This is a genomic window from Pseudomonas sp. WJP1, from assembly GCF_028471945.1.
GTDB lineage: Bacteria > Pseudomonadota > Gammaproteobacteria > Pseudomonadales > Pseudomonadaceae > Aquipseudomonas.
In genome coordinates this window covers 5407124-5522178 of the sequence record NZ_CP110128.1, presented here as the reverse complement: position 1 = coordinate 5522178, position 115055 = coordinate 5407124, and the positions used below count along the sequence as shown (strand labels likewise).

Here is a 115055-nt window from a genome sequence, read left to right as displayed (position 1 = left end):
GCGGTCGTCATCGACCGCCTCAAACAACGCTGACGCCCCAAAACCTGTGGGAGCGGGCTTGCCCGCGATGGCGGCTTATCTGACACATAGATGTTGGATGTGCCGACCCCTTCGCGGGCAAGCCCGCTCCCACAGGTTATGTAGGTACCCTCCCTCCTTCTGTCACCTCCCGTAAATATTTCTTGCCCGCCTCAGGCTGTTTCGGTTTCAATTTGTACATGATTAGACAGGTACGATTCGACAAGAAACAACGGGTGGTCGACGAACTCATCCGGCGCATTGAAAGCGGTCTCATGGAGGACGGTTTTCACCTGCCGGGCGAGCATCAGTTGGCTCAAGAATTCAAAGTCAGCCGAGGAACCTTGCGTGAAGCGCTGGCCGAGTTGAAACGGCGCAACTACATTGCGACGCAAAGCGGAGTCGGTTCCATCGTCACCTTCGACGGTGTGGCGCTCGACCAGCGCAGCGGCTGGGCCCAGGCCCTGGCCGACAGCGGCGCGCTGATCAATACCGAAGTGCTGCGGCTGGAGGCGGTGACCCGTCCTGACCTGCTGCCGCGTTTCGGCACCGACCAGTTCATCACCCTGGACCGTCGCCGGCGTTCCAACGATGGCACGCTGGTCTCCCTCGAACGCTCCTTGATGCCCGCTACCGGTGGCCTGGAAAGCCTGCCGCGGGTTGGCTTGATCGATAACTCGCTGACCATCACCCTGGCCGCTTATGGCTACATCGGCGAGCGCGGCGATCAATGGATCGGCGCCGAGCCGTTGAACGCCGAAGATGCCGAATTGCTGGGCCGTCCGGTCGGCACGGTGTTCCTCAAAGCCTTGCGCACCACCTACGACCGGCAAAACCGCTTCATGGAACAGGTGGAAAGCCTGCTCGACCCTGTGCATTTTCGCCTGCACCTGCAGTTCGGGCCGTCGAAATGACGGCGCTCAATCGTGCGCTTGGCGCGTTCTATGGCCTGGCCCTGGGCGATGCACTGGGCATGCCGACTCAATCCCTGAGCCGCGCCCAGATCCAGGCGCGCTTCGGCGAAATCACCGACCTTGAAAATGCCGGTCCCGATCAGCCGATCGCCGCCAATATGCCCAAGGGCTCGATCACCGACGACACCGAGCAGGCCATTCTGGTCGGTCAATTGCTGGTCGAGGGTCTAGGCAACATCGAACCTTCGGTCCTCGCACAACGCTTGATCGAATGGGAAGCAGTGATGCAGGCCAAGGGCTCGCAGGACTTGCTCGGCCCTTCGACCAAGCGCGCGATCGAAATGATCCTCGCCGGCCATTCACCCGAAGAAGCCGGGCGCTACGGCACCACCAATGGCGCGGCGATGCGGATCACCCCGGTCGGGATTGCCGCGGATGTGGCCAATCCCGAGCGTTTCATCTATGCCGTGGTGCAGGCCTGCCAAGTCACCCATAACACCACGTTGGGAATTTCCAGTGCGGCGGCGGTGGCGGCGGTGGTTTCCGCGGGGATCAACGGCATGGACCTGGGCGAGGCGCTGAACCTCGGCCAGCAAATCGCCCAGCAAGCCGAAGGCCATGGCCACTGGGTGGCCGGCGGACGCATCGCTTCGCGCATCAGTTGGGCGCGCAGCATCAGCGTCGACAGTGACAAGGCGTTGCTCGCCGATTTGCTGTACGACGTGATCGGCACCTCGGTGGCTTCGCAGGAGTCGGTGGTGGTGTCGTTTGCCCTGGCCCAGCAGGTGGCCATCGGCGAAATGAGTGCCTTTGAGGCGCTGTGCATGGCGGCGAGCCTGGGTGGCGACACCGACACCATTGCGGCAATTCTGGGTGCGATGCTGGGGGCCTGCCTGGGGCTGCAGAGTTGGCCGCTGGCGATGATCGAGAAGGTCAAGGCCGTCAATGATCTGGAGCTTGAGCCATTGGTGAAAGGACTGTTGGCTTTGCGCTGACAGGACTGACGCCTTCGCGAGCAATGCATTCCCCTGTAGGAGCGAGCCTGCTCGCGATGGACTTCAGGACGACGCGGTTGATCAGGAAACCCGCGTTATCGTTCACGTCCATCGCGAGCAGGCTCGCTCCTACAGGGGGCATTGTCGACTCTAAAAATCTGATTTGCCCACAACCACAAAAATGGCAACAGGAGCATTTTTCATGAGTTCATCGAACGCCGGGCAGAGCGCCGGGCAACTGGAAACCCGCGGCATCGAGCCGGTGCCGGAGGCCGAGTGCAACGGGCATCCGCTGCAGCTGTTCTGGGTCTGGTTCGCCGCCAACATTTCCATCCTCGGCCTGCCGCTGGGCGCGACCCTCGTGGCGTTTCGCGGGTTGGCGATCTGGCAGGCGGTCATCGTCGCGATCCTCGGTGCCGCCGGTTCCTTCGCGGTGGTCGGGATCATTTCCATCGCCGGTCGTCGCGGCCGCGCGCCGAGCCTGACCCTGTCCCGCGCCATCTTCGGCGTGCGTGGCAATATCGGCCCGACCCTGGTGTCGCTGATGTCGCGCCTGGGCTGGGAAACCGTGAACACCACCACCGCGGCGTTCGTGTTGCTGTCACTGTGCTCGATCCTGTTCGGTTCGCCGGTGGAAGCCAAAAGCGCGCCGTTGCTGACCCTGGTGTTCATCGCGATTTTCGTGCTGCTGACCTTGTCGGTGTCCGGCCTCGGTCACGCCACGTTGCTGGTGATCCAGAAGTGGGCGACCTACGTGTTCGGCGCACTGAACATTCTGGTTGGCGGCTTCCTCTGCGCCACCATCGACTGGAGTGCGGTGTTCAACGCTACACCGGCGCCAATGAGTGCGATGATCATCGGCATCGGCACCATGGCGGCCGGCACCGGGATCGGTTGGGCCAACGCCGGCGCGGACATGTCGCGCTATCAACACCGCAGCGTCAAGGCCGTGCGCCTGGTGGCATCGGCGGCGTTCGGTGCGGGCATTCCACTGGTGCTGTTGATCACCCTCGGCGGTTTGCTGTCGGTGGGCAACAACGACCTGGCCCAGGCCACCGATCCGATCATCGCCATCCGCGACATGCTGCCGACCTGGATGGCCGTGCCGTACCTGATCACCGCCTTCGGTGGCCTGCTGCTGTCGAACAACCTGTCGGTGTACTCCGCCGGCCTGACCACGCTGACCCTAGGCCTGAAGGTCAAGCGCGTCTACGCCGTGGTGGTGGACATCGTGGCGATCTTCGCCGGTTCGATTTACTTCATGCTGATCGCCGACAGTTTCTACGGTCCGTTCATCACCTTTATTTCCCTGTTGGCGGTGCCGATCACCGCGTGGGTCGGGATCTTCGTGGTCGATCTGATGCATCGTCACTACTACAGCCCCAAGGATTTGCTGGATGTGAGCCCAACCAGCGCCTATTGGTATCGCGGCGGCGTCGAGTGGCGCGCGTTCGGTGCCTGGGCGGTGGCGATCGTGCTCGGTTTCAGCTTTACCACCATCGGCACCACGGCAGAAAACGTCTGGTTCAAGGGTTTCCTGTCCGACTCGTGGCTGGGGCATAACGGCCTCGGCTGGATCGTGACCTTTGTGGTCGCCGGTGGCATTTACCTGCTACTCGGCGGGGCGAAGGATCGTCGTGCTGCGCTGATCGAGAACGCTCATGCCTAAGATGCTGCACACCGGCCAGGTCATCATCGACCTGGTCATGGCCGTGGATAAATTGCCGCAAGCGGGGGGCGACGTGTTGGCGCAGTCCGCCAGCTTCGAAGCCGGGGGCGGTTTCAATGTGATGGCCGCCGCGCAACGTAACGGTCTGCCGGTGGTTTATCTCGGTCGGCATGGTACCGGGCGTTTCGGCGATCTGGCCCGCGCAGCGATGCTGGCCGAAGGTATCCACATCGGTATCATTCATCCCGCCGAGCGCGATACCGGGATCTGCGTGGCGATCACCGACGCCTCGGCCGAACGCAGCTTCGTGTCCTACATCGGCGCCGAAGGCGAATTGACGGCGCAAGACCTGGCCAGCGTGCCGGTCGAGGCGGGCGATTATGTCTACGTCAGCGGCTACAGCCTCCTGCAGGCGGGGAAGGCGCGGGCGCTGGTGGATTGGGTGCTGGCATTACCGGGCGGGATCAACGTGGTGTTCGATCCGGGGCCGCTGGTGGATTCGCCGGATGCGCCGCTGATGCGGGTGTTGCTGGCGCGCATTGACGTGTGGACCAGCAATGCGGTCGAGGCGCTGAAGTTCACCGGCGCAACGGACATCGACCAGGCGCTGGATCGGCTGGTCGAGCATTTACCGCGCGATGTGCTCATGGTCGTGCGCGACGGGCCCCAAGGATGCTGGATTGATCAGCAGGGCGAGCGGCGACATGTACCAGGTTTCAAGGTGCAGGCGGTGGACAGCAATGGCGCCGGTGATGCCCACGCCGGGGTGTTCGTGGCGGGGCTGGCGCAGGGGTTGTCTGCGCTTGATGCCGCGCAAAGGGCCAATGCGGCAGCGGCTTTGGCGGTGACTCGCTGGGGGCCGGCGACTTCTCCGGGAACTGCTGAGGTGGATGAGTTGATCAGGAAGACCTGAGGTGTCTGAGCTGCCGCCATCGCTGGCAAGCCAGCTCCCACAGGGTTCTATGGTGATCACAGACTATGTGCTCACTTGTGGGAGCTGGCTTGCCAGCGATGAGGCCCTCAGATCCAATTCATGATTCGGCTCTAGCCAGCCTTCAAATTTCTCATGGGGTGTTCACGCATCCAGCTTACGTGCGGCCTCAACGCCGGCAGCGCTGAGTTTGATCGGCAGGTTCAGCGAGTGTTCGCCGGCCTCGTTGCACACCACGTTGCCGTGCTGGATCAGTCCGCGCTCTTGCAGTGTGGCGAGGGTACTGGCCACGACTTTCTCCCCCCGGTAATTGTCGAGCACCTCCTTGCCCAAGCCACTCGGGTGGGCGTGCAGCAGGCGGGTCAGGACTTCTTTTTCCAGGTTTTTATCGACGTTCATGGTTACCTCTTCATTGCGATGGGTAGGTAGTGCGGCGAACTATTGGCTTGCGCCCCCTGAAGAGCTCGAGCCACCGGTGGTGGTCGAGCCGATGCCGGGGGCGGCGTTATCGGGTGTCTTGGTGTCCGGCAGGTTCAAGCCGCCCTGGCGGCCCGTATCGTTGCCTTGGGTCCGCGGATCGGTGCCGGTAGACGGCGGCAGGCTGCTGTCGACGCCCGTGCCATTGGTGTTTATTCCGGGGGAGCTCTGGATGGCGGGGGCCTTGGGCTTTTCGACCGGATTGGTCGGGCCTGTACCGGAGGCAGTGGTGGCAGCGATGGCGAGCGGGGACAGCAGGACAGCGAGGGCGAGGGCGGTCAACCTGGACGAGATCATGGGGGTGTCTCCATTGATTTAGAGTCCTTACCTGATGTTGGTCTGCCCCCGTTTCGAATTGGTGCCTGATCAACGACGAACGGTTCAGGCCTGCTGCAACGCCTTGGTGGTGCAGACTCGACGCCAGATCAATCGCCCCACGGTGATCAGCCAATTGAGCAGGGCGACCGCCATTACCGTGAGCAGCAGCGTGGCCATGCCTTGTTCGACGATGATTTTCCCGGCGAGCAACGGAAAGCCGAACACGCCGATAAAGTACGACAGGCTGAACAACAGCAAGGCCTGCGCCGTGGTGCCGCTCGGCGCTTCATTGGCGGCGAGGCCGTTGATCACCGAGTAGGTCAGCCCGTAGCCGACCCCGAGCATGACCGCCGCGATCACGTAGCTCAAGCCATCATCGATCACGAAACCGAACATCAGGATCGAGCCCAGCATCAGGCCTGACAGCAGGCAGGAAGCGCGCAACGGATCACGCTTGACCACGAAACCGGCGATCAGCATGCGGCTGCTGATCGCCGCGCCCATGAAGCCCAGGAAGAACAGCGAATAATCGAGCGAGCGCGCCGCTGCGTAGCTGGTCTGGAAACTCGACAGGCCACCGAATACGCAACCGCCGAGGCCGACCATGATGATTGCAAACACCGCTCTGGACGACAGCACTTGGGCCGTTGCACGCCAGGAAATCCGCGACACCGCAGTCGATTGCAGCGACGCGTTTTTCAGGTGTCGATCGAGCTGCCAGAACAGCAAAACCCCGATCAGGCTGGCCAGCGCAGCGAGGTAAAACGCCGCCGTCAGCGGGTAGCCGAGGGCGCTTGCGGCGCGCCCCAGCAAGGGCCCGCTGCCGATCCCGGTCATCATGCTGCCCGACAGCAACGCGAAGTATTTGGCCCGTTGTGCGGGAGTGACCAGGCTTGCGACGATGATCGGCCCGAGGGTGTAGAACACCCCCCAACCCAACCCTAGCAACAGCCCGAAAAACAGCAGCAGGTGGCCCACGCCCGGCGTCAGGGCGAAGCCCAGGCTGGCCGCCACCAGCAACAGACCGAACAGCGCGACCGAACGCGCGGCACCGAGCAGGTCGGACAAGTGACCGGACACAATTACCGCCGCAAACGTGCTGAGCATCGCCGCCGAAATCACACTGCCGGCGTCGTGTTCGTTGCCGCCACGCGAGCCGATCAGCAGCGACAGCAAGAAGGTCGAACCGTAGGACAGTGAGAGCAGGTAGCTGGCCAGGCAAAAGAGGCCGAACAATTTCCTGGAGACTGGAGGTGTTGCAGTGGACATGAAGCGGTTTCCTTGACCCGATGAATACGCAGGTCATCTATCTATCATGCAACGTGTCCATGTTAGGTCTGAGCTTGGCGATGCCAGGGTTAGTGCGAACCGGAGTAAGGTGCTCCCTCGCCACAATTCTCACGGCGCCTTAGTATGGCGTTTTCAACTTCTGACAAGGCACGTCCATGACGATCGAAATCCGCCCGGCGACCCCCAGTGACGCGCCGCAAATCCTCGCGTTCATCACTGAACTGGCCGACTACGAACGTGCTCGCCATGAAGTCATCGCCAGTGTCGCCGACATCGAGCGCAGCCTGTTCAGTGAAGGAGCGACGGCCCATGGCCTGATCTGCCTGCGCGAGGGTGTGCCCATCGGTTTTGCGGTGTTCTTTTTCAGCTACTCCACGTGGCTGGGCAGCAACTGCCTGTACCTCGAAGACCTGTACATCACCCCTGAGCAGCGCGGCGGCGGTGCGGGTAAAACCCTGCTGCGGCATCTGGCGAAAATCGCCTGTGCCAACGACTGTGGGCGCTTTGAATGGAGCGTGCTGGAGTGGAACATCCCGGCCATCGACTTCTACAAATCCCTGGGCGCACAGCCGCAGGAAGAGTGGGTTCGATACCGCATGGATGGGGCAGTCTTGCGGGATTTTGCTGAGGGTAATTAATACCGTTCAATAGATCGCAGCCTTCGGCAACTCCTAGATGGATCGCGTGTAAACCCGATCCTGTAGGGGCTGCCGAAGGCTGCGATCTTTTTTTGTCTTATCTCAATATGTGGGATTGATATTTATATATTGAGATTTATCGGCGCCAAGGTTTATAGTCCGCCTCACTCACTGCCAAAAACAGAACAGGTGAAGCGATGCAGGCGCAATTGATCGCGCTCGACTGGGGGACAACCTCATTACGTGCTTACAAACTTGCCGCGGGCGGCCAGGTGCTCGAACAACGTTCGTTGTCGTCGGGGATCATGCAGTTGCCCAAGGCTGCGCGAATTATCAACGGTCGCGAATGCGTCGACGGTTTTGAACTGGCGTTTGATGAGGCTTGTGGCGATTGGCTCGACGAACAGCCCGACTTGCCGGTGATCGCCTGCGGCATGGTCGGCAGCGCCCAGGGCTGGCGTGAAGCGGCCTATCGCGACACACCGGCGAACGTCGCCAGCCTCGGCACTTCCCTGCAAACCGTTCGCAGCCTGCGCGGTGTCGATGTGCACATCGTGCCGGGGGTGATCCAGCGTTCGCGCCTGCCGAACGTGATGCGCGGCGAAGAAACCCAGGTGCTCGGCGTCTTGCAGAACCTCGCGGGCGAGGCGGGCAGCGATCTGCTGATCGGCCTGCCGGGCAGCCATTCGAAATGGGTGGAAGTGGCCAACGGCTGCATCGTGCATTTCGATACCTTCATGACCGGCGAAGTCTTCGCCGTGCTCAGCGAACACAGCATCCTGGGGCGTACCCAACAGCGCGGCGCGTCATTCGATGCGGATGCATTCGATCGCGGCGTGCAGGTGGCGTTGTCGGCAGACGGCGAAATCGGCCCCCTGTCGACCTTGTTCAGCGCCCGCAGCCTCGGCCTCACCGGTGAACTCAGCGCCACGGCGCAAGCGGATTACCTGTCCGGCCTGTTGATCGGCCATGAACTGTCGGCCCTGGCCTGCGTGCAGCGCCGTCGCCGCAACAGCGTGCACCTGCCTTCGATCATCCTCATCGGCAATTCCCAACTGTGCAGCCGCTACAGCCGCGCACTCGATGCCTGCGGTTTTGCGCGGGTGACCTTGGCCGAGCAGGCCACCGAACGCGGGTTGTGGCAGCTGGCACTGGCGGCCGGCCTGATCGCGTCCACGCCAAATCGTTAAACCTGACTGGAGTCCTGACATGCTCAAACAAGCACTGGCGCAAAACGGGCTGATCGCGATCCTGCGTGGCCTGCGCCCGCAAGAAGCCGCCGCCATGGGTGAAGTCCTGTATGCCGCCGGATTTCGCGTGATCGAAGTGCCGCTCAATTCCCCTGAGCCGTACGAAAGCATCCGCATCCTGCGCAGCACGTTGCCCGCCGATTGCCTGATCGGCGCGGGCACGGTGCTGACGCCGCAGCAGGTTGAACAGGTGAAGGCGGCCGGCGGCCAGGTGATCGTCATGCCCCACAGCGATCCGCAGGTGTTGCGCGCAGCGAAAGCGGCCGGCCTATACCTGTCGCCCGGTGTCGCCACCCCGACCGAAGCCTTCGCGGCACTGGCCGAAGGCGCGGATGTGCTGAAGATGTTCCCGGCCGAGCAGATGGGCCCGGCGGTCGTCAAGGCCTGGCTCGCGGTGCTGCCGGCGGGAACGATCCTGGCGCCGGTCGGTGGCGTCACCCCGGACAACATGCAGGTGTTCATCGACGCGGGCGTCAAAGGCTTTGGCCTCGGTTCCGGGTTGTTCAAACCGGGCATGACGCCAGACGAAGTGGCGCTTAACGCCAAGGCTTACGTGGCTGCCTGGAAAGCCCTTCGCTAAGACTTTTTGGCGCTGCGAGCGCTGCATCTATAAGAGAGACAACAAGATGAAAATCACCAAACTGACCACCTTCATCGTTCCGCCACGCTGGTGCTTCCTCAAGGTCGAGACCGATGAAGGCGTCACCGGCTGGGGCGAGCCCGTGGTCGAAGGCCGCGCCCATACTGTCGCTGCAGCCGTTGAGGAATTGTCCGACTACCTGATCGGCAAAGACCCACGCAACATCGAAGACATCTGGACCGTGCTGTACCGCGGTGGCTTCTATCGTGGTGGCGCGATCCATATGAGCGCCCTGGCCGGCATCGACCAGGCGTTGTGGGACATCAAGGGCAAGGCGCTGGGCGTGTCGGTCAGTGACCTGCTGGGTGGACAGGTGCGGGACAAGATCCGCGTGTATTCGTGGATCGGCGGCGACCGCCCGGCAGACACCGCGCGCGCGGCGAAAGAAGCGGTCAGCCGGGGTTTCACCGCGGTGAAAATGAATGGCACCGAAGAGCTGCAGTTCCTCGATACCTTCGACAAGGTCGACCTGGCCCTGGCCAACGTCGCCGCCGTGCGTGATGCGGTGGGGCCGAACGTCGGCATCGGTGTCGACTTCCATGGCCGGGTCCACAAGCCCATGGCCAAGGTGCTGATGAAGGAACTCGACCCGTACAAACTGATGTTCATCGAAGAACCGGTGCTCAGCGAAAACTACGAAGCGCTGAAGGAACTGGCACCGCTGACCAGCACGCCGATTGCCCTGGGTGAGCGCTTGTTCTCGCGCTGGGATTTCAAACGCGTGCTCAGCGAAGGCTATGTCGACATCATCCAGCCGGATGCTTCCCATGCGGGTGGCATCACCGAAACCCGCAAGATCGCCAACATGGCTGAAGCCTACGACGTGGCACTGGCACTGCATTGCCCGCTGGGCCCGATTGCCCTGGCGGCGTGCCTGCAACTGGACGCGGCCTGCTACAACGCGTTCATTCAGGAGCAGAGCCTGGGTATCCATTACAACGAGAGCAACGACCTGCTCGACTATGTGAAGGATCCGCGGGTGTTCGACTACGACAAAGGCTTTGTGAAGATCCCGAACGGCCCGGGCCTGGGCATTGAGATCAACGAGGAGTACGTGATCGAACGCGCCGCGGTCGGCCACCGCTGGCGCAACCCGATCTGGCGCCATGCCGACGGCAGTTTTGCCGAGTGGTGAGTGCCTGACACACCACTGAACCCCTGTGGGAGCCAGCCTGCTGGCGATCTGGCCGGCACATCCAGCCTTTAAGGTGACTGACACACCGCTATCGCCAGCAGGCTGGCTCCCACAGTTTGATCTCCATGGACAGGGAGATCTGCCGTTCCACCGACCTCAATAAACATAAAAAGAGGCACACCTCATGCAACCGCAAACCCTCACCGGGCAGGCGTCGTTGGCGGCGCCCAGCCGCAAGCGTTTTTTCATCATGGTCCTGTTGTTCATCACCGTGGTGATCAACTACCTGGACCGCAGCAACCTGTCGATCGCCGCACCGGCGCTGACCAGCGACCTGGGTATCGATCCAATCCACGTCGGCCTGATCTTCTCGGCCTTCGGCTGGACCTACGCCGCCATGCAGATTCCTGGTGGCTGGCTGGTGGACCGGGTACCGCCGCGCATTCTCTATACCGCCGCACTGCTGTTATGGTCGATTGCCACGGTCATGCTTGGCTTCGCGGGCAGTTTCGTCGCCCTGTTCGTGTTGCGCATGGCCGTCGGTGCCCTGGAAGCGCCGGCCTATCCGATCAACAGCCGCGTGGTCACCACCTGGTTCCCGGAGCGTGAGCGCGCCACGGCCATCGGTTTCTACACCTCCGGGCAGTTCGTCGGCCTGGCATTCCTGACACCGGTTCTGGCCTGGCTGCAGCATGAATTCGGCTGGCACATGGTGTTCGTCACCACCGGTGCAGTGGGCATTCTGTGGGCGGTGATCTGGTACGCGGTGTATCGCGAGCCACGGGATTTCAAAGGCGCCAACGACGCCGAAATCGAGCTGATCAAAGAAGGCGGCGGGCTGGTGGACATCCAGTCCGAACAGGCCAAGGTCAAAGCCAAATTCAGCTGGACCGATCTGGGCATTGTCCTGACCAAGCGCAAGCTCTGGGGCATTTACCTCGGCCAGTTCTGCCTCAACTCGACGCTGTGGTTTTTCCTGACGTGGTTCCCGACCTACCTGGTGAAATACCGCGGCATGGACTTCATCAAGTCCGGCTTGCTGGCATCGCTGCCGTTTCTCGCGGCGTTCGTCGGTGTGCTGTGTTCCGGGTTCTTCTCGGACTTCCTGATTCGTCGTGGCTACACCGTGGGTTTCGCCCGCAAGTTGCCGATCATCAGTGGCCTGCTGATCTCCACGTCGATCATCGGCGCCAATTTCGTCGAATCGACGCCGCTGGTGATTGCCTTCCTCGCGCTGGCGTTTTTCGGCAACGGCCTGGCGTCGATCACCTGGTCACTGGTGTCGACCCTGGCGCCGGCGCGCTTGCTTGGGCTGACCGGCGGGGTGTTCAACTTCATCGGCAACCTGTCGGCCATCGCCACGCCGATCGTCATCGGCTTCCTGGCCAGCGGTGACTCCTTTGCCCCGGCCATCACCTATATCTCGGTGCTGGCGTTGATCGGTGCACTTTCCTACATCCTGCTGGTGGGCAAGGTCGAGCGTATCAAGTTGTAGTCGTGACCTGCGGGCGACCATAATGCCGCCCGTTCACTCGCTCAACGGTAAAGGCTGGATATGCAGGAAGACGCCCCAAAAATCGCCAAGGACGCCGCACCGACCGGCACCCAGACACTGCTTCGCGGCCTGGGTGTGGTTCAGGCCGTGGCCAGTGGCGCCCGCGATCTCAAGGAAATCGCCCGGTTGATCGGCACCACGCGCAGCACCACCCATCGCCTGGCCAGTTGCCTGGTGGACGAGCGGTATCTGCGGGTGGTGCCGCAGGTCGGTTATCTGTTGGGGCCCAAGCTGATCGAACTGGGGTTTCAGGCGCGCGAAGAATTGCCGTTGGTGACCCTGGCCGGGCCTTACCTGGATGAGTTGTCGGCGTTGACCGGCGACACCATTCACCTGGCCATCCGCGAAGGCGACGAGGTGCTGTACCTGCACAAGAATCCCGGGCGCAACGGTCCGGAGATGCGCTCGCGGGTCGGCCATCGCATGCCCTTGGCGCGCACCGGGATCGGCAAGGCGCTGATGCTCGATGACTCGCCGCAAGAGTGGCAGCGCTTGTACGAAGTCAGCCTGCCGGTGGGTGGGAAAAACCAGTTCTGGCCGCAGCATCCCGAGCAATCCTGGGAGCAGTTCCAGCAGCGCATGATCGAGTACGTGGACGGCGGTTATGCCTTCGACCTGGAAGACAACGAACCGTCGATCCGCTGCGTGGCGGCGCCGATCCGCGATGCCAGCAAACGCATCGTCGCCGCCATCAGCATCGCCAGCACCGTGCCGTACATGCCGCTGGAAAAAATGGCCGAGCTGATTCCCCTGATCAAAGGGGTCACGGCCCGGCTGTCGGCGGAGCTTGGCCTCAAGGTTTAAAGCTTGAGGGTCGCCATGTCGATGACGAAACGGTACTTCACGTCACCGGCGATCATGCGCGCGTAGGCCTCGTTGATCTGGCGGATGTCGAGCATCTCGATGTCGCAAGTGATGTTGTGTTCGGCGCAGAAATCCAGCACTTCCTGGGTTTCGGCGACTCCGCCGATCAAGGAGCCGGCCAGCACGCGACGGCCCAGCACCAGTTTCGCGGCATGCACCGGCGGATCGATCGGTTCGATCAGGCCCACCAGAATGTGCACGCCGTCGAAGCGCAGGGTGTCGAGGTACGGGTTGAGATCGTGCTGCACCGGAATGGTGTCCAGCAGGAAGTCGAAATGTCCCGCCGCAGCCTTCATCTGTTCGGCATCGGTGGACACGATCACGTGATCGGCGCCCTGACGACGACCTTCCTCGGCCTTGCTCGCCGAACGGGTGAACAACGTCACTTCGGCGCCCATGGCCTTGGCGAACTTGATGCCCATGTGGCCCAGGCCACCCATGCCGAGAATCCCCACCTTGTCGCCCGCCTTGACTCCGTAGTGCTTGAGCGGCGAGTAGGTGGTAATGCCGGCACACAGGATCGGTGCGGCGCTGGCCAGGTCGAGTTTTTCCGGAATGCGCACCACGAAATGCTCGCTGACCACGATGCTGTCGGAGTAACCGCCCATGGTGTTGCTGCCATCGACGCGGTCGGGGGTGGCGTAGGTCATGGTCGGACCTTCGAGGCAGTATTGCTCGAGGTCGGCGTGGCAGGCTTCGCAACTGCGGCAAGAGTCGACCATGCAGCCGACGCCGACCAGATCGCCGACCTTATGTTTAGTAACGTTCGCACCTATGGCGGTAACTTTTCCGACGATCTCGTGGCCAGGCATCAACGGGTAAACGGCAATGCCCCATTCATTGCGTGCCTGATGGATGTCGGAATGGCAAACGCCGCAGTAGAGAATCTCGATCGCGACGTCGTCGGGCCGTGGGCTGCGACGCTGGAATTTCATCGGGGCGAGGGGCGTGGTGGCCGACTGGGCGGCATATCCGATGGCGGTGTACATGGTGAGCCTCGCAAAAGCGTTAACAGGTGAGGCGGCGCATTCTGGGCGCCGGCCCCCCTCGCGGCCATGGCGATTCCTCCGGGTGTCATGCCTATTCCTCCGGCATGCGCCCTTGATCGATCGCATTGGCGATCAGACCTGCGATGATGTTTTCATCCCTTTTTCCGTGACTTTTTTTGTGAAGAGCTTCGATGTTGTTGACCCGTCACCTTGATGCCAATGCCACCCTGGTTTCGCTGATCGAGCCGCTATCGACGCGCGACGGATTCGTCCCGACCGCCTTGCCGGGCGTGCAGGTTCTGCGGGCCAGTTGCGATGTGGCCCGTGGGCCGCAGATCTATGAGCCGAGCCTGGTGATCATCGCCCAGGGCAGCAAACTGGCGTACCTGGGGCCGCGCACCCTTGAATATGGGGCAGGGCACTATCTGATCCAGGCGCTGCCGGTGCCGTTCGAGTGCGAAACTTTTGCGGCGCCCGACGGGCCGATGCTCGGGGTGTCGGTTGCGATCGACCGGGTGATGCTGGGCGAGCTGGTGTTGGCGATGGGCCTGGCGCCGGGGCGGCATATCCCGGCGCAAACACCTGAGTCCATGACTTCGGCCGTACTCGATGATGCGATGCGCGGTTGTGTCGAGCGACTGCTGCGTTGCCTGCACGATCCGCTGGAATGCCAGATCATGGGGCAGGCGCGCTTGCGTGAATTGCTGTTTGTCGCACTCCGTGGTCCGCAGGCCGATGTATTGCGGGCGCTGGTTGAGCAGCAGGGGCAGTTCGCCCGGATCGCGGCGTCCCTCAGTCATCTGCATGCGCATTACACCGAACCGTTGAACGTCGAGACCCTGGCCAGTTGCGCGAATATGAGTGCGTCGACCTTTCATGAGCATTTCAAGCGCAGCACCTTGCTGTCGCCGGTGCAGTACCTGAAGCGATTGCGTTTGCTCAGGGCGCAGCAGTTGTTATTGGGCGAGGGGTTGGGCGTGGCGCAGGTGGCGCATCGGGTGGGGTATCAGAGCACGTCGCAGTTCAGTCGCGAGTACAAGCGCTACTTCGAGCGTAACCCCGGGGACGAACGCGCCGCCTGAAGCACCGTAAATCCCTCTGTAGGAGTGAGCCTGCTCGCGATGAGGGCGTGTCAGTCGACATCATCGATGCCTGATTCACCGCTATCGCGAGCAGGCTCACTCCTACATTGGTTTTGTGGTGAAACAAAAATCGAGGGCAACAAAAAGGCCCCCATTCGGGAGCCTTGATGTTCAGGCGTTCGGCTTACATGTTCGGGTAAGTCGGGCCGCCGGCACCTTCCGGTGTCACCCAGGTGATGTTCTGTGCAGGGTCCTTGATGTCGCAGGTCTTGCAGTGAACACAGTTCTGGGCGTTGATCTGGAAGCGCTTCTCGCCGTCTTCCTTGGTCACTACTTCATACACGCCGGCCGGGCAGTAGCGCTGGGCAGGTTCGTCGTACAGCGGCAGGTTCTTGCTGATCGGGATGCTCGCGTCGGCCAGTTTCAGGTGGCACGGCTGCTCTTCTTCATGGTTGGTACCGGAGATGAACACCGAACTCAGTTTGTCGAAGCTGATCTTGCCATCCGGTTTCGGGTAGTCGATCTTCTTGCAGTCGGCCGCCAGTTTCAGGCACGCATAATCCGGCTTGGTGTCGTGCAGGGTGAACGGCAGTTTGCCGCCGAAGATGTTCTGGTCCAGCCAGTTGAAACCACCGCCGACGATGGCGCCGAACTTGTGGATCGCCGGGCCGAAGTTGCGGCTGGCGAACAGTTCTTCGTACAGCCAGCTGTTCTTGAAGCTTTCGACGTAGTTGGTCAGCTCGTCGCCGCCTTCGGACTCGGCGAACAGGCGATCGGCCACGGCGTCAGCCGCCAGCATGCCGGACTTCATCGCGGTGTGGCTGCCCTTGATCTTGGCGAAGTTCAGGGTGCCGAGGTCGCAACCGATCAGCGCGCCGCCCTTGAAAACCATTTTCGGCAGCGAGTTCAGGCCGCCTTTGCAGATGGCGCGGGCGCCGTAGCTGACGCGCTTGCCGCCTTCCAGATACTGCTTGAGCACCGGGTGATGCTTGAGGCGCTGGAACTCGTCGAACGGCGACAGGTAGGTGTTGCTGTAGGACAGGTCGACGATCAGGCCAACGACCACCTGGTTGTTTTCCAGGTGATAGAGGAACGAGCCACCGGTGTTCTCGGTGCCCATGATGTCCATCGGCCAACCGGCGGTGTGCACCACCAGGCCTGGCTGGTGCTTGGCCGGGTCGACTTCCCAGATTTCCTTCAGGCCGATGCCGTAGTGCTGGGCGTCGGCATCGCTGGCGAGGTTGAAGCGCTTGATCAGTTGCTTGCCGATGTGGCCGCGGCAACCTTCGGCGAACAGCGTGTACTTGCCGCGCAGCTCCATGCCCGGGGTGTACAGGCCTTCTTTCGGGTTGCCCTCGCGGTCAACGCCCAGATCGCCGGTGATGATCCCACGGACCACGCCGTTTTCGTCGAACAGTGCTTCCTGGGCGGCGAAGCCCGGGTAGATCTCCACGCCCAGGTTCTCGGCCTGCTGGGCCAGCCAGCGGCACAGGTTACCCAGGGAAATGATGTAGTTGCCTTCGTTGTGCATGGTCTTGGGCACAAAGAAGTCTGGAATTTTTTGCGCGCTTTCGGCGTTTTTCAGCACGAAGATGTCATCGCGGGTGACCGGCGTGTTCAGCGGCGCGCCGAGTTCTTTCCAGTCCGGGAACAGTTCGTTCAGGGCGCGGGGTTCGAACACTGCACCAGACAAGATGTGAGCACCGACTTCGGAGCCTTTTTCGACCACGCAGACGCTGATTTCCTTACCGGCTTCGGCGGCCTTCTGCTTCAATCGGCAGGCAGCGGAAAGACCAGCGGGGCCGGCACCGACGATGACCACGTCGAATTCCATGTATTCGCGTTCCACAGGTTATCTCCTACTCAAGGCTCAACAGTTTTTTTTCTAATATGGAGGTTGGGTGTCGCATCCATGAATCCCAGCGCAACGCCGGGAGCGGACAATCGATTAACCACCTTTCTCTTTGGTGGCGCATTATATCTACACCACTCTCAGCGTCCAATACAAACGTTTGTTTGAAATGGCTCAAAGCCAGAGAAATCAAAGTCACGCGGGGTATGAACGGCCATTTTGGCGTATTGACCGGAATAGGCGTTCCGGTCAAGATACGGGCGGTTTTGCGCTCGCCGTAGGCTGACTGTTGGTTTCAAGAGCACCTCTAAAGACAGGCGATGGCAGTGGAAAGTGATGCGCCGCGCGGGTTTGACGCGCAGTTTACACGTCGCGATATTGAATGACTCGTTAGTCACTCCTGACGAACGGTCATCAGCATCATGAGCGATGGTCACTTGACACGTTTGCCGGCGTTTTTGGAGGTGCCCTTGCGCCCGATGAGCATCAACCGCCAGGTTCGCCTAGGCGACTTTCTTTTCACCGGAGAGTAACGAGGAATCCATGAAGGTTCTTGTAGCTGTCAAACGCGTTGTGGATTACAACGTGAAAGTTCGCGTCAAGGCGGACAATTCCGGCGTCGATCTTGCCAACGTCAAGATGTCGATGAACCCGTTCTGCGAGATCGCCGTGGAAGAAGCCGTACGCCTGAAAGAAAAGGGTGTTGCGACTGAAATCGTCGTCGTCTCCGTGGGCCCGTCCACCGCTCAAGAGCAACTGCGCACCGCGCTGGCTCTGGGTGCCGACCGCGCCATCCTCGTCGAGTCCGCCGAAGACCTGACTTCCCTGGCTGTTGCCAAGCTGCTCAAGGCTGTTGTCGACAAGGAACAGCCTCAGCTGGTGATCCTTGGCAAACAAGCCATCGACAGCGACAACAACCAGACTGGCCAGATGCTGGCGGCACTGAGCGGCTACGGTCAGGGCACGTTTGCCTCCAAAGTCGAAATCAGCGGCGACAGCGTAGCTGTTACCCGCGAAATCGACGGCGGCGCGCAGACCGTTTCCCTGAAACTGCCGGCCATCGTCACCACCGACCTGCGTTTGAACGAGCCGCGCTACGCGTCGCTGCCAAACATCATGAAAGCCAAGAAGAAGCCTCTCGAGACGCTGACTCCGGATGCTTTGGGCGTTTCCACCGCCTCCACCAACAAGACCGTGAAAGTCGAAGCGCCTGCTGCACGCAGCGCGGGTATCAAGGTCAAGTCGGTGGCTGAACTGGTCGAGAAACTGAAAAACGAAGCGAAGGTAATCTAAATGACTATCTTGGTTATTGCTGAACACGACAACAAAGTGCTGGCCCCGGCCACGCTGAACACTGTTGCTGCCGCCGCCAAAATTGGTGGTGACATCCACGTTCTGGTTGCAGGCCAGGGCGCTGGCGCCGTGGCTGAAGCCGCTGCGCAAGTCGCTGGCGTGAGCAAAGTCTTGGTAGCTGACAATGCTGCCTACGCTCACCAACTGCCGGAAAACGTCGCTCCTCTGGTTGCTGAATTGGGCAAGGGCTACAGCCACATCCTGGCTGCCGCCACTTCCAACGGTAAAAACATCCTGCCGCGCGTTGCCGCTGCACTGGACGTTGACCAGATCTCCGAGATCATCTCGGTCGAAAGCGCTGACACCTTCAAGCGTCCGATCTACGCCGGTAACGCCATTGCTACCGTTCAGTCGAACGCTGCAGTGAAAGTGATCACCGTGCGTGCTACCGGTTTCGACCCGGTTGCCGCTACCGGTGGTTCGGCTGCTGTTGAAGCCGTTGGCGCTGCCCATGACGCTGGCATCTCCAGCTTCGTCGGCGAAGAACTGGCCAAGTCCGATCGTCCGGAACTGACCGCTGCCAAGATCGTCGTTTCCGGCGGTCGTGGCATGCAGAACGGTGACAACTTCAAGCACCTGTACGCCCTGGCCGACAAGCTGGGTGCTGCCGTGGGTGCTTCGCGCGCCGCGGTCGACGCAGGTTTCGTACCCAACGATATGCAGGTCGGTCAGACCGGCAAGATCGTTGCGCCACAGCTGTACATCGCGGTCGGTATCTCCGGCGCGATCCAGCACCTGGCCGGCATGAAAGACTCCAAGGTGATCGTTGCGATCAACAAGGACGAAGAAGCGCCGATCTTCCAGGTGGCCGATTACGGCCTGGTGGCAGACCTGTTCGAAGCCATCCCTGAGCTGGAGAAGCTGGTCTAATCCGGCGTCTTCACTTATAAAGAGCCCGACCCTTTGGTCGGGCTTTTTTTTGCCTCTGTACCTGTAGGAGCGAGCCTGCTCGCGATGGTCTCAAATGCACCGCGTGTATCCAGGATACCCGTGTCATCGTTGACGTCCATCGCGAGCAGGCTCGCTCCTACAGGGATATAAACGGTCTCAACGGGAGTGTGCTGCTATGGATCTGCGTCTCGCGTGGAGTTTTCTGGGTTTGGCGCTATTGCCCACACTGTCGATCGCCGCCGGCAAATGCGAACGCCTGGTGGTCACCGGCAGCCCGGATGCGCCACCGTACCTGTGGCAAGACCCGCAAGATCCCAAGCACCTGATCGGCGCCAGTGCCGATTTGTTGCAGCAGGTAGCGGGGCAGTTGGGCATCAAGGTCCAGTTGCTCTACGCCGGCAAACGCGCCCAGGCGCTGGAGGAAGTACGCAGCGGGCGCATGGACATGCTGGCCGATGCCCCGTTGACGGTCAGCGAGCTGGAATCCCTGGACTACATTCATCCAGCGTTGCTGGAGAACGATTATCTGGTGTGGACCCGCAAGGACTCGTCGCTGGTCTACAACGCAGTCGCAGACCTGCACGGGCATCCCGGGGCGTTGTCGGAAAAGTCGCGATTGACCTCGCAGTTCGCCACTTTCGCCGAACAGCAATTGAGCCTCACCCGTACGCCGAACCTGACCCAGGCCCTTCAGAAATTGCTCCTGGGCGAGGTGGAGTTTGTCCTGGCAGGGCGCTACTCCGGCATGGCGATGGCGCAGACCCTGGGCATGGCCAATGACCTGGTCGCCCGCGCGCAACCGGTCGACAAACCGGGTCTGTTTCTGGCGGTTTCCCACAACTCGGCCTGCAACGATCCGTGGTTGCGCGGACAGTTGGCCAAAAAGATGACAGAATTGCCCGCGTCCGGACTGACGGAAGCCGTACTGCAACGCAACATCGAGCGTTGGAATGCGCAGCAGAAACAACCTGTCAGTACCCCAAAACAGTAGGGATTCTTAGTGAGTATTCGACCTCTTTTCGCTGCCCTGGCCGTTCTGGCTCTGGCGGGTTGTGCAGCCGATCCGGCGCCGAATGAACAAATGCGCCTGACCGCACAGGCCGTCGAGCAAGCCAAGGCCGTAGGTGCCACTGCCGACGAAGTGCCGGAAATGAAACTGGCCGAAGACAAGTACAACCGGGCCAAGGGCAGCATGGCTGACCAGTCTTTCAGGAATGCGCGGATGCGCGCCGAGCAGGCCGAGCTGGACGCGCGCCTGGCCGAAGCCCGGGTCCTGACCCTCAAGAGTGAAGAACAGCTGAACGTGCTCAATACCCGCATCGCCCGCCTGCAAAAGCAGTTGGGAGCAGCCCAATGAGCCTCAAGTCCAACATTCTCGGTATTTTGATCCTGGCAGGAACCGTGAACCTTGTCGGCTGCGCCGGCCAGCAAGGCGAAGCGGCGCTGCAACAGGCGGGCGCCGACTTCCAGAAGGTCAAGGAAGACTCCAACGTGCTGCGCATCGCCCCCAAGGACGTGATTCGCGCCGGTGAGTCCCTGGCCCGGGCCGACCGTTTGTCCACCTATTGGGGCAGCGGCTCGGATGTGGTGCATTACGCTTACCTGAGCCAGCGCTATAGCGAGATTGCCAGGGAGCACACCAACCTGGTGCTCAACGAAGAGCGCGCCGCCAAGCTGGAGCTGGAACGCCAGCGCCTGCAACTGGCCCTGCGCGAATCCAAGTTGCTCAGCGTGCAGCAGCAGGGCAAATGGCTGGAAGAGCAGATCCTGGCCCTGGCGACCACCCAGACCGACCGTGGCCTGGTGATGACCCTGGGCGATGTGCTGTTCGACACCGGTGAAGCAGAGCTGAAAAACTCGGCCAATCGCGTGGTGCTGAAGATTGTGCAGTTCCTGCAGCTCAACCCCAAGCGCGTGGTGCGCATCGAAGGCTACGCCGACAGTACCGGCGGCAAGCAGGAAAACCTCAAGCTGTCCCGCGACCGGGCGCAATCGGTGGCGGACGTGCTGATGGACCTGGGCATCGACGACAAGCGCATCCGGGTTGAAGGTTATGGCGATGAGTATCCGGTTGACGCGAACGCCTCCGAGCGGGGCCGGGCGCAGAACCGTCGGGTGGAAATCGTGTTTTCCGACGAAAAAGGCCAGCTCGGCGCTGCCCGCTAAAGGGTAGCGTCTCTGGAAAGCCCGGCCTGCCAGACAGCGCCGGGTTTTTTTTCGCCTGCCGATTACCGCACAAAACAGTACAGTTTTTGCTGACACTGCACTGTACTGTCGACTATTGTGGCAACTGTCCCCGTACACTTCTAAACTGTTCCGGTATTGTTTCACACAAGAATAAAATGCCCGTGAAATCGAGTGCTGCGTCATGACCAACCTCTTGCTCTACCAACGTATTGCTCAGCAACTGGCCGAAGACATCCGCCGTGGTGTCTATCAACCGGGCGAGCGCGTGCCTTCGGTGCGCAAGATGAGTTCGCAGCTCAATGTCAGCCATGCCACGGTGCTGCAGGCGTATGCCAACCTCGAAGATCAGGGGCTGATCCGCGCGCGGCCGCAGTCCGGTTACTACGTGCACCAGACTCCGGCTCTGACCGCGCCGACACCGGACATTGCCCGGGTCGAACGTCCAGGCCTGGTCACCCGCAGCAGCATCATTCAGCAGGTGTTGGTCGAATCCCGTCGCGAAGGCGTTTTTCCGCTGGGTGCAGCGGTGCCCAGCGTCGACTATTTGCCGGTGCGGGCCCTGCATCAGCAATTGGCCAAAGTCACCCGGTTCCATAGCCCGCGGGCGTTCAGCTACATGTTCAGCCCCGGTTTCGAACCCCTGCGCCGACAGGTGGCGATCCGCATGCGCGATGCCGGCGTGGTGGTCGACCCTTCGGAAGTGGTGATCACCCATGGCTGCGTCGACGCCTTGCAGATGTCCCTGCGGGTGCTGACCCGGCCCGGTGACCTGATCGCGGCCGAGTCGCCGACCTATTACGGGTTGCTGCAGCTGGCCGATCTTTTGGGCCTCAAAGTCATCGAAATCCCCAGCGACCCGTCCACCGGCATGAGCCTCGAAGCCCTGCAATTGGCGGCCAACCAGTGGTCGATCAAAGCGCTGGTGCTGACCACTCGTCTGAGCAATCCGTTAGGCGGCACCATGCCGGAAGAGCGGCAGAAGCAACTGCTGCGCCTGGCGTCGGACTTTGACATCCAGGTCGTCGAAGACGATATCTACGGCGAGCTGATGTTCGAGCAGGGCCGCACCAAATCGCTCAAGGCCTATGACCGGCTGGACCGGGTGATTTACTGCTCGAGCTTCTCCAAGACCCTGTCGCCGGGGGTGCGGATCGGCTGGATGATTGCCGGCAAGTACCAGCAGGAGATCCAGCGCCTGCAAACCTTCAGTACCCATTCGGCCTGCAGCGTCACGCAGATGGGCATTGCCGCCTATCTGGAAAACGGTGGTTACGACCGCCATTTGCGTTACATCCGCCAGGAGTACCGCAAGAACCTCAGCGCCTTCCAGCTGGCGGTGCAGCAGTATTTCCCCGAAGGCACGCAGATGACCCGGCCTACCGGCGGTTTCATTTTGTGGGTGAGCCTGCCGGGACGGGTCAACACCCAGGAACTGCATGTGCGAGCGTTGCAGCAGGGCATCAGTATCGCGCCGGGGCTGATTTTCAGTAACACCGAGCAGTTCAACCACTGCATCCGGCTCAATTGCGGCATCCCGTGGAACCGCGAAGCCGAACGTGCATTGATGACCCTGGGCATGCTTGCCACCCAGCTCTGCCAGGAGATGGCTGGCGGCTTTTGACCGGGCGGCCTCTGTCCGTGCTTGTCACGGGGCGTGCAACAGGCGAGCATAGGCACCTCTGTCGTTTTCGCCGTTTGCGTCGTTGGGTACATGAAGCCGATTCTCCCTGCCGTCTGGCTGTTGATCTGCCTGTTAGTGAGTGTTCAGCCGGCGTCCGTGAAGGCCGAATCCGTGCAGGAAAAACCCGCCGCCAGCGCTGCCAAGGCAACCCCGAAAAAAACCGCACCGGTCAAAAAGCCCGCCACGGTAAAAAAGCGCGCACCGATTGCCTCCAAGTCAAAACCGGCCAGCGAGGTGGTGAAAACCCCGGTACCCTCAGCCGACCTGGATTTGAGCCTGCCCAAAGATATGGTCGAAGAGCTGAAACCGGTCGGTACGGTTCCATTGCCCAAGCGCGAACCGGTGTTGCCGCAGATGTTCGGTGACAAGAGCAGCCAGTTCCAGCTCAACGGCAGGCTGATCAACAACGAAATGCAGCTGCAAATGCGTAACGAAGAGCGCCATGAGGTCGAAGGCGCAGCGCTGGAATTCGAGTTCAAGCGCTAAATTCCGCCGTTAGCTGACCCGCCAGCCAGACGCTTGGTCGGAGACTGGCCGGTCACGCCCATTTGCAGGCAAATACCCAGGCAAGGGTAATTTAAAACAACTGTTTTAGCGGTTACTCTGTGCCCCGTCCTTTAACACATTGCTCGTCGCGAGGAGCTTTTCGTCATGAAATGCCGTGAGGGCTGTGGCGCCTGCTGCATTGCCCCTTCCATCAGTTCACCGATTCCCGGTATGCCCCATGGCAAAGCCGCCGGGGAACGTTGCCTGCAATTGTCAGCTGAAAACCTGTGCAACATTTTCGGCAAACCCGAGCGCCCGGCGGTGTGTTCGGCCTTCGAGGCTGACATCGAGGTGTGTGGCAACAGCAGCGAAGAGGCTATCCGGTTGATTGGCTGGTGGGAGCAGATGACCGCGGCGTGATGTGTTCGACGAACGGAACTTAAACAATAAGGAATAAGATTATGGGTTCGCTGCATCGTATCGCTGTGTTGTGTGGTTTGACCGCTGTACTGGTCACTTCGGTCGCCCAGGCCGAAGACTGGAAAGTCGCCAAGAACGAAGACGGCATCAAGATCTCCCTGAGTGAAGTGGCCGGCTCCGACTACAAGGCCTATCAGGGCGTCACCCTGATGAAGACCACCGTGGCCAAACTGCGCGCGCTGCAGGAAGACGTGGTCGGCGCCTGCGCCTGGATTCACGAGTGCAAGATCCAGAAGTTGCTCAAGCACGAAGGTGATCAGAGCTGGACCTACACCCAGTTCAATACGCCATGGCCGGTCACGCCGCGTGATTCGGTGCTGCACATCACCACGATCACAGGCGCCGATGGCAGCCTGACGCGCAAGCTCGAAGGCATGCCGAAATACCTTCCTGAAGAAAAGGGTTTTGTGCGGGTCGCCAAGGTCGATGGTTTCTGGAAGTTCGTCCCCAAGGGCGATCAGGTTGAAGTGACCTACCAGGTACACACTGAGCCAGGTGGTAGCGTGCCATCGATGGTGGCCAACAAGTTTGTGGTGGATGCGCCGTTCAACACCTTGAAAAACCTGAAAGCGCTGGCCGAGAAATAAAAGCGGGTACCACCCATTCCCCTGTAGGAGCGAAGCTTGCTCGCGATGGACGTCAACGATAACGCGGGCTGTCTGCATGCCCGTGCCGTCCTGGCGTTTTTAGTCGGAACGCCGCCCGGAGCAAGCATCGCTCCTACACAAACCTTTATTGTGTTTCCGAATATTCGTTGCACACAATTTTCACAAAGCCTCCAAGACAATTCCCCCCCGCGCGGCCATCGACGAACAGTAATCAATGGCAATGCCGCGATTGATCGTGCAACATTTGCGCACCGCGCGAACCCCGGGGCCGAGTACTGGCCAACAGAGGGCAGGGCGCAGCTGTATTTTCGAAACTTAAACTTCCAATGGGTCCTAAAAACGACATGGCAATCCCGGACGCCCTGAGTCAGAAGCGAGCATCGAGTCGCTTGCTGCAACCGACCGTCAAATCGCATCTGGCCTACACACTGTTGTGCGCTCTGGTCATGATGGTGATGTTTTCCGTGCTGCGCCTCGCGCTGCTGGTCTACAACCGCGAAATGATCCTCGACACACCGGCCGCGACCTTTTTCGAAGCATTCGCCAACGGCTTGCGTTTCGACCTGCGCCTGGTGGTCTACCTGAGCGTTCCGCTGGTGCTGGCGCTGTTCAGTGCCCGGGCCATGGCGGCGCGGGGAATCTTCCGCCTGTGGCTGACAGTCACCTCCAGCATCGCGCTGTTCCTGGGCCTGATGGAGATGGACTTCTACCGTGAGTTCCACCAGCGCCTCAACGGGCTGGTCTTCCAGTATGTGAAGGAAGACCCGAAAACCGTGATGAGCATGCTCTGGTACGGTTTTCCGGTGGTTCGCTACCTGCTGGCCTGGGCCCTGGGTACCTGGATCCTGAGCCTCGCGTTCAAGGGTGCCGACCGTGCCACGCGTCCTCGTGGCCCTTTCAGCGGCGGCAGTATCAGTACCCGGCAAGTTGCCCCCTGGTACTCGCGCGCGATGGTGTTCGTGGTGTGCCTGCTGATCTGCGTGGTCGCGGCCCGCGGTACCTTGCGTCAAGGCCCGCCCATGCGTTGGGGTGATGTCTACACCACCGATTCCAACTTCGCTAACCAACTGGGCCTCAACGGTACCCTGTCCCTGGTGGCGGCGGCGAAGAGCCGGATGTCCGAAGATCGCGACAACATCTGGAAAGCCACGTTGCCTCAACCGATGGCGCAGCAAACCGTGCGCGACCTGCTGGTGATGAAGGACGAAAAACTGGTGGATGCCGAGACCGCCGCCGTGCGTCGTGACTACATGCCGCCGGCGGACAAGACCTTGCCGATCAAGAACGTCGTCGTGATCCTGATGGAAAGCATGGCCGGTCACTCGGTGGGTGCACTGGGCGCACCGGGCAACATCACGCCGTACCTCGACAAACTGTCGAAGGAAGGCCTGCTGTTCGACCACTTCTTCTCCAACGGTACCCACACCCACCAGGGCATGTTCGCCACCATGGCCTGCTTTCCGAACCTGCCGGGTTTCGAATACCTGATGCAGACCCCGGAAGGCAGCCACAAACTGTCTGGCCTGCCGCAGTTGCTCAGCGCCCGTGACTACGACGATGTGTATGTCTACAACGGCGATTTCGCCTGGGACAACCAGTCGGGTTTCTTCAGCAACCAGGGCATGACCAACTTCATCGGGCGTAACGACTTCGTTAACCCGGTGTTCTCCGACCCGACCTGGGGTGTGTCCGACCAGGACATGTTCGACCGTGGTCTGGTGGAACTCAAGGCCCGCGATGGCAAGGACAAGAAACCTTTCTATGCCTTGCTGCAAACCCTGTCCAACCACACCCCCTATGCGTTACCGACCCCCTTGCCGGTCGAGCGCGTGACCGATCGTGGCAGCCTGAACGAACATTTGACCGCCATGCGCTACTCGGATTGGGCGCTGGGCCAGTTCTTCGAGAAGGCGCGCAATGAGCCCTACTTCAAGGAAACCCTGTTTGTCATCGTCGGCGACCACGGTTTCGGCAATGAGCGTCAGATCACCGAAATGGACCTGGGCCGTTTCAACGTGCCGATGCTGATGATCGCACCGGGCATCCAGGAAAAGTTCGGCACGCTCGACCACACCGTTGGCACTCAAGTCGACATCGTGCCGACCATCATGGGCCGGATCGGTGGCGAAGTGCGTCATCAGTGCTGGGGCCGTGACTTGCTCAACTTGCCGGAAGGCGACACCGGTTTCGGTGTGATCAAGCCGTCGGGCAGCGAGCAGACCACCGCGATCATCACCGCGGACCAGATCCTGGTCTTGCCGAAGGACAAGGACATGGCGCCGAAGATGTACCAGTACGAACTGGGCGCTACGCCTCGTGCCGTGGTTGTTCCTGATGCACCGCGTACCGCTGAGCTTAAAACCAAGCTCGAAGCGTTCCTGCAAACGGCGACCAAGAGCCTGATCGATAACACCGCCGGTGTGGTCGACGGCAAGCCGGATTAAACTGGCAAGACCGAGCAAATAGCGATGCAATAAAAAAGAGGCTCTTGTAGAGCCTCTTTTTTTGCCGGTCAGAACTTCATATCTTGCCGAGCAACAACAGGATCAGTATCACCACCAACACCACGCCGATGATACCGGACGGGCCATAACCCCAACTTCTGGAGTGCGGGAAGACCGGTAGACCACCGATCAGTAACAGGATCAGAATGATCAGAAGAATTGTGCCCATGTCTGTTTCCTTGCTTTAAGTCTTCAGGAATGACCTAGCCGTTATCAGTCAGCGGGAATGTCATTTATTCGAGCTGCTTAAAAAATCCGACCGCTACTCAGGGCAAAAAATTCCAAGTTTTTTTGCTGTTTTTAGAACTATTGCCTATTCCGTCTGATGTTGCGTTAGTTGGTTGAGCCGCGCCTGCGGTTTGCTCGGGGCATTCAGCAATCTGATAGAGCGTGGGACGGCCAATATCCTTCGCTACACTCGACGCATCTTCCCCGGAACAACAAGGCTGTTTGCTATGCAAAATCGCATGATGATCACTGGTGCGGGCTCCGGCCTGGGTCGCGAAATCGCGCTGCGCTGGGCGCGCGAAGGCTGGCAGCTGGCCTTGTCGGACGTCAGCGAACCAGGCCTGCAGGAAACCCTGAAACAGGTGCGCGAAGCCGGTGGCGACGGTTTTATCCAGCGTTGCGATGTGCGTGATTACAGCCAGCTGACCGCGTTTGCCCAGGCCTGCGAATTGAAGTTCGGCGGTATCGACGTCATCGTCAATAACGCGGGCGTGGCCTCGGGCGGTTTTTTCAGCGAACTGTCCTTGGAAGACTGGGACTGGCAGATCGCAATCAACCTCATGGGCGTGGTCAAGGGCTGCAAGGCTTTCCTGCCGTTGCTGGAGAAGAGCAAGGGCAAGATCATCAACATCGCGTCGATGGCGGCGTTAATGCAAGGCCCGGCCATGAGCAACTACAACGTGGCCAAGGCCGGCGTAGTGGCGTTGTCCGAAAGCCTGCTGATCGAATTGGCGCATCAGGAAGTCGGCGTACATGTGGTTTGCCCGTCGTTTTTCCAGACCAATCTGCTGGACTCCTTCCGCGGCCCGACGCCGGCCATGAAAGCCCAGGTTGGCAAGTTGCTGGAAAGCTCGCCCATCAGTGCCGCCGATATTGCCGACTATATCTACCAGCAGGTTGCCGCCGGCGAGTTCATGATCCTGCCCCACGAACAGGGCCGCCAGGCCTGGGCGCTCAAGCAGAAGAACCCGCAATTGCTCTACAACGAAATGACCCTGATGGCCGACAAGATGCGCGCCAAGGCCAGGCAATCGGCAAGCTGAACTTGCCCACACGGAACAGCCTCGTTAGGGTGGCCGCCATCGGCCATCCTCGCGAGACGTTCGCATGCTCAATTACCTGTGGTTTTTCCTCGCTGCGTTGTTCGAAATCGCCGGCTGCTTCGCCTTCTGGATGTGGTTGCGCCAGGGTAAAAGCGTCTGGTGGGTGGTGCCGGCGTTACTCAGCCTGACGTTGTTCGCATTGTTGCTCACGCGAATAGAGGCGACTTACGCAGGCCGTGCCTATGCCGCTTATGGCGGTATCTACATCATTGCTTCGATTGGCTGGCTGGCGGTGGTCGAGCGGATTCGACCACTGGGCTCCGACTGGTTGGGCGTTGCGCTGTGCGTGATCGGGGCCAGCGTTATCCTGTTCGGCCCACGCTTCTCGGCTTCCTGACGAATCGGCCCTCGATTGAGGTGCGTGTCAGGCATTTCCTTCAGCAAGGCAGCCCAGTGGCTGTAGGTTCGGTCTGGATTACCCAGGCTGTCTTGTAGGCCCGGCGTGCACCGGGCATCTTCAAGGCCCGGTAACCCTGAAGGACCAAAGCCATGCTTGTATTGAGTCGTGTAGTCGGCGAATTGATTTCCATCGGCGACACCATTTCGGTGCGCATCATCGCCGTCAATGGCGGTAACGTGCGCTTCGGCATCGAAGCCCCGAACCATGTCAACGTGCACCGAAGCGAGATCTACGAGCGAATCCAGCGCAAGCTGGCGCGCAACAAGAAATCAGTCGAATAGATGCTTGGGCACGTCATGCTTGAGCATCAACTGGCATTGCTCGCTCTCCGGATCGAAGACGATCAGGGCCTGGCCCTTGATCAATGCCTGGCGAACACGCAATACGCGGGTCTCCAGCGGCGTGTCATCGCCATTGTCGGTACCGTCGCGGGTCACGAAGTCTTCGATCAGGCGGGTCAGGGTATCGACTTCAAGTTGGTCGTGGGGAATCAGCATAGGCACCTCGGCTAAACAATGGCGCGATGCTACGGCGAATGGGAGGTCGCCGCTAGCCTGTGGTTGAAGCGCTGCCTGGACTGACGCCATCGCGAGCAGGCTCGCTCCCACAGGGATACGCGGTTAACTGTGGGAGCGAGCCTGCTCGCGATGGCGATTGATCAGTCAACGAAAATACCTGGCTCAGCTATCCGACCGCTGCCCCACCAGGCTATCCACCGACGGCACCCGTGTATCGCTTTCCATCTGCGTCTCGTGTTCGATCTGATGACTGAAGCGGTCCAGCGAGCCCGTGGCCGGCTGCGCGTCGCTGGCGAACACCGGCGGGCTGAGGATGTAGGCGCCGAGCAGGCGGCTGAGGGCGGCGAGACTGTCGATGTGGGTGCGTTCGTAGCCGTGGGTGGCGTCGCAGCCGAAGGCGAGCAGGGCGGTGCGGATGTCATGGCCGGCGGTGACCGCCGAGTGCGCGTCGCTGAAGTAGTAGCGGAACAGGTCGCGGCGTACCGGCAATTCGTTGTCACTGGCCAGGCGCAACAGGTGCCGCGACAGATGATAGTCGTACGGCCCGCCGGAATCCTGCATCGCGATGCTCACCGCGTGTTCGCTGGAATGCTGGCCGGGCGCGACGGGCGCGATGTCGATGCCGACGAATTCACTGACGTCCCAAGGCAGCGCCGCCGCGGCTCCACTGCCGGTTTCCTCGGTGATGGTGAACAGCGGATGGCAATCGATCGCCAGCTCTTCGCCGCTGTCGACGATGGCTTTCAACGCTGCCAGCAACGCGGCGACGCCGGCCTTGTCGTCCAGGTGACGGGCGCTGATGTGGCCACTCTCGGTGAATTCCGGCAACGGGTCGAAGGCTACGAAATCACCGACGCTGATGCCGAGCGAGTCACAATCGGCGCGGGTGGCGCAATAGGCGTCCAGGCGCAACTCGATGTGATCCCAGCTGATCGGCATTTCATCGACCGCGGTGTTGAACGCGTGCCCGGAGGCCATCAAGGGCAGCACACTGCCGCGGATCACGCCGTTGTCGGTAAACAGGCTGACGCGGCTGCCCTCGGCGAAACGGCTGGACCAGCAACCCACGGGGGCCAGCGTCAGGCGGCCGTTGTCCTTGATGGCGCGCACGGCGGCGCCAATGGTATCCAGGTGCGCGGAAACCGCACGGTCCGGGCTGTTTTTCTTGCCCTTGAGGGTGGCGCGGATGGTGCCGCGGCGGGTCATCTCGAAGGGAATGCCCAGCTCTTCCAGGCGTTCGGCGACATAACGCACGATGGTGTCGGTGAAGCCGGTGGGGCTGGGAATGGCGAGCATTTCCAGCAGGACTTTTTGCAGATAGGTCAGGTCCGGTTCCGGGTATTGGCGGGTCATGGAAACTCCTGATGAATTGGGTGCTGAGCGCTCCCGCGCTGAGCGTGGGCGCGCTCATGAAGAGGGTTAAACGGCCGGCTGACTGTGCGGAAACAACAGATCCACAAACCGCTCGGCTGTCGGCTGCGGCTCATGGTTGGCCAGTCCGGCGCGCTCGTTGGCTTCGATAAACACGTATTGCGGTTGATCGGCGGCAGACACCATCAGGTCGAGGCCGACCACGGGAATATCCAGCGCCCGCGCCGCGCGCACCGCGGCGTCCACCAGCGTGGGATGGAGGATCGCGGTGACGTCTTCGAGAATCCCACCGGTATGCAGATTCGCCGTACGCCGCACGAACAGGTGCTCGCCCGCCGGCAGAATGCTGGCGTAGTCGTAGCCCGCTACTTGCACGGTGCGCTCGGTCTCAGGATCCTGCGGGATCTTGCTTTCGCCGCCTGTAGCCGCCTGGCGCCGTCGACTCTGGGCTTCGATCAGCGCACCGATGGAGTGCTGGCCATCGCCCACCACCTCGGCTGGCCGACGAATCGCCGCGGCGACCACTTCAAAGCCGATCACCAAAATCCGCAGGTCGAGACCTTCGTGGAAGCTTTCCAGCAACACGCGACTGTCGAACTGGCGGGCGGCTTCGATGGCGTTCTGAACCTCTTCAATGGTCTGTAGATCCACGGCCACCCCTTGCCCCTGTTCACCGTCCAGCGGCTTGACCACCACCCGTTGGTGTTCGTCGAGAAACGCCAGGTTGTCATCGGCGTTACCCGCCAGTTGCTGCGCGGGCAGGTTCAGGCCGGCGGCCGCGAGCACTTTATGGGTCAGGCTTTTGTCCTGGCACAGGCTCATGCTGATGGCGCTGGTCAGGTCCGTCAGCGACTCGCGGCAACGTACCCGCCGTCCGCCGTGGCTGAGGGTGAACATGCCGGCCTCGGCATCATCGACCTGCACATCGATGCCGCGGCGATGGGCTTCCTCGACGATGATCCGCGCGTAGGGGTTGAACTCGGCTTCAGGACCGGGGCCGAGAAACAACGACTGGTTGATGCAGTTCTTGCGCTTGATGGCGAAGGTCGAGAGATTGCGAAAACCGAGCTTGGCGTAAAGGTTCTTCGCCTGGCGATTGTCGTGCAGCACGGACAAGTCCAGGTAACTCAGCCCACGGCTCATGAAGTGTTCGATCAAATGCCGCACCAGCACTTCACCGACGCCGGGCCGCGAACAGTGCGGATCGACCGCCAGGCACCACAGGCTGCTGCCGTGTTCCGGATCGTTGAAGGCCTTGTGATGATTGAGGCCCATGACGCTGCCGATGATCGCGCCGCTGTCCTCATCCTCGGCGAGCCAGTACACCGGGCCGCCCAGATGACGCGGAGTGAGCAAACTGGCGTCGATCGGCAACATGCCGCGCGCCTGATACAACTGATTGATCGCCTGCCAGTCGGCATCGCCTTGCGCACGACGAATGCGAAAACCGCGAAATACACGGGTTGCCTGTCGGTAATCGCTGAACCACAACCGCAGGGTGTCAGAGGGGTCGAGAAACAGCTGGGCCGGCTCCAGCCCCAGCACTTGCTGGGGTGCGGCGACATACAGGGCGATGTCGCGCTCGCCCGGTTGCTCATTGAGCAGCTCCTGGGCAAGGCTCTCCGGGTCGGGGAACGTATGGCCGATTAACAGCCGTCCCCAGCCGCAATGCACGGCAATCGGCGCGGTACCGAGTTCGCTGCCGTCTTCGGCCAGACGCGCCTGCAAGCGTTCGTAAGAGGGCGCCTGACCCCGCAACAGGCGTTGGCTGTACGCCGTGGCTTGAGGTTTCATCGGTCAGATTCCTTGTTCACTGAGCCACAGGTTCAGCGCCGCCAATTGCCACAGCTTGGAGCCGCGCAACGGGGTCAACTGGCCTTGTGGGTCGGTCAGCAAGCGGTCGAGCATCGCCGGGTTGAACAGGCCGCGATCCTGGCTAGGGTCGAGCAGCAATTCGCGTACCCAGTTCAGCGTGTCGCCCTGCAAATGCTTGAGGCCCGGCACCGGGAAGTAGCCTTTCTTGCGGTCGATGACTTCGCTCGGAATGACCAGGCGCGCCGCTTCCTTGAGCACTTGCTTGCCGCCATCGGGCAGTTTGAATTTACCCGGCACCCGGGCAGACAATTCCACCAGGCGATAGTCGAGAAACGGCGTGCGCGCCTCCAGGCCCCAGGCCATGGTCATGTTGTCGACGCGCTTGACCGGGTCATCCACCAGCATCACCGTGCTGTCCAGGCGCAGGGCCTTGTCCACCGCCGCATCGGCGCCGGGCTGTGCGAAATGTTCCTTCACGAAGTCGCCGGCGGCATCATTCGCGGTCAGCCATTTCGGCTGTACGGTGGCGGCGTAATCCTCGTAGCTGCGGTCGAAAAACGCTTCACGATAGGCCGCGTAGGGATCGGCTGCGCCATCGACCTGCGGATACCAGTGATAACCGGCGAAGAGCTCGTCCGCGCCCTGGCCGCTTTGCACCACTTTGCAATGCTTGGCCACTTCGCGGGACAACAGATAGAAAGCGATGCAGTCATGACTGACCATTGGCTCGCTCATTGCGCGGAAGGCGGCGGGCAGTTGCTCGATGATCTCTTTTTCGTCGATGCGCAATTGGTGGTGGTGGGTGCCGTAATGCCGGGCGATCAGGTCCGAATATTGAAATTCGTCACCGCGCTCGCCACCGGCATCCTGGAAACCGATGGAGAAGGTCGACAGGTTTTCCACGCCGACCTCACGCAACAGGCCGACGAGCATGCTCGAATCGACACCACCCGACAGCAGCACGCCGACGTCCACCGCCGCCCGCTGACGAATTGCCACCGCCTCGCGGGTGCTGTCGAGTACGCGGTCGCGCCAGTCTTCGAGGGTCAGATTCTTCTCATCCTCGTGTGGGCCGTAGGGCAGGGTCCACCAGGTTTTCTGCTCGGTGCTGCCGTCTGCTTCGATGCGCATCCAGGTGGCGGGCGGCAGCTTTTCGATGCCGGCCAGCAGGGTGCGTGGCGCCGGGACCACGGCATGGAAATTCAGATAGTGATTGAGGGCCACCGGATCGAGGATCGGGTTGATGTCGCCGCCCTTGAGCAATGCTGGCAACGCCGAGGCAAAGCGCAGGCGCTGGCCGGTGCGCGACATGTACAGCGGCTTCACACCGAGACGGTCACGGGCGATGAACAGGCGCTTGGCGTCGCGCTCCCAGATGGCGAAGGCAAACATGCCGTTGAGCTTGGGCAACAGGGCTTCGCCCCAGGCGTGGTAGCCCTTGAGCAGCACTTCGGTGTCGCCGCCGGAATAGAAGGCATAACCAAGGCTTTCGAGTTCGCTGCGCAGTTCCGGGAAGTTGTAGATCGCGCCGTTGAAGGCCAGGGACAGGCCCAGTTGCTGGTCGATCATCGGCTGCGCCGAGCCGTCCGACAGGTCCATGATTTTCAGGCGGCGATGGCCCAGGGCAATCGGCCCCTGGCTATGAAAACCCCAGGCATCAGGGCCTCGAGGTGCCAGGTGGTGGGTAATTCGCTCGATGGCTGCAAGGTCTGCAGGTTGATTGTCAAAACGTAACTCGCCAGCTAATCCGCACATAAATTCCTTACCGGTTTTTCCGTTGGGGAGGGTCAATCGATACCGTGCCAAAAGGGCAGGTACTCAAAAACTGACCCGCCTCGGTTGTGGGAGTTTTAGAACGATAAGTTATAAGCAGGAATTGCAGGGCGAATGGCTGGCGTGGCAGAACCACCGTTGGCCGTGGCGGTAACTATTGCTGGGATGCATAGAAGTAGCTGCTGGGATGGGTTGCGATCCGACCCGGTATTCGAATTATCAATTGCCTGCCGGGCTTCCTAGACTGAGCGTCTCTTCACGCAATAAGGATATTGCTCATGCTGGCTACGACTTCCAAAACCGCCACCGCAGCGGAGCCGCTGACCTCGGCACAACGCCTCGAAGCGTTGTTGGAACACACAGGCGACCTGGACAAGGCGCAAGTGCTGCAAGCGTCCATTGCACCCTGGTTGGCGACTGCGGATCTTACCGTGGTGCAGGCTCTGAAGGCTGCGTTCGAGCAGTCTTTTGATACTCAAGGCAAGGTCACGGAGGCGCTCAAGAAACTCAAGCCCTTGGACGAGTTCTGTAAAGAGCAACTGACCGAATTCCTCAAGGGTAAATGGACCGTCGATTTCGATGTCGAGCGGGACATGCTGGACATCACGAAAACTCTGTACACGTCCACAGGCGCGCTTCCGGTCCTCGGTTACCCGGATCAAAAAACCACGACATCACGCAGCCTGCTCCAGGCGGCCATGGAAAACTTTACTTCCGGGGAAGCGGGGAGCGGCGGTTTTCCAGCAGAGTCGGTAATTCGCATCAATGAACAAGCCCAATCAGACGCTGAAATCACCCCTGTAAAATTCGCTGCACTGTGTCGTGAACTCGACCTGGGGGCTCGCTATCAGCGCCATATCGACCAGGCCCTGGCATTGCCGGCCAAACCCGCAAAAGATGCACCTGTCGATGATCGGGCTAGAGTTGCGGACATCCGGCGCCTGAAGGTGCTGGACATGCGGGTTGCCTTGCACATGGCCTCCCTGAAAAAGGACATCACTCCCGCGGTCTATACGATGCTGCTGAGTGTGATCGATCAGGATCTCCCGGCAGCTCAAACCAGGGGCGCATTGTTCGATGGCGGGCCGGTGCATTGGCAGGGCTTGATGATTCACGACACTTGCATCTGTGGGGCACTGGTATTTACCAAAGTCTCCATCGATACCGAGCCGAAGGCCCGGTGTGTGGTCTACATGCCGAACGAACCTCGACGACCACTGTATGAATACGCCTCTCTGGATGACTTCAAGGTCTACCTGACCCTCCATTTGCAAAGCAAAAGCTACAGAAAGTCTTTCGCCGGGCAGTACCTGCATGGCCATGATAAGACCGGGTTTTTTACCGGGTTTGACAAGGGCAAAACCTTGGGCACGCTCGCTGCTGTTCCTGCCGACACCTGCCTTGGCGATTTTTTCTTCAGTACGTTGGTCAGCACGACTCAAAAAGACGCACGAATACTTGCCGTGCCGACTGAAGACGTCGATGAGCAGCAGCGGGAAAAAAACCTTCAGGCATTGATCGATGGTGGTCTTGTGTTGTTGAACGTAGCCGCTTTTTTCGTCCCGGTGATCGGCCAGTTCATGCTGGCTGCGGCGGTCGTCGACATCGTCAGTGAGGTGTATGAAGGCGCGGTGGACTGGACGCACGGCGAGCGGGCCGAGGCGTTGACGCATTTGTTGAGTGTGGTGGAAAACGTCGCGCAGCTGGCAGCGTTTGCCGTCGGCGGAAAAATAATCGCCAAAGCTATCGGCAGGGGCGCGAAGGAGCAGGAGGCATTCTTCGACAAGTTCGAGGCCGTCACTCACGCAGATGGTACGGCTAAATTGTGGAAGCCCAACCTCGACGCCTATAAACAGACCACGGCTCTGCCAATTGACGCGCAACCTGATGCGCAAGGGCTTTACCGGCATGCCGGGCAGACGTCGATCGTCATCGAGGGTGCTCCCTATCGAGTCACCCAAAGCGCAGAGGGATCGCCATGGACCCTCAATCATCCCGTGCGTACTGACGCCTTTGCGCCTGCCGTCGAGCGAAATGTCGAAGGGGGCTGGCGGCATGTCTATGAGCATGCGCACGAGTGGCGCGACGGTGCCTATGCATTGGAGCGTACGGATCCGCGCCTGGGTGATCTGGGCGATGACCTGGAAGCGATTGCCGACATTACCGACATGACGCCTGACAAGTTGCACCAGCTTCATGAAAGCAACCTCAAGTTACCGCAGCGGCTGAATGATTGTGTCGAGCGCTTCAGGATCGACCGGCGCATCACCACGATGGTCGCGGCAATGGAAGGGGGAGAGAGCACAAACAAGGACTTCATCCAGGAGCAGCTGCATACGCTGCCGAGGCTGCCCGGCTGGCCGGCGGAGCGCTTCATTGAAGTGCGCGACGGGGAAGACCTGGTCGTGTCCCGCTTCCCCGAGACGGCGCCGCATGATGATGACGTCAACAGCGTGCACGTCCTTCAATCGGAACTGGACTCGGGAAAACTGCTCGATACGGTCATCAATGGTCTTTACCCGACTGAAGTGGAGGGCATCATCGGCAAAACAACCACTGAATCGAAATCGCAGCTGTTGGCAAAGAAGATCGCGACAAGCCTCAAGAATGATCGCCAGCCGCTGTTCGAGTGGCTCTATAAGGCCTGGGACGGCACCGCCACCGGTGACTTGGCGCTGTTGCGCGAACACACCACTGACCTTCCCACGAGGGTATGCGAGGAATTGCTGGATAACGCCTCTGCCAGCGATCGCAGCTTTTTGCGTGACCGCAAGATCCTCGGCATGGATCTCGCCGTACAGGTCAGCGAAGCACAGGCGCAGATCAGGCAGGACCGTGCGCTCACCGGGTTGCACCTCCCGAGATTGGCCAATGCCGACACCGACAAACTGTCGCTCGGGCTGATGGACAGGGTGCAAGGCTGGGATGACAGCTGCCGACTTGAAGTGCGACAGGGTTCAGCGACCGGCACCTTGCTGGACAGCGTGGGCGAAATGGATGCGCAGTCGCTCGGGATCATTGTCAAGACGCCCACCGGTTACCAGGTCACTCAAACCACTGGCAATGTCTCTTCCACGCTGACCAGCGACACGCTGCTTGGGTCGATACTTGACGCAATGCCAACGACCCAGCGCACCCGCATGAGTCTCACGGGCGAAGATCCGCTGGATGTACCGACGTTACGGTCACGGCTGTCGAGGGCCGCCGCTGGCGATCCGGTGCGTACCGGGCGGGTGTTGCGAGGGGAGCGCAGTGATACACCCAAACACCTTTTTGCCTGTGTCCAGGCGGACTCCCCCGCTGCGAACTCGTATGCAAGGGGCTTGATTCGTAAAGTCAAAAAACTTTATCCGCTGTTCACGGATGACCAGGCTTCGGCGTTTCTCGACAGCGCCGGCAGCACCCAGATGCAGCGGGTGAATCGAATCAAGGAACTGGAGCAGCAACTGAAAAAACTGCGCGGTGTGCTGCACACCTGGCGTGACGATAAAGTGGCAATAGCTGAAGCAGTAGAGAAGCTGCCGGGGAATGAAAACGATATCCGTGTCAGCCGTCGTCAAGTGGCCAATACCATCGAAAAATGCTGGCGCCGGATAGCACGGTCCACTCGTACTTCTACAATGCTCAGGCTGGAGCGCAACCCTGTAGGCCCATTACCGACGCTGACCGAGCAGGATGTTGCCCATGTGCGCAGCCTTTCCATCACTGAGATGAAGGCTGGCGATGAGCTGGCGTATTTCCTTGCGCCGTTCAAAGGGCTTGTCACGCTGAACCTGGACCACAATAACCTCAAGCGATTGCCTGAAGCCTTGTCGCACATGGCCGATCTTGAGCATTTGAGCCTGCAGGGAAATCAGATACAACTGACCGAGTACACCTTGCGCAAACTGGCGGACATGCACAAATTGCGCTCGTTGGGGCTGAGCGACAACAACCTGGGCGCTACGGTTGACGTCAGCAAGATGATCAATCTGAAAGAACTGTTACTGCGTGATACTCACGCGACGGAACTGCCTGTCGGGCTTCAACACGTTCTGGATCTGGACTTCGTGGACCTGAGAGGAAACAACATAGTGGAGTTGCCGGAGTGGCTGTTCAACCTCCGTCAGCGAAACGCTCTGTCGATCAACCTGAGTGGTAACCCCGTATCCGCACGTAGCCGAGCGAGGCTGGGGACCTTCCATAGCAATACGGGCATCGGGATGGGGCTGTGGCAAAATGAAACTGTGGTGGTCCATGATCAAAGGGCTCGAGACCTGTGGATGCCCAAACCGGCTGAAGCGACCTATGCCCGTCGTAATGGTGTATGGCTGGCGCTAAAGGAAAACCCCGAATCGAAAGCATTCTTTGAATTGCTGGCACAACTTGGAAGTTCGGCCGATAGCCGCTTTGTGCATGAAAACATGACATGGCGGGTCTGGAGTGTCATGGAGGCGACCCGGAGCGATGAGGCGTTGTGCCGTCTATTGCTGAAGATGGCGGCGACAGCCCGTTGCGCTGATGACGCGGCGTCGCTCTTCAGTAATATTGAGGTCGCCGTTGAGATCGAAAAGGAGGTTCGACTGTCCGCTAATGCCCATGATAAGGCCGCTCGGCTGTTGAGACTTGGGCGCCGCCTGTTCCGACAGGATTATCTTGCCAAAATTGCCAGGGAACGGGTCGAGGCCAATCCAGCGCTCGATGATGTGGAGGTGGAGCTGGCTTATCGCACCGGTCTGGCCGACAGGCTCGAACTGATCGGTCAACCCCGGCACATGCGATTTGAATTGGTGAGTGGTGTAAACGCAAATGACCTGGATGCGGCCTACAACAAAGTCATTACCGCAGAACTTTCACCTGAACTCTTGACCTCCCTCATTGAACGCTCGTTCTGGAGCGATTTTTTGCGAGCGCATCATGGCGAGAAATTCTCCGAAATGATCGCGCCCTTTCAAGTGCGGGAGCAGACGGCTTCTGAAAACGAAGCAAAGCTTGGCGAGGACTATGGCCCCACGCTCGACCGCATCGACGCTGATATGAAGACGGCTGAACACGATTTGTTGAAGGGCCTGACCCAGGCCGCCATGGACGCCGACGCGGCAAGGACCTGTTTTACGTTGGATTGATCGCCTCAGGCCTTACCGCGTATCAACCGACGCAAAGTGAAGCGGTTAGGATGACAGGCCTCCGCCACAGCCCTGGGCAGCGGCAGCGGTTCGTCATCCAGCCACGCGGCGATCAATTCGCCTGACAACGGCGCTGTGATCAATCCTCGGGAACCGTGGCCGCTGTTGACGTACAAGCCATCCAGCCAGGGGCAGGGGATGTCCGGGATTTGCCGGGCATCCTTGCTCAGTGCACTGTAGACGTCGACGAATGCCTGGCTGTCGGCCAATGGCCCGACAATCGGCAAGTAATCCGGGCTGGTACAGCGAAACGCGGCGCGGCCTTCAAGTTCATCGGCTTGCAGGGTGTGCGCGCCGAGCCGGGCGACCAGGTCCTGCGAGATTTCTTCGAGCATCTGCAAGTTGCCCAGATTCTCGGCCGTGGTCGGCGTAAGGTCGTCGCTGTTGAAATCGAAACTCGCCCCCAGGGTATGTTCGCCCAGGCGTGCCGGCGCGACATAGCCTTCGGCGCACACCACGGTACTCAGCGCCCGGCTTGAAGCTGTTTGCGCCAAGCGGGTGATTTGTCCGCGGATGCGCTTGAGCGGCAACTCGCTGCTGAAAGTGAATCGCTTGATCTCGGCAGCGCCGGCCAGCACCACCGCAGGTGCTTCGGCCAGCAAGCGGTCGCCATCCCATGCTTGCCAACCGCCGTCCACACGGCGCAACTCCAGCACATCGTGATGGGTTAGCAGTTCGATGTTCGACTGCCCGGCCTGCCATTGGCACAACGCAGGCGGATGTACCCAACCGCCTTCAGGGTAAAACAGGCCTCCCGCAGGCAGTGCGATACCGGCGCGAGCCTCGGCGTGTGCCCGGTCGAGTGTGTGCAGCAAGTCACTGGGAAACGCCGTCGCCAACTGCGCCTGGCGCTCGACTTCCTTGGCATTGAAAGCCAGTTGCAAGACCCCGCAATCGTCCCAGTCAACGCCTCGTTGCAAATGCTCCAGCAAGCGTCGGGTGTAACCGAACCCACTGACAATCAATTGCGACAACGCTGTGCCGTGGGCGGACAGCTTGAGGTACAGCACGCCTTGTGGATTGCCCGAGGCCTCCTGCGCCAGCGCAGCATGACGCTCCAGCAGACTCACCTGCCAACCGCGTGCAGCCAGGCTGGCGGCCGTCGCACAACCGGCCAGCCCGGCACCGATCACCAGCGCGCGACGTTCACCGCTGAGCGGGGTCGGGCGGGCAAACCAGGGCTTCGCCACTGCGGGCTTCGGGGTTTCTGCTGGCCAGCCGAGGAAGGTGCCGCGCAGGATTTCCCATTTGTGGCCGATGCCGGGTGTGCGTTTCATCTTGAAGCCAGCGGCATTGAGCAGACGGCGCACCCAACCGGTGCTGGTGAAAGTGCTGATGGTCGAGCCGGGCGCTGCCAGGCGAGCCAGTTCGGCAAACAGTTCGGCGGTCCACATGTCGGGGTTTTTCGCCGGTGCGAAACCGTCGAGAAACCAGGCGTCGATCTGCGCGTCCAGTTGCGGCAGTTGCTCCAGTGCATCGCCGATCAGCAAGGTGAGCGTGACGCGGCCGCTATCCAGGACCAGGCGCTGGAAGCCCTGGTGGATCGCCCTGTATTGCGCCAGCAGTTGATCGGCGAACGGTTTGAGTTCCGGCCACAACGCCAGCGCTCGCTGCAGGTCGGGCAGACTCAGCGGGTATTTTTCGACACTGACAAAATGCAGTCGCGCACCGGCCACAGCGTGCTGCTCGAACAACTGCCAGGCGCACAGGAAATTCAACCCGGTACCGAACCCGGTTTCGCCAATCACCAATTGCCCACCCGCCGGCAGCGCGGCGAAACGCTCACGCAAAGCGTTCTGTTCCAGGAACACATAGCGGGTTTCGTCCAGCCCCGACAGGTCGGAAAAATACACATCATCGAACACCCGCGAGCGCGGGAGCCCTTGGTCGTCCCAGTCGATCTGGGCGTGGGGCATTACAGGTTTCATGGCAGGCTCGGCAACGGCAAGGTCGCCATTCTATCCGATCGCGGCAAGGGGGCATGATCCATGGCAAGGCCTGCATCGGCCAACGCGATGAAAATGGGATTTCTGCCCCGCGGGAGCGGTCAATCCACTAGTCTTGCTCACATCTGCCAGGGAGCCGCCCATGTTCGAATCCGCTGAAATCGATCACGCCATCGACAAAGAAACCTACGACGCCGAGGTACCGGCCCTGCGTGAAGCCTTGCTTGAAGCGCAATTCGAATTGCGCCAGCAGAGCCGCTTCCCGGTGATCATCCTGATCAACGGCATCGAAGGCGCCGGCAAGGGCGAGACGGTCAAGTTGCTCAATGAATGGATGGACCCGCGCCTGATCGAGGTCCGCACCTTCGATCAGCAAACCGACGAAGAGCTGGCGCGACCACCGGCCTGGCGCTATTGGCGAATGCTTCCGGCCCAGGGCCGCATGGGCATCTTCTTCGGCAACTGGTACAGCCAGATGCTGCAGGCCCGGGTGCACGGCGTTATCAAGGACCCAAGGTTCGATCAAAGCATCAACGGCGCCGAACGCCTGGAAAAAATGCTGTGTGACGAAGGCGCCCTGATCTTCAAGTTCTGGTTTCACCTCTCCAAGAAACAAATGAAGGCACGCCTCAAGGCGCTGGCTGATGACCCGTTGCACAGCTGGCGCATCAGCCCGCTGGACTGGCAGCAGTCCGAAACCTACGACCGCTTTGTGAAGTACGGTGAACGCGTCTTGCGCCGTACCAGCCGTGACTATGCGCCGTGGCATGTGATCGCCGGAAAGGATGCGCATTATCGCAGCCTGGTGGTGGGGAAGATTTTGCTCGAAGGCCTGCAGGGCGCCCTGAAACGGCCGAAAATCCACCCGGAAAAAGTCAACGCCGCACCGGTGTTCCCAAGCGTCGATCAATTGAACCTGCTGGACAGCCTCGACCTGACCCTGAATCTGGCCAAGGGCGATTATGAAGAGCAGCTGATTACCGAGCAGGCGAGATTTTCCGGGTTGATGCGCGACAAACGCATGCGCCGCCACGCGTTGATGGCAGTGTTCGAGGGCAATGACGCGGCGGGCAAGGGCGGGGCGATTCGTCGAGTAGCCGCGGCACTGGACCCGCGCCAGTACAACATCGTGCCGATTGCCGCGCCCACCGAGGATGAACGGGCGCAGCCATATCTGTGGCGTTTTTGGCGGCATGTTCCCGCGCGGGGCAAATTCACCGTGTTCGACCGTTCCTGGTATGGCCGGGTGTTGGTTGAGCGCGTCGAAGGCTTCTGCACCCCGGCGGACTGGCTGCGTGCCTACGGTGAAATCAACGATTTTGAGGAACAGCTCACCGATGCCGGGGTGATCGTGGTCAAGTTCTGGCTGGCCATCGACAAACAGACGCAACTGGAGCGCTTCCAGGAGCGCGAAGAGATTCCGTTCAAGCGCTTCAAGATCACCGAAGACGATTGGCGCAACCGCGACAAGTGGGATGACTATCGCACCGCCGTCGGCGACATGGTTGACCGCACCAGCACGGAGATCTCGCCCTGGACCCTGGTGGAGGCCAATGACAAGCGCTGGGCCCGGGTCAAGGTGCTGCGCACCATCAACCGCGCACTGGAAGAGGCGTTCGAAAAGTCGGACAAGCGCAAGGGCAAGTAGCCAGGCGATGGTTACGCATACGCGGGGTGAATGATTGTCGCGGTCGGTTATTGGGTGGGCTTATGCTCGGTCCACTCTCAACCGACAACAACAATGAGGTATGCCATGCGTGAAGTGGTGATCGTCGACAGCGTGCGGACCGGCCTGGCCAAATCCTTTCGCGGCAAGTTCAACATGACCCGTCCCGACGACATGGCGGCGCATTGTGTCGACGCCTTGCTGGCGCGCACCGGGATCGACCCGGCCAGCGTCGAGGACTGCATCGTCGGTGCCGGCTCCAACGAAGGTTCCCAGGGCTATAACATCGGGCGCAACGTCGCGGTATTGTCGCGCCTGGGCATTGGCGTGGCCGGCATGACCCTCAACCGCTTCTGCTCGTCGGGCTTGCAGGCGATCGCCATTGCCGCCAACCAGATCGCATCCGGTTGCAGCGACATCATCGTTGCCGGTGGTGTCGAATCCATCAGCCTGACGATGAAAAGCATCAACACCGATCACCTGATCAACCCGCTGCTCAAGGAGCAGGTACCGGGGATCTACTTCCCGATGGGCCAGACCGCCGAAATCGTCGCTCGACGTTACGACGTCAGCCGCGAAGAACAGGACCTGTACGCCCTGCAAAGCCAGCAGCGTACTGCCAAGGCACAAGCGGCGGGGTTGTTCGACGATGAAATCGTGCCGATGGCGGTGAAGTACCGGGTGGAAGACAAGGTCAGCGGCCAGGTGCAGATTCTCGAAGGCGTCGTGGATCACGATGACTGCAACCGCCCGGATACCACCCTGCAAAGCCTGGCCGGGTTGAAACCGGTGTTCCTCGAAGATGGCTCGGTCACCGCCGGTAACTCGTCGCAGTTGTCCGACGGCGCCTCCATGACCCTGGTGATGAGCCTGGAAAAAGCCCTGGCGCTGGGCTTGAAACCCAAGGCGTTCTTCCGCGGTTTTACCGTGGCGGGCTGCGAACCGGACGAGATGGGCATCGGCCCGGTGTTCTCGGTGCCCAAGTTGCTCAAGGCCAAGGGCTTGCACCTGGGCGACATCGATTTGTGGGAACTGAACGAAGCCTTCGCGTCGCAGTGCCTGTACGCGCGTAACCGGCTGGAGATCGACAACGACAGGTACAACGTCAACGGCGGCTCGATCTCCATCGGCCACCCGTTCGGCATGACCGGTTCGCGTCAGGTCGGGCACATCGTTCGCGAGTTGCAGCGGCGCAATCTGCGTTACGGCATCGTCACCATGTGCGTGGGCGGCGGGATGGGGGCTACCGGGTTGTTCGAGGCTGTGCGCTGATCCGACGCTTGTGCAGGAACCCCTCTGTCCAGAACCATGTTGCGACCCGCACAGTTTCATTCGCGGCCAGGCGTTAACTGTCCCTGTGTGCCACCCGGCTTAGCGCCTAGAATGACGCGACTTGTTTTCCGGATTGGGGTTCGCATGCACGTTTCATCGGGTCGCTGGGTTTATGGGCTGTTGCTGGCCTTGCTGACCGCGCTGTTGTGGGGAATCCTGCCGATCAAACTCAAGCAGGTACTGCTGGTGATGGACCCGGTCACGGTGACCTGGTTTCGCCTGATGGTGTCCGGTGGCTGCCTGTTCATCTACCTGGCGGCGACCCGGCGCCTGCCGAGCCGCAAGGTGCTCGGGCCACGGGGTGGCTGGCTGGTGCTGATGGCGGTGCTCGGCCTGGTGGGCAACTACGTGCTGTACCTGATGGGGTTGAACCTGCTCAGCCCCGGTACCGCACAACTGGTGGTGCAGATGGGCCCGATCATGCTGCTGATCGCCAGTGTCTTCGTGTTCAAGGAGCGTTTCAGCCTGGGGCAGGGGATTGGCTTGCTGGTATTGCTGATCGGCTTCGCGCTGTTTTTCAACCAGCGCCTGAGTGAACTGTTGACCTCGTTGAGCGACTACACCGCCGGTGTGTTGCTGGTGTTGCTGGCGTCCACGGTCTGGACCTTTTATGCGCTGGGGCAGAAGCAGTTGCTGACGGTGTGGAATTCGCTGCAGGTGATGATGGTGATCTACCTGTTTTGCGGGCTGTTGCTGACACCTTGGGTGCATCCGCTTGAAGCCCTGCAACTGAACCCGTTGCAAGGCTGGCTGTTGCTGGCGTGCTGCATGAACACCCTGATTGCCTATGGCGCATTTGCCGAGGCGCTGGCGCATTGGGAGGCTTCGCGGGTCAGTGCGACGCTGGCCATTACGCCCTTGGTGACTTTTGGCGCTGTTGCACTGGCTGCCTGGTGGTGGCCGGAGTATGTGCATGCCGAGACCATCAATGGTTTGGGTTATGGCGGGGCGGTGCTGGTGGTGCTGGGGTCGGCGTTGGTGGCGTTGGGGCCGTCATTGATTGCCGGGCTCAAGGCGCGCAAGGTGCGGATAGCGGCCAGTTAGACCGCGTTATCGTTCTTCGCGGGCAAGCCCGCTCCCACATTGACCGAGTGCACCGTTCATTGTGGGAGCGAGCCTGCTCGCGAAGACTGACTGTCAGGTGCCTACAAGTCTCAGCCCTTGGCCCCAGCCTCCAGCATATTCTCCGGCCTCACCCAGGCATCAAACTGCTCATCCGTCAGATACCCCAGCTGCAACGCCGCCGCACGCAACGTCAGCCCTTCGCTGTAAGCCTTCTTGGCGATCTCCGCCGATTTGTCATAACCAATATGCGGGTTCAAGGCCGTCACCAACATCAAGCCGCGTTCCAGATGCTCAGCCATTTGCCCGGCGTCCGGCTCCAGGCCAGCGATGCAATGCTCCTGGAAGTTGCTGCAGCCATCGGCCAGCAGGCGGATCGATTGCAGCAGGTTGTGGATGATCACCGGCTTGAACACATTCAGCTGCAGGTGACCCTGGCTCGCCGCGAAGCCGATGGTCACGTCGTTGCCCAGGACCTGGCAGGCCAGCATCGACAGCGCTTCGCACTGGGTCGGGTTGACCTTGCCCGGCATGATCGAACTGCCCGGCTCGTTGGCCGGCAGTTTGACTTCGGCGAAGCCGGCGCGCGGGCCGGAGCCGAGCAAGCGCAGGTCATTGGCAATTTTCATCAGGGTCACGGCGAGGGTTTTCAGCGCGCCAGACAACGTGGTCAGCGGCTCGTGTCCGGCCAGCGCCGCAAACTTGTTCGGTGCGGTGATGAACGGCAAGCCGGACAGGGCGGCCAGTTCCGCGGCAATGGCTTCACCGAAGCCGTGGGGCGAGTTCAGCCCGGTGCCGACCGCCGTACCGCCCTGGGCCAGTTCACAGACCGCCGGCAGCGCGCTGCGGATCGCCCGTTCGGCGTAATCGAGCTGGGCGATGAACGCCGAGATCTCCTGGCCAAAGGTGATCGGCGTGGCGTCCATCATGTGGGTGCGGCCGGTCTTGACCAGTTTCATGTGGCGGGCCGACAGCTCGGCCAGGCCACCAGAGAGTTCGCTGATCGCCGGCAGCAAGTGCTGTTGCACTGCCTGTGCGGCGGCGATGTGCATGGCCGTGGGGAAACAGTCGTTGGAGCTCTGGGAGCGGTTGACGTGATCGTTGGGGTGCACCGGGGACTTGCCGCCACGCGGGTTGCCGGCCAGTTCGTTGGCACGTCCGGCGATCACTTCGTTGACGTTCATGTTGCTCTGGGTGCCGCTGCCGGTCTGCCAGACCACCAGCGGAAACTGATCGTCATGCTCGCCGTCGAGCACTTCATCGGCCGCCTGCTCAATCAGCCTGGCGATGTCGGCGGGCAAATCGCCGTTACGGTCGTTGACCCGCGCCGCCGCTTTCTTGATCAGCGTCAGGGCGTGCAGTACCGCCAGCGGCATGCGTTCGTCGCCGATGGCAAAGTTGACCAGCGAGCGTTGTGTCTGAGCCCCCCAATAGGCCTCATCCGGGACTTCCACCTGGCCCAGGCTGTCGGTTTCGATTCGGCTCATCGTGCACACTCCTGTAGGTCTGATTGCGCAGTTTAGGCCGTGATCGGCGGCCGTGGTTCCATCAGTCTGGATTCTGCCCATTCAACCCCTCTAAATCAGGCGCGACAAGGCTTGGGGTTGAGCGACAGAGTTTTTTAGGCGCAGAATGGTCGTCCTTGGGGTTTTACCTCGCCTGCTAGAAAAGGAAACTCGATGACTCGTCTTCGTGCCATCTGTACCGCGGTTGCACTGGTCTGCGCCAGCGGCCCTGTTTTTGCCGATACCGCCAGCCACAACGCCAGTGCCGAGGCTTTCCTGACCCTGGCGCATGCTGACAAACTGGGTACTCCGGTGTACATGCAAGTACAGCAGATGTTCGCCCAGCGCTTCCAGCAAACCAAAGCCCCCGAGTCGAAAAAAGCCGTACTCGAAACCTACCAGGCCAAGGCCAACGCCGCCCTGGACCAGGCCATTGGCTGGAACAAGCTGAAGCCGGACATGGTCAAGCTCTACACCACCAACTTCACCGAGTCTGAGCTCAAGGACCTGGTCGCGTTCTACCAGTCGCCACTGGGCAAGAAAGTCCTGGAAAAAATGCCGCAGCTGACCCAGCAATCGGCCCAGATGACCCAGGCCAAGCTGGAAAGCGCGGTGCCTGTGGTCAACAAGCTGCTGGCTGACATGACCGCCGAACTGGAGCCTAAAGCCGCCGCTCCAGCCAAGAAAAAGCCTTGAGCCGGAGTTGGGCATGACCATGCAACAACGCATTGAATCGACGCTGGGTTTGCTTCAGCCCGAGCATTTGCAGGTGCTGGACGAAAGCCACATGCACAGCCGTGGGTTGCAAACCCACTACAAGGCCGTGGTGGTCAGTGCACAGTTCGAAGGCCTGAACCGGGTCAAGCGCCACCAGAAGGTCTACGGCACGCTTGGCGAGCTGATGGGCGAGTTCCATGCCTTGGCGCTGCACACCTACACGCCTGAGGAATGGGCACAAATCGACGCGGCCCCGGCCTCGCCGACTTGTGCCGGTGGCAGCAAGCACTGATACACCCCTCCCTCTGTAGGAGCGAGGCTTGCCCGCGAACCAGACACCGCGATGTATCTGATGTAACGCGTAATCGTTCTTCGCGGGCAAGCCTCGCTCCTACAAGGGATGCGTTATTTTTGTTAGACTATGAAACGCGCCGCTCACCCGGCGCGTTTTTTTTTCGCATCCGGTTCACCCCTTACGAGGGTAGCCACCTGGAGATTTACCCATGACACAACAGATTGTCGTGGCGGCACTGTATAAGTTCGTCACCCTGCAAGATTACGTCGCCCTGCGCGAGCCCCTGCTCAAGGCCATGGTCGACAACGGCATCAAAGGCACGCTGCTGATCGCCGAAGAAGGCATCAACGGCACCGTGTCCGGCAGCCGCGAAGGCATTGACGGGCTGATGGCCTGGCTCAAGAACGACCCGCGCATGGACGACATCGACCATAAAGAGTCGTACTGCGACGAGCAGCCGTTCTACCGCACCAAGGTCAAGCTCAAGAAAGAGATCGTGACCCTGGGCGTCGAAGGCGTGGACCCGAACAGGAAGGTCGGCACCTACGTCGACCCGCAGGACTGGAACGCGCTGATCAGCGACCCTGAGGTCCTGTTGATCGATACCCGCAACGACTACGAAGTCTCGATCGGCACCTTTGAAGGCGCTATCGACCCGAAAACCACCAGTTTTCGCGAATTTCCCGACTACATCAAAGCCAACTTCGACCCGTCCGTGCACAAGAAGGTGGCGATGTTCTGCACCGGCGGCATTCGTTGTGAAAAGGCCTCGAGCTACATGCTCAGCGAAGGCTTCGATGAGGTCTATCACCTCAAGGGTGGCATCCTGAAATACCTCGAAGAGGTGCCTCAGGAAGAAACCAAGTGGCAGGGCGACTGCTTTGTGTTCGACAACCGCGTGACGGTTCGCCACGACCTGAGCGAAGGCGACTACGATCAATGTCATGCCTGCCGCACACCGGTCAGCGTCGACGACCGGGCCAGCGAGCATTATGTGGCCGGGATCAGTTGCCCGCATTGCTGGGATACGCTGAGCGAGAAAACCCGTCGCAGCGCCATCGACCGGCAAAAGCAGATCGAACTGGCCAAGGCTCGCAACCTGCCGCACCCGATCGGCTACAACTACAAGCAAGCATCCACCGAGGCCTGAACCATGTCTGCACGCCTGCTCTATGTGATGGACCCGATGTGTTCCTGGTGCTGGGGCTTTGCCCCGGTGGCCAACGCGTTGGTCGAGCAGGCGCAAGCCGCAGGCGTGGACGTGCACCTGGTAGTAGGTGGTTTGCGTACCGGCAGTGGCTCGGCGCTGGAGCCGAGCACTCGTCGCTACATACTCGAGCACTGGCAGGCGGTCACCGAGGCCACGGGGCAACCCTTCAAGCTCGAGGGCGCGTTGCCCGACGGCTTCGTGTATGACACCGAACCGGCCTGCCGGGCGCTGGTGACTGCACGGGGCCTGGCACCGGATTGCGCGTGGAAGCTGCTGGGGTTGATCCAGCACGCGTTTTACGCCGAAGGTCGCGATGTCACCCGCGCCAGCGTTCTGGTGGAGTTGGCGGAACAGGCCGGGCTGCCGCGCATCGAGTTCGCCGCCGCTTTCGACCGTGCCGATACGCACGCCGCGACGGCCGCCGATTTCACCTGGGTCCAGGACCTGGGCATTGCCGGTTTCCCGACGTTGCTGGCTGAACGCAATGGCCAGTTGGCGTTGCTGACCAATGGCTATCAGCCCCTCAGTGTCCTGTCCCCCTTGCTCGGCCGCTGGCTGGAGCGTGCTGCCTGTGCATGATCCGGCCAACGACACCCCAACCGTTAAACGTGTCGACCGGTTGAGCTGGGCAGAAATCCGTCGCCTGGCCCTTCATCACAAGAAATCCCTGTGGATCGCCAACGGCGTGGCCGTGTTGGCGACCCTGTGCAGCGTACCGATTCCCTTGCTCCTGCCGTTGCTGGTAGACGAAGTGTTGCTGGGGCACGGCGACGCCGCGCTGAAAATCATGAACCTCGCACTGCCGCAGGCCTGGCAGAAAGCCGCGGGCTACATCGGCCTGATGCTGGTGGTGACCCTGGCCCTGCGTTGCGCGGCATTGCTGTTCAACGTGGTGCAGGCGCGCCTGTTCGCCGCCTTGGCCAAGGACATCGTCTACCGCATTCGCATCCGCCTGATCGAACGCCTCAAGCGTATTTCGCTGGGGGAATACGAAAGCCTGGGCAGCGGCACGGTGACCACGCACCTGGTGACCGATCTCGACACCCTGGACAAATTCGTCGGCGAAACCCTCAGTCGTTTCCTGGTGGCCATGCTGACGCTGGTGGGCACCGCGGGCATCCTGGTGTGGATGCACTGGCAACTGGCGCTGCTGATCCTGTTGTTCAATCCGCTGGTGATCTACGCCACGGTGCAGTTGGGCAAGCGGGTCAAGCACCTGAAGAAACTCGAGAACGACAGCACCTCGCGCTTCACCCAGGCGTTGACCGAAACCCTGGACGCGATCCAGGAAGTGCGGGCCGGTAACCGCCAGGGCTTTTTCCTCGGCCGTTTGGGGCAACGCGCCCGGGACGTTCGTGATTACGCGGTGAACTCGCAATGGAAAACCGATGCCTCGAACCGGGCCAGCGGTTTGCTGTTCCAGTTCGGCATCGATATTTTCCGTGCCGCCGCCATGCTCACCGTGCTGTTTTCCGACCTGTCCATCGGCCAGATGCTCGCGGTGTTCAGCTACCTGTGGTTCATGATCGGCCCGGTCGAACAACTGCTGAACCTGCAGTACGCGTATTACGCTGCCGGCGGCGCACTATCGCGGATCAACGAGCTGCTTGCCCGGGCCGATGAGCCGCAACACCCGGGCGGTGTCGACCCGTTCAAAGGTCGTGAAACCGTTGGCATCGAAGTCCAGGGATTGAGTTTCGGCTACGGCGACGAGCTGGTATTGAACCAGATGGACCTGTCGATTGCGCCCGGCGAAAAGGTCGCGATCGTCGGTGCCAGCGGTGGCGGCAAGAGCACCCTGGTGCAGTTGCTGCTGGGCTTGTATACGCCGCTGGCCGGGACCATCCGCTTCGGTGGTTCGACCCAGCAGGAAATCGGCCTGGAAACCGTGCGGGAAAATGTCGCGGTGGTCCTGCAACACCCGGCGCTGTTCAATGACACCATTCGCGCGAACCTGACCATGGGGCGTGAGCGCAGCGACGAGGCGTGCTGGAATGCGCTGGAAATCGCGCAATTGCACAACACCGTGCACGAGTTGCCCAATGGCTTGGACAGCATCGTTGGGCGTTCCGGCGTGCGCTTGTCCGGCGGCCAGCGCCAACGCCTGGCCATTGCGCGGATGGTGCTGGCCGATCCCAAGGTGGTGATTCTCGACGAGGCCACCTCGGCGCTGGATGCCGCCACCGAATACAACCTGCACCAGGCCCTGGCGCGGTTCCTCAGCCATCGCACCACCCTGATCATTGCCCACCGCTTGTCCGCGGTGAAACAGGCCGATCGGGTGCTGGTGTTTGACGGTGGGCAGATCGCCGAGGATGGCGACCACCAGCAGCTGATTGCCGATGGTGGTCTGTACGCCAAGTTGTATGGGCATTTGCAGCAGCATTGATGGGGTGTGCTGTTACCCCCATGTCACGTTCAGCGCCTCAGGGCCACCCTCATAGCCAAATTGCTTCATGACGACGGCGCATGAATCGCATGGCGCCATGGTGGTCGCGATTGTGATCGAATCAAGCTCGTTTGGATCCGGGTATTTGCCACGTATGACCCTGATGAGCTTGCTCTCGCTGTCCAGCGAAGTGGGTCGCAGAGTGAACTGAGGCGTATAAGTTTCGATATTGGCGATCGTGTGGGGGACAGCCCGAATCTGGCCGGAGTGCGAGACACTGAGTGATGTACGGTCAACATTGGCACCGTGATCAACATTGAAGTAACTCGTACGGCCGACCCTCACCTCGTTCGTTCTTCTGTTGGCAGAAAACAAAGGCAGGAAACTCGTGTTGTTCCCGCTACCGGAAACGCTGACATACACTTCCCGCAATCCAGTCTTCGTCTTGATCTCGGCAAACGCGACGTTTCTGAGGGTGTCTGAATGCCTTCTCTTTGCCTCGCTAATAAGGGTTTCCAGTTCCTGCATCGCGTTGTCGATTTTTAAAGCCATGGGCCGGCCCTGAGCGGATGACTCCACAGTTACGACAGCCTTGCCAAACAAATTGTTGAGGATTTCTGCGGTCGTTTCGCGAACACTGTTCGGTGCAGCCCTGGACAGCGACCAGGTCGTTGCGCCATCGTTGGAGTGCCTGACGATCATCCTGGTCGAGTGATCGAATAGCACAGCCTCGCCTGGGCTGGTATCGACCTTGATCAATCTGAGCGTCTCGGGCGGATTGCTATGGCCGCCGATCGGTATGGCGATGTCTTCCATTGCGTCAAGAGCACGTTGAACCCGACCTACACCATAAATCCTCGCCATGTTGTTGGCATTCAAGGAACCGGTGTACACCACCATCAACTCGCGCCTCAGTCCGGTGGGCAAGGTGGACGCTTGCTTGAAGACCAGTGCCTCACGCAGGCTTTGCCCTTTCGTCAGTTCGGTGACGTAAAAATCCCCGGCATCAATGCGTGTGAAAACGTACTGTTTCGAACCGTCGATCGAGTCCGCGATGATGGCTCCGCAGTGGAAGGTATCGGTTACGCCCTTTTCCGTCACATTGACTTTCACTCGTCCGTAAATGCCTTTGCGCAGCTCCATCGTCGCGTCGAGCGTTGTGTGAGTGGCCAATGAAGCCCTTGTCATGGGAGCGCCGGCAGTGCCTGGTGTGTAAATGCTGTCCCCAAACCAGGGGGCCCATCCCTTGGTTTCATCGAACGTGCCGACTGCTGGTGTCGGGGCCAGGTCTCGCTTCACATAACGAGTCTTGCATACGTCCGTCCCTGGGGCGCGCGCCGGTCGGCAGGGTATTGGCTTCAGCGAATCACTCTCGTCAATCAAGTCAGCGCGACGTAGTGTGTCGCTCTTCAGCCGGTACGGTACGTCATCAATGAACAGTGTGGTTCGGCCGTCCACTTCAAGCACTTCGCGTACGTGGCGAGTCTTGGATAGCTCCACAAACGAGTGCTGGTGGCGGCTTTCCAGGGTGCTGTAGTGCGATTGCCCAGGCGAGAAGTCACTGGAGCGGGTGGTTAGCGACGGGCCATAGGGCTTGGAGGACAATGGGTCGACCAGGCGCAAGTCGAGCTTGCCAGAGGTGCCGATATTGCGTATTGGCACATCGTGCAGACCTTTGATGCTGGCTAAGTGATCTACCCGCGTTGCAGGTATCCAACGTCCGGCATCGCTCAACTGCGGCAAGCTGCGCACGTAGTCGTAGTAGCGGATTTTCCCCATGAGCTCGTTGAACCTGAACGTGACGGCTTTGTAAATGTAACGCACCGCTTTTCCCAACCCTTTGAGCAGCGCGGGGATAATTTCAAGCGGGTTCAACGCTCGCAACGTCGATACCAGCAGCGTTTTTGTCAGCGTTGCGAATGAAGGAAGCGTGGTGCGTGTGGCCAACCGACCTGCGTTGCCAATCAGTCTTATCGAGCCCGAGGCGAATTTTCCAATCGGGATCGCAAACGAAATCACATCAAAAAACAGGCCTACTATTCCTAAGGCGATGCGGTTTTTATCGTCTGAAATCAGATCTTCGACAGGGCCCCAGAACGGCACAAACAACTTTGCGATCTCAAATACCTCTTTGCGTTTTGCTTCTTCGAGTTCAAACCGGGTCTGCCCTTTGGCAAAGGTGCGCAACGCTTGCGGGTCAACGAACAGGAGTTCGGTGGCTATGTGTTGGCTGATCGCCATTGAACGGCTGGACGACAGGGACAATGGGGCACGTTGATGCTGCTCCGTGACCTCGGTACTGGCGCTGAAAGCCGGTGGCAACTGATCGATGATTGCCTCGCAGAAAACCGTTGCCTTGGGCGGGGTGCCGTTCGAATGCGCGTCCCAGTCGAAGGGTAAATGCCTGTCGCGGATGACATCGACATAGGCTCCATTGGAAGTGGTTGCCATCGCCCCGATCCGGGGAATCAACAACGTCGCATCAAAATTTTCAATGCGACGTATCACGCCGGCTTTAGGGAGAAGCTCGTAAAAAGTGCTGACGGATACCGCGGCTTCATCCCCGATGGGTTCTTGTACTTGGGTCGCTTTCAGGATCACGCCGTTACGTGTTCTGAGCGGCAACGTTATGTCGGGCGTTTCGTCTTTGGCGGCGACTTTACTGGTTTCTTTGCGCAGGCTGTAAATCTTGACTTCGCCCACCTCCAGCGCCAGGCGGTCGGCATAGGGAAGTGAGGTTAATAGCGTTCTGATCAATGTTTGATAGGCAGCTGTGATCGATACCAGATGCCGCTTGAAGGCGTTGTCAAACAGCGCAGGGACATTGGGGATTTTGGCATTCGGTGAGAGGACTGGCCGAAGGCGGCCTTCCCAGATGTTACCGGGCACCGGCCAAGGCGCATCGGTTTCTACATGCCGATCCTGGTCCATCCTGATCCATTGGTTGCTCAAGGTCACGCCATCGGCCTCAGTCACAAACCATCTTTTCTGATCGTCGAACTTGCCGGACGCCAATACATCGGCGAACGAGTAATACTTGTATCCCTTACCCCTGAGTGGTGGAGCGTCGCGAAAGCCGATCGAAGCCAACTCGTCATACCTGGCCAGTTTGCGTCCGTCGGTATTGAACGCTTCGCTTGCGAACAGCGTTTGTATTTCAGCCTTGGCGATGGCCAGCCGTTTGGGTGGCTCCTGATTGATCTGGATAGCCGCTTGATTGACCTCGTTCGCGTGTTTTTCCAGTTCGGAGCAGGCACGTTCGATGTCGGCTTGCGTGTACTCTGCGAGGTGTTTTTGCGGGATAAAACCATGGGTGATGGCCCAATCCAGGGTTGGAAGCAACCTGGTGAGACTGAGGAGGTTCAATTCTTCCGTTGTTGCAACTTCGGCCCGGTGCATGGGCAAGTTGACCAACTGTTGGAAGCTCAACCTGTCCAACAATTGGGGTGAGACGGATTTGATGAAATTGACTCCGTTGAGAAAGTTGACCCAGACAACCGTGCTCCGGTAAGCAAGATCTGCCGGTATGTCCCGAACACGAAACTCAAAGGGGAATCGGCACCAAAACAACCGCACAATGACCACGGCCTCTTTGTCCGATGCAGCCAGTTTTGATGTGAGTAAATGGGCTTCAAAAGCTTCACGGATAGCCTGATAGCTCTTCCCCCAATTCGAGCGACTCTGCCAGTCATAACCGGCGATAAAGTCGGTGGGGGCCTGGGTCTGTGCGCTAAGCCAATGTTGCAGCGCGCTGGCTATTAGTCTGGTCCGGATGTAAGGCGAAGTCTCTTCACCGGTTTTGCCGCCGTACCAATCCATTGTCGTCAGTAAGGTATTTCCCAACTTTTGGGCTTGCGCGCTCTGCAGGATTTTTTCGAGATAAACGCTCGGCGTTGCGCGTAACTGTTCAATCGTTGCGGTAGAAAGAACGTCTTTGGCAAGGTGGGTAAACGCTGAAGTAATGTTTTCTGGCAGAAATTGATTAACCGCATCGATTACTTTGGCGCGGGCCTGGACACTATGGAGTGACAGCGTATCGGGCGGAATGTCAGGACTGTCTTGTTGGATATCCCGTACCTCCTCCAGGTCCTTTTCTCCTGTCGGGGGCGCCAGATCGAGGATGTCAAAATCATTCTCCAGTCTCAAACGATGGCTGGCGATCCTGTCCTCAACGGCTTTTATCGTGGCCTCAACTTTTTGCGGATCTCTCGACGTCAACGCAAAACCGTAAAAGACACACATCTTGTCGAAGCCAATGGTGCGGTTGGATTTCAACACTCCGCCCAGTAATGCCGCTGCCTGTTCAATCCGCAGTTTCAGTGGCTGCCACTTGGCGTGTTCGGTCAATTCCAGCGTGACTTTATGCCCTGTGTTCTTCCAAGCCTGGTAGACATATTTGCCCTGCTTGAACGCGACGGAAAGATCGCCGTGCTTTAATTCAAGCTTTGTGCACATATTGATGAAATCTCGATCGCGCAACATTTGCCATAACGCTTTCAATCCATCTGCGCTCACCTGGGTAAGCGGTGAAAAAGGTTTTAGCGGCAAAGCGGGCCATGCGATATTGACCGGCGTTTCGCGCAGGGTCGCAAGCATAAGCTCGTAATCCTCCAACTGGCCTGCGTGTAACTGAGCGTCGGAGGGTGACGGCGGGTTTGAAGCGTTCCATCGCATATACGGGACTCTCTTGATTGTCGGTTGAGCTGCGCATCGCTCAAGCGCGATGGCGTCGAGGTCCGATTTCAAGCGAAAACAAGAGCAGGAGAGCGGTACATAGTTAGGTGATGGCGTTTTTTTGAGGAAACTGATTCGCGCGTCGTACTCGCACCTCACGCAAAGCAGTTATTGGCAGGCCCTTGTCCATAGAAAGCGCTTCTCGCTTGCCGGGATGCGGAAGGCACCCTAGGCTAGCTGTAGCGATCACGTGGATGATGATCTGGTAGTGCTAAAACAAGGGACCTCATGAATCAAGCGCGGACTCTCGGAACGCCACGGTTGCTGGGCATCGTCTGGCCATTTATCGCCGTTGTGTTATTTCAGGCCCTGTTGGGGGGCGTCAGTCTTTATGTATTGTCGGCGGTCCGTGGTTATGTTGCCGGTGAAAGCCTGTGGTCCAAGGGCCAGAAGGACGCCATCTATTACCTCAATCTGTATGCCGACAGTCGCGACGAGAGCAAATTCCTCAAGTACCAGGAGGCCATTGCCGTCCCTCAGGGAGGGCATGAGCTGCGCCTGGCACTTGACCAGCAGCCACCCGATATCGAGGCGGCCAGGGTGGCGATTCTCAAGGGTGGCAACCATCCCGATGACGTCCCCAGCCTGATCTGGCTGTACCTCAATTTCCGCCATTTCAGCTACCTCGAAAAAGCCATCGATCGCTGGACCGTGGGTGACGTGCACCTTGATCAACTCGATGATGTCGCCAGGGACATGCACCGGCACATCAGCGTCAAGCCAGCCGACCCCGCTGACATCCATCGCTGGAAGGAGCAGATTTTCGCCATCAACAACGAGGTGACGCCAGCGGCGAAGGCCTTCAGCGATGCCCTGGGCGAAGGCTCGCGGATGATCCTGCGCCTGCTGCTGGCGACGAACCTGGCCACCGCCCTCGGCCTGATCGCCCTGGCGTTGCTGCGCACGCATAAACTACTCAAGCAGCGACACGCGTTTGCCGACGCCCTGCAACTGGAGAAGGAGCGGGCGCAAATCACCCTGCAATCGATTGGCGACGCGGTGATCACCACCAATGTCGAGGGCGCGATCGCCTATATGAATCCGGCCGCCGAAGCCTTGACCCACTGGAAAGCCGAACAGGCGACCGGTTTGCCACTGGCGGCGCTGTTCAACCTGCTGGACGACAATGCCCAGGCCGATGGCTTTACCTTGATCGAGCACATCCTGAGCGGTCAGCTCAGTGGCGGCAGCGAACATTCCAAGCTCATTCAGCGCCTCGATGGCAGCACGGTGTCGGTCACGCTGGTGGGGGCGCCGATCCGCAATGCCGGTAAGGTCAGCGGTGCCGTGCTGGTGCTGCATGACATGACCCAGGAGCGGCAATACATTGCCAATCTGTCCTGGCAGGCGAGCCATGATGCGCTGACCGGGCTCGCCAATCGCCGTGAGTTCGAGTTCCGTCTGGAACAGGCGCTGCAGGGCCTTACGCGAATGCCTGGACGTCACGCCTTGATGTTCCTCGATCTGGACCAGTTCAAGTTGGTCAACGATACGTGCGGACACGCGGCGGGTGACGAGTTGCTGCGGCATATCTGTGCGCTGTTGCAATCCGGACTGCGCGAGAGCGACACCCTGGCCCGGTTGGGCGGTGACGAGTTCGGCATCCTGCTGGAAAATTGTGCACCGGAGGCGGCCGAAAAAATTGCCGAGGGCTTGCGCCAGACCGTGCAGAACCTGCACTTCGTGTGGAAGGGGCGGCCGTTCGTGACCACCGTGAGCATCGGGCTGGTGCATATCAATGCGCATCCGACCACCCTGGAAGTCTCGCTGCGCGCGGCTGACATGGCCTGCTACATGGCCAAGGAAAAGGGCCGCAACCGGGTCCAGGTGTATCACGCCGACGACTCGGAGTTGTCCCTGCGCTTTGGCGAAATGGCCTGGGTGCAGCGCTTGCACATGGCCCTGGAAGAAGATCGTTTTTGCCTGTACGCCCAGGAAATCGCCCCGCTTGGTCATGTCGAACAGGGTGGTGGGCATATCGAAATTCTGCTGCGCCTGCATGACGAAGCCGGGCGCATGATATTGCCCGACAGTTTTATTCCGGCAGCCGAACGTTATGGCCTGATGACTTCTCTGGATCGTTGGGTTGTACAGAATGTATTCAAGATCATTGCCCAATGTATAGCCGAGAAGCACAAAGAGCCTTTGGCGATGTGTGCGATTAATCTGTCAGGCACAACTATAGGAGATGAAGCGTTCCTGGACTTCCTGCGTCAACAGTTCATTAGTTACGCCATACCACCTGAAATAATTTGTTTTGAAATCACTGAAACCAGTGCTATTTCAAATCTTGCCAGTGCAATTAAATTCATCAATGAACTCAAAGGCTTAGGGTGCCTGTTTTCCCTGGATGACTTTTGTGCCGGTATGTCCTCGTTCGCCTACTTGAAACATTTGCCTGTAGACTTCCTGAAGATCGACGGGAGTTTCGTAAAGGATATGCTGGACGACCCGATTAACCGCGCCATGGTCGAAGTGATCAATCACATCGGTCATGTCATGGGTAAGCGTACGATTGCCGAGTTTGTTGAAACGCCCCAGATCGAGCAGGCATTGCTGGAGATCGGGGTTGATTACGCTCAAGGGTATGTCATTGAACGCCCGCATCTGTTTACCTGCGACAGTTTGAAAAGTCGTCCAGCCAGGCCGCAGCCCCTGTTGTTCAAGGCGCCCGGCACGTTCCGTTGAAGTCTCTCGTTGATCGGAACAATCACAATCAAAAGGAGCCCGACAGTGATCGAGACATTCAACCGAACCGGACCACTCATGGAAGCTGCAAGTTATCCCGACTGGGCCCAGCGCCTGATTCAGGATTGCAGCGCGAGTAAGCGCCGGGTTGTAGAACACGAGCTGTATCAGCGCATGCGAGATAACCGACTCAGCGCCAAGACGATGCGCCAGTACCTGATCGGGGGCTGGCCCGTGGTCGAACAGTTTGCGTTATACATGGCACAGAACCTGACCAAGACCCGTTTTGCCCGCCACCCGGGCGAAGACATGGCGCGTCGCTGGTTGATGCGCAACATTCGTGTCGAACTCAACCATGCCGACTACTGGGTGAACTGGAGCCGTGCCCACGGCGTCAGCCTGGAAGATCTGCAGGCGCAGCAGGTAGCCTCTGAACTTCATGCGTTGAGCCATTGGTGCTGGCACACCAGTTCCGCCGACTCGCTGATCGTTGGCATTGCCGCCACCAATTACGCCATCGAAGGCGCGACCGGTGAGTGGTCGGCGGTGGTCTGTTCCAATGGTCTATACGCGGCAGCCTTCCCCGAGGAGGATCGCAAGCGGGCCATGAAGTGGCTGAAGATGCATGCCCAGTACGATGATGCCCACCCGTGGGAAGCGCTGGAAATCATCTGCACCCTGGCCGGCATGAACCCGAGCAAGTCATTGCAGGTGGAATTGCGCCAAGCCGTGTGCAAAAGCTACGACTACATGTTCCTGTTCCTGGAACGTTGCATGCAGCTGGAGCATTCGGAAAAGGCCCCGGTGATGCGTGAGCGATTGGAGATGGCCGAAAGCTGATCGTAAAACGCCCATGAAAAAGCCCGCCCCTGGTGACAGGGGCGGGCTTTTTTACAAGTGTCAGGCGCTGACTTTAAGCCCCACCAGCCCGGTGATGATCAACGCCACGCTGGCGAGGCGAACCAGCGCCATGGATTCGCCAAACAAAATGATGCCGGCGATCACGGTGCCGACGGCACCCACTCCAGTCCAGATCGCATAGGCCGTGCCCAGCGGCAATTCCTTCATGGCCAGGCCCAGCAAGCCAAGGCTGACGGCCATGGCCGCTACCGTGAGCGCAGTGGGCAACGGGCGGCTGAAACCATCGGTGTACTTGAGGCCAACGGCCCAGCCGACTTCGAACAGGCCGGCGAAAAACAGAATGATCCAGGACAAGGAAGACCTCCATCGATTGACGGGGTCGTCCCCAGGTTAATGACTCGATCGAGCCGCGAGGTCGTCCTCGCGTTGCGCAATATAGTGCCCAGCATTAACCGGGGGATCAAGTTTTCCTGATCAGTCAGCTGCCTGCTGAGCCGCGACCTGGCGATCTTCCTTCTCGCTCATGCGACGGAAGTACGTCGAGAGCAACGCCCCGGAAATGTTGTGCCACACACTGAACAGTGCGCTTGGCACCGCCGCCAGCGGTGAGAAGTGCGCGCTGGCCAGGGCCGCGCCCAGCCCGGAGTTCTGCATGCCGACTTCCAGCGCCAGGGATTTACGCTGGGCCAATGGCAGTTTGAACAGGCGTCCGGTGAAGTAACCCAGCAGGTAACCGAAGCTGTTGTGCAGCATGACCACTGCCATGATCAACAATCCCGACTCGGCAATTTTCGCCTGGCTGGCGGCCACTACAGCGGTGACGATGATCACGATGCTCACCACCGAAACCAGCGGCAACACGTCCACCGCGTGGCGAACCTTGTCGCCGAGCACACGTTGGGCAACCACACCCAGCACGATCGGCAGCAGCACCACTTGGAGGATCGACCAGAACAGCTCCATGAACGACACCGGCAACCAGGCCGACGCCAGCAGCCAGATCAGGGCCGGGGTCAGCAGTGGTGCGAGGAGGGTGGTCACGGCAGCGATGGCCACCGACAACGCCAGGTCGCCGCGGGCCAGCCAGGTCATCACGTTCGACGAGGTGCCGCTTGGGCAGCAGCCGACCAGAATCACCCCGACGGCGATCTCTGGCGGCAAATGGAACGCCTGGCAGAGCAACCACGCCACACCAGGCATGATCACGAAATGTGCCACCACGCCCAAGGCCACGCGCCACGGGTGGCGGGCGACTTCAGCGAAGTCTTCGAGCTTGAGGGTCAGGCCCATGCCGAACATCACCAGCCCCAGCAACGGCACGATGGCACCCTTGAGGCCAATGAACCAGGCCGGTTGCAGGAACGCCACGACGGCGAAAATCAGTACCCAGTAGGCGAAGGTGTTACCGACAAAACGACTTAATGCAGCCAGTGCACGCATGGCCAGATCCTTATTGTAAGAAAGCGTTAGGGAGCTAAGCATACGCTGCTCGCAAAAAAAGATCGCAGCTTGCGACAGCTCCTAATGTAGGAGCTGCCGCAGGCTGCGATCTTTTACAGGCGCCGCCGATTCAGATAATCAGATGCCCTGAGGTGTCTCTTCCCCACCCAACGCTTCAACCAATGCCGGCAGGAAATCACCGAAGGTCAGCATCATCAGGGTGAAGCTGGCATCCAGTTGGCCGAGGGCTTCATCGCCACCGTCCTGTTCCGCCTGGTCTTGCAGCAGGTCTTCGAACTTCAGGCGCTTGACCACCATCTTGTCGTCGAGTACGAAAGACAGTTTGTCCTGCCAGGCCAGCGACAGCTGAGTGACCACTTTGCCAGTGCTCAGGTGCAGCTGGATTTCTTCGCTGGTCAGGTCCTGGCGCTTGCAACGCACGATGCCGCCGTCTTCGTGGGTGTCGCGCAGTTCGCACTCGTCCAGCACGAAAAAGTCGTCCGCGGCTTTTTGGGTGGTGACCCACTCGGTCATGGTCGCGGTCGGGGACATTTTCACGGTCAGCGGCCGCACCGGCAGGGTGCCGATCACTTCACGCAGGGTGGACAACAGGTCCTCGGCGCGTTTCGGGCTGGCCGAGTTGACCAGGATCAGGCCCTGTTTCGGCGCGATGGCGGCGAAGGTCGAGGAGCGGCGGATAAAGGCGCGCGGCAGGAAGGCCTGGATGATTTCATCCTTGATCTGGTCGCGTTCCTTCTTATAGACCTTGCGCATTTGCTCGGCTTCGATCTCTTCGACCTTTTCCTTTACCGCGTCACGCACGACGCTGCCCGGCAGGATGCGTTCTTCCTTGCGCGCGCTGATCAGCAGGAAATCACCGCTGACGTGCACCAGCGGGGCATCTTCGCCCTTGCCGAACGGCGCGACGAAACCGTAGGTGGTCAACTCCTGGCTTGCACATGGACGCGCCAGCTTGGTGGCCAGTGCAGTCTCCAACGCCTCGGCATCAACAGGCAGATCTTGGGTCAGGCGATAGATAAGCAGGTTTTTGAACCACATGGGGTGAGTCTCTCCTTTATACAAAGGGGGGCATTATTGTCTTCCGTGTGCCATAGGCCAACCCTTCTCTAAGCCTTTGGAAGGCATGAAAAAATTAATTAAAAAAGTGCTTGCCAGAGGTGGGGTCGCTCCGTAGAATGCGCGCCACACCGAAGCGAAGGGTGATTAGCTCAGCTGGGAGAGCGTCTGCCTTACAAGCAGAATGTCGGCGGTTCGATCCCGTCATCACCCACCATTCGTTTCAAGTGTTTAGCGCAGCGGTAGTTCAGTCGGTTAGAATACCGGCCTGTCACGCCGGGGGTCGCGGGTTCGAGTCCCGTCCGCTGCGCCATATTCGGTAACCTGGACCACTGAACGCCAGGTCACCACGGAAAAACCCGCCAAGGCGGGTTTTTTTCTGTCTCAAGTTTGTACGTTGTACCCGCGGGGTGTGTCGTTTCACCGGTTTTCAGATTTTTTTGAAAAAACTTCAAATAAATCAACACTTTATGAAAACTTGTGGCATAATGCGTCCCGTAACGAAGCGAAGGGTGATTAGCTCAGCTGGGAGAGCGTCTGCCTTACAAGCAGAATGTCGGCGGTTCGATCCCGTCATCACCCACCATTCGTTTCAAGCGTTTCGCGCAGCGGTAGTTCAGTCGGTTAGAATACCGGCCTGTCACGCCGGGGGTCGCGGGTTCGAGTCCCGTCCGCTGCGCCATATTCGGTAACCTGGAACACTGAACGCCAGGTCACCACAGAAAGCCCGCTAAATGCGGGCTTTTTGCTGTCTGGGTTTTGGCTTTTCCTGTAGGAGCGAGCCTGCTCGCGATGGACGCTAACGATAACGCGTGCGTCCTGAATAAACGCGGCGCCCTCAGGTTCTTCGCGAGCATTCGAGCGTCGACCGGCTGCTCCTACATATCTTGATTACGGGCGTGGCGGTAATCGCTGACAGCTTCATAAACCGCTTTGCGCAACCGGTTGATCCCGCCGATGGGGCGATGCGCCTCAAGCCCGAACCAAGGGTTGAACGACTGGTTATCGCATTGCAGGTTCAACGCCGGGGTGTCGAAATCCTGGGCGGGCAGGGTGATCCGCGCCACCGTCTGGAACGGCGCATCGCTCTCTTGCCACTCAATACTGGTGTCCTCGATTGGCATGTACTTGCCAGGGTCCTGCCGCTGTATCTGCAAGACAAAACACGCGGGCATCCGGTCGGTCGATAACTGCTGGTACAGCGCATTGCGCAGAAAATTCGGCAGCTTGTGATTCTGCGCCGGCAGGCTGTAGGCCGGGCAATTGCCAGGATCCGGCATCACCCGAAACTTGGCATTGGCCTCACCGAACTTGTAGGGCGACACCGAAAAGTAAGTCGTGCGCGTCGGGCTTTCCGGGGCCGGGGAGAGTGTCGCCAGGGCGATAAGCAGATGGCGGACCTGCCAGGTGCGCGGGTCCCAGTTCGGGAAGAACGCCAACACCTTTTTGCCGTCCGCCTGGGCGGCCACATTCTGACGATACTCGGCGACATCGCTGACAAAGAAGTTCGGATGGCTGAACATCACGAAGTCCTGTTCATCGCGACCCGCTTGATTGCCCAGCAGCTGTTTTCCCGGCACATCGTGCAGCTTGATCGCCATGCCCCGTGCATCGCGGATACTGTCGAATTGAGGGTAGGCGTTGCCGTTGGACAGGCGCATCGTCGCCTGCCAGGTTTTGCCCGGCTCGCTGAACACACCCTGGCGCAGTTCTCCCGCCAGTTCCGGCAGCACCTGCACCTCGGCCTTCACGCAGCCGTGGGCCTTGGCGTGGGCATCGCGCAGGTAGCGGGTGTTTTCACGGTGCTGGTCGACGATACGCACCGCCGTCTGGATGATGTCCTGGGTCATCGCGGCTTCGCCGTCGGGGATCAACTCTTGCGCTGACACCGATCCACGGTGCTGCCAGGCGAACCACGCCGTGGCCACTGCCCAGCCGAGCAACCCCAGGCCCAACAACCAGAGCAGGGTCTTGCCGAGAAAGGCGCCCAGTCGCGTCCACAGGCGATTCATGGCAGTTGCGCCTCCAAGGGGCCGCCCAGCACTTTCAAATACTCCAGCAGTGCCCAGCGCTCTTCGGGTTGCAACAAGCGGCCGATCACGCCGCTGCCACGCTTGCCGGCGCGGAATTCGTGGCCGCTGTTGTGATTGCCGGTAATGCGTGTGTCGAACACAAAGCCATTGGTAAAGGCTTCGGTGCGATAGCCCAAATGCCTTGGGTCGTACTCGAAGGTGCCTTTGTAAAAGGTGGTGGCGCGTTCGTCTTGGGGCGACAGCAATTGATAAATGCTCGGCACCGAACCGTTGTGCAGGAAGGGCGGCGTCGCCCATACGCCGGCCAGGGGGCGGGCCTTGTAGGCGCGCAACTCCTGGACCCCGATCGGCAGGCCGAAGCCATCCATGTCCGCACGCTCGGTCGGCGTGACGGCGGCCTCGCGATAGGCGCGGTTGCCGACGAATGCCGTGACGTAGGCCAGCCCCTTGGCGACCGACAGCTGGCTCAGGTCCAGCGGTTCGGTGGGCGCTGGGTGCAGTTGTACGTCCAGTTGCGCCAGTTCGGCCGGGTCCCACTGCAAGGCCGTCAGGTCGAAGCGGTGATCGGCGATATTGTTGGCGGCGCCCGGGTCGGTGCCGATCACCTCCACGGGCAGCATTTTCAGCTGTTGCACCGGGCGCCCTGCGCTGAGGCTGACCCGCGGTACGTGGCAGCCTGCGCAGTTCTCGCTGAACAACGCGCGGCCTTTGGCGGCCAGCGGTTTGTCGACCGCGCCCAGCCTTTCTTCCGGCCAGGCGGGCGGCTTGAGGCCTTGCAGGGTTTGTTCGATCAGGTGCAGATCGCGCACCCGGACGCTGGATGGGTAACGATTGTCGCCCTTGAGTGGTTGCCCGTCGGCATCGAAAAAGTTCAGCGTGGCGCCCACCCCCAAGGCTTCACCGATATTGCGCGCCATGGGCTGCTGCGCCGAGCCATTCCACTGCACCCAGTCGAAGGTCCACATGTCCCACAACTGTGGGTAGTCGACGGGGGCGTTGGCCACGCGGTAGTTGGCGGGGGAAATCGCGTCGCCGAAGCTGGCGTTGGCGATGCGTCCGAACGCGTCGGCACGTCCGGGACCTTCTTCGGTGGGGTAAAGCCCGCGATGGGTGTCGTTCCAGGCCACCTTGAGGAAGGTGTCGAGGGAGCCCTTGAAGGCCGCGCGCAGCGCCTGGTGTCCGGTCTCGTAGTCAGGGCCCAGGACCTTGCGCGCGAAGCGTTCGAACTTCCAGGGATTGTAGTAAGTGGAAGCCAGGCTTGCCACCAGCGCCTGGCCAAAACTGCCGCCCTGCAGGGTGGGCACGCTGGAAGGCAACACATGCTGCGCGGAACCGCCGTCGATGCGCACGGCTTGGCCGTTCAGGCGCAGTTCACCGGTGTGGCAGGCGGCGCAGGTAATATCCAGAAATGTATCCGCACTGCCGGGATTCTGATGCCGGGCGAAGCCCACGGGCAGGTTGCCGGGGTTGTTCGGCGTGGGTTTCTGCTCGGGGTCGATCAGGAAACCGAAGCGCGCGAGGTATTGCGGATCGGCGAAGCGTTGTTGCGAAAAGGGCAGCTCCAGGGCGGTGAACCAGTCGTAGTGCAAGCCCTTGACCTGGGTGCCCTGGGGCGTGAAATAGTAACGCTGGCGGTCGTCGCTGCTCCATTGGTCCAGGTAATGCACCTGTTGCGCGGCCGCGTGGCGCGGCAGTTTCGGGTTGGCGACGTAGTACAGGATCACGGCCAGGGCGATGGCCACAAGGGCAACGATCAGGCCCAGCAAGCGGAGCAAGAGGCGCATGTTGACCATCCGTGTCGAGTTTTCTACCGTTATGCCTCAGGGCCAGGGGGGCGGCAAGAGGCCATTACGCCAGATGTTCAGCCTCCCGGCGTGCAAGATGACAGAAGTTTCATCACCAACATGGCGAAATGCGTTTAAACACCTGAACTTATCGCCAGTTTGCGGCTCTCATGCCGGTAGCCATTGGTCGTGGCCGCCTGATAAGCTCGCGACTTTACTCGATTGCCCTTTAGGCGCATGAACAAGGAAATAGCATGAAACAGCATCGGTTGGCGGCGGCGGTGGCCCTGGTTAGCCTGGTACTTGCGGGTTGCGACTCGCAAACCAGCGTAGAGCTGAAAACCCCGGCGCAGAAAGCTTCCTACGGAATTGGCCTGAACATGGGCAAGAGCCTGGCTCAGGAAGGCATGGATGATCTGGACTCCAAAGCCGTTGCCCAGGGCATCGAAGATGCGGTCGGCAAGAAAGAACAGAAACTCAAGGATGAAGAATTGGTAGAAGCCTTCGCCGCGCTGCAAAAGCGTGCCGAAGAGCGCATGGCCAAGATGAGCGAAGAGTCGGCAGCCGCCGGCAAGAAATTCCTCGAAGAAAACGCCAAGAAAGCTGGCGTCGTGACCACAGCTTCCGGCCTGCAATACGAAGTGGAAAAGAAAGCCGATGGCGCCCAGCCGAAGCCGACTGACGTAGTGACCGTCCACTACACCGGCAAGCTGACCAATGGCACCGTTTTCGACAGCTCCGTCGAGCGCGGCAGCCCGATCGATCTGCCGGTCAGCGGTGTGATCCCGGGTTGGGTCGAAGGCCTGCAACTGATGCACGTCGGCGAGAAGTACAAGCTGTACATTCCAAGCGAACTGGCTTACGGCGCGCAAAGCCCAAGCCCGGCGATCCCGGCCAACTCGGTCCTGGTGTTCGACCTGGAACTGCTGGCCATCAAGGATCCAGCCAAAGAAGACGCCGCCAAGTAATCCGCGTCTGCTTTAACGACAACGCCTCGCTCATGCGGGGCGTTGTTGCATCTGGCCTTCTGAATGGGTAAACAAAGCGAACAGTTGCCGTACACTGAAGTCATAGACAGTGTGGGGGCCGTGCCTAACCTTCGGCAGACCTCCAAGTCAATGAAATATTGGGGTTTTTTTAGATGGGTAAAAAACGCCCGATCTGAGTTCAGCCCTTATGCAGCGGGCCTTTCAGCCATGAAAAGGGGCTCTGTTCACAAGGTTATCCACAATTTGTGTGGATAACATTCCTGTCGGAGGCGTCATGAAAGCACCCTGGAATTTTGCTCGTTTCCTGCCCCTGGCCGGACGCCTGCTCGCCCGTGGGCGCTTGCCGACCTTGCTGTTTGCGGTGGCCAGCAAAAGTGCCAGCCAGGGTAACCGGCTGGGCAAGCTCAAGGATGATCTGCGCCTGTTGCAGGCGCTGTGCCTGGCGTACTGGCGCGGGGAATACCGTGCCATCAGTCCCAAGGCGCTGCTATCGGTGGTCGCCGGCCTGATGTATTTCCTCAGTCCGGTCGATGCCATTCCGGATTTTCTTCCGCTGTTCGGCATGATCGATGACATCGCCGTGCTGGCCTGGCTGATGAAAGTCCTCGACGATGAACTCAACGCCTTCCGCACCTGGCGCAAACGCCAGGTCCCGGAAAAGCTCGCCGTGGTCGAGCGCCTGCCCGACACCCCTGAGCAACTTAAGCTGCAGAAGCCGAAAAAAACCTGATTCGATCCCGTCTGTGCTTCAGATAGATAGCCCCCGCGACCTTGGCCGCTGTTAGGATTACACTTCTAGGGAAAAGTGCTGACTCGCTAAGTGTTGTTGTCCTACGGGGTAGTCATGGATATTCAGATAATTACACGCGAAGGCGAGCCCGAATACGCGGTTCTGCCATGGGCTCAGTATCAGGCTCTACTGAAAGCAGCAGGCATCAACGAAGCACCGTCACGTCCGGCCCCGGCGCCGCTCGCGACCACACCAGACGCCATTCTTCCGGGTCTGGATCAACTACGCAGTTTGCGCGAAGGGAAGGGCATCGCCATCGAGGCGCTCGCCCGCACGGTAGGCATCAGCCCGTCTTACCTGGCCATGATCGAAAGTGGCGAGCGTCTGCCCGACGCCGCGATTCGCCGCAGCCTGGCCTGGGAACTGACGGTGCCAGGGTGGAGGGATGAATCGTGAGCGTACGTATCAGTCGTCACCATTGGGACGGATTGCTGGGCGAGCTGGATCAGGCGCGCCGTCAGCGTCATCTCCTGACTTATCGAGCATTGCTGGAGCGTTTGCAGCTTCCTACGCCCGCCATGCAAACCCTGACCGCCGCACTTGAACATCTGGCCGCACTGGATGCCAAGGCCGAACAGCCGCTGCGCAGCTCACTGGTGATCAGCCAGGGCGCCAGCCGCTTGCCGCGTACCGGATTCTTCGAATGCGTCGAGCGCCTGGGACGTTTCACCGGCCCGTCCGACGGCGTCGCCGCCGCCTCGTGGCACGCCTCGGAAGTGGTTCGCGTATTTGAATACGAGTACCCCGAATCGGCGGAAGCCTGAGTGTTCCTGCAGCTCAAGGCGCGGGCCGGTTACTGGCTGGCCCGCCGGTTGTTTCATTGGCCATGGTTCGTGCGCCAGCCCCGCGGCTGGAGCTGGATGGAGGGTCAGTTCGCACGCATGGCGAACCTGGGCGATGTCGGCGCGCAGAGTTTCTATGGGCACATCCTGACCTTTCGTGGCGTCGGCTTGGGTGCGCGGGAAGAGGGTATTCGGCTGTTGCGCCTGGCGGCATTGGCCGGTGATGGCAAGGCGGCTTATCAGGTGGGTGTGATAAGCCTCGCCGGTAGCCCGAGCAAGGCGCCGGACCCGGCAGAAGCGGCGCGGTTCTGGGCAATGGCAGCCAAGGCAGGGCATCCAATGGCCGAGATCAAACTCAAAGAGTTGGCGGCCGGCGATTCTTCGCAGTAATTTCTTTATTACTCGATAAGCAAACGCGGCGTGAAAAACCTGTGCCACGTTGCTTTTTGTTGGGCGAAATTTCCGGGCAAGGTCCTCGGAAATTTCCTTCAAACTGTGGCGGTTTTCGTGAACTGGTGCGCAGGGAGTTGAATCGATAGGCTTTGGGAGTCGCTGCATATTCAGTGACAGGGTGTAGGAACCCTTCAAGACTTTTAAGGTGAATGGCAGTTCCTATCAGACTCTTAGGGTTTCCAAATGACATCACTGCATCCCGACCCACCTTACGAAAAACCAGTTCCCCACCCCAAAAACCGCTTCATGGCGCTCACCAGCAACTGCACCGACATACCCACCCTGTTCGTTGACACCCAAGCGCCTCTTGATGCTTTGCATGACGCGGCCGGCTATCGAATTCGCGCTGTAACCCAAGTGCTGGAGAACCTGTCCATGCGCGGCTCAATCGAATGCGAATCCTTCATCCTCAGCGACTTTGCCTTGCTAAGCGCCATCCCGCTTCGCGATGGCTGTGATGTGCTGGATGTGATTGGGCGGCGGTTACGGGCTCAGTCAGGGGCGGATCAGCTCAGAGAGTTGTAGTGTTTTGAGCTGGCCTCTTCGTGGGCGACGATTCGACTTGCCCGCGAAGGCGTCCTTTCCAATCACCGCTTCCCATAAATTGGGTAATAGGACTGACTTGACCACCTATTTGTAATTGAGCTGATCAGCCATGTTACTGACGGCCCTATTCGTTTACGGATTCATCGCATCTGATGACGGCTAAAGCGAGCCTTCGATCCAACAGCTGGAACCTATTGAATACCTGGTTCTCGCCATGCCATATTCCCGACCTTCCCTGCCTGAGCCCCCTCAAAGGACTGAAAAGTGACTGACCGCACCTACAAAGACATCAACCTGAACCGAGCCATCATCGAGGAAACGATTGTCCGCTTTGTCGATGTCAATGGAATCAAGCTGAGGGGAATTGGCGAAAAGCCGGGCAGCCCTGGCATTCGTGTAGGTATTGGGAGTGCAGGTATTGAGGATGCAACGGTTGAAATTTTCTTCAACAACACAGGTACGTCCACTCTCCACTACAAGCTGGGGAAGAACCAAGAGCTTGGACAGAAGCTAGCCGATGCTCTCTATGAAACGATCCACCCAGATGACTTTGTAACGATCAATCTTGGCATCAAAGGAATAGATCTATCTGATGCCCAAGCACTGATCAAAGAGCTCACCGAGTCAGTCAATGCAGACATTGAGGTGGCTTCGTACACCAAGGGTGAGCGACGGAATATCTGGAAACTCAAGTCTAAGAAAAATTCTGACGAGTTGACCGTTACTCAACACGAGACCACCAACAAGCTACAGCTCCAAGGCCGCCCACTCAGTTGCTATCGGGAGTTGAGCTACCTGCTCACCGAGATCCTGGAGGTCAACGCACTCGAGTGTATCCTATTTAAAAAGGAAGAAAATCGTTCCGAGTTCGTCTGTACCGAGGTCGCCGAGAGCGTTCTCAAGGATAGGTTTGGAACCTGCTTCGAAAATCTACCGGTGGCAACCCGAAAGCTGCTTCTGGCAAGCCTCTGCGTTAGACTGGCAAGCCCGGCGCTGCCTGACTACTGCATGCTCGTTTACCCAGAGCTCCGCTCCCTCGAGGGCGCAATCAAACATAAGCTGTCTGAAAAAAATCTTTCGAATCAGGAGGATAGCTTCGGCGGCTTTTTTACCAAGACCAGTGGTCAGTTCAATCTTAAGCAGCAATATCAGGCTGACGTCAACGATGCTAAACTTCAGAGTGTTTTGGGCGATGCTTACACGTTCTTCAATAAGCATCGACACGGTTTGTTCCACATGGAAGAGATGCCTTCCGCAAGCCGTATGATTAGCAGCATCACTCAAGCTGTGGCATTGTGTGATGAAGCTTACGCCCACCTCAAGACTCTGTATGGTTAAATATTGGTGCACTAAATGTTTGAGATAAGAAGACTAGAAACTAAGGTGGGAGCCATGACGGTAGTGACCGCTACCAGTTATGAGAACCCCTTATCTAGTCTTTCTGCAATTGCTAGTATGATGCGGAATACAAGTCACACTGGCAAGGAAATTGTATTATTCGATCTTCTCTGCTCAAACGGCGAAGAATGGAATCGTTTTGCCTTCATTAATTACAACGGCACCGACTTTGAAAGAAGTACATTCAGCATTGTTTCAAGGTGCGACATTCCTTCTGATCTTATAGAAACACAAACTCGCTTTTTTGAAGTTCATCCTGAGTATCTGCGTGATTCTGTATTGAATTGAGTAGATGCTTTTCTGCCATTCCGTGGCCCGCTATCCACCCATATCTTGCGTATTTGAACAGCGCCGGCATCAAGCGTTTTTGCGGCGGAAAAAAGGGGATGGATTTATTATTTGAAAAAGGGCGCGTAAAATAAATCCGTCAATTTTTTTGCTAAATTTTTTGCTTTTATTGTTTTTTTCTCGCTACCTCTTACCTCTTACCTCTTACCTCTTACCGCTCTACCCTCAACGCCAGCCGTAACCGGCGCATTTGTAGCCAGCGAAAAAAACGTCCAAGTTGACGGCATCGTTAGTCGTAAATTGCCGGATCGAAGCCGGGGGCTTCAATGTCATACCCATACGCCTTGCATAGCTCTATCATCCTTTCGCGCTGTCCAGTGGCTAGGCGGATCTCATCATGACTCCCGTAGTACAACGCTTTTGCGACCTCTAGAATAATTTCTCTTCTAGTATGCGGTTTGTCGTAGACGAACAGAGGATAATGAATATCTGGAAACTCCGCCGCCTCAAATAGGTTAAATGCCCCGCCATTTTCCGTGTTCGCAAAAAGCTCTCCACGACCTTGCAAGAAACGCCATTGAGGATTTTCGTAACACGGAGTAATTCCTCGGACTGGACATCCTTGATAGACAACATCTGCGATTTTTCGAGAAATCGAACCTGCACCTTCGGAACTTCTTAATGCGACAATTCCTGATAAACCGGGATTCCATTCATCTATTTGCTTTTTATCAACGCCATGCCATAGCGGAAAAAGCTTTTTGTCGTTCTCGATATGCTGTCTATGCAGCACGTCCAGCTCATAACTTGTCCAGGACTTGGATATGTAGATCGGCGAAAGGACGATCAAACCATACTCCGAAGCCATTAAGCCTGCATTTATGGAATCAAGTAATTTGTCGCCAATTTTCAACGACAAAGGAGCGAACCAGACTTGAAGCCCAAGAAATGTCAGTGACTTGGACAACTCAGTGACATATGCCTCATCCTCTGAGGCATACGAAATGAAAAGATGATATGGCTTAGTCATTGTTTTAGGTTGAGTAGTTAGGCCGAACTCGGCGATAACGTAATAGTAGAGAATTGTTGATAACACCGCCCTGTGAATTTCAGAATAATTTTATAATCCTTTTAAATCAATGGCATGCTACCTAAAGACATCTCGCCCGCATTCGCTTGACTTTCGATCCGTAACTCATAAATCAACCATTGATAAAACGGGAAGCTTTCAAGGTTGCATGAATTGGTTATCTCAAAAAATATTCCGGGGAGAGCCGTTTCAGACGGTCTAGCGCATGCGCACTCATCCAAGTGGCGAGATTCAATAGACGCTTTGAGCGGCTGCTTTTGGCCGATATCTGCCTGTCGCCACCAGCAGCAATGGGCAGCTCTCTGCCGATCATGTTGACTAAGCATACTGGAAAAAACCAATGACACCGGTGCTCAGATCGAATGCAAATGCCTCGTCAAGTGCAATTTAAACGAGTGGTCAGCATCGATGCAATCCGCTGCTCAAGTGGAGTGAATTACCCAATCAACAATCCACTCTCTCCCCCATCCCCGCCAAACTATCAATCACATGCACGCTATACCCCGGCACATTCTTCGCGTGATGCTTGGCTTGCGAAGCCATTTCCGCCAGCTGGCTGGCATCGAGTTGCCCGCAGGCCTGTGGGTGTAGATGCACCACGCCGATCGACAGTGACAACAAGGGGAACTCCTGGCGCATGCCCTGGCGGTTGGGGGCGGTGAAGCAGCCGGCTTCGAGGTGCTCGCTGCGGTAGAAGCGTCGGCATTGGCTGTGGAAGTCGTCGAGCAGCTGGTTCAAACGTTTGCGCCAGTCGTCCGGGCCCAGGACCAGCAGGAAGTCATCGCCGCCGATATGGCCGACGAAGTCGCGGGACGGGTCGATGCGCTCGTTCAGGCATTGCGCCAGGCACAGCAGGACTTCATCGCCGCGGCCGTAGCCGTAGATGTCGTTGAAGGGTTTGAAGCTGTCGATGTCCACATAGCAGATCAGCGATTCGCGTTGCTGTTGCAGCAGTCGGGTCAGGCATTGCTGGATCGGTACGTTGCCCGGCAGCAGGGTCAGGGGGTTGGCGTAGCGTGCTTGCTGGATTTTCAGTTCGGTGATCAGCTTGAGCACGTCAATCACTCGGCCCAGGCCCAGGTAATTGCCATCGAGGGTGATGATGAAGTCTTCTTCGATGCGTTGTCGGGCGCGGCTGGTGATCAGCCGGCTGACCTGCTGCAGCGACTGGCCTATCTCGACAGCGAGAAAGTCGTCGCTCATCAGGCGGCTGATCGGTTTGCGGGCGAACAGGTCGGTGGCGAACGGTTTGAGCAGGGCATCCGAGAGCGAATGCCGATGCACGATCCCGCACGGCTGGCCTTGCTCATCCAGCACCGCCAGCGAGTTGAGGTTGGCCTGGCGGCGGAAGGCTTCGAGCACGGTGGCGGTCGGGGTGTGGCGGGCTACCGCGGGCTGGTCGTTGAGCAGGGCACTCAGGTCGCTGCCGTCCTCGCCCAGCGCCACGGCATTGCTGTCGCGCCTGGGCATCAAGGCGCGGGCATCGCGCGGTGGATGCTCCTGTGGCCGACAAAGCAGATAGCCCTGGACCAGGTCGATGCCCATTTCGGTCAATACCGCCAGTTCTTCCGGCAATTCGATGCCTTCGGCGATCACCTGTGCCCGCGAGGCGTTGGCAATTTGCAGGATCGAGCCAACGAACTCACGCTTGAGGGCATCCAGGTGAATGCCGTCGATGAAGTGGCGGTCGATCTTCACGTAGTCGGGGCGTAATTCGGACCACAGGCGCAAGCTTGAGTAACCCGCGCCCAGATCGTCCAGCGCAATGGAAAACCCCATGGCCCGGTAATGATGCAGGGCGGTATGCAGCAGCTGGAAGTCGTCGGTGGGGGTCTGCTCGGTGAGTTCGATCACCACCTGGTTCGGTTCAATGCCGAAGTCCTGCAGCAACTGCAAGGTGCGACCGGGCTGGTGGGCCGCTTCGAGCAAGGATTCCGGGGAGACGTTGAGGAACAGTTTGCCGGGCAGTTGTTGCTCGTTGAAGCGTCGGCACGCGCTCTGCCGGCAGGCGATTTCCAGTTCGCTCAGGCGACCCGCCTGGCGGGCGACGGCGAACAGGGCGACAGGGGAGTGCAACGGACTGTTGGAAGGGCCGCGGCTCAGGGCTTCGTAGCCCAGGATGCGCCGCTCGGAGAGGCTGATGATGGGTTGGAACAGGCTGTGCAAACCGCTTTGAGCCAGGATTGAACTCAAGGCACTCAGCTGTTCGGTTGTGGTCATGGCGATCTCTGGCGAAAAAAAAGGACCGGGCGTGCTCTAGGTTAAGAGGCGCTACCGGTCCGTTATTTCACGACAGAATGATGACTATTTGATGACGCTCCGGGGGAGCGTCAGCATTAAATTGCCATCAGCTTAGTGCTTGGCTACCGCCGTATTGAGCTTCAAGTAATCCAGGAGGATGCGCCCGGTCTCGCTCAGGTAGGCATCGTCTTCCGGCTTGGTCTTGTCGTCCTCGGCCGCGATAGCGTCTTCGTCTTCTTTCTTCAGTTCCTTGAGCGGCTCTTCGCCCTTGGCTTTGCGACGGATATTCTCCATGGCGAGCTGCTTGGCTTCGATATCGGCGTGCTGGGCACGACGCTCGGCCTCATTGAGGCTGACGGTTTTTTCTGCCATCAGTTTCTGCGCCAGGGCCAGTTTGTCGCGAATGAACACGAACTCCGCGTCTTTGTTCGTACGCACGTCGTGCTCGGACTTGAGCTGGGTGATGTACGGTTTGAACGGGTCTACCGCAGGTTTGATCGCCGCGCGGATGGTGTCCCACGGCATGGCTTCCGGCAGGGCGCTTTCGCCGATTTCCTTGGTGTCGATGATCGACGGGTAATCGATGTCCGGCAGTACGCCCTGATGCTGGGTGCTCTGCCCGGAAACCCGGTAGAACTTGGCCAACGTCAGCTTGAGCTCGCCATGGTTCAGCGGCTGGATGGTCTGCACGGTGCCTTTGCCGAAGGTCTGGCCGCCGATGATCAGTGCGCGGTGGTAGTCCTGCATGGCGCCGGCGAAAATCTCCGAAGCCGAGGCGGACAGGCGGTTGACCAGCAACGCCATCGGGCCTTTGTAGAAGGCGCCCGGGTTCTCATCTTCGAGCACATCGACGCGGCCATCGGCGTTACGCACGAGTACGGTCGGGCCCTTGTCGATGAACAGGCTGGTCAGCTCGGTGGCTTCCTGCAAGGAACCGCCGCCGTTGTTGCGCAGGTCGATGACCACGCCGTCGACCTTGTCTTTCTGCAACTCGGTCAGCAGCTTCTTGACGTCACGGGTGGTGCTCTTGTAGTCCGGATCGCCGGCACGGAAGGCCTTGAAGTCCAGGTAGAAGGCCGGGATCTCGATGACGCCGAGCTTGTAGTCCTTGCCATCCTGCTTGAGGTTGAGCACCGACTTCTTCACGGCCTGGTCTTCGAGCTTCACCGCCTCGCGGGTGATCGGCACGATCTTGCTGGTCTGGTCGTTCGGCGCGTTGCTGGCCGGGATCACTTCCAGGCGCACGATGGTGCCTTTGGGGCCGCGGATCAGCTTGACCACTTCGTCCAGGCGCCAGCCCACCACGTCGACCATCTCTTTGTTGCCTTGGGCAACACCGATGATCTTGTCGGCAGGAGCGACTTGCTTGGTCTTGTCGGCAGGGCCTGCCGGTACCAGGCGCACGATCTTCACTTGATCGTTATCGCTTTGCAACACGGCGCCGATGCCCTCCAGGGACAGGCTCATGTTGATGTCGAAGTTTTCCGCGTTATCCGGCGACAGATAGTTGGTGTGCGGGTCGTAGGACATGGCGAAGGTGTTGATGTACGCCTGGAAGATGTCTTCCGCGCGGGTCTGGTCCAGGCGCGCCAGCTGGTTCTTGTAGCGCTTGGTCAAAGTTTCCTGGATTTGTTTGGAATCCTTGCCGGCGATCTTCTGCCGCAGCACTTCGTCCTTGACGCGCTTGCGCCACAGGTCGTCGAGTTCCGCGGTGGATTTGAGCCAAGGGGCATCCTTGCGGTCGATCAGCAAGGTTTCCTTGGTGGTGAAGTCGATCTTGTCGACGCCCTTGTTCAGTTCGGCAAGGGCGAAGTCCAGACGCGATTTGACCCGGTCCAGGTAGCGCTTGTAGATGGTGAACCCGGCGTTGAGGTCGCCGCTCTTGAGGAAGTCGTCGAACTGGGTCTTCCACTTATCGAATTCGGCAATGTCGCTGGCCATGAAGTAGCTGCGCGACGGGTCGAGCAACTTCAGGTAGCTGTCGTAGATGATCACCGAGCGCGCGTCATCGAGCGGCGGCTTGCTGTAGTGGTGGCGCTTGAGCAACTCCACGACGTTCAGACTGGCGATGACTTCGTCACGGTCGGGCTGAAGTTTGTCCCAGCTATTGGCTGCAAAAGAACTGTTCGACATCGGCAGCAGGCCGATACCGATAAAAAGGGCGAGGGCAGTGCTGGGGAACAAACTCTTCATGTTGATTCGACGCGGGGACAATTGATAACGCATATTAGGCCGTCTTTGAAGTCGCCGGTTCCACAAGGACCGGCCGCATAATGCAAAAAGCCCGGCGCTACAGCTTCGGGCTCAGTCCAGACTCACTATGGAGGCACTGTGAAAGCATTGCAAGGCGTTGACGGTCAAGTGGAGTGGGTTGAAGAGCCTCGTCCTGCGTGTGATGTAGGGCAAGTTCGCATTCGAGTGGCGGCAGCGGGTCTCAATCGTGCCGATTTGTTGCAGAAGGCTGGCCTTTATCCGCCACCACCGGGTGCCAGCCAAGTGCTTGGTCTAGAGTGCTCGGGAGTGATCAGCGAGGTCGGGCCGGGTTCGTCCTGGCAGGTGGGCGATCGGGTTTGCGCCTTGCTGGCCGGGGGCGGGATGGCTCAGGAAGTGGTGGTCGACGGGCGGCACGTGCTGCCGGTTCCCGACGAAATGTCGCTGGCCGAGGCGGCGGCATTGCCTGAAGTGTATGCAACTGTCTGGTTGAATCTGTTTCAACTGGCTGCGCTGAAACCAGGCGAAAAAGTGCTGCTGCACGCGGGAGCAAGTGGAATTGGTTCAGCTGCCATTCAGCTGTGCAAGGCATTTGGTAACCCGTGCTGGGTCAGTGTCGGGTCGGCCGAGCGCCTGGCCTACTGCGAAGCGCTCGGTGCCCAGGGCGGTGTTGTGCGCACTGATGATCTGGACAGCTTGCGCGACCTCGGGCCGTTCGATGTCATTCTCGACCCGGTAGGCGGCAACTACGCAGCGCTGAACCTGAAACTGATGGCGACGGATGGCCGCTGGGTGTTGATTGGCCTGATGGGAGGGCGCGAGGCGAAGCTGGACCTGGCGCAGGTGCTGGCCAAGCGCGTGCAACTGCTGGGCTCGACCCTGCGCAGCCGCGATGATCAGTTCAAGGCGGATTTGTTCAGCGATTTGCGCCAGCATGTCTGGCCGCTGTTTGCGGATAAACGCTTGAGCCCGCAACTGGCCAGGGCTTTCCCGATCAAGGACGCCGAAGCGGCGTTTGCCGAGTTGGCGAGTAACACGGTGGCGGGGAAGTTGGTGCTGGTGATTGACGAAAGCCTGAGCTAATAACCCGAACCTGTGGGAGCGGGCTTGCCCGCGATTCAGGCGACGCGGTCTAACTGACAGACCGCGTTATCGTTCATCGCGGGCAAGCCACGCTCCCACAGGGGGCTCGGTTATTTCCAGATGTGGATCGGCCAGTTGGATTTCTCGGCCTGTTCACGCAGTACCGGGTCCGGATTGACCACGTGCGGGTAATCGACCTTCAGCAACAACGGCAAATCATTGCGTGAGTCGGAATAGAAACTTGCACCTTCCAGGTTCTCCTCTTCGGCATCCAGCCATTCCAGCAACCGGGTGATCTTGCCTTCACGGTACGTCAGGGTGCCGACGGTCTTGCCGGTATAGGCTCCGTGCGCCACTTCCAGCTCGATACCCAGAATTTCATCGATACCCAGGCGATCGGCAATCGGCTTGACCAAATGGACGCCCGAGGCCGAGATCACCAGGATCCGGTCGCCGGCCTTGCGGTGGGCGGCGATGGTTTTGGTGGCGTCGCTGAAGATGATCGGTTCGATGAAGTCTTCCACCCAGGGGCCGACCAGGTGCTCGACTTCGGCGGGCGTGCGGCCGATCAAGGGCTCCAGGCTGAAGGCCATGTAGTCCTCCATGGCCAGGTGGCCCCTGCCGTAGGCGTCCATCAATTCCTTGTCGCGACGCAGGAAGGATTCGCCGTCGACCCAGCCGAGGCGGACCATTTGCTCACTCCACAACGAGGCGCAGTCGCCGTGGATCAGGGTTTCGTCCAGATCAAAAATTGCCAGGGCCATCAGTGCAGTTCTCTCTTCAACGTCAGCAAGGGCATCAGGCTACCTCACACAGGGCCGTCGGATCGATGGAAAGCGCCAGGCGCTGACCATCGGGATGCAGGTCGGACGCCGAGCGGTTGAGCACATCCACCACCAGTTCCACGCCGCGGGCTTCGATGCGGTAGCGAATCACGTTGCCGAGCAGGCTGTGGCTGCGCACCTGGGCGTCGAGATCGCCGTCGAGGCTCAGTTCGATGGCCTCCGGGCGAATGGCGATGCGGTGGTTGATCGGGCGTTGCAACAGCTTCGACGCGCTGTCGGCATCCAGCAGGTTGTAGTTGCCGATAAAGCCGGCGGCGAAGACATCCACCGGTGCCGTGTACAGGGTTTCAGCGTCACCGCTTTGTACGATCTTTCCCTGGTTCATCAGGAAAATGCGATCGGACATTGTCAGCGCTTCTTCCTGATCGTGTGTGACGAAGATCGTGGTCAGGCCCAGCTCGCGCTGGATCGCACGGATCTGTTCGCGCAGGTGCTTGCGAATCCGAGCGTCGAGGGCCGACAGCGGTTCATCCAGCAGCAACAGCCGGGGCCGGGTCACCAGGGAGCGGGCGAGGGCGACGCGCTGGCATTGGCCGCCGGACAACTGATGCGGGTAACGGGCGGCAAAATCCTGCAGCTCCACCAGTTTCAATACTTCAGCGACGCGCTTCTGGCTGTCGTCAGCGTTGACCTTTTGCATGCGCAAACCGAAGGCGACGTTCTGCTCGGCGGTCATATTTGGGAACAGCGCATAACTCTGGAACACCATGCCGATCCCGCGTTTTTGCGGGCTCAAAGGCACGATATCGACGCCATCGAGCAGGATCTTGCCGCCATCCACCGAAGTCAGGCCGGCAATGCAGCGCAGCAGGGTGGATTTGCCGCAACCGGACGGTCCGAGCAGGGTGACGAACTCACCTTTCTGGATTTCGCAGTTGATGTCGTTGAACACTGTGGTGCCAGAGTAATTCTTTTGCAGATGTTGGACGCTGACATAGCTCATTCGCTTTTGTCCTTGTTCAAGATATTGGCCGCCCAGGTCAGAACCAGCACGAAGAAGAAATAGGAAATCACCAGCGCACTGGTGAAGTGGCCGCTGCTGTTGCGCATGTTGTTGAGGTAGACCTGCAGGGTTTCGTAACGGGTGCCGACGAGGATGTTGGCGAACACGAACTCGCCGAACAGGAACGAGAACGACAGCAGCAACGCCACCATCAAGCCCTTGCGCAGGTTCGGCAGCACCACCAGGATCGCCGCCTGGAAGGTGCTGGCGCCGAGCAGTTGGGCGGCGTCCATCAGGTCGCGCAGGTTGATTGCCTGCAGGTTGTTGGTGATCGCCCGGTACATGAACGGCAGGGCCACGGTGAAGTAGCAACCGATGAGGATCCACGGCGTGCCGACCATGGCGAACGGCCCGGAACCGTAGAGCTGCAACAGCCCCACCGAGGACACCACCGGCGGCACGGCGAAGGGCAGCAGGATGAGGATGTTCATCAGCGCATCGAGTTTCGGGAAGTGGTAATGCACCACGAACAGCAGCGGCAGGATCAGCACCACCGAGAGAATCAGAGCACCGACGCACACCAGCAGCGACTGGCCGAAAGCGCTCAGGAAGCGTGGGTCGCTCCACAGCTGCGCGTACCATTTGATGCTGAAACCGCTGGGCAGGATGGTGGCCGACCAACTGCTGGAAATCGAATAGATGAAGGTGCCGAGCAGCGGCAGCAACAGGATGGCGAACAGCAGGTAGACCACGACCCGGTGGTAGATGCCGACAGGGCCCAGTTCAGCGCGAGACATGGTAGCTCCTCTTCAACAGCAACTGATGCACGATGGTCACCAGGGTCATCAAGGCCACCAGCACCACGGCCAGGGCGCTGGCCAGGTTCGGATCGAGGGAAATATCGCCCGAGACCATCGCCGCGATGCGGATCGGCATCACGTTGAAGTTGCCGGTGGTCAGTGCGTACACCGTGGCGTAGGCGCCGAGGGCGTTGGCCAGCAGGATCACGAAGGTGCCAAGCAGCGCCGGGGTCAGCACCGGCAGGCCGATATGGCGCCAGAACTGCCAGCCGCTGGCGCCGAGCAGCGCGGCGGACTCGCGCCAGTCTTCGCGCAAGGCATCGAAGGCCGGGTAGAGCAGCAGCACACCAAGGGGGATCTGGAAGTAGGTGTAGAGAATGATCACCCCGGTTTTCGAATACAGGTTGAAGTCCTGAATGATCCCGGCCTGCTTGAGCAGGATGGTGAAGCTGCCGTTGAAACCCAGCAGGATGATGAACGCGAACGCCAGGGGCACGCCGGAGAAGTTGCTGGTCATGTTGGCGAAGGCGTTGACGAAGTTGCGCAGCTTCGAGTCGACCCGGCGCAGGGAATAGGCGCCAAGCACGGCGATGATGATGCCGAACACGCTGGACCAAAAACTGATCTCCAGGCTGTACTGGATCGCCTGCATATAGAACTTGGAACTGAAGATCCTGGTGAAGTTGGCCAGGCCCCAGCCGAACTCTTCCGACTCCAGGCTGTTGGTCATCACCCACACCAGCGGGGCGATTTCGAACACGATGAAGAACAGGGTGAAAGGCACCAGGCACAGGGCCGCCAGCCATTTGCCGCGAGTCATGGCATTCACTTGAGCAGCTCCCGGCACACGGGTTTGTCGTGGGGTACGCCCAACAGTTCACAGACGGTGCCGCAAATTTCGGTCTGTTTCGGCGCGGCAGCGGCATCGAAGCTGAAGGCATCGCCGAACACGAACAGCGGCACTTCGCGCTCTTCGGGCAGCAGGCCGTTGTGGGAGCGGTCGTTGTTCATGCCGTGGTCGGCGGTCACCAGCACCTGGTAGCCAGCGTCGAGCCAGCCTTGCAGGTAGTCGGCGATGATGATGTCCGCCGAGCGCGCGCTGTTGCGGTATTGCGGGGTGTCGAGGCCGTGCTTGTGCCCGGCGTCGTCGATGTTCATCGGGTGCACCAGCAGGAAATTCGGCCCATGGCGCAGGCGCAGGTTTTCGGCGTCGGCGAACAGGTGGGAATCGGGGTAATGGTCGTTCCAGTAGAAATGTCCGTGCTGGATCGGCAGGTTGGGGTCGTCGGTATGGCGATCCCGCGCCGCCACGAACGGCGAACGGTTATACAGCTCACTGACCCAGTGATAGGCCGCCGCCGCGGTTTTCAGGCCGGCAGCAGTGGCATAGTGATAAATGCTGCGCTGGTTGGACAGGCGCGAGACGTTGTTGTGAACGATGCCGCTGTCGATTGGCGTGACACCGGTCAGGATGCATTCGTAAAGCGGTCGGGACAGGGCCGGCAGCTCGCACTCCAGTTTGTAGAGCGCGGCGCGTCCTGCGCCGACGTAGGCCTGCAGGTGCCCCATGGCGTGGCGGGCGACCTCATGGTTGAGGCCGTCGAGCACGACAAGGATGACGTTGTGCTTCATAGGGGCAAAAACTCCGTGGAACAGGAATTTGAAATTCACTCAACCCACTGTGGGAGCGAGCCTGCTCGCGATGAGGGACTGTCAGTCAACATCAATGTTGAAGGTCAGATCGCTATCGCGAGCAGGCTCGCTCCCACAGGGATCTACCGCGTTATTTCATTTCTACGATGACTTCTTCGTTCCACTTCTGCGGCAGTGCCTTGGAGGTTTTCTCCCATGCATCCGCGTCCTTGATCGGCGTGACCTTCTTGTACTGCTCGTTCGGCAGCAGCTTGGCCTTCACATCTTCCGGCAGCGTGATGTGCTCGGCGCGGATCGGACGGGCGTTACCCTTGGCCAGGTTGATCTGGCCGGCATCGCTGAAGATGTATTCGCGGGTCAGCTTGGCGGCGTTCGGGTTCTTGGCGTATTTGTTGATGATGGTGGTGTAGCCGGAAATCACCGAGCCATCGGACGGGATCAGCACCACGTAGTCATCCGGATTGGCCATCTTGGCCTTGTAGCTCAGGCCGTTGAAGTCCCAGACCACGCCGACTTCGATCTCGCCTTTTTCCATGGCGCCTATGACCGGGTTGGACATCGACAGGCGACCTTGTTTAGCAAGGTCGGCAAACAGCAGCAGTGCCGGTTGCAGGTTTTTCTCGTCGCCACCGTTGGCGTAGGCGGCGGCCAGAACGCCGTTGGCAGCCTGGGCGGCGGTGCTCACGTCACCGATCGACACTTTGTATTTACCGGTTTTGAGGTCAGCCCATTTGGTCGGCACTTCGGAACCGTGCAGCAGCTTCTTGTTGACGATGAAGGCGATGGTGCCGGTATAGGCCAGTGCCCAGTGACCGTCCTTGTCCTTGGCCCAGGTCGGTACCTGGTCCCAGGTGGATGGCTTGTAGGGCTGGGTAACGTTCTGTTTCACCGCGATCGGGCCGAAGGCTGCGCCCACGTCGCCGATGTCGGCACTGGCGTTGTCTTTCTCGGCGGCAAACTTGGCGATTTCCTGGGCCGAGCTCATGTCGGTGTCGATGTGCTTGAGGCCGTAGTTCTTCGCCAGGTCTTCCCAGGTGCCTTTCCAGTTGGCCCAGTCATCGGGCATGCCGACACTGTTGACGGCGCCTTCCGCTTTCGCAGCGGCTTCAAGGGTTTTCAAATCATCAGCCGCCATGGCGGCGGTGCACATGGCAATGGTCGAGCCTAACAGTGATGCCAGGAAAAGCTGTTTCATTCCGAAGCTCCTATGGGCGTTTTCAACGCTGCGATTGCGGTTGTGTTGGTCTAGGTCAGCAATACCTGAGCCAATCTAAGGCGGCTCGATGACACTTTGATGTCGTTCGTCGCCCCGGTGGACGTTTACTTGCCCGGTATTGGCGGGTGCCAAGTAAGCGTAGACCATGGGCGAAGCCCCATTGCGCAAGGGATTTGGCCGATGTTTTGCACAGTGTTGGGGTGACCGTCGGGCGGCTTTGTCATCTCTCGGTCATCTGCATTGCCTACGCTTGCAGGATCTCCAAACAGCCGATTTTCTCGCAGGTATTGCCCTGAAAGAGTGCTGGTCTAGTCCAGATAGGTAACGTTGATGCGCGATGAGGCAACAAAAGCGGTGACGGCCATTGGCCAGGTGCTTCAGGAACAGCTCGATCACGGGCTGCTGGCGCCAGGGAGCAAGTTGCCAGCCGAACGCAAGCTCAGTGAATTGTTTGGTACCACGCGCATTACCGTGCGCGAGGCGTTGCTGCAGCTCGAAGCCCAGGGCCAGATCTACCGCGAAGAGCGTCGCGGCTGGTTCGTGTCGCCGCCGCGCCTGGCCTATAACCTGATGCAGCGCAGCCACTTTCACGCCATGGTCAGCGCCCAGGGGCGGGTGCCGTCCACCGAAGTCATTTCGGCGCGTTTGCAGCCGGCATCGGCGGCGGTCTGTGCCTGGTTACAGTTGCCGGCGTTGTCGAGCGTGATCCAGGTCTGTCGTTCGCGGCGTATCGATGGGCGACTGGTGTTGTACGTGGAGCACTACCTGAATCCGCAGTATTTTCCGGGCATTCTGGATTTCGACCTGAATCAGTCGATCACCGAGCTGTATGCGCGGCACTACGACTTGCACTACGGGCGGGTGCGCTTCGAGATCGTGCCGACGGCGTTGTCGGCAGACGCGGCGGCTGCCTTGCGGGTGTCGGTGGGCAGTCCTGGACTGCGCATCGCCCGGGTCAACTACGATCAGCATGGGCGGCTGATCGATTGTGACCTGGAGTTTTGGCGCCACGATGCGATCCATGTTGGGGTCGATGTGGGCGTCGATGTGGCTTGAGCCTGGCCGCTGCAGGCGTGTGACCCTTATCCGAAACGGTAGATGTCCATGCCCAGTGCACCCATTGTGAATCCCTGGTGGGCAATGCTGAACGGGCCCCCGGCACTGCGGGCAAAGTACAACGGCAACAGATGTTCGTCGCTGGGATGGTTACGCACCGCGTTCGGTGCTTGCCGGCGATAGTCGTGCAAGGCGGCTTCATCGTTGGCCGCCAGCTTATCGATCATCCAGTCGCGAAATACCTGGGCCCAGGGTTGCACGCTCTCGGGGCCGGCATGCCAGTCCAGCTCTCGCAGGTTGTGGGTAATGCTGCCGGAACCGATCAACAGAATGCCCTGTTCGCGCAAGCTGCTCAGCGCCTGGCCAACGCGGGCCTGCAGCGCCGGGCCGCCTCGGGTGGGCAGTGAAACCTGCACGATCGGGATATCGGCGTGCGGGTACATCAACGACAGTGGCACCCAGACGCCATGGTCGAACGGTCGTGTGCCGTCGATGCGGGCGGGAAGGGCGTTGGCGTGCAACAGATTGACCACCTGTTCGGCCAACCCGGGGTTACCAGGAGCCGGGTATTGCACCTCGAACAGTGCCCGGGGAAAGCCGCCGAAGTCATGCCAGGTGTCCGGTTGCGGGTTGCCACCAACCAGCAGCTCATCGCTTTCCCAGTGGGCGGAGACAATCACGATGGCGTCTGGCCTGGGCATCTCTGTCGCCAGGCGAGCGAGGGCCGGCCCACTGGCGCCAGGTTCCAGGGCCAGCATTGGCGAACCATGGGATATGTACAGGCTGGGGAACATGGATGAGCTCCTGAGAGTTAAGATAGAGCCATCTTCTGTCAGATCATTGATCTAAATCTAATATAAGTTTTAGGGTGTTTTGATCGAATTTTCGGGGTTATTTATGCAGCCGGAATTTTGGCACAAAAAATGGAAATCGAACCAGATCGGTTTTCACTTGCCGCAAGTGAACCCATATCTGCAGCGATTCTGGCCAGCGCTGGGCCTGGAAGAGGGCGCTCGCGTGCTGGTGCCGTTGTGCGGCAAGAGCCTGGATCTGCTGTGGCTGGCGCAGCAGGGTCATGAGGTGCTGGGGATTGAACTGTCGGAAAAGGCAGTCGAGGATTTCTTCAGCGAGCATCATTTTGACCCAGCGGTCGACGATCAGGGGCCTTTCAAGGTTTATCGGGCTGGGTCCATCGAACTGTGGTGCGGCGACTTCTTCGATCTGACGCCAGGCGATGTCGCCGACTGCTCGGCCCTCTATGATCGAGCCGCATTGATTGCCCTGCCGACGCCAATGCGTCAGCGCTATGCCGCGCATTTGACGCGGATCCTGCCCAAGGACTCCAACGGGTTGTTGATTACCCTGGACTACGACCAGGCGCAAATGGAGGGGCCGCCGTTTGCCGTGCTCGATGAAGAAGTGCAACGGTTGTTGGGTGCTTCGTGGACGCTGAAGATCCTGGAAGACCAGGATGTGCTGAGCGAGAGCGGCAAGTTTCTGGAGGCGGGTGTCACGCGGCTTGAAGAGCGGGTGTATCGGGTTTCCAGCCGGTAAACGCTTGAGCAGACAAAAAAAGGCCCGCATCGCTGCGGGCCTTCTTGTTTATTGCGGCCTCTCTCAGCCGCGACGACGCGCCAGTGCGTCGATGCGCTCTTCCAGCGGCGGGTGGCTCATGAACATGCGGGCGAAGCCCTGTTTGATGCCACCGTTGATGCCGAAGGCGTTCAGGGTGTCAGGCATATGCACCGGCAGGCCCTGTTCCGCACGCAGGCGTTGCAGCGCGCCAATCATCGCGGCGGTGCCGGCCAGGTTGGCACCGGCTTCGTCGGCGCGGAATTCGCGCTTGCGCGAGAACCACATGACGATGGCGCTGGCCAGGATACCCAGGACCAGTTCGGCGAAGATGGTCGCCACGTAGTAGGCAATGCCCTGGCCTTCTTCGTTCTTGAAGATCACCTTGTCGACAAAGTTGCCGATAATCCGTGCAAAGAACATCACGAAGGTGTTCACCACGCCCTGGATCAAGGCCAGGGTGACCATGTCGCCATTGGCCACGTGGCCGATTTCGTGGGCCAGGACGGCTTTCACTTCATCCGGCGAGAAACGCTCCAGCAGGCCCTGGCTGACCGCGACCAGTGCGTCGTTCTTGTTCCAGCCGGTGGCGAAGGCGTTCGCCTCATAGGCTGGGAAGATCCCGACTTCGGGCATCTTGATCCCGGCTTCGCGGGACAGTTGCTCGACCGTTTGCAGCAGCCATTGCTCGTGACGCGTGCGCGGCTGGCTGATGATTTGGGTGCTGGTGCTCATCTTCGCCATCCACTTGGAGATGAACAGCGAGAACAGGGAACCGGCGAAACCGAAGACCGCACAGAAAATCAGCAGCTGATTGAGGTTGAGATCAACCCCATTGGCCGCCATGAACCCGTTGAAGCCGAAAAGGCTCAGGGTGATGCTGGCAATCAGCACGACCGCCAGGTTAGTGGCCAAGAACAGCAGGATGCGCATCATGGTTGTAGAAATCTCCTCATGCTAAAGATGTAGCGTACTGCGGGGTATATAAGGTGCTGCAACGGGGTATTCAACCGAGTGACTATTTCAAACTGTGTCCTACAGCATTAGCGTAGCTGTTTGCAGGGCATTTCCGACAGGGGATGGCAAAGTGATTTGCCAGCCAACTGGCAACCGAGTGCCCGCCGTTACTCGACATGACTCGGCAATGGGTCATTGCACAAGCATCAAGACTGAGGTCATGGGCAGGGCGCGAGCATGTGTTGCAGAATGAATCACCGTGCGATGTTTCTGCCATCGCACGGTGTCAGGCCGCTTACTGGCGATAGGACTTGAGGAAATTGCCAATGCGTCCGATGGCCATGTCCAGGTCATCGACGCGCGGCAGGGTCACGACGCGGAAGTGGTCCGGCCATGGCCAGTTGAAGGCCGTGCCTTGCACGATCAGCAGCTTTTCCGAGAGCAACAGGTCGAGGACGAATTTTTCGTCGTTGTGGATCGGGCAGACCTTCGGGTCGATCCGCGGGAACGCGTACAGCGCGCCCATCGGTTTGACGCAGCTCACGCCAGGAATGTCGTTGAGCAGTTCCCACGTGCGGTTACGCTGTTCCAGCAGGCGCCCTTGTGGCAGCACCAGGTCGTTGATGCTTTGATAGCCACCCAGCGCGGTCTGGATCGCGTGCTGACTCGGCACGTTGGCGCACAGGCGCATGTTGGCCAGCATGTCGATGCCTTCGATGTAGCTCTGGGCGTGGTGTTTCGGTCCGGAAATGGCGATCCAGCCGGAACGGAAACCAGCCACTCGATAGGACTTGGACAGGCCGTTGAAGGTCAGGCACAGCAGGTCCGGCGCCAGGGACGCAGTGCAGATGTGCACGGCATCGTCGTACAGGATCTTGTCGTAGATCTCGTCGGAAAACACCACCAGGTTGTGTTGGCGTGCCAGTTCCAGCATGCCCAGCAGGACTTCCTTCGAATACACCGCACCGGTCGGGTTGTTCGGGTTGATGATCACCAATGCCTTGGTATTCGGGGTGATCTTGGCCTTGATGTCGGCAAGGTCCGGCCACCAGTTGGCCTGCTCGTCGCACAGGTAATGCACCGGGTTACCGCCCGACAGGCTCACCGCGGCGGTCCACAACGGGTAGTCGGGCGCCGGTACCAGCACTTCGTCGCCGTTGTTGAGCAGGGCCTGCATCGACATCACGATCAGTTCGGAAACGCCGTTGCCCAGGTAGATGTCCTCGATGCCGACACCTTCCACCTGCTTTTGCTGGTAGTACTGCATCACGGCCTTGCGGGCGCTGAACAGGCCCTTGGAGTCACTGTAACCCTGGGCGGTCGGCAGGTTGCGGATCACGTCCTGGAGGATTTCGTCCGGCGCTTCGAAACCAAAGGGAGCCGGGTTGCCGATGTTCAGCTTGAGGATGCGATGGCCTTCCTCTTCCAGGCGTTTGGCGTGCTTGAGCACTGGGCCGCGAATGTCGTAGCAGACGTTGGCGAGCTTGTTCGATTTGCTGACCTGCATGGCGATGTGTTCCCGAAAATGAACGATCCAGGCGGCGTGTGAACAACCGTGCTGGGAATCCTGCGTTATCACACAGGCCTGACGCCATGAGAGGCAGCACCCATAAATCCGTTTGAATGCGCGTGGTCTGGCTGCCAGACTGGCGTTTGACGAGGCGCAATCATACGTGCCGCCCGATCCGTGGAAAAGGTACAGATCGGGCTTTTTCAGCTGCTGAGGTGTGATGATGGAAAAGTTGGAAAAAACCCTGGAAGAATGGAAGGCCATGCTCGATCCGGAGCAGTACAACGTTTGCCGCCTCAAGGGCACCGAACGGCCGTTTTCCGGCAAGTACAACGGCACCAAGACCGACGGTATCTACCACTGCATCTGCTGCAACGAGCCGCTGTTCGACTCCAGGACCAAATTTGATTCCGGCTGCGGCTGGCCAAGCTTTTATGCGCCGATCGGCGACAGTGCCATGACCGAGATTCGTGATGTCAGCCACGGCATGATCCGCACCGAAGTGGTCTGCGCCAAATGTGACGCGCATTTGGGCCACGTGTTCCCGGATGGCCCACCGCCCACCGGCCTGCGTTACTGCATCAACTCGGTGTGCCTGGACCTGAAGCCACGCTCGTAATGCGGGCCCTGTAGGAGCAAGGCTTGCTCGCGATGACAATCTCAAGGACGCCATCGCCGGCAAGCCGTGCTCCTACAAGAGCGCACAATTAACTAATTACATTGCACGCAATTCAATTGCTCGCTATGTTTAGCTCATCTTCCAGAATCCAGAGCCTCAATCATGAGCGACAACCTCCTAAGCATCCCTTGCACCACCATCAAGGGCGAACAAAAGACCCTGGCGGACTACGCCGGCAAGGCCGTGCTGGTGGTCAACACCGCCAGCAAGTGCGGCTTCACCCCGCAATACAAAGGCCTTGAGGAGCTGTGGCAGACCTACAAGGATCAAGGCCTGGTGGTGCTCGGCTTCCCCTGCAATCAATTCGGCAAGCAGGAACCGGGCAACGAAGGGGCGATCAGCGAGTTCTGCGAGCTGAACTACGGAGTCAGTTTCCCGCTGTTCAAAAAAATTGAAGTCAATGGCGACGGCGCCCATCCCTTGTTCGTGCAGTTGAAAAAACGTGCACCGGGTGTGCTCGGTTCCCAGGGCATCAAGTGGAATTTCACCAAATTCCTGATCGGCAAGGACGGCCAGCTGGTCAAGCGCTTCGCCCCGGCGACCAAGCCGCAGGACTTGAGCGCCGAGATCGAAGCACTGCTCAAATGAACAGCTTGTCCGTCGACTCGCTGAGCCTCGACAGCCAGCTCTGCTTCAAGCTGTACGCCGCCTCCCGCGCGGTGATTCGCGCCTACAAGCCGATGCTCGATCAGTTGGGCCTGACGTACCCGCAGTACCTGGCGATGCTGGTGTTGTGGGAATGGCAGGCGGCCGCCCCGGAGCAACCGACGGTCAAGGCCCTGGGTGAGCGCCTGGCGTTGGACTCCGGCACGCTGACGCCCTTGCTCAAGCGTCTTGAACAATTGCAACTGGTTCAGCGTCAGCGCTCGGCGCGCGATGAGCGGGAGGTGCACCTGAGCCTGTCGCCCAAGGGCTCCGCGCTACGTGATCAGGTCGGGCCGCTCAAGGCCCGCCTGTTGTGTGACAGCGGCGTGGACCTGGATCGCCTGAATGACCTGCGCGACGGCCTTGACCACTTGCTGGGGCAGATCAAGGCACTGTCGTAACGGGTATCCACACGTCCAGCAGGGAGGCGAGTTCTTCCCGCCGGAACGGTTTGGCCAGATAGTCGCTCATGCCCGCCGCACGGCAGCGTTCGCGCTCTTCGGACATGGCGTTGGCGGTCAGGGCGACGATCGGCAGTTGCGGCCATCGCCCACTGCGACGGATCTGCCGGCTGGCTTCATAACCGTCCATGACCGGCATGTTGCAATCCATCAGTACCAGATCGAAGTCGCGGCTCTCCAATTGGTCCAGCGCCTCGGCGCCGTGCGCGGCGACGACCACGTCGCAACCGAGTTTACCCAACATGCCCTTGGCCACCAGTTGGTTGACCGGGTTGTCCTCGACCAGCAGCACCCGCGCACGTCGCGGCGGGACGTGGGCGTCAACCTTCGTATCGTTGTGCGTGTCGGTTTGCGCCAGCAGGATTCGCCGCAAAGCCTGATACAGCGCATTGCGGGCGAGGGGTCGTGCCTGTTGCTGCAAGGGGGCGAGGGCGCTGGCTTGTTCGCTGGGCATGAAGCTGCCGTAAGCGGTCACCAGCAGGATCGGTGCGCCGAGGGTGGGGCGCAGGTTGAACAGGCATTCGGGGCAATCGGTGATCAGGACATCGGGGTTCAGGCCGAGCAACGGGTCATCGATCGAGCGCTGCTGATAATCAAGCCCCCAACCGGGCAACACACTGCTCAACAGTTCCGCCAGACCGCTGCTGGCGGCGGTAATCGCAATGACCTTGCCCTGCAGGGGCGCCGGGGCCAGTGCCCTGGTGTGACTGGGCAGTGGCAGTTGCGCGCAGAACTGGCTGCCGAACCCAGGTTCAGAGCTGATGGTGAGCCGGCCTTGCATGGCTTCGCACAGGTTGTGGGTCAGGGCCAGGCCCAGTCCGGTACCGCCGAACTGACGAGTGATCCCGGCACCGGCCTGGGTGAAAGGCTGGAAAATCTTGACCTGGGCATCCCGGGGGATACCGATGCCGGTGTCGCAGACTTCGATGCTGACGCCATCGTGGCTGGTCGACAGACGCACATCGACCCGGCCGAACCGGGTGAACTTGAGCGCATTGGACAGCAGGTTGCTGACGATCTGCCGGACCCGTGTCGGATCGCCGAGCACCAGCGCAGGAAAGTCCGGATCGATCAGGCAGGTCAGTTCGACACTCGGCGCGGCGTTCTGCGACAGCAGGTTGGCGGTGTCTTCGATCAGCGAGCCGAGGTCGAACGGGATGTGCTCGAGTTCGAGCTGGCCGGCATCGAATTTCGACAGATCGAGAATATCGTTGAGCAACTCCACCAGCACTTTGCCCGAGTCATGGGCGATGGCCAGCTGTTGCTGTTGCTCGGCGCTCAGTGGGCCGTCCAGCGACAGCGCGATCATGCCCAGCAGGCCATTGAGGGGGGTGCGGATTTCGTGGCTCATGTTGGCCAGGAACACTGAACGCGCTTCGGCCATGTCCAGGGCGGTACTGCGGGCGACTTCAAGTTCCTGGTTGGATTGGCTGAGCCGGGCGTTGATGGCCTTGAGTTCGGTCGTGCGCGCCGAAACGATGTTTTCCAGCTGGCCGAGGTAGTCGGTCAGGCGGTTTTCGGCGTTGCGCCGCTGCTGGATTTCGGTGGCGATGTTTTCGAATTGCTGGTTGGCGACTTTCACCAGCACGCCGATTTCATCCTTGGCATGTCCCGCCGGGCATTCCAGCGTGGTCGGCTCGGCGCTACGCGGATCGCGGCCACTGAGCTCACGGATGACCCGCACCAGCGGCTTGGTCAGCATCACGTAGAACAGCGCCAGGAGGATACCGCTCAGGAGCAGGCTGCGGGCGAAACCATTGATCAGGGTTACCTCGGCCCGCCGCAGGAACCGGTAGCCGAAGGAGTAGGTGTCGACGTCCAGTCGCAGGGTACCCAGGGATTCGCTTGGCAAATGATTCAGGTACAAGCGGTCTTCGAACTGCCGACGGGCCCCGAACAGTAGGTCACTCAATACTCGATAGCCGCTTTGCAGGCCGGGACGCGTGACGTTGGCCAGGACATTACCGTTGTTGTCGGTCAGTTTCGCCCCGATGATCGCGGGCGAGCGCAGCAGGCCCAGGGTCAGTTCCTGGGCGAGTTCGGCGTCGATGTTGTAGGCGATGCGCGAGGCGGGGTTGTGACTGATTTCGAGCAAAGACAGGATTTCACGGTTGATGGAGGCGTCTTCACTGGCATAATCGATGCCTATTTGCAGCACGCTGAGCAGCATACCCAGAACGAAACCGACCAGCACGGTAAGCCGTGCCTGTTTGTAAGACAGCCGGTTGGTGAACTTGATGTCCATGGGGTGTTGAACCACTTCCGTTTTCCTTCGCTGCTCAAGCATAGTCGATCATGCAGGCTGATCCCGCGAGCCCTGCTGCAGGGCGGTTGACCGTTCATCGAACGCTGTATTTCGTCGCTGTATCGCCATCATTACTGTGAACGTGTCCGAGGAGAAGACGTGGATTCCCGATTGAATGCTTTTCTTGAACGTGCCGATGCCGTTCTGGCCCGTATCGAACCGCTGCTGCCCACCCCTCGGCAAGCCATCGACTGGAACCATTGCCTGGCCGCGCGCTGGCAGCGCGAGGGGCGCAGCGGTTTTCTGCTGCCGCTGCAGGTCAGCCTGGACATGCGCCTGAGCGACCTGATCGGCGTCGATCGCCAAGTGGAGCAACTGGGGCGAAATACCCGCCAGTTCCTCGATGGCATGCCGGCTAACCACGCCCTGCTCTGGGGCTCGCGTGGCACCGGCAAATCGTCGCTGGTGCGCGCCTTGCTGGCCGAGCACGCCGAGGCCGGGCTGCGCCTGATCGAAATCGAGCGCGATCACCTGGCGGACCTGCCGCGGGTAGTCGAGCAGATCGCCAAGCTACCGCAGCGTTTCGTGCTGTTCTGCGATGATCTGTCGTTCGAGTCGGGCGAGGGCGATTATCGCGTGCTCAAAAGCGTTCTCGACGGTTCGCTCGAACAGGCACCGGACAACGTGTTGCTGTACGCCACCTCCAACCGTCGCCACCTGGTGCCGGAAAAGGAAAGCGATAACGAAAACTGGAAACGGGTCGATGGCGAATTGCACCCCAGCGAGGCAGTGGAAGACAAGATCGCCCTGTCGGATCGCTTCGGTTTGTGGCTGTCGTTCTATCCGTTCACCCAGGAACACTTCCTCGACGTGGTCGAACACTGGATCGGTCAATTGGCCGACAAGGCAGGCCTGCCGTGGCAACGCACGGAAGAGCTGGACATCCTGGCGGTGCGTTGGGCCACGGGACGTGGCAATCGCAACGGACGTTGCGCGTATCAATTTGCCCGCTATTGGGTTGGGCTGAAACTGTTGGAGCACAAGGCATGATCGATTTACAAAAGAGCGGCCAGGGCCTCGAGGGCTACGGCATGCTGCACGCGCAGCTGGAATCCTTGCTGGCGGACGAGCGCGATTTCATTGCCAACGCCGCTCAGTTTTCGGCGTTCCTGTTCAACCAGCTCGAGGGCTTGAACTGGGCCGGGTTCTACCTCAATCGCAATGAAGAGCTGGTGCTGGGTCCGTTTCAAGGGCAAATCGCCTGCGTGCGGATTCCATTCGGTCGCGGCGTGTGCGGGACGGCGGCGGCGACCTTGCAGACTCAGCGGGTCGAAGACGTGCACGCGTTTGCCGGACATATCGCCTGCGACAGTGCGTCGAACAGCGAGCTGGTCGTGCCCCTGGTCAAGGACGGTCGCCTGATCGGCGTGCTCGACCTAGACAGCCCGCAACTGGCGCGTTTCACGGTGCAGGATCAAGCGGGTATCGAGCAACTGGCCGCCATTTTCCTGCGCCTGACCGACTGCTGATCACACTTTCAAGCCTGCCTTGACCAGCAGGCTTGACGCGTCTACCGCATCGATCTGCTGTGGGTCGAGGAAGCGCCGGGCATACTGCAGGTAAATCTGTGCGTTGATGAACAGCTCGAACAGCTGCGGGTCGATGTGGGCATCCCGGCACATGTTGGCCATGATGCCCAGCGCTTCACTCAGGGTCTTGGCCTTCTTGTAGGGGCGGTCGGCGGCAGTCAGCGCTTCGAAGATATCGGCAATTGCCATCATCCGCGCCGGCAGGCTCATCTGCTCACGCTTCAAGCGTTTCGGATAACCGGTGCCGTCCATTTTTTCGTGGTGGCCGCCGGCAATTTCCGCGACGTTGCCCAGGTGCTCGGGGAAGGGCAGGTGGCTGAGCATCATGATCGTCTGCACCATGTGGTGGTTGATGATGTAGCGCTCCTCAGCGGTCAGGGTGCCCCGGGCAATGCTCAAGTTGTAGAGCTCGCCGCGGTTGTACTTGTAACGCGGGACATCGAGCTTGAACCCCCAGGGATTGTCCTCGGCAATCAATTCGGCTTCGGCACGCTCGAACAGATGCTCCGGCCGGTCCGCCAGCAACGCTTCGCAAACGGGCAGTGGCGGTGCCGGCGTGCGTGCCTGGCGCTGGTTTTCTTCCCAGGAAACACCCAACCGGTCATCCAGGGTCCGCGTCCAGGTGCGTTGACCGATACTGCGCAGGCGTTGCAGGTCGGCTTCGGCCATGGCCTCGCCACCGAGGTTGCAGCGGGCGATGAAGGCGAAATCATCATCGAGTTCCGCCAGGCTGGCATCGCGCTGTTGCGCCAGATGTTGCTCGTCGCCACCTTGGGCAACGGCTTGCCAATAGTTGACCCAGGCATCGCGCTTGAGCACTTCGAAGCGGGTGCGTATTTCGTGGATGCGGTCGTACAGGGTTTCGAGTTTGGTGGCTTTGTCGACCACGTATTCCGGGGTCGTCACCTTGCCGCAGTCATGCAGCCAGGCGGCGATGTGCAGCGCCTCCCACTCATCGTCCGTGGGCTGATAGTCGCGTAAGGCCGGGTCCTGGCTGGTCGCCGCGGCCTGGGCGAGCATCAGCGTCAGGGCCGGTACGCGTTGGCAATGGCCACCGGTGTAGGGGCTCTTGGCATCTATTGCACCTGCCAGCAGTTTGATGAAGGCGTCCAGCAGCTGTTTTTGCCGGTCTTGCAAGCGCTGGCTTTCGATACTCACAGCGGCCGCACCGGACACCGCCTGCAAGAACGCGATGCGGTCGGGACGCAGTTTGTCCAGGTCGCTCTGGTGACCGCTGTCAGCCAGCAGAAACACCAGCAGGCCGACGGTTTCGTTGTGACGATTGTGCAAGCGGATGCCGATCAGGTGAACCCGGGGACAGGCCATTGCCAATAGGACTTTCTGCAGATCCCCCGCCTGTTCGAAGCCCAGGTGGGTGACGACGTTGTCGTCTGTCGCCAGCTGCTGCAGCCAGGCGGGGCTGTGCGCGTCCTGGAACCCGTGTGCGCAAAGGTCGAATGAAGACAGGGCTTGTGCCGTGTCGTTGATCACCAGGCCCTGGGGTTCCATCAGATCGCCATCCCCTTCGCGCAGGTAGATCAGGCCGGCCTGGGCCTGGCCGATCCTGACCGTTTCAAACAGCACCCGCTCCAGCAATGGGGCAAACCGGGTCTCGGCGCTCAGGCTGTCAGTGATCTGGAAGAAGCTCGCCAAGGTGTCTTTCATGCGCCCCATGGACTGGCTCAGTTGGTCGACCTCGAGCACCGGAGAGCGGCGCGTGGCCGCAAAGTTGAAATCGAAACTGCGGATGGCATCCGCTTCCTGCACCAGGGCGCGCAGGGGCTTGACCAGGATCCTGGACGTCAGCCACCCCAGTGGCACGCACAACAGCAAGGTCGCCAGGGTAATCAGCGCGCCTTGCCAGCGCATGCGGTAGGCGTCGACGAGCAATTCATCCTCGGGTACCAACATCGCCAGTTGCAGCCCCTGGGGGCCGCCTTCCTGCATGCTGCTGCGAGCAACGATCCATTGGCGACCCATGGCCGTCAGGCGATTGCCCCGCGCAGGTTTGTCGAGCAGTGCTGCCAGGGCGGGACTCAGGTCGGCGGCCTTGCTCAGGCGGGCGGTTTGATCGTCCACGATCAGGCGACGGCTGTCGGGATAAGCGATGGCATTGCCTTGGGCATCGAACAGCACGATCTCGGTCGCGGGCGTTACCACATGCTTGGCCAGGGTGGCCGAGAGTTCGGCCAGGGTCAGGTCGGCCGCGAGCACGGCATGCTCGCCGCTGCGCCGCGCCAGGGTGGTACCGACGTTGTGCGTCGAGAAAAAAACGTAAGGCGAGGTGGTGATCTGGTCAACATCCTGGCTGGCGCTGGTAAACCAGGCGCGGCCACGGGGATCATAGGTGTCACCGGGGTTGTCCTGACGGCTGACGAGCGTCAGGTCCCGATCGAAAAACAGGTACTGCGAGTGCGCCTGGCCACTGCTGTTGTGCTCGATGCTCCAGACCTGGTAGGCGGCGGTATCCGGGGCCTTGAGCAGCGTTTTCAGGTCTGGCGTGCGCAGCGGGCGAACCATGAAAAAGTCACCGGTGTCGTACCCCAGGTACAGCGAAGCCAGGTTGGGGTTGTCCTGGAGCGCCTGACTGAAGGGCTTGAGCAGTGTCAGGCGCTGTTGCAGATCGGGGGCCAGGGCTGCGGGGTTGTGCATCAACAGGCTCAGCAGCCGGCGAATCGGCTGATAGGTGGCGTGCAGGTCCAGGCGCACGTCCTGTTCAATTCGGCTGAACAGCTTTTCACTGCTCGACAGGATGATCTGGGTGGTTTGCCGGTAGTGGAAAATGCCCAGCACGATCCCGGTCAACAACAGCAGGCAAGTGAACATCACGCTGATATGCACGTGCAGGGGAAACCGCCGCTGATCCGGGCGCAGTGGGCTGGGCATGCAGGTCACTCCGTGATGGTTAACGCACTGCTCCGCGTCCAAGCATAGTTAAGGCTCGCTCAGTGTACAGCGGTCGTTTTGCTCGATTTGTTGCAGTAATGCCTGCTCCAGTTCGAGCAGTGCGCGCTCCACGGCGCTGCAGCATTCGCTCACTTTCTCGCTGGATAAGCCGGTATGGCAGATGGCTTCGAGCGCCTCGCAGCTGTCGATCAACCGGGTGGCCTGGACGATTCGGGCAGCGCCTTTGATTCTGTGGGCAATATCGAGAAATGCCTGTGGGTCCTGCGTGCCGGACAGTGCCTGCAGGCTCAGTCGATCCAGGCGGTTGCTGTTCAACAGTTCGGTCAGCAGACGCAGGTTCATCGTCGGGTTGCCGCCGGTCAACACATGCAAACCTTGCAGGCTGAAGGCCGGGGTGACGACCGTGGGCTGGATACCCTTGACCCATTGACTCAAGGCGACCAGGGACAGTGGCTTGAACAGGCAGTCGTCCATCCCGGCCTGTTTGCAACGCTGAATTTCCTCCGGCTGAGCGTTGGCGGTAAAGCCCAGGAGGGTGCAGCGCGGCTGTTGCGTGTGCTGTTCATGTCGACGGATGGCTTGGGCCAGTTCGTATCCGTTCATGACCGGCATGTTGCAATCGGCGATCACCAGGTCGAATGCGTCGCTTTTCCACGCGTCCAGGCCCGCCTGGCCATCTGCCGCGACGCTGAATCGATGTCCCAAGAACTCCAGCTGCTGGCACATCAGCAAGCGATTGGCTGCGTGATCGTCCACCACCAGCACATTCAATGGTGCAGTGGCGCAGTGGATGGGGGACTCAGCTGCTTGTTCCCTGGATTCGCGAGGCAGTGTGGATAATGGCAAGGAAATCCTCACCCGGGTACCGACGCCCGGCTGGCTGCTCAACTGCAGGCTGCCGTTCATCATTTCGCACAGGCTGCGACTGATTACCAGGCCAAGCCCTGCACCGCCCCTGGCCGACTGCCCGGCATGACCGGCCTGGGCGAAAGGTTCGAACAGGCGTTGCTGATCCTCATGGCTAATCCCCGGGCCACTGTCTTCGACCAGCAGCAGCATTTGAACCTGGTCGGGTTCGCAGGTCTCGTGCAACGCGACAATAATCCGGACCTGGCCGTGCTCGGTGAACTTGATGGCATTGCTGACCAGGTTCGACAACACCTGCTTGAAGCGCAGGGGATCGAGCAACACGTCGATCGTCGGGTTGGCCGGGTTGAGTTCCAGTTGCAGTTCGAGTCCCTTCTGCCTGGCCAGCCCGTCGAAGATACGCGTGACCGAGGCCACGATTTCCTCTGGATTGACCCGTTCCGGGTTCAGGCTCAGGTGCCCGGACTCGATGCGGGCAATATCGAGGATGTCCCCGATCAGTTCCAGCAGGTCCTTCGCCGAGTGGTAGGCCACATCGATGGCTGGACGATCCGGGTGGTGGAGTTCGATGCGCTTGAGCGTCAGTTCGAGCATGCCGATGACGGCATTCATCGGGGTGCGAATTTCATGGCTCATGGTTGCCAGGAACGTGCTCTTGGCCCGGTTGGCTTCATCGGCACGCTCTTTGGCGCAACGCAGGTCATCCAGCAATTGCCGCCGTTCGCTGATGTCGACCCAGCCACCAATGATGCCTTGCACTTCACCGCTCGAGTCGCGGTAGGGAAGAATCCAGTGATAGATCGTCAACCGGCGGCTGCCGATATGCATCGCACGGTCAAGGATCATGGGCGTGCCCTCGGCTACGACACGCTGGTAATCGGCCTGGTACTCCAGAGCTTCGAAGGCGTTGCCCAGGCTGCCCTGAATCACGCTTTTACCAATCACGTCCTCGCGTTTGGCGTTGAAGGCTTGCAGGTAACTGTCGTTGCAACTTTGCAGCAACCCCTGGCGATCACGCACATAAATCGGGTGGGGCGTGCCGTTTACCAAGGAACCCATGAACTCCAGTTGATCGTTCAGCGCGCGCTCGGCCGCCCGGCGTTGATTGATCTGGCGCCGCATGTAGGCGTTCCAGGTCCCGGAGATCATCAACAGCAAACCCGCACCGATGAGGACTTGATAGAAAACCCGTTGATAATTGCGCCAGGTGTTTTGCGAGGAGGCCGAATAGCCGCGCCAACGACTGTTGATGACGCCCAGCTCCTGCGGGGCGATGCTCAACAGTGCCTTGTTGAGGATGTCATTGAGTTCCTTGGCGTCGCGCCCGGTTGCCAGGGAGAACGCCGCTTGCTGGGTGCCGATGGTGGTACTGATCTGCAGATCGGTTTCGAACAGTTGCGAGGCGATGAAGTAGTTGGCGATCACCAGCGAGTTCACCGCGCCTTCCACCCGGCCTTCGGCAAGCATTTCCACGGCGCTGAAGGTGTCCGCGGTCTTGATCAGCCGGATCTGCGGGAATTCGCTGCGCAGATAGTCGATCAAGGGGTTCCCACGGGCAATGGCCAGGCTCTTGCCCTGAAGTTGTGCAAGATTTGTCGGACTGTCGTGCGCCTTGCGTGTCAACAGCACGAAGGAGTTCTGCAGGTACGGGCGGGTAAAGTTGAGCAAGGTATCCCGTCGCGCGCTGGGGAGCAGCGCGGCGATCAGGTCAGCCTGATCGGTTTTGATTCGCTCGATCATGTCTGCGTCGCTGCGACTGCGCTGAATGTCGAAGCGCAGGCCGGTACGCAACCTGATCAACTCAAGCAGGTCCGCGGCAATCCCGCGAAAGTTGCCGGCACTGTCGAAAAACGTCAGCGGCGCATAGGCCTCATTGACGACCACCCGGACCACTGGGTGTTGCGCCAGCCAGCGCTCCTCACTGTGACTGAGCTGCAGTTTTTGATCGGTGAGCAGGATATCGCTCCCGGCGCTCCAGCGTTTGGCGATGTTTTCCCGTTCGCTGGCGGGGATGGCCGCGAGCGTCGTGTTGATGATGTCGAGCAGTTGTGGATTGGTCTTGTGCACGGCAAAGCTGAAACCATGGGCTTCGTGCTTGCCGAAACTGGCCATGCGAATGTTGTTCAGATAGCCCTTGTTGATCATGTAATGGGTTGAAAGGGTGTCACCCAGAAAAACATCTGCCTGGCCGAAAGCAACGGCATTGATCGCGTTCTGGTAGGAGGGGTAGGACGTGATGATTGCCTTCGGATACAGGGCCTTCACCTCTTTCAGGGGCAAGTAGTGGTACAGCATGCTGAGCCGCAACCCGGAAAGCCCATCATTGAGCGGCCGGGTTTCGCCTTCACGTGTCACCAGGACCGGTTGATCGACCGCATAGGGCCTGGAGAGCGCGATGTGGTCGTTGCTCGCCTCGAATCCGTTGGCGCTGCCCAACAGGTCTACCTCACCATTTTCGAGCGCTTCGATCGCAGCTCCCCGGGAGCTGAAGCGCTGAACCTTGATGGGCAGGCCAAGGACCTCGCCAAGAATGCCCGCGTAATCGGCGGTAAAACCTTCGTAGTCATGACCGCTGCTGGTCAGGTCGAAGGGGGGATAGTCTGGCGCTGAAGTACCCAGGATCAGTTGCTCTTTTCCCCGGGCCCAATGTCGTTGTGATTGATCCAGCTCGACTTCCAGATGCAGGGGCGCTGAACGACTGAGCAAAGTGAATTGTTCAGGGGGTTGCGCTGCGTGCAACGAGGTGCACAGGCACAAGCCTGTGGTCATGATCAGCAGGTAGTCCTTCAAGCGGCTGGGCATCCTGTGTCTCACACTAATGCATTACGTTTTGCCATCTCGATGAGTTCAACCAGTGATTTGGCCTTGAGTTTTTGCATCAGTCGCTTTTTATAAGTGCTGACCGTTTTGTTGCTCAGGAACATGCCTTTGGCAATTTCCTTGTTATTGCGACCTTGTGCAAAAAGTTGCATGACCATGAGCTCCCTGTCATTGACTGACTTGAACAGTTCAAGTTCGGCGCAGCGCGCTTCATCACCACGAGCAGGGTTCAAGGCTTCACTGGGAAAATAGTTATAACCTGAGAGTACTGCTTTGATGGCGCTTACCAGTTCGCTTAGTTCTTCCTGTTTGCAAACATATCCCGAGGCGCCGGATTGCATGCAGCGTATACCGAACAGCGTCGGACATTGTGCAGTCAATACCAGGGTTCTTGGAGGCGTATGCATGGCGTTGAAACGGGTCAGCACTTCCAGGCCATCCAGCTTGGGAATGCTGATATCGAGAATTACCAGGTCGGGCATGCATTCGCGCACCATCTGCATGGCATCGACACCATTATCGGTTTCACCGACGACCTTGAAGCCCTCGTGTTCAAGCAACATACGAACGGCAAGCCGGATGACTGGGTGATCGTCGACGATAAAAACGGAGTTCATAATCAAATCCCATGCGAGCTCAGATAAAGCGCGCACCTTAGCTCAGATAGTTGAGGCGACGTATGAACTGACGGGGCCGTCGTGGCAATATAGGAATGTTCCTACATGCGAAAAGGAATTGGCTTACGAGTCAAACGGTTTTTTGGCAGGTTTTCACAAATAGTGTTGCTGTTTAATTGTGTGGCGAAGGGTGCTGTTTTGTGGGGCGCCAAATTTTTATCAGCGCCTGGTTGCAGGGTCAGGGAATCAATTTCAGTAATTGCCTCAGCTCGCACTGTTTCAAAGGTTTTATCAAATAACCCAGTAATGGCAGTCCGTTGAGGATGGCCAGGCTCTCAAGTTCGCTCAATTCGGTGGATGTCAGACTGCTTAAAAGTATTGCCTGCTTGATCATCCCCTGATGGCTGGCGATTTTTATCAGGTCAATGCCGGATACTTCGGGCAGGCATTGATCACATAACAGGATATCGAACGGCTGCTCTGCCTTGAGCATGTGTTGCAACGCGCCTCTGGCACAGTCGCTGGTGGATAAGTGAGTGAAGCCGTAACTCTCAAGCAGGCATTGAGTCGCCCTGAGCTGAAACGGATGGTCTTCCACCAGCATGATGCGCAGATTGTCGTTGATCATATTATTCACGCTTCTTCTATTGGAACCGATAGGCGTGATTGTTTCCCGTCACAACCGCGCCTTCGATCAGCGCACTCGACAGAGGCTGTAGGGGGATTCGCTGTTTGTTGAATGTTTTTGGATTTTCAGGACTGATCGGCCATTACCGGAGGGGGTAATGGCTGATCGGCCGTTTATCGTCAGTGGCTGGAGCGCCCCGTCATCTCGAGGGCCATGTGGCTGGCGTAGCTGTCGGTCATGCCGGCGATGAAGTCGATCATGCGCAGGAACGAGTTGTGCAGGGGGCCGTTCGGATCGGGCGCATTGTTGCCCAGCAGGTCGAGAACCCGCCGGCTCTTGAAGGACGGCGTTCGACCGTTGTGTTGCTCCAGTGCGGCACCGCAGAAAGCGTTGAGGAGAATTTCCAGGGTGGTGTAGGCACCAATCTCGTGCAGGGTCTTGCGTTTATCCTGGAAGATCTTCTGCCGAGCCATGTCCTTTGCGTTGAGGACGCAACGTTTGGCCGGGCCGTGCATGTGCTCCACCAGGTCGCCAGTCAGGGTACCAGCCAACAGCGCGTCCTGTTGCTCGACAAAGGCGCGGGCTGCTGCGTTGGTCAGGTGTTCGATGGCCTTGCCCCGCAGGATCGCCAGTTTGCGCCGACGCGAATCCTCGGGGCCGAGCAGGCGATAGGTTTGCGGTAAATCGTCGCCCACCAGGTCCAGTAGCAGGGATTCGACTTCGGCGTACTCCAGCAACTCCATTTCCAGGCCGTCTTCCAGGTCGATCAACGCATAGCAGATGTCATCGGCGGCTTCCATCAGGTACACCAGCGGATGGCGTGCCCAGCGTTGTTCCTCGAGCTGCGGCAGGCCAAGTTTTTGCGCGATCTGCTCCAGCAACGGCAGTTCGCTCTGGTAGCAACCGAACTTGTGTTTCTTGTACCCCAGGGAGTCGGCGTGCCGGGCGGTCCATGGGTATTTCAGGTAAGTGCCCAGGGTGGCATAGGTCAGCCGGGTGCCGCCGTCGAACTGGTGATATTCAAGCTGGGTCAGTACCCGGAAGCCTTGGGCGTTACCTTCGAAATTGAGGAAGTCATTGCGCTGCGCTTCACTCATCGCATCCAGCCAGCCCCGCCCGGCGGCTTGCTGGAACCAGTGCCGAATCGCGTCTTCGCCGGAATGGCCGAAAGGTGGATTGCCAATGTCATGGGCCAGGCAGGCTGATTGCACCACCATCCCCAGATCACTGGGTTCACACCAGTCGGGCAGGGCGCTGCGCAGGGTATCGCCGACGCGCATACCCAGTGAGCGGCCGACGCAACTGACTTCCAGCGAGTGGGTCAGGCGCGTGTGGATATGGTCGTTGCTGTGCACCGGATGAACTTGAGTCTTGCGCCCGAGACGGCGGAACGCCCCCGAGAAAATGATTCGGTCATGGTCTTTGTGAAAAGGACTGCGGCCCACTTCTTCCGGGCTGTGCAGGGGCTTTCCGAGGCGTTCGCGGGTAAGCAGGGTAGGCCAATCCAAGGCTGGTTCTCTCCGTCAGGTGACTGATGGACTAGCTTCCCGGTTCGCATCGGTACCTGCAAGTGTCACGACAGCCCGACCGCATCGATGTCGATGAGCAGCAGGCGTTCGCCGTTGTCGAAAAATTGCCCGGCGGTGAGGCAGTACTGATTGCTGGTGGCATCGCGATAGGTATTTGAAAGGGTCAGCTGACGTTCTTCCCAACCCTGCGCCAGCAGGTGATAGAAATACGGACGCCACGACCAGTTATGGCCCAGGTAGCGGTTGTCGGCGACCCAGCCGTTATTGCGCCATTCCAGGTTGGGCGTCAGTTGCGTACCGTGACGGTCGCACTGGTAGAAACGCAGCAGCCAGGGAAAGGCATCCAGTTGTGGCAGGGCACTCAAGGGCGCGCAAGCCTGTGCCCAGGCCTGCAGGATCGCCATCAGTTCGCTCAGTTGCTGGCGCATGATCTTCAGGCGACCGCGTTCGGCCAGCTTTTGCTGCACATAGCACTGGCGCAAGTGTGCAAAGCGCTCGACGAAGGCGTCAGCGGCAAAGAACTGCGCTTGTGCCCCGGCAAACAGAAACCCCTGGACGTAACGTGAACCGCACTCCAGGGCAAAATTCAGTTGTGCTTCGGTTTCCACGCCTTCGGCGATGATCCAGCAACCGGTTTTTTCTGCCATTTGCGCCAGGGCCTTGACCACATCGCTGCTGGGCCCGCCCAGCGCCGCTGCCTGGAACAGGCGCATATCGAGCTTGAGGATGTCCGGTTGCAACGCCAGTACCCGATCGAGCTGAGAGTACCCGGCGCCGAAATCATCGATGGCGATCCGTGCGCCGGCTTGCCGATAGCGTGCCACCACTTGTGCCAGGCGCTGGATGTCGCCACCCAGTTCAGTGATTTCGAAAACGATGCGCTGCGGGTCGACACCGTGTTTTTGCAGTTGTGCGAGGCTCGGCAACGGTTGGCCCGGGCGCAGTCGACTGATCCAGCGTGGGGAAATGTTCAGGCTGAGAAACCAGTCGCCGGGTGCCTCATGCAGGCGGCTCAGTGCGTTGTCGCGCAGCTGGCGGTCCAGCCGACGCAGGGCAACGGCGTTGGTTCGGGAATCGGCGAACAGCGGTCCCACCGAAGCCAGTTGGCCGTCGGCCTGGCGCAGTCGACCCAAGGCTTCCACACCGGCGATACGGCCGGTGGCGGTATCGATGAACGGCTGAAAGCAGGCGAGCGGTTGCCCGTGGATCACAAGGCCTCCTTGATGGATCTTGTTTTTGGATAAAGCCTGGTCACCGGGTAGGCACGCAGGATTGAACCCCTCGATGAAGAGGTTCAATCCGGTGGGTACTGCAAGAATGTAGCCAGATCTGACAGGGTCAGTGTTTGCGCGAAGAGCCTTGCAAGAGCAGTTTGACCAGGGGCACCAGGGTAGTGCCCAAGCGGACCAGTCGGGCCAGGCTGCCCAGGCCGGTGCCATTCTTGGCGCCCTTTCCGCTCAGAAAACCCAGCAGGGTGACGGCGGCCACGCCCCACAGCGGAGCATGCTTGATGCCGAACCCGTCCTGCAGGTTCTGGGTCATGCCACGCACTCGCTGCAAAGGTTGCAGCAGTTGCGCGGATTCGTGGCGGATCTCCTGGCGATGCATTTCCATGCGCAGGCGGATCAGTGCCTTGCGCATTTCCGTGCGCGAGCTGTTTCGAGGCAGTTCAGGCAGGTTCATGGCAGCAGGCGCTCCCGATCGTTGGCCAGCTCTTCCAACGTGCCATGGAAGGGCGAGGATTCATCGAAGATCGCGGCTCGCAGGCGCATCGCGCAGAAGACGCAGGCAAGGCTGTAGAACACGCAGAGCGAGATGATGGCGGCCAGGCGGTAAGTGTCCCAGAACAGGATCAGTACCAGGGTTGACAACCCCACCAGCAACAGCAAGGCAAACACCAGCGCCAGGCCTGCAAACAGCAACAGGCTCACGGTGCGGGCTTTTTGTTCCTGCAATTCGATGCCGAACAATTCGACATGGCTGTGCAGCAGTCCAAGAAAAGCGGCACCCAGGCGCCGCGGTGAGGAACTTGGGCCTGTTCCGGACGAGCCGGATTCATCGATCGCCATATCAGCGCCGAGTGGCCAGCAGGCCAATCAGGAAGCCCACGCCGGCCGCGATGCCAACCGCTTGCCATGGGTTGGCCTGGACATAGTCTTCGGTGGCGGTCACGGCAGCCTTGCCGCGTTCGCGCAGGGAGTCTTCGGTCAGCTTCAGGGTTTCACGGGCACGCAGCAGACTGTCGTGGATCTGGTCGCGCAATTCATCGGCCTGGTCACCGGCCAGGGAGGCGGTGTGTTCCAGCAACCGTTCGGTATCGCTGACCAGTGTCTGAAAATCGCTCATCAGGATTTCTTGAGCAGTCTTTGCCTTGATGCTGGCCATTGGTGATCTCCATAAGTGGCGTCTGAAACGTTCGAGTATGAGCCTTGTGCGAAGGTTCAGTACAAATGACTGGTACAACTTTTGCTGTGTCGTGGTGCGTCAGCCTGCGCCGTTGCGCTGTTGCTGGGCAAGATTCCCGTAAAACCCTGACTCAAACAATCTAAACCCGCGCAAATGTCCCGGTCGTGATTGGCCTTGATGAACCTTGTGCTCCAAAACGGTTCATTGGGAGAGATTTGGTCGAATCGACAAGTCTCAACTTGGTGCATGGATTGCCCGCGCGAACTGCTTTGGTGCTTTTTTCAGCCTTAAGGTCTGCCCAATCCATGGAAAATCTGCAAAGCGCTGTGGACACCCTGGTCCATAGCTCCAATACGTTGTTCATCCTGATCGGTGCGGTCATGGTCCTGGCCATGCACGCCGGCTTCGCCTTTCTCGAGGTCGGGACGGTCCGGCAAAAAAACCAGGTCAACGCCTTGTCGAAAATCCTCAGCGACTTCGCCGTTTCGACCCTGGCCTACTTCTTTATAGGCTATTGGATCTCCTATGGGGTCACCTTCATGCAACCGGCGGCCGTGATCAGTGCCGATCACGGCTATGGCCTGGTGAAGTTTTTCTTCCTGCTGACCTTCGCCGCGGCGATCCCGGCGATCATTTCCGGGGGCATCGCCGAGCGTGCCCGGTTCGTCCCGCAATTGTGCGCGACAGCGCTGATCGTGGCGTTCATCTATCCCTTCTTCGAGGGCATGATTTGGAACGGCAACCTGGGCCTGCAGGCCTGGCTGCTGGAGCGCTTCGGCGCCAGCTTCCATGATTTCGCCGGTTCCGTGGTGGTGCACGCCATGGGCGGTTGGCTGGCGCTTGCCGCGGTGCTGTTGCTGGGACCGCGCAATGGGCGTTATCGCGAAGGGAAGCTGGTGGCGTTCGCGCCATCGAGCATCCCGTTCCTGGCATTGGGCTCGTGGATTCTGATTGTCGGCTGGTTCGGCTTCAACGTGATGAGCGCGCAAACCCTGCAAGGGGTCAGCGGGCTGGTCGCGGTGAACTCGCTGATGGCCATGGTCGGCGGTACGGTGGCGGCGCTGATCGTCGGTCGCAATGACCCGGGCTTTCTGCACAACGGCCCACTGGCCGGCCTGGTGGCGATCTGTGCCGGTTCCGACCTGATGCACCCGGTGGGCGCGCTGCTCACCGGTGCCATCGCCGGGGCGCTGTTTGTCTGGTGCTTTACCGCCGCACAAGGCAAATGGCATATCGATGATGTGCTGGGTGTGTGGCCACTGCATGGTCTGTGCGGCGCCTGGGGCGGGATTGCCTGCGGTATTTTCGGCAAGACGGCCTTGGGTGGGTTGGGCGGTGTGAGCATGGTCAGCCAATTGATCGGCACTGCACTGGGTGTGGTGGTGGCACTGGCCGGTGGTTTTGCGGTGTATGGCGTGATCAAGGCGTTCCATGGTTTGCGCCTGAGCCAGGAAGAAGAGTATTACGGCGCGGACTTGTCGGTGCACAAGATCGGCGCCGTCAGCCAGGATTAGCTTGGGGTTCATTGGCTCGACGGCATTTCGGGGCAGGCCTAGAATAAGCACTTAATTTTCTGGTAGAGCGCTCATGCTTCCTGAATGTCAGCTGTTCGGCACCCTCGGGTGCCATCTCTGCGAAGTGGCCGAAGCCATGTTGATGGAGTTTGTCGAGCGTGGCTTGCTGGTGGAGCTGGTGGACATTGCTGACGACGAAAGATGGTTCCAGGCCTACAGCCTGCGGATTCCGGTGCTGCGTCGGGTCGATAACGGCGCGGAACTGGGTTGGCCCTTCAGTGCCGACGAGGTCGTTGCCTTTCTGCGTTAAACGTTTGAGGGCGTGTTCCGCCCGTCGAACAAACCCCTTGGCTAAACTGACGCGATTCGGATACTGTATACGCATACAGTAATTCGGGTTGTTGCCTTGCCGCCGCTGATTTCGGCGTTCAGCGGGGCAAAGCCGGGCGTGAGAGGGTCAGTCGTGGTCAATGTCGAACAATTGAAGAGCAGCGTTAACCGCATGTCGGTGGATGTGGTACGTGAAGCCGTCGCCGAATTGCGCTTGGACGGTTTAGTGACGGAAGGCAAAACGCCCTTCAACAAGCTGCATTTCAATACCTGTTTTGCTGAAATCGAAGCCTTGTTTCAGCGCGCTGGCTATCACCGGCAGCTGGATGTCGTGGGTTATCAGGGTTTGCTGTACGCATTGTATGACCCGGGTCGCTGGGAGGCGGTCGACGTGCTGCGCTGGCTCAAGGAGTACACCGAGGCCGCCGGGCGTGCGCAGATACCGGCTTGAGGATTCTGCGCTAGGTTCGTTTGCGCTGCTGTTGGATAATGCCGCCCTGCATTCAAGGTAAGAGCGTTTGTATGTCCACTTCATCATTTTCTGCTGCACACAGCCAGGCCAGCACGCTGTACTTGCCGCCTGGCCCGTGGCAGACCGTTTTCGATTGCCTGTGCGAGCACTTCAGCGCCATCGGTCGTGAACAGTGGCTGGACAGAATCGCACGCGGCCGTGTCCTTGATGGGCAGGGCGCGCCCATTGCCCTGGACCTGCCTTACAAGGAAGGCCTGCGGATTCACTATTTTCGCGAAGTGCCGGACGAAAAAGCGATCCCGGTGGTCGAGTCGATCCTCTACGCGGACGAGCATCTGGTCGTGGCGGACAAACCACATTTCCTACCCGTGACCCCGGCGGGTGAATACGTCGAACAGACCTTGTTGCGCCGCCTTATCCGTCGACTGGATAACCCGCATCTGGTGCCCTTGCATCGCATCGACCGACATACGGCGGGGCTTGTGCTGTTTTCCGCCAACCCGCAAAGCCGTGCGGCGTATCAGTCGTTGTTTCCAACGCGGCAAATCGAAAAGCGCTACGAGGCTATTGCCCGGGCGTTGCCTGAGCTGACCTTCCCGCTGGTGCACAAGAGCCGGCTCATTGATGGCGAGCCTTTCTTCCGCATGCAGGAAGGTCCGGGCGCGAGCAATACCGAGACGGCTGTCGACGTCAGGGAAAAGAACGGTGATCTGTGGCGTTATGGGCTGTATCCGGTAACGGGCAAGAAGCATCAGTTGCGGGTGCACATGACAGCCCTGGGCGCCAGTATCTGCAACGACCCGTTTTATCCTCGGGTGCTCAAGGACGTGGAAGATGACTACGCCAACCCGCTGAAACTGCTGGCCCAGGGGCTGAAGTTTGTAGACCCGGTTACTGGCGAGAACAGGGAATTCGAGAGCGCAATCACGCTGCAATGGTGAGCAAGGGATTCAATAAAATCGAATTTATGCGCAGGTCTGGAGTCTTTTGATCAGGCGCCACGCGTGTGGTGCTTTATGAACTCGGTACAGCCGCAACGACTTCAGGCGCCCGAGACCTCCCATGCAAGGAGATTTTCATGAAACGCACCGTTTTCGCTGGAATGTTGATTTGCACCGCCCTGTTGGCCTCTCCCGTATTTGCCGCGGACAACGACCTGTGCACCATCAAGTTGCAGGAACTCAAGGACAAAGTCACCAGCCTGCCTGCCACGTCCGAAAACACCACCATGGAAATCAAGCGGATGCAGGCCAGCGCAGAGGCGGCCCGGGCCGCCAAGGATGACAAGAAATGCATCACCGAAGCCACCCAGGCACTGGCCCGGGTGGATAAACTGAACAATGAGCCGAACCCATGACACCGGGTTTTTTCAGATGCAAACAAAAATGCCCCGACAAGTCGGGGCATTTTCATGTATCCGGTAGTCGCCGCGAAGATTACAACTCTTTGACGGTACGAACCTGATCCTTGTTGATGCGGGTCTGCTTGCCATCCAGCTGTTCGAATTCGTAGAAGCCCGAATCCTTGTCGTAGTTTGGCGTGTCGACGGCCTGGATTTCGCGACCGTCATTCAAGGTGATCACGGTAGGCGATGCGCAACCGGCGAGGGTAGCGAGGCCCAGTGCAAGCATGAAAGTGGCCAGGGTCCGTTGAGTCATGGAAGTGTCTCCGTAAATGAATTCTTTTGGTTGCTGGGATTGAGACGTAAACAGCGTGTGCAAGTTCCTTGGTACTCAGTCTGACACAGCGTCCGGCGTGCTTAACAGTTCTGGCGTGTTGAGGTTCGCCAGGCGTGGATCGTTGTCGGGGCACTGCAATGCAGTCACGCCCAACTGGCGCATGAGCCGACCCGGACTGCGCTCACCCTCCCTCCAGGCGCTTTCGAAATCAGCACGCAGGGCCACGGGAATGATGCACAGCAGGGGCTCCCAGTGGCCGTCATGGCGCAGCATCAGCGGTTTGTCGGGATGCTCGGCGGCGGCTTCGCGCATGCGGGTGAGCAGTGCGTTGTCGATACGCGGGACATCACAAGGCAAGATTAGCAGGTGTGTATGCCGAGCAGCCTTCAGACCTGCACGAATACCCGCCAAGGGGCCCGGAAAGTCGCCTTCGTCGTCATGGACCAATTGATCGGCGTAGGGCGCGTACTTGTCCAGGTTCCTGTTGCACGAAATGATCAGGTCATCAGTCAGAGGGCGCGTCTTGCGGTGCAAATGCGCAATCAGCGGCTCGCCGTGCCATTCCAGCAATCCTTTGTCCCGGCCGCCCATGCGTTGGCCACGGCCGCCTGCCAGGAGCAAAATGGAGCAGGGTGGCAACGCTGGGTTCGAAGTCATGACAGGTCTCCATGGGGGCGGCGAAAAATGGGGGCGCTGTGATATAACACCGGGCTGTTTCTCCTACAACTGGACGAGCCTATGAAAGCCAAGGCTGATGTACCTTTCGCGCCGCTGAACATCGCGGTGCTGACGGTCAGCGATACCCGTACCCTGGAAACCGATACCTCAGGCCAGCTCTTCGTTGACCGCCTGACGGCTGCCGGACACAACCTGGCCTGCCGGGTCTTGCTCAAAGATGACCTCTACAAGATTCGCGCGCAAGTTGCCAACTGGATCGCCGACGAAGTCGTACAGGTGGTGCTGATCACTGGCGGCACCGGCTTCACTGGTCGCGACAGCACACCGGAAGCGGTGAGCTGCCTGCTCGACAAGCAAGTCGATGGTTTTGGTGAATTGTTCCGCCAGATATCGGTGGCGGACATCGGCACCTCGACCGTCCAGTCCCGCGCCTTGGCCGGCCTGGCCAACGGCACGCTGGTGTGCTGCCTGCCGGGGTCGACCAATGCCGTGCGCACAGGTTGGGATGGCATTCTTGGCGAGCAGCTGGATTCGCGGCATCGGCCGTGCAATTTCGTGACTCACCTGAAACAGGCGGCACCCTGTGAATCCCGCGGGTAAGCCGGGCAAGACCGGTACCCTGATGCCGGTCGAGGTGGCCCTGGCACGTTTGCTGGAAATGGCCGACGCCTCACGGATTGTCGAGCGCGAACGTTTGCCGTTGGCGCAGGTCCAGGGCCGGGTGCTGGCCGATGATCTGCTGTCGACCCTCGATCTGCCGCCGTGGCCCAATAGCGCGATGGATGGTTATGCCTTGCGCGTGGCCGACTGGAGCGCAGAACCGCTGGTCGTCAGTCAGAAAGTCTTTGCTGGCCAGGCCCCTGTTGCGTTGACGCCGGGCACCTGTGCACGAATCTTCACCGGGGCTCCTGTGCCACCGGGCGCAGATTGCGTCGAGATGCAGGAGAATGCCGAAGTCCTGGCGGATGGACGTGTACGTTTCACCGAAGGCCTGGTTCTCGGGCAGAACATTCGTCCGCAAGGCCAGGAAACCACCGTTGGCGAACAGGTCCTGCCGGCGGGCACGCGGTTGGGCCCGATCGAACAAGGCCTGGCAGCCTCGCTGGGGTGTGCCGAGCTGGAAGTGATTCGCAAGGTGCGCGTGGCGGTGCTGTCCACCGGGGATGAACTGATCGAGCCGGGGCAGGTGCTGGGGCCAGGGCAGATCTACAACAGCAACCGTGTGTTGCTCTGCAGCTGGTTGCAGCGCCTGGGTTGCGAGGTGATAGACGCCGGGATCCTGCCGGATGACCTGGCCACCACGCGCGCGCGCCTGGGCGAGTTGGGGGATGTCGACCTGATTCTCTCGACCGGTGGCGTATCGGTGGGGGAGGCCGACTTTCTGGGCATCGCCCTGAGAGAAGAGGGCGAGTTGGCGCTGTGGAAACTCGCGATCAAGCCGGGAAAACCCCTGACTTTCGGGCATTTTCGTGGCGTGCCGGTGATCGGCTTGCCGGGCAATCCAGCCTCGACCCTGGTGACCTTTGCCTTGCTGGCAAGGCCTTATCTGTTGCGGCGCATGGGTGTCCTCGAGGTGGAGCCACTCAAGGTACAAGTGCAGGCAGGGTTCGACTGGCCCAAGGCCGGCAACCGACGCGAGTACCTGCGCGGTCGCCTGGAGAACGGCCGGGCCATCATTTACCGTAATCAGAGTTCCGGTGTGCTGCGCAGCGCGGCCTGGGCCGATGGACTGGTCGAGGTCATGGAGGAGCGAACGCTGGTGACAGGCGATTACGTGTACTTCATCCCGCTGAGCGAAGTGTTGGGCTGAGTCTGGCCGCCGCCAGGTTGGCAAGCCCGGTCCATCGGCCGGGTTTGCAGGCATGACGGCTCAAGGAGCCAGCAGTGATACGACCTGATCAAAACGGCTGTTGGCGATCCAGCCCATCAGCCCCAGGACAACGGCCGTTCCGCCCGCCGAATAGGCAAGCCTGTACCTGATGGACTTGATGTCACTGCGAATCTTTTCCAGATCGCTGCGCAGGGTGTCGAGGTGTGTCTCAAGCTCGTTGACGCGAGGTGGCATATCAACTTCTCCGCTGGATTTTGCATGGCTGACGAGTTCGGCTTGATGATCGGCCCGTTTCATTGCGAGCGGCACCACCGAAATCGCCGGTGACCTGATGTCTTGTTTTTGCATTGCACGTCCTTGTGTCTGTCCTGCTGATGACTGAAAACCGCTGACACAAAAGTGTACCAATCGCCATTTCTGGTCAATTGAGCCGATTCCTCACGTTTTGTAAGAAAAATCTCCTTATTGGGCTCAGGTGTAAATAATTCAGTTTTTTTCGACTTTTCCGCAGGGTGGCAAGGTCACATGTCCCATACGTCTTCAATCATGGGAGTGACAACAATGAGCGAACGCAAGGCGCTGTTGATCTTGCATGGCAAGCAGGCGCTCAACGAAGCGGTTCGGGCCGCCGTCGACAGCAAGCGTGAACAAGGCTGGGAGCTGGCCGTTCGGTTGACCTGGGAGGCCGGGGATGCGCAGCGGCTGGTGGGCGAAGCGCTGGAGGCAGGGTACCGGCAGATCATCGCCGGTGGCGGCGATGGCACGTTGCGCGATATTGCCGAGGCCATGGCCGGGCAGTCGCAGCAGGCCAGCCTGGTGCTGATGCCGCTGGGTACCGCCAACGATTTTGCCCGTGCCGCGGGCGTTCCGCTGGAGCCGGATCAGGCACTGGCGCTGCTGGACGTTGCCCCCAGTGCCATCGACCTGGGTGAAGTCGGGGGACAGGTGTTCCTGAACATGGCCACCGGTGGCTTTGGCAGTCAGGTCACGGCCAATACCTCCGAGGAACTGAAAAAGGTTTTGGGCGGTGCGGCGTATCTGTTCACCGGCTTATCGCGTTTCAGTGAGTTGCATGCGGCGTATGGCGAGCTGCAGGGACCGGATTTCCACTGGAGCGGCGAGTTGCTGGCCCTGGGGATCGGCAATGGCCGGCAGGCGGGAGGTGGGCATGTGCTCTGCCCGCAGGCGTTGGTAGATGACGGGATGCTCGACATCAGCATACTGCCGGCACCCCAGGAGCTGGTCAGCACTTTGAAAGACCTGCTGGCCGATGGCTTCGGAATCGATAGCATGTTCGTTCGCGCCCGTCTGCCATGGGTTGAGATCAAGGTCTCGGAGGGACTTTGCATCAACCTCGATGGCGAGCCACTCGAGGGTGACAGCCTGCGCTTCTCGGCCCGGCCGGCAGCGTTGCGGGTGCATTTGCCCGAGCAATCACCCTTGTTGAGTGGGACAGAAGCGGTCAGTCGTCCAGACTGATGATCTGCTCTCGCACGGCGAACAGTACCAGGCCGGCCACATCGAAGATCTGCAAGCGCTTCATGACTTGCGAGCGATGGGTTTCGACCGTCTTGACGCTCAGGCCCAGGCCGTTGGCGATTTCCCGGGTGGATTTTCCACGCACGATCAGCCGCAGGATTTCCAGTTGGCGAGCTGTCAGGTTGTGGGAGTCTGCCGGGGCCACCTGGTTTTTCTGGGTCCGGGTCAATGCCTGGGTAATCACGGTATGGGCGATGGCCGGGCTCAGGTAGCGCTCATTGTTACGCAAGGCGTGCAGCGCGTGTTCCAGTTCGGTGGCCGTGGTGTCCTTGAGCAGATACCCATGGGCGCCCGATTCCAGGGCCTGCATGATCAGTGCCGGATCGGTGTGCATCGACAGGATCAGCACCTTGCTCTGCGGACGAACCCGTTTGAGCCGTTGCAAGGCTTCGAGGCCGCCTGTCTGCTTCATTGAAATATCCAGCAGCACGATATCCGGGGACAGTTGCTGGACCATCTCGAGCAACTGCGAGCCATCGTTTGCCTCGCCGATCACCGCATAGCCAGGAAGGTCCAGCACCAGGGCGCGCACGCCAGCCCTGATCAGCGAGTGGTCATCCACCAGGAGTAAGTTACAAGTCAATGCATAACCTTATTCGTACTGGCCCGTTCGAACGCACGCGGCGCCCATGGGAAGAGGGCTTCGATTTGAGTGCCTTTGCCTGGCTCGCTGGTCACGGTCAGCGTGCCGCCCAGTTGCTTGATCCGTTCCGACATCCCGGCCATTCCGCGCTGTCCTTCACGCCCCGGGTCGGTGGCGGGCGCGAAACCCAGGCCATCGTCACTGATCATCAATGCCAGGCCCTGGGGCAAACGCTGCAGGCAGACCAGCAGGTTTTGCGCCTGGGCATGGCGCAGCATGTTGGTGACGGCCTCCTGAGTGATACGAAAGGCTGCCACTGCCATTTCTTCCGGGATCCCGGTCAGCCGTTGATGGCACTCCAGGCTCCAGTGCACCGGGGTGTTGCCCAGGGTCTTGAGCAAATGCGCCCGCAGGCTGGCTTCCAGCCCAAGGCTGGTCAGTTGCCGGGGGTTTAGGATGGCCGAAACATCGCGAACCTTGGCGAGGGTTTCCTCCAGCGTGTCGCACAGCACCGAGCATTGCCCCTGGAGGTCTTCGGGCATCCTGCGCTTGAGCCAGTCACTCTGGAGTTTTGCCGCGGTCAACAACTGGCCGATGTCGTCGTGCAATTCCCGACTGAGGCGATGGCGTTCGTTTTCCTGGACTTGCAGCAACCGGTCGGCCAGCTCCTGGGGCTGGAACTTGATCGACTTGC

Annotated in this window: 105 protein-coding genes and 4 tRNA genes (2 of these 109 running past the window's edge); 64 read left to right on the top strand and 45 right to left on the bottom strand. The window is 59.7% G+C overall.

The genetic code is table 11. From position 1 onward, the window contains the following. The 5 genes from araH to OH720_RS24685 all read left to right on the top strand — a co-directional run. A protein-coding gene (gene araH, locus OH720_RS24705) for an L-arabinose ABC transporter permease AraH (protein WP_272606517.1) crosses the window boundary here: on the top strand, nt 1–33 show its 3' end. It extends 936 nt beyond the left edge of the window; only the last 33 of its 969 coding nucleotides appear in the window; the start codon falls outside the window, past its left edge; the stop codon is at nt 31–33. Between the two features lie 185 nt (nt 34–218). Then, the gene (locus OH720_RS24700; RefSeq protein ID WP_272603260.1) at nt 219–932 is read left to right on the top strand and encodes a GntR family transcriptional regulator; all 714 of its coding nucleotides are present in this window, start codon (nt 219–221) and stop codon (nt 930–932) included. Beyond that, a complete protein-coding gene (locus OH720_RS24695; RefSeq protein WP_272603259.1) occupies nt 929–1927 on the top strand; it encodes an ADP-ribosylglycohydrolase family protein in 999 nt (332 codons plus the stop codon). Before OH720_RS24700 ends, OH720_RS24695 begins: the two co-directional genes overlap by 4 nt. Before the next feature lie 202 nt (nt 1928–2129). Continuing rightward, entirely contained in the window at nt 2130–3596 is a 1467-nt protein-coding gene (locus OH720_RS24690; protein ID WP_272603258.1) for a purine-cytosine permease family protein, read from the top strand. Further along, nucleotides 3589–4509, top strand: a complete 921-nt coding sequence (locus tag OH720_RS24685; RefSeq protein WP_272603257.1) for a PfkB family carbohydrate kinase — start codon at nt 3589–3591, stop codon at nt 4507–4509. Before OH720_RS24690 ends, OH720_RS24685 begins: the two co-directional genes overlap by 8 nt. Before the next feature lie 162 nt (nt 4510–4671). On the opposite strand, the gene OH720_RS24680 is transcribed toward OH720_RS24685, so the two are convergent. The 3 genes from OH720_RS24680 to OH720_RS24670 all read right to left on the bottom strand — a co-directional run bounded on the left by OH720_RS24680 (nt 4672) and on the right by OH720_RS24670 (nt 6591). Then, a complete protein-coding gene (locus tag OH720_RS24680; protein ID WP_272603256.1) occupies nt 4672–4926 on the bottom strand; it encodes a hypothetical protein in 255 nt (84 codons plus the stop codon). Between the two features lie 39 nt (nt 4927–4965). Continuing rightward, nucleotides 4966–5301 (bottom strand): hypothetical protein, encoded by a 336-nt coding sequence (locus OH720_RS24675; protein WP_272603255.1) that lies wholly within the window; start codon nt 5299–5301, stop codon nt 4966–4968. Between the two features lie 84 nt (nt 5302–5385). Further along, nucleotides 5386–6591 carry an MFS transporter gene (locus tag OH720_RS24670; protein ID WP_272603254.1) on the bottom strand — a complete coding sequence of 402 codons (1206 nt, stop codon included), beginning with the start codon at nt 6589–6591 and terminating at the stop codon, nt 5386–5388. A 176-nt stretch (nt 6592–6767) separates the two neighbouring features. Between OH720_RS24670 and OH720_RS24665 the strand changes: the two genes are divergently transcribed. The 6 genes from OH720_RS24665 to OH720_RS24640 all read left to right on the top strand — a co-directional run bounded on the left by OH720_RS24665 (nt 6768) and on the right by OH720_RS24640 (nt 12634). Further along, nucleotides 6768–7250: a GNAT family N-acetyltransferase gene (locus tag OH720_RS24665; protein ID WP_272603253.1), complete on the top strand. Its 483-nt coding sequence runs from the start codon at nt 6768–6770 to the stop codon at nt 7248–7250. A 197-nt stretch (nt 7251–7447) separates the two neighbouring features. Further along, nucleotides 7448–8440: a 2-dehydro-3-deoxygalactonokinase gene (locus OH720_RS24660; RefSeq protein WP_272603252.1), complete on the top strand. Its 993-nt coding sequence runs from the start codon at nt 7448–7450 to the stop codon at nt 8438–8440. A gap of 19 nt (nt 8441–8459) precedes the next feature. Further along, nucleotides 8460–9080, top strand: coding sequence for a 2-dehydro-3-deoxy-6-phosphogalactonate aldolase (locus OH720_RS24655; RefSeq protein ID WP_272603251.1), 621 nt, complete (start codon nt 8460–8462; stop codon nt 9078–9080). Between the two features lie 46 nt (nt 9081–9126). Then, complete coding sequence (gene dgoD / locus OH720_RS24650; RefSeq protein WP_008065848.1) at nt 9127–10275, top strand: galactonate dehydratase; 1149 nt, start codon at nt 9127–9129, stop codon at nt 10273–10275. Between the two features lie 184 nt (nt 10276–10459). Continuing rightward, nucleotides 10460–11770, top strand: coding sequence for an MFS transporter (locus tag OH720_RS24645; RefSeq protein ID WP_008065845.1), 1311 nt, complete (start codon nt 10460–10462; stop codon nt 11768–11770). A gap of 60 nt (nt 11771–11830) precedes the next feature. Continuing rightward, nucleotides 11831–12634 carry an IclR family transcriptional regulator gene (locus OH720_RS24640; RefSeq protein WP_272603250.1) on the top strand — a complete coding sequence of 268 codons (804 nt, stop codon included), beginning with the start codon at nt 11831–11833 and terminating at the stop codon, nt 12632–12634. On the opposite strand, the gene OH720_RS24635 is transcribed toward OH720_RS24640, so the two are convergent. Next, nucleotides 12631–13683 (bottom strand): NAD(P)-dependent alcohol dehydrogenase, encoded by a 1053-nt coding sequence (locus tag OH720_RS24635; protein WP_272603249.1) that lies wholly within the window; start codon nt 13681–13683, stop codon nt 12631–12633. The genes OH720_RS24640 and OH720_RS24635 overlap by 4 nt on opposite strands. A 191-nt stretch (nt 13684–13874) precedes the next feature. Between OH720_RS24635 and OH720_RS24630 the strand changes: the two genes are divergently transcribed. After that, nucleotides 13875–14765, top strand: a complete 891-nt coding sequence (locus OH720_RS24630; protein ID WP_272603248.1) for an AraC family transcriptional regulator — start codon at nt 13875–13877, stop codon at nt 14763–14765. A 184-nt stretch (nt 14766–14949) separates the two neighbouring features. On the opposite strand, the gene OH720_RS24625 is transcribed toward OH720_RS24630, so the two are convergent. Beyond that, nucleotides 14950–16614, bottom strand: a complete 1665-nt coding sequence (locus OH720_RS24625; RefSeq protein WP_272603247.1) for an electron transfer flavoprotein-ubiquinone oxidoreductase — start codon at nt 16612–16614, stop codon at nt 14950–14952. A 546-nt stretch (nt 16615–17160) separates the two neighbouring features. Here OH720_RS24625 and OH720_RS24620 point away from each other — a divergent pair. The 10 genes from OH720_RS24620 (at nt 17161) to OH720_RS24575 (ending at nt 26747) form a co-directional block, all read left to right on the top strand. Continuing rightward, nucleotides 17161–17910 (top strand): electron transfer flavoprotein subunit beta/FixA family protein, encoded by a 750-nt coding sequence (locus OH720_RS24620; RefSeq protein ID WP_008017740.1) that lies wholly within the window; start codon nt 17161–17163, stop codon nt 17908–17910. Continuing rightward, nucleotides 17911–18840, top strand: a complete 930-nt coding sequence (locus OH720_RS24615) for an electron transfer flavoprotein subunit alpha/FixB family protein (RefSeq protein WP_046815974.1) — start codon at nt 17911–17913, stop codon at nt 18838–18840. Between the two features lie 196 nt (nt 18841–19036). After that, nucleotides 19037–19852: a substrate-binding periplasmic protein gene (locus OH720_RS24610; RefSeq protein WP_272603246.1), complete on the top strand. Its 816-nt coding sequence runs from the start codon at nt 19037–19039 to the stop codon at nt 19850–19852. Between the two features lie 9 nt (nt 19853–19861). Beyond that, nucleotides 19862–20218 (top strand): DUF4398 domain-containing protein, encoded by a 357-nt coding sequence (locus OH720_RS24605; RefSeq protein WP_180202659.1) that lies wholly within the window; start codon nt 19862–19864, stop codon nt 20216–20218. Next, entirely contained in the window at nt 20215–21027 is an 813-nt protein-coding gene (locus OH720_RS24600) for an OmpA family protein (RefSeq protein ID WP_272603245.1), read from the top strand. The genes OH720_RS24605 and OH720_RS24600 overlap by 4 nt, the downstream gene beginning before the upstream one ends. Before the next feature lie 202 nt (nt 21028–21229). Further along, nucleotides 21230–22669 (top strand): aminotransferase-like domain-containing protein, encoded by a 1440-nt coding sequence (locus OH720_RS24595; protein ID WP_008060827.1) that lies wholly within the window; start codon nt 21230–21232, stop codon nt 22667–22669. A gap of 90 nt (nt 22670–22759) precedes the next feature. Further along, a complete protein-coding gene (locus OH720_RS24590; RefSeq protein WP_272603244.1) occupies nt 22760–23215 on the top strand; it encodes a translation initiation factor 2 in 456 nt (151 codons plus the stop codon). Nucleotides 23216–23380: 165 nt separating this feature from the next. Beyond that, the gene (locus OH720_RS24585) at nt 23381–23635 is read left to right on the top strand and encodes a YkgJ family cysteine cluster protein (RefSeq protein ID WP_272603243.1); all 255 of its coding nucleotides are present in this window, start codon (nt 23381–23383) and stop codon (nt 23633–23635) included. Nucleotides 23636–23676: 41 nt separating this feature from the next. Further along, nucleotides 23677–24282: an START domain-containing protein gene (locus tag OH720_RS24580; RefSeq protein WP_272603242.1), complete on the top strand. Its 606-nt coding sequence runs from the start codon at nt 23677–23679 to the stop codon at nt 24280–24282. A gap of 365 nt (nt 24283–24647) precedes the next feature. Continuing rightward, entirely contained in the window at nt 24648–26747 is a 2100-nt protein-coding gene (locus OH720_RS24575) for an LTA synthase family protein (RefSeq protein WP_272606516.1), read from the top strand. A gap of 76 nt (nt 26748–26823) precedes the next feature. Here the strand turns inward: OH720_RS24575 and OH720_RS24570 are convergent, their stop codons facing one another. Beyond that, nucleotides 26824–26976 (bottom strand): DUF3309 family protein, encoded by a 153-nt coding sequence (locus tag OH720_RS24570; protein WP_008060837.1) that lies wholly within the window; start codon nt 26974–26976, stop codon nt 26824–26826. Between the two features lie 286 nt (nt 26977–27262). On the opposite strand from OH720_RS24570, the gene OH720_RS24565 reads away from it, so the two are divergent. From OH720_RS24565 to csrA, 3 genes are all read left to right on the top strand, one after another. After that, a complete protein-coding gene (locus tag OH720_RS24565; protein ID WP_272603241.1) occupies nt 27263–28078 on the top strand; it encodes an SDR family oxidoreductase in 816 nt (271 codons plus the stop codon). Nucleotides 28079–28142: 64 nt separating this feature from the next. Further along, a complete protein-coding gene (locus OH720_RS24560) occupies nt 28143–28475 on the top strand; it encodes a YnfA family protein (RefSeq protein WP_008060845.1) in 333 nt (110 codons plus the stop codon). A 152-nt stretch (nt 28476–28627) separates the two neighbouring features. Continuing rightward, nucleotides 28628–28819: a carbon storage regulator CsrA gene (gene csrA, locus OH720_RS24555; protein ID WP_008060847.1), complete on the top strand. Its 192-nt coding sequence runs from the start codon at nt 28628–28630 to the stop codon at nt 28817–28819. Here the strand turns inward: csrA and OH720_RS24550 are convergent. The 4 genes from OH720_RS24550 to OH720_RS24535 form a co-directional block, all read right to left on the bottom strand. Further along, nucleotides 28808–29035: a YheU family protein gene (locus OH720_RS24550; protein ID WP_008060849.1), complete on the bottom strand. Its 228-nt coding sequence runs from the start codon at nt 29033–29035 to the stop codon at nt 28808–28810. The genes csrA and OH720_RS24550 overlap by 12 nt on opposite strands. 183 nt (nt 29036–29218) lie before the next feature. After that, on the bottom strand, nt 29219–30409 hold the full coding sequence (locus OH720_RS24545) for an osmoprotectant NAGGN system M42 family peptidase (protein WP_272603240.1): 1191 nt from the start codon (nt 30407–30409) through the stop codon (nt 29219–29221). Nucleotides 30410–30475: 66 nt separating this feature from the next. After that, nucleotides 30476–32221, bottom strand: a complete 1746-nt coding sequence (gene ngg, locus OH720_RS24540; protein ID WP_272603239.1) for an N-acetylglutaminylglutamine synthetase — start codon at nt 32219–32221, stop codon at nt 30476–30478. Between the two features lie 3 nt (nt 32222–32224). Further along, the gene (locus OH720_RS24535; protein WP_272603238.1) at nt 32225–33997 is read right to left on the bottom strand and encodes an N-acetylglutaminylglutamine amidotransferase; all 1773 of its coding nucleotides are present in this window, start codon (nt 33995–33997) and stop codon (nt 32225–32227) included. A 296-nt stretch (nt 33998–34293) separates the two neighbouring features. Between OH720_RS24535 and OH720_RS24530 the strand changes: the two genes are divergently transcribed. Continuing rightward, nucleotides 34294–39120, top strand: a complete 4827-nt coding sequence (locus tag OH720_RS24530; RefSeq protein ID WP_272603237.1) for an NEL-type E3 ubiquitin ligase domain-containing protein — start codon at nt 34294–34296, stop codon at nt 39118–39120. Between the two features lie 5 nt (nt 39121–39125). On the opposite strand, the gene mnmC is transcribed toward OH720_RS24530, so the two are convergent. Then, entirely contained in the window at nt 39126–41108 is a 1983-nt protein-coding gene (gene mnmC, locus OH720_RS24525) for a bifunctional tRNA (5-methylaminomethyl-2-thiouridine)(34)-methyltransferase MnmD/FAD-dependent 5-carboxymethylaminomethyl-2-thiouridine(34) oxidoreductase MnmC (RefSeq protein WP_272603236.1), read from the bottom strand. 160 nt (nt 41109–41268) lie between these two features. Between mnmC and pap the strand changes: the two genes are divergently transcribed. The 3 genes from pap to OH720_RS24510 all read left to right on the top strand — a co-directional run bounded on the left by pap (nt 41269) and on the right by OH720_RS24510 (nt 45168). Further along, nucleotides 41269–42774, top strand: coding sequence for a polyphosphate:AMP phosphotransferase (gene pap, locus OH720_RS24520; RefSeq protein ID WP_008060861.1), 1506 nt, complete (start codon nt 41269–41271; stop codon nt 42772–42774). Between the two features lie 105 nt (nt 42775–42879). Further along, entirely contained in the window at nt 42880–44064 is a 1185-nt protein-coding gene (locus tag OH720_RS24515; RefSeq protein ID WP_272603235.1) for a thiolase family protein, read from the top strand. Nucleotides 44065–44208: 144 nt separating this feature from the next. Further along, on the top strand, nt 44209–45168 hold the full coding sequence (locus tag OH720_RS24510) for a DMT family transporter (protein WP_272603234.1): 960 nt from the start codon (nt 44209–44211) through the stop codon (nt 45166–45168). 110 nt (nt 45169–45278) lie between these two features. Here OH720_RS24510 and OH720_RS24505 read toward each other — a convergent pair whose 3' ends face one another. Continuing rightward, nucleotides 45279–46673 (bottom strand): class II fumarate hydratase, encoded by a 1395-nt coding sequence (locus tag OH720_RS24505; RefSeq protein ID WP_272603233.1) that lies wholly within the window; start codon nt 46671–46673, stop codon nt 45279–45281. 192 nt (nt 46674–46865) lie between these two features. On the opposite strand from OH720_RS24505, the gene OH720_RS24500 reads away from it, so the two are divergent. The 5 genes from OH720_RS24500 to OH720_RS24480 all read left to right on the top strand — a co-directional run bounded on the left by OH720_RS24500 (nt 46866) and on the right by OH720_RS24480 (nt 51302). After that, entirely contained in the window at nt 46866–47387 is a 522-nt protein-coding gene (locus OH720_RS24500; RefSeq protein WP_272603232.1) for a DUF2059 domain-containing protein, read from the top strand. A 13-nt stretch (nt 47388–47400) separates the two neighbouring features. Continuing rightward, the gene (locus OH720_RS24495; protein ID WP_272603231.1) at nt 47401–47700 is read left to right on the top strand and encodes a BolA family protein; all 300 of its coding nucleotides are present in this window, start codon (nt 47401–47403) and stop codon (nt 47698–47700) included. 211 nt (nt 47701–47911) lie between these two features. Next, nucleotides 47912–48853 (top strand): oxygen-dependent tRNA uridine(34) hydroxylase TrhO, encoded by a 942-nt coding sequence (trhO, locus tag OH720_RS24490; protein WP_272603230.1) that lies wholly within the window; start codon nt 47912–47914, stop codon nt 48851–48853. 36 nt (nt 48854–48889) lie between these two features. Beyond that, nucleotides 48890–49492, top strand: a complete 603-nt coding sequence (locus tag OH720_RS24485) for a DsbA family protein (protein WP_272606515.1) — start codon at nt 48890–48892, stop codon at nt 49490–49492. Further along, nucleotides 49485–51302 carry an ABC transporter ATP-binding protein gene (locus OH720_RS24480; protein WP_272606514.1) on the top strand — a complete coding sequence of 606 codons (1818 nt, stop codon included), beginning with the start codon at nt 49485–49487 and terminating at the stop codon, nt 51300–51302. Before OH720_RS24485 ends, OH720_RS24480 begins: the two co-directional genes overlap by 8 nt. A gap of 12 nt (nt 51303–51314) precedes the next feature. On the opposite strand, the gene OH720_RS24475 is transcribed toward OH720_RS24480, so the two are convergent. Continuing rightward, nucleotides 51315–55898 carry a deaminase domain-containing protein gene (locus OH720_RS24475; protein ID WP_272603229.1) on the bottom strand — a complete coding sequence of 1528 codons (4584 nt, stop codon included), beginning with the start codon at nt 55896–55898 and terminating at the stop codon, nt 51315–51317. Nucleotides 55899–56264: 366 nt separating this feature from the next. Between OH720_RS24475 and OH720_RS24470 the strand changes: the two genes are divergently transcribed. Both OH720_RS24470 and OH720_RS24465 read left to right on the top strand, forming a co-directional pair. Then, nucleotides 56265–58724: an EAL domain-containing protein gene (locus OH720_RS24470; protein WP_272603228.1), complete on the top strand. Its 2460-nt coding sequence runs from the start codon at nt 56265–56267 to the stop codon at nt 58722–58724. A gap of 78 nt (nt 58725–58802) precedes the next feature. After that, nucleotides 58803–59564: a TenA family transcriptional regulator gene (locus tag OH720_RS24465; protein WP_442967227.1), complete on the top strand. Its 762-nt coding sequence runs from the start codon at nt 58803–58805 to the stop codon at nt 59562–59564. A gap of 60 nt (nt 59565–59624) precedes the next feature. Here the strand turns inward: OH720_RS24465 and sugE are convergent, their stop codons facing one another. The 3 genes from sugE to rdgC all read right to left on the bottom strand — a co-directional run bounded on the left by sugE (nt 59625) and on the right by rdgC (nt 62084). Next, the gene (gene sugE / locus OH720_RS24460; protein WP_008060873.1) at nt 59625–59939 is read right to left on the bottom strand and encodes a quaternary ammonium compound efflux SMR transporter SugE; all 315 of its coding nucleotides are present in this window, start codon (nt 59937–59939) and stop codon (nt 59625–59627) included. Nucleotides 59940–60059: 120 nt separating this feature from the next. Continuing rightward, nucleotides 60060–61025, bottom strand: a complete 966-nt coding sequence (locus OH720_RS24455) for a bile acid:sodium symporter family protein (protein WP_008060874.1) — start codon at nt 61023–61025, stop codon at nt 60060–60062. Between the two features lie 138 nt (nt 61026–61163). Further along, nucleotides 61164–62084, bottom strand: coding sequence for a recombination-associated protein RdgC (gene rdgC / locus OH720_RS24450; RefSeq protein ID WP_008060875.1), 921 nt, complete (start codon nt 62082–62084; stop codon nt 61164–61166). A gap of 159 nt (nt 62085–62243) precedes the next feature. Between rdgC and OH720_RS24445 the strand changes: the two genes are divergently transcribed. The 4 genes from OH720_RS24445 to OH720_RS24430 all read left to right on the top strand — a co-directional run bounded on the left by OH720_RS24445 (nt 62244) and on the right by OH720_RS24430 (nt 62784). Further along, a tRNA-Val gene (locus tag OH720_RS24445) sits at nt 62244–62319 on the top strand. Between the two features lie 19 nt (nt 62320–62338). After that, nucleotides 62339–62415 (top strand) — tRNA-Asp (locus tag OH720_RS24440). Between the two features lie 197 nt (nt 62416–62612). Next, nucleotides 62613–62688: transfer RNA gene (locus OH720_RS24435), tRNA-Val, on the top strand. Nucleotides 62689–62707: 19 nt separating this feature from the next. Beyond that, nucleotides 62708–62784 (top strand) — tRNA-Asp (locus OH720_RS24430). 196 nt (nt 62785–62980) lie between these two features. Here the strand turns inward: OH720_RS24430 and OH720_RS24425 are convergent. Together OH720_RS24425 and OH720_RS24420 are read right to left on the bottom strand one after the other, a co-directional pair. After that, nucleotides 62981–64114, bottom strand: a complete 1134-nt coding sequence (locus OH720_RS24425; protein ID WP_272603226.1) for a catalase family protein — start codon at nt 64112–64114, stop codon at nt 62981–62983. After that, entirely contained in the window at nt 64111–65919 is a 1809-nt protein-coding gene (locus OH720_RS24420; RefSeq protein ID WP_272603225.1) for a di-heme-cytochrome C peroxidase, read from the bottom strand. Before OH720_RS24420 ends, OH720_RS24425 begins: the two co-directional genes overlap by 4 nt. 254 nt (nt 65920–66173) lie before the next feature. Here OH720_RS24420 and OH720_RS24415 point away from each other — a divergent pair, with 254 nt between their 5' ends. From OH720_RS24415 to OH720_RS24380, 8 genes are all read left to right on the top strand, one after another. Continuing rightward, nucleotides 66174–66887, top strand: a complete 714-nt coding sequence (locus OH720_RS24415) for an FKBP-type peptidyl-prolyl cis-trans isomerase (RefSeq protein ID WP_008060887.1) — start codon at nt 66174–66176, stop codon at nt 66885–66887. Nucleotides 66888–67182: 295 nt separating this feature from the next. After that, nucleotides 67183–67638: a YkvA family protein gene (locus OH720_RS24410; protein ID WP_272603224.1), complete on the top strand. Its 456-nt coding sequence runs from the start codon at nt 67183–67185 to the stop codon at nt 67636–67638. Nucleotides 67639–67752: 114 nt separating this feature from the next. Continuing rightward, a complete protein-coding gene (locus OH720_RS24405) occupies nt 67753–68094 on the top strand; it encodes a helix-turn-helix domain-containing protein (RefSeq protein WP_272603223.1) in 342 nt (113 codons plus the stop codon). Further along, nucleotides 68091–68462 carry a hypothetical protein gene (locus OH720_RS24400; RefSeq protein WP_008060892.1) on the top strand — a complete coding sequence of 124 codons (372 nt, stop codon included), beginning with the start codon at nt 68091–68093 and terminating at the stop codon, nt 68460–68462. The genes OH720_RS24405 and OH720_RS24400 overlap by 4 nt, the downstream gene beginning before the upstream one ends. Beyond that, the gene (locus OH720_RS24395) at nt 68463–68870 is read left to right on the top strand and encodes a sel1 repeat family protein (RefSeq protein ID WP_272603222.1); all 408 of its coding nucleotides are present in this window, start codon (nt 68463–68465) and stop codon (nt 68868–68870) included. 246 nt (nt 68871–69116) lie between these two features. Beyond that, entirely contained in the window at nt 69117–69458 is a 342-nt protein-coding gene (locus tag OH720_RS24390) for a hypothetical protein (RefSeq protein WP_272603221.1), read from the top strand. A 285-nt stretch (nt 69459–69743) separates the two neighbouring features. After that, complete coding sequence (locus tag OH720_RS24385) at nt 69744–70817, top strand: type II toxin-antitoxin system RnlA family toxin (protein WP_272603220.1); 1074 nt, start codon at nt 69744–69746, stop codon at nt 70815–70817. Nucleotides 70818–70871: 54 nt separating this feature from the next. Further along, nucleotides 70872–71165, top strand: a complete 294-nt coding sequence (locus OH720_RS24380) for a type II toxin-antitoxin system RnlB family antitoxin (RefSeq protein WP_272603219.1) — start codon at nt 70872–70874, stop codon at nt 71163–71165. Between the two features lie 289 nt (nt 71166–71454). Here the strand turns inward: OH720_RS24380 and OH720_RS24375 are convergent, their stop codons facing one another. The 3 genes from OH720_RS24375 to OH720_RS24365 form a co-directional block, all read right to left on the bottom strand. Beyond that, complete coding sequence (locus tag OH720_RS24375; RefSeq protein ID WP_272603218.1) at nt 71455–72195, bottom strand: toll/interleukin-1 receptor domain-containing protein; 741 nt, start codon at nt 72193–72195, stop codon at nt 71455–71457. Nucleotides 72196–72699: 504 nt separating this feature from the next. Further along, nucleotides 72700–74475 carry a bifunctional diguanylate cyclase/phosphodiesterase gene (locus tag OH720_RS24370; RefSeq protein WP_272603217.1) on the bottom strand — a complete coding sequence of 592 codons (1776 nt, stop codon included), beginning with the start codon at nt 74473–74475 and terminating at the stop codon, nt 72700–72702. Between the two features lie 132 nt (nt 74476–74607). Continuing rightward, nucleotides 74608–76689, bottom strand: coding sequence for a carboxy terminal-processing peptidase (locus tag OH720_RS24365; RefSeq protein ID WP_272603216.1), 2082 nt, complete (start codon nt 76687–76689; stop codon nt 74608–74610). A gap of 138 nt (nt 76690–76827) precedes the next feature. On the opposite strand from OH720_RS24365, the gene OH720_RS24360 reads away from it, so the two are divergent. After that, entirely contained in the window at nt 76828–77790 is a 963-nt protein-coding gene (locus OH720_RS24360; protein ID WP_272603215.1) for a zinc-binding dehydrogenase, read from the top strand. Between the two features lie 110 nt (nt 77791–77900). Here the strand turns inward: OH720_RS24360 and OH720_RS24355 are convergent, their stop codons facing one another. The 6 genes from OH720_RS24355 to OH720_RS24330 all read right to left on the bottom strand — a co-directional run bounded on the left by OH720_RS24355 (nt 77901) and on the right by OH720_RS24330 (nt 83226). Next, nucleotides 77901–78554, bottom strand: coding sequence for an HAD family hydrolase (locus OH720_RS24355; RefSeq protein ID WP_272603214.1), 654 nt, complete (start codon nt 78552–78554; stop codon nt 77901–77903). Between the two features lie 34 nt (nt 78555–78588). After that, nucleotides 78589–79578 (bottom strand): ABC transporter ATP-binding protein, encoded by a 990-nt coding sequence (locus tag OH720_RS24350; protein ID WP_272603213.1) that lies wholly within the window; start codon nt 79576–79578, stop codon nt 78589–78591. Continuing rightward, the gene (locus tag OH720_RS24345; RefSeq protein WP_180202627.1) at nt 79575–80375 is read right to left on the bottom strand and encodes an ABC transporter permease; all 801 of its coding nucleotides are present in this window, start codon (nt 80373–80375) and stop codon (nt 79575–79577) included. The genes OH720_RS24350 and OH720_RS24345 overlap by 4 nt, the downstream gene beginning before the upstream one ends. Then, nucleotides 80362–81198, bottom strand: coding sequence for an ABC transporter permease (locus tag OH720_RS24340; protein WP_272606513.1), 837 nt, complete (start codon nt 81196–81198; stop codon nt 80362–80364). Before OH720_RS24340 ends, OH720_RS24345 begins: the two co-directional genes overlap by 14 nt. A 5-nt stretch (nt 81199–81203) precedes the next feature. Then, entirely contained in the window at nt 81204–82010 is an 807-nt protein-coding gene (locus tag OH720_RS24335) for an alkaline phosphatase family protein (RefSeq protein WP_272603212.1), read from the bottom strand. Between the two features lie 151 nt (nt 82011–82161). Next, a complete protein-coding gene (locus OH720_RS24330) occupies nt 82162–83226 on the bottom strand; it encodes an ABC transporter substrate-binding protein (protein WP_272603211.1) in 1065 nt (354 codons plus the stop codon). Nucleotides 83227–83577: 351 nt separating this feature from the next. On the opposite strand from OH720_RS24330, the gene phnR reads away from it, so the two are divergent. Next, nucleotides 83578–84303 (top strand): phosphonate utilization transcriptional regulator PhnR, encoded by a 726-nt coding sequence (gene phnR, locus OH720_RS24325; protein WP_272603210.1) that lies wholly within the window; start codon nt 83578–83580, stop codon nt 84301–84303. A 26-nt stretch (nt 84304–84329) separates the two neighbouring features. On the opposite strand, the gene OH720_RS24320 is transcribed toward phnR, so the two are convergent. Next, a complete protein-coding gene (locus OH720_RS24320; protein ID WP_272603209.1) occupies nt 84330–85097 on the bottom strand; it encodes a DODA-type extradiol aromatic ring-opening family dioxygenase in 768 nt (255 codons plus the stop codon). A 103-nt stretch (nt 85098–85200) separates the two neighbouring features. On the opposite strand from OH720_RS24320, the gene OH720_RS24315 reads away from it, so the two are divergent. After that, entirely contained in the window at nt 85201–85857 is a 657-nt protein-coding gene (locus tag OH720_RS24315) for a thiopurine S-methyltransferase (protein WP_272603208.1), read from the top strand. Between the two features lie 63 nt (nt 85858–85920). On the opposite strand, the gene htpX is transcribed toward OH720_RS24315, so the two are convergent. Together htpX and OH720_RS24305 are read right to left on the bottom strand one after the other, a co-directional pair. Next, the gene (gene htpX, locus OH720_RS24310; protein WP_008059113.1) at nt 85921–86811 is read right to left on the bottom strand and encodes a protease HtpX; all 891 of its coding nucleotides are present in this window, start codon (nt 86809–86811) and stop codon (nt 85921–85923) included. A 316-nt stretch (nt 86812–87127) separates the two neighbouring features. Then, entirely contained in the window at nt 87128–88339 is a 1212-nt protein-coding gene (locus OH720_RS24305) for a pyridoxal phosphate-dependent aminotransferase (protein WP_272603207.1), read from the bottom strand. 226 nt (nt 88340–88565) lie between these two features. On the opposite strand from OH720_RS24305, the gene msrB reads away from it, so the two are divergent. The 3 genes from msrB (at nt 88566) to OH720_RS24290 (ending at nt 90067) form a co-directional block, all read left to right on the top strand. Further along, nucleotides 88566–88961, top strand: a complete 396-nt coding sequence (gene msrB / locus OH720_RS24300) for a peptide-methionine (R)-S-oxide reductase MsrB (RefSeq protein WP_272606512.1) — start codon at nt 88566–88568, stop codon at nt 88959–88961. Between the two features lie 162 nt (nt 88962–89123). Further along, nucleotides 89124–89609 carry a glutathione peroxidase gene (locus tag OH720_RS24295; RefSeq protein ID WP_008059117.1) on the top strand — a complete coding sequence of 162 codons (486 nt, stop codon included), beginning with the start codon at nt 89124–89126 and terminating at the stop codon, nt 89607–89609. Beyond that, nucleotides 89606–90067, top strand: coding sequence for a MarR family winged helix-turn-helix transcriptional regulator (locus tag OH720_RS24290; protein ID WP_272603206.1), 462 nt, complete (start codon nt 89606–89608; stop codon nt 90065–90067). Before OH720_RS24295 ends, OH720_RS24290 begins: the two co-directional genes overlap by 4 nt. On the opposite strand, the gene OH720_RS24285 is transcribed toward OH720_RS24290, so the two are convergent. Further along, nucleotides 90051–92372: a hybrid sensor histidine kinase/response regulator gene (locus OH720_RS24285; protein WP_272606511.1), complete on the bottom strand. Its 2322-nt coding sequence runs from the start codon at nt 92370–92372 to the stop codon at nt 90051–90053. The genes OH720_RS24290 and OH720_RS24285 overlap by 17 nt on opposite strands. 159 nt (nt 92373–92531) lie before the next feature. On the opposite strand from OH720_RS24285, the gene OH720_RS24280 reads away from it, so the two are divergent. Together OH720_RS24280 and OH720_RS24275 are read left to right on the top strand one after the other, a co-directional pair. Continuing rightward, nucleotides 92532–93422 carry an ATP-binding protein gene (locus tag OH720_RS24280; RefSeq protein ID WP_272603205.1) on the top strand — a complete coding sequence of 297 codons (891 nt, stop codon included), beginning with the start codon at nt 92532–92534 and terminating at the stop codon, nt 93420–93422. After that, nucleotides 93419–93901 carry a GAF domain-containing protein gene (locus OH720_RS24275; protein ID WP_008059124.1) on the top strand — a complete coding sequence of 161 codons (483 nt, stop codon included), beginning with the start codon at nt 93419–93421 and terminating at the stop codon, nt 93899–93901. Before OH720_RS24280 ends, OH720_RS24275 begins: the two co-directional genes overlap by 4 nt. Here OH720_RS24275 and OH720_RS24270 read toward each other — a convergent pair whose 3' ends face one another. The 9 genes from OH720_RS24270 to OH720_RS24230 form a co-directional block, all read right to left on the bottom strand. Further along, nucleotides 93902–96847 carry an HD domain-containing phosphohydrolase gene (locus OH720_RS24270; protein WP_272603204.1) on the bottom strand — a complete coding sequence of 982 codons (2946 nt, stop codon included), beginning with the start codon at nt 96845–96847 and terminating at the stop codon, nt 93902–93904. It lies immediately after the preceding gene. Nucleotides 96848–96895: 48 nt separating this feature from the next. Beyond that, nucleotides 96896–100537, bottom strand: a complete 3642-nt coding sequence (locus OH720_RS24265) for a transporter substrate-binding domain-containing protein (RefSeq protein WP_272603203.1) — start codon at nt 100535–100537, stop codon at nt 96896–96898. 8 nt (nt 100538–100545) lie between these two features. After that, nucleotides 100546–101172, bottom strand: a complete 627-nt coding sequence (locus OH720_RS24260; RefSeq protein WP_272603202.1) for a response regulator transcription factor — start codon at nt 101170–101172, stop codon at nt 100546–100548. A gap of 238 nt (nt 101173–101410) precedes the next feature. Beyond that, nucleotides 101411–101800 carry a response regulator gene (locus OH720_RS24255; protein ID WP_272603201.1) on the bottom strand — a complete coding sequence of 130 codons (390 nt, stop codon included), beginning with the start codon at nt 101798–101800 and terminating at the stop codon, nt 101411–101413. A gap of 179 nt (nt 101801–101979) precedes the next feature. Continuing rightward, on the bottom strand, nt 101980–103308 hold the full coding sequence (locus OH720_RS24250) for a deoxyguanosinetriphosphate triphosphohydrolase (protein ID WP_272603200.1): 1329 nt from the start codon (nt 103306–103308) through the stop codon (nt 101980–101982). Nucleotides 103309–103373: 65 nt separating this feature from the next. Next, on the bottom strand, nt 103374–104540 hold the full coding sequence (locus OH720_RS24245) for an EAL domain-containing protein (protein WP_272603199.1): 1167 nt from the start codon (nt 104538–104540) through the stop codon (nt 103374–103376). Nucleotides 104541–104667: 127 nt separating this feature from the next. After that, the gene (locus OH720_RS24240; RefSeq protein WP_272603198.1) at nt 104668–105012 is read right to left on the bottom strand and encodes a hypothetical protein; all 345 of its coding nucleotides are present in this window, start codon (nt 105010–105012) and stop codon (nt 104668–104670) included. Then, a complete protein-coding gene (locus OH720_RS24235; protein WP_008055104.1) occupies nt 105009–105398 on the bottom strand; it encodes a phage holin family protein in 390 nt (129 codons plus the stop codon). The genes OH720_RS24240 and OH720_RS24235 overlap by 4 nt, the downstream gene beginning before the upstream one ends. Nucleotide 105399: 1 nt before the next feature. Continuing rightward, on the bottom strand, nt 105400–105714 hold the full coding sequence (locus OH720_RS24230; RefSeq protein ID WP_272603197.1) for a DUF883 family protein: 315 nt from the start codon (nt 105712–105714) through the stop codon (nt 105400–105402). A 326-nt stretch (nt 105715–106040) separates the two neighbouring features. On the opposite strand from OH720_RS24230, the gene OH720_RS24225 reads away from it, so the two are divergent. The 5 genes from OH720_RS24225 (at nt 106041) to OH720_RS24205 (ending at nt 109408) form a co-directional block, all read left to right on the top strand. Next, nucleotides 106041–107249: an ammonium transporter gene (locus tag OH720_RS24225; protein ID WP_272603196.1), complete on the top strand. Its 1209-nt coding sequence runs from the start codon at nt 106041–106043 to the stop codon at nt 107247–107249. 73 nt (nt 107250–107322) lie between these two features. After that, a complete protein-coding gene (locus tag OH720_RS24220; protein ID WP_272603195.1) occupies nt 107323–107559 on the top strand; it encodes a glutaredoxin family protein in 237 nt (78 codons plus the stop codon). 153 nt (nt 107560–107712) lie between these two features. Then, nucleotides 107713–108030 carry a hypothetical protein gene (locus OH720_RS24215; protein WP_020796820.1) on the top strand — a complete coding sequence of 106 codons (318 nt, stop codon included), beginning with the start codon at nt 107713–107715 and terminating at the stop codon, nt 108028–108030. Between the two features lie 71 nt (nt 108031–108101). After that, nucleotides 108102–108992 carry a pseudouridine synthase gene (locus OH720_RS24210; protein WP_272603194.1) on the top strand — a complete coding sequence of 297 codons (891 nt, stop codon included), beginning with the start codon at nt 108102–108104 and terminating at the stop codon, nt 108990–108992. A gap of 137 nt (nt 108993–109129) precedes the next feature. Further along, nucleotides 109130–109408, top strand: a complete 279-nt coding sequence (locus OH720_RS24205; RefSeq protein ID WP_272603193.1) for a hypothetical protein — start codon at nt 109130–109132, stop codon at nt 109406–109408. 79 nt (nt 109409–109487) lie between these two features. Here OH720_RS24205 and OH720_RS24200 read toward each other — a convergent pair whose 3' ends face one another. Both OH720_RS24200 and mobA read right to left on the bottom strand, forming a co-directional pair. Continuing rightward, nucleotides 109488–109709, bottom strand: coding sequence for a YgdI/YgdR family lipoprotein (locus OH720_RS24200; protein WP_008055112.1), 222 nt, complete (start codon nt 109707–109709; stop codon nt 109488–109490). 75 nt (nt 109710–109784) lie between these two features. After that, nucleotides 109785–110387 (bottom strand): molybdenum cofactor guanylyltransferase MobA, encoded by a 603-nt coding sequence (gene mobA / locus OH720_RS24195; protein WP_008055113.1) that lies wholly within the window; start codon nt 110385–110387, stop codon nt 109785–109787. Nucleotides 110388–110468: 81 nt separating this feature from the next. Between mobA and moaB the strand changes: the two genes are divergently transcribed. Both moaB and OH720_RS24185 read left to right on the top strand, forming a co-directional pair. Further along, complete coding sequence (gene moaB, locus OH720_RS24190) at nt 110469–111008, top strand: molybdenum cofactor biosynthesis protein B (protein ID WP_008055114.1); 540 nt, start codon at nt 110469–110471, stop codon at nt 111006–111008. Nucleotides 111009–111030: 22 nt separating this feature from the next. Next, a complete protein-coding gene (locus tag OH720_RS24185; RefSeq protein ID WP_442967321.1) occupies nt 111031–112218 on the top strand; it encodes a molybdopterin molybdotransferase MoeA in 1188 nt (395 codons plus the stop codon). A gap of 60 nt (nt 112219–112278) precedes the next feature. On the opposite strand, the gene OH720_RS24180 is transcribed toward OH720_RS24185, so the two are convergent. Further along, nucleotides 112279–112587: a hypothetical protein gene (locus OH720_RS24180; RefSeq protein ID WP_272603191.1), complete on the bottom strand. Its 309-nt coding sequence runs from the start codon at nt 112585–112587 to the stop codon at nt 112279–112281. A gap of 213 nt (nt 112588–112800) precedes the next feature. On the opposite strand from OH720_RS24180, the gene yegS reads away from it, so the two are divergent. Further along, on the top strand, nt 112801–113718 hold the full coding sequence (gene yegS, locus OH720_RS24175; protein ID WP_272603190.1) for a lipid kinase YegS: 918 nt from the start codon (nt 112801–112803) through the stop codon (nt 113716–113718). Here yegS and OH720_RS24170 read toward each other — a convergent pair. Next, on the bottom strand, nt 113702–114361 hold the full coding sequence (locus tag OH720_RS24170) for a response regulator (RefSeq protein ID WP_272603189.1): 660 nt from the start codon (nt 114359–114361) through the stop codon (nt 113702–113704). The two genes, yegS and OH720_RS24170, sit on opposite strands and share 17 nt — an antisense overlap. Further along, nucleotides 114358–115055 carry the 3' portion of a sensor histidine kinase gene (locus OH720_RS24165; RefSeq protein WP_272606510.1) on the bottom strand. 196 nt of this gene lie beyond the right edge of the window, so only the last 698 of its 894 coding nucleotides appear in the window; its start codon lies beyond the right edge, outside the window — the gene reads right to left on this strand; it ends in the stop codon at nt 114358–114360. Before OH720_RS24165 ends, OH720_RS24170 begins: the two co-directional genes overlap by 4 nt.

Coding starts and splice junctions, on each gene's coding strand:
- OH720_RS24295 (WP_008059117.1), top strand. CDS start 89,124: ATGAGCGACAACCTCCTAAGCATCCCTTGCACCACCATCAAGGGCGAA.
- OH720_RS24700 (WP_272603260.1), top strand. CDS start 219: ATGATTAGACAGGTACGATTCGACAAGAAACAACGGGTGGTCGACGAA.
- OH720_RS24455 (WP_008060874.1), bottom strand. CDS start 61,025: ATGCGTGCACTGGCTGCATTAAGTCGTTTTGTCGGTAACACCTTCGCC.
- trhO (WP_272603230.1), top strand. CDS start 47,912: ATGACACAACAGATTGTCGTGGCGGCACTGTATAAGTTCGTCACCCTG.
- OH720_RS24475 (WP_272603229.1), bottom strand. CDS start 55,898: ATGCTTGCGACCCTGCGCGAAACGCCGGTCAATATCGCATGGCCCGCT.
- OH720_RS24220 (WP_272603195.1), top strand. CDS start 107,323: ATGCTTCCTGAATGTCAGCTGTTCGGCACCCTCGGGTGCCATCTCTGC.
- OH720_RS24210 (WP_272603194.1), top strand. CDS start 108,102: ATGTCCACTTCATCATTTTCTGCTGCACACAGCCAGGCCAGCACGCTG.
- ngg (WP_272603239.1), bottom strand. CDS start 32,221: ATGAAACCTCAAGCCACGGCGTACAGCCAACGCCTGTTGCGGGGTCAG.
- OH720_RS24305 (WP_272603207.1), bottom strand. CDS start 88,339: ATGCAGGTCAGCAAATCGAACAAGCTCGCCAACGTCTGCTACGACATT.
- msrB (WP_272606512.1), top strand. CDS start 88,566: ATGGAAAAGTTGGAAAAAACCCTGGAAGAATGGAAGGCCATGCTCGAT.
- OH720_RS24470 (WP_272603228.1), top strand. CDS start 56,265: ATGAATCAAGCGCGGACTCTCGGAACGCCACGGTTGCTGGGCATCGTC.
- OH720_RS24200 (WP_008055112.1), bottom strand. CDS start 109,709: ATGACTCAACGGACCCTGGCCACTTTCATGCTTGCACTGGGCCTCGCT.
- OH720_RS24320 (WP_272603209.1), bottom strand. CDS start 85,097: ATGTTCCCCAGCCTGTACATATCCCATGGTTCGCCAATGCTGGCCCTG.
- pap (WP_008060861.1), top strand. CDS start 41,269: ATGTTCGAATCCGCTGAAATCGATCACGCCATCGACAAAGAAACCTAC.
- OH720_RS24420 (WP_272603225.1), bottom strand. CDS start 65,919: ATGCGCCTCTTGCTCCGCTTGCTGGGCCTGATCGTTGCCCTTGTGGCC.
- OH720_RS24290 (WP_272603206.1), top strand. CDS start 89,606: ATGAACAGCTTGTCCGTCGACTCGCTGAGCCTCGACAGCCAGCTCTGC.
- OH720_RS24680 (WP_272603256.1), bottom strand. CDS start 4,926: ATGAACGTCGATAAAAACCTGGAAAAAGAAGTCCTGACCCGCCTGCTG.
- rdgC (WP_008060875.1), bottom strand. CDS start 62,084: ATGTGGTTCAAAAACCTGCTTATCTATCGCCTGACCCAAGATCTGCCT.
- OH720_RS24370 (WP_272603217.1), bottom strand. CDS start 74,475: ATGACCACAACCGAACAGCTGAGTGCCTTGAGTTCAATCCTGGCTCAA.
- OH720_RS24405 (WP_272603223.1), top strand. CDS start 67,753: ATGGATATTCAGATAATTACACGCGAAGGCGAGCCCGAATACGCGGTT.
- mnmC (WP_272603236.1), bottom strand. CDS start 41,108: ATGAAACCTGTAATGCCCCACGCCCAGATCGACTGGGACGACCAAGGG.
- OH720_RS24565 (WP_272603241.1), top strand. CDS start 27,263: ATGCAAAATCGCATGATGATCACTGGTGCGGGCTCCGGCCTGGGTCGC.
- OH720_RS24595 (WP_008060827.1), top strand. CDS start 21,230: ATGACCAACCTCTTGCTCTACCAACGTATTGCTCAGCAACTGGCCGAA.
- OH720_RS24265 (WP_272603203.1), bottom strand. CDS start 100,537: ATGCCCAGCCGCTTGAAGGACTACCTGCTGATCATGACCACAGGCTTG.
- OH720_RS24690 (WP_272603258.1), top strand. CDS start 2,130: ATGAGTTCATCGAACGCCGGGCAGAGCGCCGGGCAACTGGAAACCCGC.
- OH720_RS24610 (WP_272603246.1), top strand. CDS start 19,037: ATGGATCTGCGTCTCGCGTGGAGTTTTCTGGGTTTGGCGCTATTGCCC.
- dgoD (WP_008065848.1), top strand. CDS start 9,127: ATGAAAATCACCAAACTGACCACCTTCATCGTTCCGCCACGCTGGTGC.
- OH720_RS24600 (WP_272603245.1), top strand. CDS start 20,215: ATGAGCCTCAAGTCCAACATTCTCGGTATTTTGATCCTGGCAGGAACC.
- OH720_RS24655 (WP_272603251.1), top strand. CDS start 8,460: ATGCTCAAACAAGCACTGGCGCAAAACGGGCTGATCGCGATCCTGCGT.
- OH720_RS24180 (WP_272603191.1), bottom strand. CDS start 112,587: ATGCAAAAACAAGACATCAGGTCACCGGCGATTTCGGTGGTGCCGCTC.
- OH720_RS24640 (WP_272603250.1), top strand. CDS start 11,831: ATGCAGGAAGACGCCCCAAAAATCGCCAAGGACGCCGCACCGACCGGC.
- phnR (WP_272603210.1), top strand. CDS start 83,578: ATGCGCGATGAGGCAACAAAAGCGGTGACGGCCATTGGCCAGGTGCTT.
- OH720_RS24465 (WP_442967227.1), top strand. CDS start 58,803: ATGGAAGCTGCAAGTTATCCCGACTGGGCCCAGCGCCTGATTCAGGAT.
- OH720_RS24510 (WP_272603234.1), top strand. CDS start 44,209: ATGCACGTTTCATCGGGTCGCTGGGTTTATGGGCTGTTGCTGGCCTTG.
- OH720_RS24645 (WP_008065845.1), top strand. CDS start 10,460: ATGCAACCGCAAACCCTCACCGGGCAGGCGTCGTTGGCGGCGCCCAGC.
- OH720_RS24485 (WP_272606515.1), top strand. CDS start 48,890: ATGTGTTCCTGGTGCTGGGGCTTTGCCCCGGTGGCCAACGCGTTGGTC.
- OH720_RS24585 (WP_272603243.1), top strand. CDS start 23,381: ATGAAATGCCGTGAGGGCTGTGGCGCCTGCTGCATTGCCCCTTCCATC.
- OH720_RS24230 (WP_272603197.1), bottom strand. CDS start 105,714: ATGGCCAGCATCAAGGCAAAGACTGCTCAAGAAATCCTGATGAGCGAT.
- OH720_RS24635 (WP_272603249.1), bottom strand. CDS start 13,683: ATGTACACCGCCATCGGATATGCCGCCCAGTCGGCCACCACGCCCCTC.
- OH720_RS24355 (WP_272603214.1), bottom strand. CDS start 78,554: ATGGCCCTGGCAATTTTTGATCTGGACGAAACCCTGATCCACGGCGAC.
- OH720_RS24415 (WP_008060887.1), top strand. CDS start 66,174: ATGAAACAGCATCGGTTGGCGGCGGCGGTGGCCCTGGTTAGCCTGGTA.
- OH720_RS24390 (WP_272603221.1), top strand. CDS start 69,117: ATGACATCACTGCATCCCGACCCACCTTACGAAAAACCAGTTCCCCAC.
- OH720_RS24315 (WP_272603208.1), top strand. CDS start 85,201: ATGCAGCCGGAATTTTGGCACAAAAAATGGAAATCGAACCAGATCGGT.
- OH720_RS24545 (WP_272603240.1), bottom strand. CDS start 30,409: ATGACCCGCCAATACCCGGAACCGGACCTGACCTATCTGCAAAAAGTC.
- moaB (WP_008055114.1), top strand. CDS start 110,469: ATGAAAGCCAAGGCTGATGTACCTTTCGCGCCGCTGAACATCGCGGTG.
- OH720_RS24560 (WP_008060845.1), top strand. CDS start 28,143: ATGCTCAATTACCTGTGGTTTTTCCTCGCTGCGTTGTTCGAAATCGCC.
- OH720_RS24235 (WP_008055104.1), bottom strand. CDS start 105,398: ATGGCGATCGATGAATCCGGCTCGTCCGGAACAGGCCCAAGTTCCTCA.
- OH720_RS24345 (WP_180202627.1), bottom strand. CDS start 80,375: ATGTCTCGCGCTGAACTGGGCCCTGTCGGCATCTACCACCGGGTCGTG.
- OH720_RS24260 (WP_272603202.1), bottom strand. CDS start 101,172: ATGAACTCCGTTTTTATCGTCGACGATCACCCAGTCATCCGGCTTGCC.
- OH720_RS24530 (WP_272603237.1), top strand. CDS start 34,294: ATGCTGGCTACGACTTCCAAAACCGCCACCGCAGCGGAGCCGCTGACC.
- OH720_RS24340 (WP_272606513.1), bottom strand. CDS start 81,198: ATGACTCGCGGCAAATGGCTGGCGGCCCTGTGCCTGGTGCCTTTCACC.
- OH720_RS24660 (WP_272603252.1), top strand. CDS start 7,448: ATGCAGGCGCAATTGATCGCGCTCGACTGGGGGACAACCTCATTACGT.
- OH720_RS24495 (WP_272603231.1), top strand. CDS start 47,401: ATGACCATGCAACAACGCATTGAATCGACGCTGGGTTTGCTTCAGCCC.
- OH720_RS24365 (WP_272603216.1), bottom strand. CDS start 76,689: ATGAAGAGTTTGTTCCCCAGCACTGCCCTCGCCCTTTTTATCGGTATC.
- OH720_RS24330 (WP_272603211.1), bottom strand. CDS start 83,226: ATGAAACAGCTTTTCCTGGCATCACTGTTAGGCTCGACCATTGCCATG.
- OH720_RS24695 (WP_272603259.1), top strand. CDS start 929: ATGACGGCGCTCAATCGTGCGCTTGGCGCGTTCTATGGCCTGGCCCTG.
- OH720_RS24615 (WP_046815974.1), top strand. CDS start 17,911: ATGACTATCTTGGTTATTGCTGAACACGACAACAAAGTGCTGGCCCCG.
- OH720_RS24410 (WP_272603224.1), top strand. CDS start 67,183: ATGAAAGCACCCTGGAATTTTGCTCGTTTCCTGCCCCTGGCCGGACGC.
- OH720_RS24350 (WP_272603213.1), bottom strand. CDS start 79,578: ATGAGCTATGTCAGCGTCCAACATCTGCAAAAGAATTACTCTGGCACC.
- OH720_RS24620 (WP_008017740.1), top strand. CDS start 17,161: ATGAAGGTTCTTGTAGCTGTCAAACGCGTTGTGGATTACAACGTGAAA.
- OH720_RS24670 (WP_272603254.1), bottom strand. CDS start 6,591: ATGTCCACTGCAACACCTCCAGTCTCCAGGAAATTGTTCGGCCTCTTT.
- OH720_RS24335 (WP_272603212.1), bottom strand. CDS start 82,010: ATGAAGCACAACGTCATCCTTGTCGTGCTCGACGGCCTCAACCATGAG.
- OH720_RS24270 (WP_272603204.1), bottom strand. CDS start 96,847: ATGCCCAGCCCACTGCGCCCGGATCAGCGGCGGTTTCCCCTGCACGTG.
- OH720_RS24500 (WP_272603232.1), top strand. CDS start 46,866: ATGACTCGTCTTCGTGCCATCTGTACCGCGGTTGCACTGGTCTGCGCC.
- OH720_RS24185 (WP_442967321.1), top strand. CDS start 111,031: ATGCCGGTCGAGGTGGCCCTGGCACGTTTGCTGGAAATGGCCGACGCC.
- OH720_RS24255 (WP_272603201.1), bottom strand. CDS start 101,800: ATGATCAACGACAATCTGCGCATCATGCTGGTGGAAGACCATCCGTTT.
- yegS (WP_272603190.1), top strand. CDS start 112,801: ATGAGCGAACGCAAGGCGCTGTTGATCTTGCATGGCAAGCAGGCGCTC.
- OH720_RS24380 (WP_272603219.1), top strand. CDS start 70,872: ATGACGGTAGTGACCGCTACCAGTTATGAGAACCCCTTATCTAGTCTT.
- OH720_RS24575 (WP_272606516.1), top strand. CDS start 24,648: ATGGCAATCCCGGACGCCCTGAGTCAGAAGCGAGCATCGAGTCGCTTG.
- OH720_RS24225 (WP_272603196.1), top strand. CDS start 106,041: ATGGAAAATCTGCAAAGCGCTGTGGACACCCTGGTCCATAGCTCCAAT.
- OH720_RS24285 (WP_272606511.1), bottom strand. CDS start 92,372: ATGGACATCAAGTTCACCAACCGGCTGTCTTACAAACAGGCACGGCTT.
- OH720_RS24570 (WP_008060837.1), bottom strand. CDS start 26,976: ATGGGCACAATTCTTCTGATCATTCTGATCCTGTTACTGATCGGTGGT.
- OH720_RS24590 (WP_272603244.1), top strand. CDS start 22,760: ATGAAGCCGATTCTCCCTGCCGTCTGGCTGTTGATCTGCCTGTTAGTG.
- csrA (WP_008060847.1), top strand. CDS start 28,628: ATGCTTGTATTGAGTCGTGTAGTCGGCGAATTGATTTCCATCGGCGAC.
- mobA (WP_008055113.1), bottom strand. CDS start 110,387: ATGACTTCGAACCCAGCGTTGCCACCCTGCTCCATTTTGCTCCTGGCA.
- OH720_RS24580 (WP_272603242.1), top strand. CDS start 23,677: ATGGGTTCGCTGCATCGTATCGCTGTGTTGTGTGGTTTGACCGCTGTA.
- OH720_RS24675 (WP_272603255.1), bottom strand. CDS start 5,301: ATGATCTCGTCCAGGTTGACCGCCCTCGCCCTCGCTGTCCTGCTGTCC.
- OH720_RS24550 (WP_008060849.1), bottom strand. CDS start 29,035: ATGCTGATTCCCCACGACCAACTTGAAGTCGATACCCTGACCCGCCTG.
- OH720_RS24505 (WP_272603233.1), bottom strand. CDS start 46,673: ATGAGCCGAATCGAAACCGACAGCCTGGGCCAGGTGGAAGTCCCGGAT.
- OH720_RS24630 (WP_272603248.1), top strand. CDS start 13,875: ATGTTGTTGACCCGTCACCTTGATGCCAATGCCACCCTGGTTTCGCTG.
- OH720_RS24515 (WP_272603235.1), top strand. CDS start 42,880: ATGCGTGAAGTGGTGATCGTCGACAGCGTGCGGACCGGCCTGGCCAAA.
- OH720_RS24665 (WP_272603253.1), top strand. CDS start 6,768: ATGACGATCGAAATCCGCCCGGCGACCCCCAGTGACGCGCCGCAAATC.
- OH720_RS24375 (WP_272603218.1), bottom strand. CDS start 72,195: ATGACTAAGCCATATCATCTTTTCATTTCGTATGCCTCAGAGGATGAG.
- OH720_RS24535 (WP_272603238.1), bottom strand. CDS start 33,997: ATGTGCGGATTAGCTGGCGAGTTACGTTTTGACAATCAACCTGCAGAC.
- OH720_RS24685 (WP_272603257.1), top strand. CDS start 3,589: ATGCCTAAGATGCTGCACACCGGCCAGGTCATCATCGACCTGGTCATG.
- OH720_RS24425 (WP_272603226.1), bottom strand. CDS start 64,114: ATGAATCGCCTGTGGACGCGACTGGGCGCCTTTCTCGGCAAGACCCTG.
- OH720_RS24275 (WP_008059124.1), top strand. CDS start 93,419: ATGATCGATTTACAAAAGAGCGGCCAGGGCCTCGAGGGCTACGGCATG.
- OH720_RS24240 (WP_272603198.1), bottom strand. CDS start 105,012: ATGAACCTGCCTGAACTGCCTCGAAACAGCTCGCGCACGGAAATGCGC.
- htpX (WP_008059113.1), bottom strand. CDS start 86,811: ATGATGCGCATCCTGCTGTTCTTGGCCACTAACCTGGCGGTCGTGCTG.
- OH720_RS24205 (WP_272603193.1), top strand. CDS start 109,130: ATGAAACGCACCGTTTTCGCTGGAATGTTGATTTGCACCGCCCTGTTG.